The sequence below is a fragment of the Pantoea sp. NPDC088449 genome, from assembly GCF_044753225.1.
GTDB classification, from domain to species: Bacteria; Pseudomonadota; Gammaproteobacteria; order Enterobacterales; family Enterobacteriaceae; genus Pantoea; species Pantoea floridensis.
The window spans coordinates 345,495-460,837 of record NZ_JBIVMT010000002.1; the positions used below are offsets into that span (position 1 = coordinate 345,495).

General features: G+C 54.8%; 102 protein-coding genes (1 of these 102 only partly in view). 60 read left to right on the plus strand and 42 right to left on the minus strand.

All coding sequences use genetic code 11. The annotated features are described in order from the left end of the window. Positions 1-107: 107 nt before the first annotated feature. The 3 genes from ACIP6T_RS12880 to fes form a co-directional block, all read right to left on the minus strand. Positions 108-8,507: an amino acid adenylation domain-containing protein gene (locus tag ACIP6T_RS12880; RefSeq protein ID WP_400457535.1), complete on the minus strand. Its 8,400-nt coding sequence runs from the start codon at positions 8,505-8,507 to the stop codon at positions 108-110. A 170-nt stretch (positions 8,508-8,677) separates the two neighbouring features. Continuing rightward, positions 8,678-8,899 (minus strand): MbtH family protein, encoded by a 222-nt coding sequence (locus ACIP6T_RS12885; RefSeq protein WP_097098052.1) that lies wholly within the window; start codon positions 8,897-8,899, stop codon positions 8,678-8,680. Beyond that, entirely contained in the window at positions 8,892-10,250 is a 1,359-nt protein-coding gene (fes, locus tag ACIP6T_RS12890; protein WP_400457537.1) for an enterochelin esterase, read from the minus strand. The genes ACIP6T_RS12885 and fes overlap by 8 nt, the downstream gene beginning before the upstream one ends. A gap of 278 nt (positions 10,251-10,528) precedes the next feature. Between fes and ACIP6T_RS12895 the strand changes: the two genes are divergently transcribed. From ACIP6T_RS12895 to ACIP6T_RS12905, 3 genes are all read left to right on the plus strand, one after another. After that, a complete protein-coding gene (locus tag ACIP6T_RS12895) occupies positions 10,529-12,703 on the plus strand; it encodes a TonB-dependent siderophore receptor (protein WP_400457539.1) in 2,175 nt (724 codons plus the stop codon). Between the two features lie 173 nt (positions 12,704-12,876). Continuing rightward, a complete protein-coding gene (locus tag ACIP6T_RS12900; RefSeq protein ID WP_097098049.1) occupies positions 12,877-13,362 on the plus strand; it encodes a hypothetical protein in 486 nt (161 codons plus the stop codon). A gap of 355 nt (positions 13,363-13,717) precedes the next feature. Next, complete coding sequence (locus tag ACIP6T_RS12905) at positions 13,718-15,583, plus strand: sigma-54-dependent Fis family transcriptional regulator (RefSeq protein WP_400457541.1); 1,866 nt, start codon at positions 13,718-13,720, stop codon at positions 15,581-15,583. Between the two features lie 61 nt (positions 15,584-15,644). Here the strand turns inward: ACIP6T_RS12905 and ACIP6T_RS12910 are convergent, their stop codons facing one another. Together ACIP6T_RS12910 and ACIP6T_RS12915 are read right to left on the minus strand one after the other, a co-directional pair. After that, positions 15,645-16,700 carry a 2,3-butanediol dehydrogenase gene (locus ACIP6T_RS12910; RefSeq protein WP_400457543.1) on the minus strand — a complete coding sequence of 352 codons (1,056 nt, stop codon included), beginning with the start codon at positions 16,698-16,700 and terminating at the stop codon, positions 15,645-15,647. A gap of 197 nt (positions 16,701-16,897) precedes the next feature. After that, positions 16,898-17,806, minus strand: a complete 909-nt coding sequence (locus tag ACIP6T_RS12915; RefSeq protein ID WP_400457545.1) for a LysR family transcriptional regulator — start codon at positions 17,804-17,806, stop codon at positions 16,898-16,900. Positions 17,807-17,948: 142 nt separating this feature from the next. On the opposite strand from ACIP6T_RS12915, the gene ACIP6T_RS12920 reads away from it, so the two are divergent. Together ACIP6T_RS12920 and nfsB are read left to right on the plus strand one after the other, a co-directional pair. Next, positions 17,949-18,950 carry a zinc-binding alcohol dehydrogenase family protein gene (locus tag ACIP6T_RS12920; RefSeq protein ID WP_345830545.1) on the plus strand — a complete coding sequence of 334 codons (1,002 nt, stop codon included), beginning with the start codon at positions 17,949-17,951 and terminating at the stop codon, positions 18,948-18,950. 119 nt (positions 18,951-19,069) lie between these two features. After that, positions 19,070-19,723, plus strand: coding sequence for an oxygen-insensitive NAD(P)H nitroreductase (gene nfsB, locus ACIP6T_RS12925; protein WP_097098036.1), 654 nt, complete (start codon positions 19,070-19,072; stop codon positions 19,721-19,723). A 50-nt stretch (positions 19,724-19,773) separates the two neighbouring features. Here nfsB and ACIP6T_RS12930 read toward each other — a convergent pair whose 3' ends face one another. The 3 genes from ACIP6T_RS12930 to ACIP6T_RS12940 are packed head-to-tail and all read right to left on the minus strand — an operon-like array spanning position 19,774 to position 22,592. Then, entirely contained in the window at positions 19,774-21,135 is a 1,362-nt protein-coding gene (locus tag ACIP6T_RS12930) for a heavy metal sensor histidine kinase (protein WP_400457548.1), read from the minus strand. Next, positions 21,132-21,806 carry a heavy metal response regulator transcription factor gene (locus ACIP6T_RS12935; RefSeq protein WP_345830551.1) on the minus strand — a complete coding sequence of 225 codons (675 nt, stop codon included), beginning with the start codon at positions 21,804-21,806 and terminating at the stop codon, positions 21,132-21,134. Before ACIP6T_RS12935 ends, ACIP6T_RS12930 begins: the two co-directional genes overlap by 4 nt. A gap of 24 nt (positions 21,807-21,830) precedes the next feature. Continuing rightward, positions 21,831-22,592 (minus strand): alpha/beta hydrolase, encoded by a 762-nt coding sequence (locus ACIP6T_RS12940; protein ID WP_400457550.1) that lies wholly within the window; start codon positions 22,590-22,592, stop codon positions 21,831-21,833. 275 nt (positions 22,593-22,867) lie between these two features. Between ACIP6T_RS12940 and ACIP6T_RS12945 the strand changes: the two genes are divergently transcribed. The 8 genes from ACIP6T_RS12945 (at position 22,868) to ACIP6T_RS12980 (ending at position 31,339) form a co-directional block, all read left to right on the plus strand. Then, on the plus strand, positions 22,868-23,848 hold the full coding sequence (locus ACIP6T_RS12945; RefSeq protein ID WP_400457552.1) for a TIM barrel protein: 981 nt from the start codon (positions 22,868-22,870) through the stop codon (positions 23,846-23,848). A 46-nt stretch (positions 23,849-23,894) separates the two neighbouring features. After that, a complete protein-coding gene (locus ACIP6T_RS12950) occupies positions 23,895-24,935 on the plus strand; it encodes a substrate-binding domain-containing protein (RefSeq protein WP_097098031.1) in 1,041 nt (346 codons plus the stop codon). Between the two features lie 16 nt (positions 24,936-24,951). Continuing rightward, entirely contained in the window at positions 24,952-26,454 is a 1,503-nt protein-coding gene (locus ACIP6T_RS12955) for a sugar ABC transporter ATP-binding protein (RefSeq protein WP_400457554.1), read from the plus strand. 24 nt (positions 26,455-26,478) lie between these two features. Next, positions 26,479-27,450: an ABC transporter permease gene (locus ACIP6T_RS12960; RefSeq protein WP_097098029.1), complete on the plus strand. Its 972-nt coding sequence runs from the start codon at positions 26,479-26,481 to the stop codon at positions 27,448-27,450. Further along, entirely contained in the window at positions 27,450-28,307 is an 858-nt protein-coding gene (locus ACIP6T_RS12965) for a MurR/RpiR family transcriptional regulator (protein ID WP_097098028.1), read from the plus strand. The genes ACIP6T_RS12960 and ACIP6T_RS12965 overlap by 1 nt, the downstream gene beginning before the upstream one ends. A gap of 3 nt (positions 28,308-28,310) precedes the next feature. Beyond that, positions 28,311-29,174, plus strand: a complete 864-nt coding sequence (locus ACIP6T_RS12970; protein ID WP_097098027.1) for a PfkB family carbohydrate kinase — start codon at positions 28,311-28,313, stop codon at positions 29,172-29,174. A gap of 173 nt (positions 29,175-29,347) precedes the next feature. Beyond that, entirely contained in the window at positions 29,348-30,118 is a 771-nt protein-coding gene (locus ACIP6T_RS12975) for a transporter substrate-binding domain-containing protein (protein WP_400457557.1), read from the plus strand. Between the two features lie 144 nt (positions 30,119-30,262). Continuing rightward, positions 30,263-31,339 carry a DUF2817 domain-containing protein gene (locus ACIP6T_RS12980; RefSeq protein WP_345830562.1) on the plus strand — a complete coding sequence of 359 codons (1,077 nt, stop codon included), beginning with the start codon at positions 30,263-30,265 and terminating at the stop codon, positions 31,337-31,339. On the opposite strand, the gene ACIP6T_RS12985 is transcribed toward ACIP6T_RS12980, so the two are convergent. Then, positions 31,334-32,104 (minus strand): 2OG-Fe(II) oxygenase, encoded by a 771-nt coding sequence (locus tag ACIP6T_RS12985; RefSeq protein WP_400457559.1) that lies wholly within the window; start codon positions 32,102-32,104, stop codon positions 31,334-31,336. The two genes, ACIP6T_RS12980 and ACIP6T_RS12985, sit on opposite strands and share 6 nt — an antisense overlap. Positions 32,105-32,202: 98 nt before the next feature. Here ACIP6T_RS12985 and ACIP6T_RS12990 point away from each other — a divergent pair, with 98 nt between their 5' ends. The 4 genes from ACIP6T_RS12990 (at position 32,203) to ACIP6T_RS13005 (ending at position 35,882) form a co-directional block, all read left to right on the plus strand. Continuing rightward, positions 32,203-33,102 (plus strand): LysR substrate-binding domain-containing protein, encoded by a 900-nt coding sequence (locus tag ACIP6T_RS12990; protein ID WP_400457561.1) that lies wholly within the window; start codon positions 32,203-32,205, stop codon positions 33,100-33,102. 128 nt (positions 33,103-33,230) lie between these two features. Continuing rightward, complete coding sequence (locus ACIP6T_RS12995; RefSeq protein WP_400457563.1) at positions 33,231-34,562, plus strand: SLC13 family permease; 1,332 nt, start codon at positions 33,231-33,233, stop codon at positions 34,560-34,562. 21 nt (positions 34,563-34,583) lie between these two features. Next, entirely contained in the window at positions 34,584-35,441 is an 858-nt protein-coding gene (locus ACIP6T_RS13000) for an AraC family transcriptional regulator (RefSeq protein ID WP_097098021.1), read from the plus strand. A 33-nt stretch (positions 35,442-35,474) separates the two neighbouring features. Continuing rightward, the gene (locus ACIP6T_RS13005) at positions 35,475-35,882 is read left to right on the plus strand and encodes a DUF2000 family protein (protein WP_097098020.1); all 408 of its coding nucleotides are present in this window, start codon (positions 35,475-35,477) and stop codon (positions 35,880-35,882) included. Positions 35,883-35,895: 13 nt separating this feature from the next. Here ACIP6T_RS13005 and ACIP6T_RS13010 read toward each other — a convergent pair whose 3' ends face one another. Beyond that, entirely contained in the window at positions 35,896-37,224 is a 1,329-nt protein-coding gene (locus tag ACIP6T_RS13010; protein WP_400457566.1) for an amidase, read from the minus strand. Positions 37,225-37,228: 4 nt separating this feature from the next. Continuing rightward, on the minus strand, positions 37,229-38,050 hold the full coding sequence (locus tag ACIP6T_RS13015) for an MBL fold metallo-hydrolase (RefSeq protein ID WP_097098018.1): 822 nt from the start codon (positions 38,048-38,050) through the stop codon (positions 37,229-37,231). An 81-nt stretch (positions 38,051-38,131) separates the two neighbouring features. Between ACIP6T_RS13015 and ACIP6T_RS13020 the strand changes: the two genes are divergently transcribed. Next, positions 38,132-39,055, plus strand: a complete 924-nt coding sequence (locus ACIP6T_RS13020) for a LysR family transcriptional regulator (RefSeq protein ID WP_400457568.1) — start codon at positions 38,132-38,134, stop codon at positions 39,053-39,055. Positions 39,056-39,131: 76 nt separating this feature from the next. Here the strand turns inward: ACIP6T_RS13020 and ACIP6T_RS13025 are convergent, their stop codons facing one another. Further along, positions 39,132-39,812, minus strand: a complete 681-nt coding sequence (locus ACIP6T_RS13025; protein ID WP_400457570.1) for an SDR family NAD(P)-dependent oxidoreductase — start codon at positions 39,810-39,812, stop codon at positions 39,132-39,134. Positions 39,813-39,944: 132 nt separating this feature from the next. Here ACIP6T_RS13025 and ACIP6T_RS13030 point away from each other — a divergent pair, with 132 nt between their 5' ends. Then, the gene (locus ACIP6T_RS13030) at positions 39,945-40,880 is read left to right on the plus strand and encodes a LysR family transcriptional regulator (RefSeq protein ID WP_400457572.1); all 936 of its coding nucleotides are present in this window, start codon (positions 39,945-39,947) and stop codon (positions 40,878-40,880) included. On the opposite strand, the gene ACIP6T_RS13035 is transcribed toward ACIP6T_RS13030, so the two are convergent. Beyond that, the gene (locus ACIP6T_RS13035; RefSeq protein WP_097098014.1) at positions 40,838-41,872 is read right to left on the minus strand and encodes a LacI family DNA-binding transcriptional regulator; all 1,035 of its coding nucleotides are present in this window, start codon (positions 41,870-41,872) and stop codon (positions 40,838-40,840) included. The genes ACIP6T_RS13030 and ACIP6T_RS13035 overlap by 43 nt on opposite strands. A 215-nt stretch (positions 41,873-42,087) precedes the next feature. Between ACIP6T_RS13035 and ACIP6T_RS13040 the strand changes: the two genes are divergently transcribed. From ACIP6T_RS13040 to ACIP6T_RS13055, 4 genes are all read left to right on the plus strand, one after another. Beyond that, positions 42,088-43,116, plus strand: coding sequence for an ABC transporter substrate-binding protein (locus tag ACIP6T_RS13040; RefSeq protein ID WP_097098013.1), 1,029 nt, complete (start codon positions 42,088-42,090; stop codon positions 43,114-43,116). Between the two features lie 169 nt (positions 43,117-43,285). Then, positions 43,286-45,508 carry an ABC transporter permease gene (locus tag ACIP6T_RS13045; protein WP_400457576.1) on the plus strand — a complete coding sequence of 741 codons (2,223 nt, stop codon included), beginning with the start codon at positions 43,286-43,288 and terminating at the stop codon, positions 45,506-45,508. Then, positions 45,505-46,566: an ABC transporter ATP-binding protein gene (locus ACIP6T_RS13050; protein ID WP_097098011.1), complete on the plus strand. Its 1,062-nt coding sequence runs from the start codon at positions 45,505-45,507 to the stop codon at positions 46,564-46,566. Before ACIP6T_RS13045 ends, ACIP6T_RS13050 begins: the two co-directional genes overlap by 4 nt. Before the next feature lie 14 nt (positions 46,567-46,580). Next, a complete protein-coding gene (locus ACIP6T_RS13055) occupies positions 46,581-47,381 on the plus strand; it encodes an inositol monophosphatase family protein (protein WP_400457578.1) in 801 nt (266 codons plus the stop codon). A gap of 82 nt (positions 47,382-47,463) precedes the next feature. Here the strand turns inward: ACIP6T_RS13055 and ACIP6T_RS13060 are convergent, their stop codons facing one another. Beyond that, a complete protein-coding gene (locus ACIP6T_RS13060) occupies positions 47,464-48,102 on the minus strand; it encodes a LysE family translocator (protein WP_400457580.1) in 639 nt (212 codons plus the stop codon). A 379-nt stretch (positions 48,103-48,481) separates the two neighbouring features. On the opposite strand from ACIP6T_RS13060, the gene ACIP6T_RS13065 reads away from it, so the two are divergent. The 9 genes from ACIP6T_RS13065 to ACIP6T_RS13105 all read left to right on the plus strand — a co-directional run bounded on the left by ACIP6T_RS13065 (position 48,482) and on the right by ACIP6T_RS13105 (position 59,496). Continuing rightward, positions 48,482-49,810, plus strand: a complete 1,329-nt coding sequence (locus tag ACIP6T_RS13065; RefSeq protein WP_400457583.1) for a ferric reductase-like transmembrane domain-containing protein — start codon at positions 48,482-48,484, stop codon at positions 49,808-49,810. A gap of 243 nt (positions 49,811-50,053) precedes the next feature. Further along, complete coding sequence (locus ACIP6T_RS13070) at positions 50,054-51,166, plus strand: lactonase family protein (RefSeq protein ID WP_097098006.1); 1,113 nt, start codon at positions 50,054-50,056, stop codon at positions 51,164-51,166. Positions 51,167-51,385: 219 nt separating this feature from the next. Beyond that, positions 51,386-52,810: a hypothetical protein gene (locus ACIP6T_RS13075; RefSeq protein ID WP_400457585.1), complete on the plus strand. Its 1,425-nt coding sequence runs from the start codon at positions 51,386-51,388 to the stop codon at positions 52,808-52,810. A 346-nt stretch (positions 52,811-53,156) separates the two neighbouring features. Then, complete coding sequence (locus ACIP6T_RS13080; protein WP_400457587.1) at positions 53,157-54,362, plus strand: SfnB family sulfur acquisition oxidoreductase; 1,206 nt, start codon at positions 53,157-53,159, stop codon at positions 54,360-54,362. Positions 54,363-54,371: 9 nt separating this feature from the next. Continuing rightward, positions 54,372-55,574: an SfnB family sulfur acquisition oxidoreductase gene (locus tag ACIP6T_RS13085; protein ID WP_345830590.1), complete on the plus strand. Its 1,203-nt coding sequence runs from the start codon at positions 54,372-54,374 to the stop codon at positions 55,572-55,574. Next, entirely contained in the window at positions 55,571-56,932 is a 1,362-nt protein-coding gene (locus ACIP6T_RS13090; protein WP_400457590.1) for an LLM class flavin-dependent oxidoreductase, read from the plus strand. The genes ACIP6T_RS13085 and ACIP6T_RS13090 overlap by 4 nt, the downstream gene beginning before the upstream one ends. 20 nt (positions 56,933-56,952) lie before the next feature. Continuing rightward, positions 56,953-57,759, plus strand: a complete 807-nt coding sequence (locus ACIP6T_RS13095; protein ID WP_345830594.1) for a MetQ/NlpA family ABC transporter substrate-binding protein — start codon at positions 56,953-56,955, stop codon at positions 57,757-57,759. Between the two features lie 2 nt (positions 57,760-57,761). Further along, on the plus strand, positions 57,762-58,862 hold the full coding sequence (locus tag ACIP6T_RS13100; RefSeq protein WP_400457592.1) for a methionine ABC transporter ATP-binding protein: 1,101 nt from the start codon (positions 57,762-57,764) through the stop codon (positions 58,860-58,862). Beyond that, on the plus strand, positions 58,846-59,496 hold the full coding sequence (locus ACIP6T_RS13105) for a methionine ABC transporter permease (protein WP_049851713.1): 651 nt from the start codon (positions 58,846-58,848) through the stop codon (positions 59,494-59,496). Before ACIP6T_RS13100 ends, ACIP6T_RS13105 begins: the two co-directional genes overlap by 17 nt. A gap of 130 nt (positions 59,497-59,626) precedes the next feature. Here ACIP6T_RS13105 and ACIP6T_RS13110 read toward each other — a convergent pair whose 3' ends face one another. Beyond that, positions 59,627-60,529: a LysR family transcriptional regulator gene (locus tag ACIP6T_RS13110; protein WP_097097998.1), complete on the minus strand. Its 903-nt coding sequence runs from the start codon at positions 60,527-60,529 to the stop codon at positions 59,627-59,629. A gap of 100 nt (positions 60,530-60,629) precedes the next feature. Here ACIP6T_RS13110 and ACIP6T_RS13115 point away from each other — a divergent pair, with 100 nt between their 5' ends. Further along, positions 60,630-61,697: an SDR family oxidoreductase gene (locus tag ACIP6T_RS13115; RefSeq protein WP_400457595.1), complete on the plus strand. Its 1,068-nt coding sequence runs from the start codon at positions 60,630-60,632 to the stop codon at positions 61,695-61,697. Between the two features lie 82 nt (positions 61,698-61,779). Here ACIP6T_RS13115 and yahO read toward each other — a convergent pair whose 3' ends face one another. The 8 genes from yahO to ACIP6T_RS13155 all read right to left on the minus strand — a co-directional run bounded on the left by yahO (position 61,780) and on the right by ACIP6T_RS13155 (position 66,509). After that, positions 61,780-62,049 carry a DUF1471 family periplasmic protein YahO gene (gene yahO, locus ACIP6T_RS13120; RefSeq protein ID WP_097097996.1) on the minus strand — a complete coding sequence of 90 codons (270 nt, stop codon included), beginning with the start codon at positions 62,047-62,049 and terminating at the stop codon, positions 61,780-61,782. A 156-nt stretch (positions 62,050-62,205) separates the two neighbouring features. Then, on the minus strand, positions 62,206-62,835 hold the full coding sequence (locus ACIP6T_RS13125) for an NrsF family protein (RefSeq protein WP_345830604.1): 630 nt from the start codon (positions 62,833-62,835) through the stop codon (positions 62,206-62,208). Then, positions 62,822-63,379: a sigma-70 family RNA polymerase sigma factor gene (locus tag ACIP6T_RS13130; protein ID WP_400457597.1), complete on the minus strand. Its 558-nt coding sequence runs from the start codon at positions 63,377-63,379 to the stop codon at positions 62,822-62,824. Before ACIP6T_RS13130 ends, ACIP6T_RS13125 begins: the two co-directional genes overlap by 14 nt. 17 nt (positions 63,380-63,396) lie before the next feature. After that, positions 63,397-64,629 (minus strand): protein-disulfide reductase DsbD family protein, encoded by a 1,233-nt coding sequence (locus ACIP6T_RS13135; protein WP_400457598.1) that lies wholly within the window; start codon positions 64,627-64,629, stop codon positions 63,397-63,399. Between the two features lie 15 nt (positions 64,630-64,644). After that, complete coding sequence (locus ACIP6T_RS13140; RefSeq protein ID WP_097097992.1) at positions 64,645-65,211, minus strand: peroxiredoxin; 567 nt, start codon at positions 65,209-65,211, stop codon at positions 64,645-64,647. A gap of 97 nt (positions 65,212-65,308) precedes the next feature. Beyond that, the gene (locus ACIP6T_RS13145; protein WP_400457600.1) at positions 65,309-65,440 is read right to left on the minus strand and encodes a hypothetical protein; all 132 of its coding nucleotides are present in this window, start codon (positions 65,438-65,440) and stop codon (positions 65,309-65,311) included. After that, positions 65,437-65,679, minus strand: a complete 243-nt coding sequence (gene hipB / locus ACIP6T_RS13150; RefSeq protein WP_400457602.1) for a type II toxin-antitoxin system antitoxin HipB — start codon at positions 65,677-65,679, stop codon at positions 65,437-65,439. The genes ACIP6T_RS13145 and hipB overlap by 4 nt, the downstream gene beginning before the upstream one ends. A gap of 152 nt (positions 65,680-65,831) precedes the next feature. Continuing rightward, positions 65,832-66,509 (minus strand): TetR/AcrR family transcriptional regulator, encoded by a 678-nt coding sequence (locus ACIP6T_RS13155; RefSeq protein ID WP_400457604.1) that lies wholly within the window; start codon positions 66,507-66,509, stop codon positions 65,832-65,834. 79 nt (positions 66,510-66,588) lie between these two features. Here ACIP6T_RS13155 and ACIP6T_RS13160 point away from each other — a divergent pair, with 79 nt between their 5' ends. Continuing rightward, a complete protein-coding gene (locus ACIP6T_RS13160; protein ID WP_097097989.1) occupies positions 66,589-68,109 on the plus strand; it encodes an MDR family MFS transporter in 1,521 nt (506 codons plus the stop codon). A 6-nt stretch (positions 68,110-68,115) separates the two neighbouring features. On the opposite strand, the gene ACIP6T_RS13165 is transcribed toward ACIP6T_RS13160, so the two are convergent. Both ACIP6T_RS13165 and ACIP6T_RS13170 read right to left on the minus strand, forming a co-directional pair. Next, the gene (locus tag ACIP6T_RS13165; RefSeq protein WP_345830612.1) at positions 68,116-69,531 is read right to left on the minus strand and encodes an amidohydrolase family protein; all 1,416 of its coding nucleotides are present in this window, start codon (positions 69,529-69,531) and stop codon (positions 68,116-68,118) included. A gap of 7 nt (positions 69,532-69,538) precedes the next feature. Continuing rightward, a complete protein-coding gene (locus ACIP6T_RS13170) occupies positions 69,539-70,501 on the minus strand; it encodes an ABC transporter substrate-binding protein (protein ID WP_400457606.1) in 963 nt (320 codons plus the stop codon). A 518-nt stretch (positions 70,502-71,019) separates the two neighbouring features. Between ACIP6T_RS13170 and ACIP6T_RS13175 the strand changes: the two genes are divergently transcribed. Then, complete coding sequence (locus ACIP6T_RS13175; RefSeq protein ID WP_400457608.1) at positions 71,020-71,994, plus strand: isopenicillin N synthase family dioxygenase; 975 nt, start codon at positions 71,020-71,022, stop codon at positions 71,992-71,994. A gap of 239 nt (positions 71,995-72,233) precedes the next feature. After that, entirely contained in the window at positions 72,234-72,785 is a 552-nt protein-coding gene (locus ACIP6T_RS13180) for a C40 family peptidase (protein WP_097097985.1), read from the plus strand. Between the two features lie 51 nt (positions 72,786-72,836). On the opposite strand, the gene fhuE is transcribed toward ACIP6T_RS13180, so the two are convergent. Next, positions 72,837-74,996 (minus strand): ferric-rhodotorulic acid/ferric-coprogen receptor FhuE, encoded by a 2,160-nt coding sequence (gene fhuE / locus ACIP6T_RS13185; RefSeq protein WP_345830614.1) that lies wholly within the window; start codon positions 74,994-74,996, stop codon positions 72,837-72,839. Positions 74,997-75,454: 458 nt separating this feature from the next. On the opposite strand from fhuE, the gene ACIP6T_RS13190 reads away from it, so the two are divergent. The 5 genes from ACIP6T_RS13190 to ACIP6T_RS13210 all read left to right on the plus strand — a co-directional run bounded on the left by ACIP6T_RS13190 (position 75,455) and on the right by ACIP6T_RS13210 (position 78,752). Further along, the gene (locus ACIP6T_RS13190) at positions 75,455-76,543 is read left to right on the plus strand and encodes a YncE family protein (RefSeq protein WP_400457610.1); all 1,089 of its coding nucleotides are present in this window, start codon (positions 75,455-75,457) and stop codon (positions 76,541-76,543) included. Between the two features lie 115 nt (positions 76,544-76,658). Further along, positions 76,659-77,555 carry a dihydrodipicolinate synthase family protein gene (locus ACIP6T_RS13195; protein ID WP_400457612.1) on the plus strand — a complete coding sequence of 299 codons (897 nt, stop codon included), beginning with the start codon at positions 76,659-76,661 and terminating at the stop codon, positions 77,553-77,555. A gap of 118 nt (positions 77,556-77,673) precedes the next feature. Then, positions 77,674-77,889, plus strand: a complete 216-nt coding sequence (locus ACIP6T_RS13200) for a YdgH/BhsA/McbA-like domain containing protein (RefSeq protein ID WP_097097981.1) — start codon at positions 77,674-77,676, stop codon at positions 77,887-77,889. Between the two features lie 195 nt (positions 77,890-78,084). Further along, entirely contained in the window at positions 78,085-78,300 is a 216-nt protein-coding gene (locus ACIP6T_RS13205) for a YdgH/BhsA/McbA-like domain containing protein (RefSeq protein ID WP_097097980.1), read from the plus strand. A 140-nt stretch (positions 78,301-78,440) separates the two neighbouring features. Continuing rightward, positions 78,441-78,752, plus strand: coding sequence for a cupin domain-containing protein (locus ACIP6T_RS13210; protein ID WP_097097979.1), 312 nt, complete (start codon positions 78,441-78,443; stop codon positions 78,750-78,752). Between the two features lie 163 nt (positions 78,753-78,915). Here the strand turns inward: ACIP6T_RS13210 and ACIP6T_RS13215 are convergent, their stop codons facing one another. Further along, positions 78,916-79,605, minus strand: a complete 690-nt coding sequence (locus ACIP6T_RS13215) for an N-acetylmannosamine-6-phosphate 2-epimerase (RefSeq protein ID WP_400457615.1) — start codon at positions 79,603-79,605, stop codon at positions 78,916-78,918. Further along, complete coding sequence (locus tag ACIP6T_RS13220) at positions 79,602-81,161, minus strand: PTS transporter subunit EIIC (RefSeq protein WP_400457617.1); 1,560 nt, start codon at positions 81,159-81,161, stop codon at positions 79,602-79,604. Before ACIP6T_RS13220 ends, ACIP6T_RS13215 begins: the two co-directional genes overlap by 4 nt. Positions 81,162-81,315: 154 nt before the next feature. On the opposite strand from ACIP6T_RS13220, the gene ACIP6T_RS13225 reads away from it, so the two are divergent. Then, a complete protein-coding gene (locus ACIP6T_RS13225; protein ID WP_400457619.1) occupies positions 81,316-82,143 on the plus strand; it encodes a MurR/RpiR family transcriptional regulator in 828 nt (275 codons plus the stop codon). Positions 82,144-82,263: 120 nt separating this feature from the next. Here ACIP6T_RS13225 and ACIP6T_RS13230 read toward each other — a convergent pair whose 3' ends face one another. Beyond that, positions 82,264-84,201 carry a MacB family efflux pump subunit gene (locus ACIP6T_RS13230; RefSeq protein ID WP_097097975.1) on the minus strand — a complete coding sequence of 646 codons (1,938 nt, stop codon included), beginning with the start codon at positions 84,199-84,201 and terminating at the stop codon, positions 82,264-82,266. After that, a complete protein-coding gene (locus ACIP6T_RS13235; RefSeq protein ID WP_400457622.1) occupies positions 84,198-85,373 on the minus strand; it encodes an efflux RND transporter periplasmic adaptor subunit in 1,176 nt (391 codons plus the stop codon). The genes ACIP6T_RS13230 and ACIP6T_RS13235 overlap by 4 nt, the downstream gene beginning before the upstream one ends. A 207-nt stretch (positions 85,374-85,580) precedes the next feature. Between ACIP6T_RS13235 and ACIP6T_RS13240 the strand changes: the two genes are divergently transcribed. From ACIP6T_RS13240 to ACIP6T_RS13250, 3 genes are read left to right on the plus strand one after another with little or no spacing between them, the layout of a single operon-like run. Beyond that, positions 85,581-86,117 carry a tetratricopeptide repeat protein gene (locus tag ACIP6T_RS13240; protein WP_400457956.1) on the plus strand — a complete coding sequence of 179 codons (537 nt, stop codon included), beginning with the start codon at positions 85,581-85,583 and terminating at the stop codon, positions 86,115-86,117. 12 nt (positions 86,118-86,129) lie between these two features. Then, on the plus strand, positions 86,130-86,660 hold the full coding sequence (locus ACIP6T_RS13245) for a sigma-70 family RNA polymerase sigma factor (RefSeq protein ID WP_400457624.1): 531 nt from the start codon (positions 86,130-86,132) through the stop codon (positions 86,658-86,660). After that, the gene (locus tag ACIP6T_RS13250) at positions 86,657-87,463 is read left to right on the plus strand and encodes an anti-sigma factor family protein (RefSeq protein WP_400457626.1); all 807 of its coding nucleotides are present in this window, start codon (positions 86,657-86,659) and stop codon (positions 87,461-87,463) included. Before ACIP6T_RS13245 ends, ACIP6T_RS13250 begins: the two co-directional genes overlap by 4 nt. Positions 87,464-87,619: 156 nt before the next feature. Here ACIP6T_RS13250 and ACIP6T_RS13255 read toward each other — a convergent pair whose 3' ends face one another. After that, positions 87,620-89,320, minus strand: a complete 1,701-nt coding sequence (locus ACIP6T_RS13255; RefSeq protein ID WP_400457627.1) for an ABC-F family ATP-binding cassette domain-containing protein — start codon at positions 89,318-89,320, stop codon at positions 87,620-87,622. A 465-nt stretch (positions 89,321-89,785) separates the two neighbouring features. Between ACIP6T_RS13255 and ACIP6T_RS13260 the strand changes: the two genes are divergently transcribed. From ACIP6T_RS13260 to ACIP6T_RS13270, 3 genes are all read left to right on the plus strand, one after another. Continuing rightward, a complete protein-coding gene (locus ACIP6T_RS13260; RefSeq protein WP_400457629.1) occupies positions 89,786-90,544 on the plus strand; it encodes a MurR/RpiR family transcriptional regulator in 759 nt (252 codons plus the stop codon). Between the two features lie 117 nt (positions 90,545-90,661). Next, positions 90,662-92,170: a PTS transporter subunit EIIC gene (locus ACIP6T_RS13265; protein ID WP_097097968.1), complete on the plus strand. Its 1,509-nt coding sequence runs from the start codon at positions 90,662-90,664 to the stop codon at positions 92,168-92,170. Positions 92,171-92,188: 18 nt separating this feature from the next. Further along, a complete protein-coding gene (locus ACIP6T_RS13270) occupies positions 92,189-93,625 on the plus strand; it encodes a 6-phospho-beta-glucosidase (protein ID WP_400457632.1) in 1,437 nt (478 codons plus the stop codon). Between the two features lie 128 nt (positions 93,626-93,753). Here the strand turns inward: ACIP6T_RS13270 and ACIP6T_RS13275 are convergent, their stop codons facing one another. Beyond that, a complete protein-coding gene (locus ACIP6T_RS13275) occupies positions 93,754-94,440 on the minus strand; it encodes a hypothetical protein (RefSeq protein ID WP_097098339.1) in 687 nt (228 codons plus the stop codon). Positions 94,441-94,618: 178 nt separating this feature from the next. Between ACIP6T_RS13275 and ACIP6T_RS13280 the strand changes: the two genes are divergently transcribed. The 3 genes from ACIP6T_RS13280 to ACIP6T_RS13290 all read left to right on the plus strand — a co-directional run bounded on the left by ACIP6T_RS13280 (position 94,619) and on the right by ACIP6T_RS13290 (position 96,472). Then, positions 94,619-94,972: a DUF1428 domain-containing protein gene (locus tag ACIP6T_RS13280; protein WP_097097966.1), complete on the plus strand. Its 354-nt coding sequence runs from the start codon at positions 94,619-94,621 to the stop codon at positions 94,970-94,972. A gap of 252 nt (positions 94,973-95,224) precedes the next feature. Then, a complete protein-coding gene (locus ACIP6T_RS13285) occupies positions 95,225-96,088 on the plus strand; it encodes a substrate-binding domain-containing protein (protein ID WP_400457636.1) in 864 nt (287 codons plus the stop codon). A 33-nt stretch (positions 96,089-96,121) separates the two neighbouring features. Then, entirely contained in the window at positions 96,122-96,472 is a 351-nt protein-coding gene (locus tag ACIP6T_RS13290; RefSeq protein ID WP_097097964.1) for a DUF3147 family protein, read from the plus strand. Between the two features lie 29 nt (positions 96,473-96,501). Here the strand turns inward: ACIP6T_RS13290 and ACIP6T_RS13295 are convergent, their stop codons facing one another. From ACIP6T_RS13295 to ACIP6T_RS13305, 3 genes are all read right to left on the minus strand, one after another. Beyond that, positions 96,502-96,789 (minus strand): hypothetical protein, encoded by a 288-nt coding sequence (locus ACIP6T_RS13295; RefSeq protein WP_345830634.1) that lies wholly within the window; start codon positions 96,787-96,789, stop codon positions 96,502-96,504. A 104-nt stretch (positions 96,790-96,893) separates the two neighbouring features. After that, the gene (gene ycgZ / locus ACIP6T_RS13300) at positions 96,894-97,145 is read right to left on the minus strand and encodes a regulatory protein YcgZ (RefSeq protein ID WP_097097962.1); all 252 of its coding nucleotides are present in this window, start codon (positions 97,143-97,145) and stop codon (positions 96,894-96,896) included. 190 nt (positions 97,146-97,335) lie between these two features. Beyond that, positions 97,336-98,169: an oxidoreductase gene (locus tag ACIP6T_RS13305; protein ID WP_400457639.1), complete on the minus strand. Its 834-nt coding sequence runs from the start codon at positions 98,167-98,169 to the stop codon at positions 97,336-97,338. A 111-nt stretch (positions 98,170-98,280) separates the two neighbouring features. Here ACIP6T_RS13305 and ACIP6T_RS13310 point away from each other — a divergent pair, with 111 nt between their 5' ends. Then, complete coding sequence (locus tag ACIP6T_RS13310) at positions 98,281-99,216, plus strand: AraC family transcriptional regulator (RefSeq protein ID WP_097098338.1); 936 nt, start codon at positions 98,281-98,283, stop codon at positions 99,214-99,216. Between the two features lie 120 nt (positions 99,217-99,336). Beyond that, the gene (locus ACIP6T_RS13315) at positions 99,337-100,470 is read left to right on the plus strand and encodes an FAD-dependent oxidoreductase (protein ID WP_400457640.1); all 1,134 of its coding nucleotides are present in this window, start codon (positions 99,337-99,339) and stop codon (positions 100,468-100,470) included. Positions 100,471-100,783: 313 nt separating this feature from the next. Here the strand turns inward: ACIP6T_RS13315 and yddG are convergent, their stop codons facing one another. Then, positions 100,784-101,671, minus strand: coding sequence for an aromatic amino acid DMT transporter YddG (gene yddG, locus ACIP6T_RS13320; RefSeq protein WP_400457643.1), 888 nt, complete (start codon positions 101,669-101,671; stop codon positions 100,784-100,786). Positions 101,672-101,736: 65 nt separating this feature from the next. Further along, entirely contained in the window at positions 101,737-102,588 is an 852-nt protein-coding gene (locus tag ACIP6T_RS13325; RefSeq protein WP_400457646.1) for a Vmh family MBL fold metallo-hydrolase, read from the minus strand. Positions 102,589-102,709: 121 nt separating this feature from the next. Between ACIP6T_RS13325 and ACIP6T_RS13330 the strand changes: the two genes are divergently transcribed. After that, positions 102,710-103,591, plus strand: a complete 882-nt coding sequence (locus ACIP6T_RS13330) for a LysR family transcriptional regulator (RefSeq protein ID WP_400457648.1) — start codon at positions 102,710-102,712, stop codon at positions 103,589-103,591. A gap of 120 nt (positions 103,592-103,711) precedes the next feature. Here the strand turns inward: ACIP6T_RS13330 and ACIP6T_RS13335 are convergent, their stop codons facing one another. Next, positions 103,712-104,482 (minus strand): helix-turn-helix transcriptional regulator, encoded by a 771-nt coding sequence (locus ACIP6T_RS13335; protein ID WP_345830644.1) that lies wholly within the window; start codon positions 104,480-104,482, stop codon positions 103,712-103,714. A 116-nt stretch (positions 104,483-104,598) separates the two neighbouring features. On the opposite strand from ACIP6T_RS13335, the gene ACIP6T_RS13340 reads away from it, so the two are divergent. Next, on the plus strand, positions 104,599-105,387 hold the full coding sequence (locus ACIP6T_RS13340) for a sulfite exporter TauE/SafE family protein (RefSeq protein ID WP_345830646.1): 789 nt from the start codon (positions 104,599-104,601) through the stop codon (positions 105,385-105,387). A gap of 199 nt (positions 105,388-105,586) precedes the next feature. Next, positions 105,587-106,927, plus strand: coding sequence for an HdeD family acid-resistance protein (locus ACIP6T_RS13345; protein ID WP_097097954.1), 1,341 nt, complete (start codon positions 105,587-105,589; stop codon positions 106,925-106,927). Here the strand turns inward: ACIP6T_RS13345 and ACIP6T_RS13350 are convergent. The 3 genes from ACIP6T_RS13350 to ACIP6T_RS13360 all read right to left on the minus strand — a co-directional run bounded on the left by ACIP6T_RS13350 (position 106,924) and on the right by ACIP6T_RS13360 (position 109,808). After that, complete coding sequence (locus tag ACIP6T_RS13350; RefSeq protein WP_400457652.1) at positions 106,924-107,646, minus strand: molybdate ABC transporter substrate-binding protein; 723 nt, start codon at positions 107,644-107,646, stop codon at positions 106,924-106,926. The genes ACIP6T_RS13345 and ACIP6T_RS13350 overlap by 4 nt on opposite strands. After that, complete coding sequence (locus tag ACIP6T_RS13355) at positions 107,615-108,685, minus strand: ABC transporter substrate-binding protein (protein WP_400457654.1); 1,071 nt, start codon at positions 108,683-108,685, stop codon at positions 107,615-107,617. The genes ACIP6T_RS13350 and ACIP6T_RS13355 overlap by 32 nt, the downstream gene beginning before the upstream one ends. 64 nt (positions 108,686-108,749) lie before the next feature. Beyond that, positions 108,750-109,808: an SDR family oxidoreductase gene (locus ACIP6T_RS13360; RefSeq protein WP_400457657.1), complete on the minus strand. Its 1,059-nt coding sequence runs from the start codon at positions 109,806-109,808 to the stop codon at positions 108,750-108,752. Between the two features lie 97 nt (positions 109,809-109,905). Here ACIP6T_RS13360 and ACIP6T_RS13365 point away from each other — a divergent pair, with 97 nt between their 5' ends. The 4 genes from ACIP6T_RS13365 (at position 109,906) to ACIP6T_RS13380 (ending at position 114,462) form a co-directional block, all read left to right on the plus strand. Continuing rightward, the gene (locus ACIP6T_RS13365) at positions 109,906-110,811 is read left to right on the plus strand and encodes a LysR family transcriptional regulator (protein ID WP_400457660.1); all 906 of its coding nucleotides are present in this window, start codon (positions 109,906-109,908) and stop codon (positions 110,809-110,811) included. 202 nt (positions 110,812-111,013) lie between these two features. Continuing rightward, positions 111,014-112,459, plus strand: coding sequence for an amidase (locus ACIP6T_RS13370; protein ID WP_400457663.1), 1,446 nt, complete (start codon positions 111,014-111,016; stop codon positions 112,457-112,459). Further along, positions 112,452-113,762, plus strand: a complete 1,311-nt coding sequence (locus ACIP6T_RS13375; RefSeq protein ID WP_400457665.1) for a purine-cytosine permease family protein — start codon at positions 112,452-112,454, stop codon at positions 113,760-113,762. The genes ACIP6T_RS13370 and ACIP6T_RS13375 overlap by 8 nt, the downstream gene beginning before the upstream one ends. Continuing rightward, on the plus strand, positions 113,755-114,462 hold the full coding sequence (locus tag ACIP6T_RS13380; RefSeq protein WP_097097947.1) for a cysteine hydrolase family protein: 708 nt from the start codon (positions 113,755-113,757) through the stop codon (positions 114,460-114,462). Before ACIP6T_RS13375 ends, ACIP6T_RS13380 begins: the two co-directional genes overlap by 8 nt. Here ACIP6T_RS13380 and ACIP6T_RS13385 read toward each other — a convergent pair. Next, positions 114,459-115,343, minus strand: partial view of an alpha/beta hydrolase gene (locus ACIP6T_RS13385; protein WP_400457667.1) — the 3' portion only. Its footprint extends 18 nt past the window's final position; 885 of the gene's 903 nt are visible here — the last part of the coding sequence; its start codon lies beyond the right edge, outside the window — the gene reads right to left on this strand; it ends in the stop codon at positions 114,459-114,461. The two genes, ACIP6T_RS13380 and ACIP6T_RS13385, sit on opposite strands and share 4 nt — an antisense overlap.

Below are 115,343 nucleotides of genomic sequence, written 5' to 3' on the forward strand. Positions count from 1 at the left end.
GACCCTACACTTATTTCCAGGCCGCTATGAATGCGACCCTACAAAAACGTGCAGACCTTTCGTAGGGTGCGCATTTATGCGCACCGTTTCGCTAGCCGCACCAAAGCTCAACCCGCTAACAGCTGATTTATCAACGGTCCCAATACCTTCAGCGAATCCGCCGAGAGAATATCGGCGTGTTCACAATCCAGCGGGATGAGGGTGAGCTCATCCATAAACGGCGCCCAGCTGGCGCGGACATCCATATCCGGCGGCACGGTTCTTTTCGCCATAAACAGCGTGGCGCTGCCGGCATAACGCGGCGTGCGCGCTTCGGCCAGGCGCGCGACGGCATCTTTGTAATTAGCCACGATGGTGCTAAACATCGCCGCCTTCTCCGCCCGCAGCAGCGGATCGCGTTCGTCCTCGGTTGCCGCCATAAATTCGGCCTGCTCCCGCGCCACCTCCTGTTCCGCTGCAGCGGCATCCGGTATGCGCCAGTCCTGACCTTCCGCCGGATAGGTATCCAGCAGGCCGAGGAAGGCCACCTCTTCACCTAACGCCTGCAGGCGTGCCGCGATGCCTTGCGCCAGCGTGCCGCCAAGCGAATAACCGAGCAGGAAGTAGGGCCCGCTCGGCTGCTGCTGGCGAATCGTTGCCAGATGCCGATCGCACATCGCCGCCACGCTGTGACACGCCGCAATCACCCCATCAGGACGCGGCGATTGCAGGCCGACAATCGGGAAGTCGCCGTCCAGATAGTGCAGCAGGGCGCTGTACTGCCAGGCGAAACCGGAGGCGGGATGGATGCAGAACAGCGTAGGGCCGTTGCCTGCGCGCAGCGGCAGCAGTTCACCGTTGCCACCGGTTTCGCTGCTGGCGCCGTCGTCGAGCAGCGCCGCCAGCTTCTCCACGCTGCGTGCCGCGATGATCTGCCCGACGCTGAGCGGCGGCACCTCACGACGACGCAGTTCTGCCGCCAGACGCATCGCCAGCAGCGAATGGCCGCCGAGCGCGAAGAAATCGTCGTCGGCGAACACGCTGTCGCAACCCAGCAGCTGCTGGAACAGCTCTGCCAGCAAATGCTCACTGGCGCTATCCGGTAAGCGACCGCTGCGCGCGCTGCGCTGCGGCATCGGCAGCGCTTTGCGGTCGAGCTTGCCGTTAGCGCTCAGCGGTAATTGGTCGAGCAGCAGATAGCTGACCGGCTGCATATGCGCAGGCAATCGTTCGCTCAGCTGCTGCTTCACGCGCTCGAGGTCCAGCGTGATGCCCGCTTCCGCTACCAGCCAGCCCAGCAGCTGACGATTATCGACGCCCGGCGTTGACTGCTGGGTAAGGTTGCGCGCCGCGACCACCGCTTGCGCCACGCCCGGCAGCGCCGCCAGTGCTTGTTCGATCTCGCCCGGCTCAATACGCTGTCCGCGCATTTTCAGCTGATCGTCACTGCGTCCCAGATACTCAACCGCACCGTCGGCGCGCCAGCTGGCAATATCGCCGGTGCGATACATGCGTTCCCCTTCGGCAAACGGCGCGGCGACAAAGCGCTGCGCGGTGAGATCGGCGCGGTGCAAATAGCCATCGGCCAGCTGCACGCCGCTGAGATAGAGATCGCCGGGCACGCCAACCGGCACCGGGCGCAGCAGGTTATCGAGGATATGCAGCTGCGTGTTCCACACCGGGCGTCCAATCGGTACGCCCGGACCGTTGAGGCCCGCTAGCGCGCTGCCGCTGGCCGGTTGCCAGGTGACATCGACGGCGGCTTCGGTCGGGCCATACAGATTGTGCAGCGGTGCGGCTATCAGATCCTGATAGCTGCGCGCCAAATCGCACGCCAACGCTTCACCGCTACAAAATACGCGGCGCAGGCTTGGGCAAGCACGATCGGTTTGCGTCGCCAGATGGCCGACAAATGCGGCCAGCATCGAGGGGACAAAATGCATTGTGGTGACGCGATAATCGTCAATTAGCTGCCATAGCGCCTGCGGATCGCGGTGTGCCTCCGCTGGAGCCATCATCAGCTGCGCGCCAGTCATCAGCGGCCAGAAGAACTCCCACACCGAGACATCAAAGCTGCACGGGGTTTTCTGCAGCACCACATCGTCGGCGCGCAACGGATAGCTGGCCTGCATCCAGCGCAGACGATTGATGATAGCGCGTTGGTTCACCACCACGCCTTTCGGTTTGCCGGTGGAACCCGAGGTATAAAGGACGTAAGCCGGCCGATTGGCATCCGCCTGCGGCAGCGTGTGCCGAGCCTGAGCCTGTGGGTTGGCTAAGCCATCAAATAGCATCAGCGTACCAAAACGGGCGAAACGAATTTCCAGCGCTGACTCGGTGATCACCACCCACGGCCGCGCATCTTCTACCATGTAGGCCAAACGCTCATCGGGATAACCGATATCCAGCGGCAGATACGCCGCCCCGGCTTGTAAAATGGCGCTGAGCGCGATGCTAAGCCGTACCGAACGCGGTAGCGCCACGGCGACGATGTCGCCCGGCATCACGCCGGCTTCGATCAGGCGATCCGCCAGCAGCGTAACCTGCCGCTGCATGTCGCTGTAGCTCAAACGATGCGCTTCATCAACCAGCGCTAGCGCATCGGGCGTACGCGCTGCCTGCTGGGCAATTGCCTGCTGCAGAGTTTCATCTTCCAGCTGCACGCCGGTGTTATTGACCCACGCCAGCAGCGATTGCTCAGCCAGCGTTTGCAGTCGCCACTGCGTCAGCGGCAGATCGGGCGTGGAAACCAGCTGTTGCAGCAGCAGGAGCAACCGCTCGGCGAGACGTTCCGGCGCGCTGACGCAGTCGCGATACTCCATCAGCAGCGTCAGCTGTTCACCCGGTAGCACCAGCAGCGTCAGCGGGTAATGCGTATAGCCGCGGTTGTGAATCGCCTCGCAGCGCACGTCGGCATTGGCATCCAGCACGCTTTGGTTGTCCGGATAGTTCTCGACCACCAGCAAAGTATCAAATAGCGTACCCGCGCCAACCAGCTGCTGAATTTCGGCCAATCCGAGGCAATCCTGCTCAATTAGCTGGATCTGCTGCGCCTGATGATCGGCCAGCTGCGCCAGCAGTGGCCGCTGATGATCGAAGCGAACGCGCACCGGCAAGGTGTTGCTGAACAGGCCGACGTGCTGATCGATACCGTCAATCTGGCCAAATCGACCGGACACTGGTGCACCAAACACCACATCCTGCTGGCCGCTGGCAACGGACAGCATCAAGCCCCACACACCCTGCATGACGGTGTTCAGGGTTAATCCACGCGCCCGACACAGCGCATAAAGCTCGCGCTCCAGCGTGGCATCCAGCGTGATGCGTTTTTCGCTGACCGCGCTGTCGGCCGCGTTTGGATAGAGCAGCGTCGGCCGCACGTCGCGCAGGCACGATTGCCACTGTTGGCGCGCGTCGTCGCAGTCGCGCTGGCCGAGTTGACGCACCAGGTCAACATAACTGCTGCTGAGCGCGGGCAGGGTTTGCTGCCGCAGCGCACAAAGCAGATCGTGGAGGATCACCGGCGTTGACCAGCCATCGACCACGAGATGATGCGCGTTAAGCAGCAGCGTCCAGCGCAGGCCATCGCGATGGGCGATCAGCGTGGCTTGCAGCATGATCGGCTGACTAAACAGATCCTGCGCCAGCGCCTGATGCTCCAGCGCCAGCAGCGCCTGATCTTCGTCTTCCTCAGCCAACTGATGCACCGCCAGCGGCCAATCCCGCTCGCCTTCCGGCAGCAGCTGCAGCGGTTGCAGGCTGAGTTCGGCATCAAAGCGTGCCGCCAGCTGTGGATGGCGGCGTAGCACCGCGTTCAGCGCCTGCTGAACGGCTGCGGCGCCGATCTCGCCGCTCAGCGTAAGACGCGTCAGCGAGTTATAGCTGCCTTGTTGTGCGGTGGTTTGGGCGTGGAACAGCAGGCCTTTTTGTAATGGCAACAGCGGCAGCACGTGGCTGAAGGCACCGTGACGCGCATGCAGCTGTTGCAGCGTGGTATCGTCTACGCCATCAATGGCCACGTCGGCGGCAACCAGCGTATTGGCGGCCTGCTGCGGCTGATCTTGTGCCAGTGCCATCAACGCCTGCGCGGTGCTGACCATTGCCAGATGCAGTTGTTCAATCGCCTCAGCATTCAACACACCAGCGGCCCAGCTCCAATTGAGCGCCAGCTGCGCCGCGTCCGGCTGCTCTTCGACAAACACGTTAAGTTCTAACGCATGCTGCAGCGGCAGCGCGCCATCCTGCATCACCGCAAAGGTGTCGCGGAACGCCTTGGCGGTGCGCTGTGGCGACCAATAGCCGCTGCGCTGTTGGAAGCGCCCCAGGTAGTTAAATAGTACCTGCGGCGCATGCTCGGCCGCCAGTTTTGCCAGCGTAACGCCGCGATGCGCATCCAGCCAACGTAACTGACCATAGCCAATGCCGCGATCCGGCACCGCGCGCAGTACCGCTTTTACCGCGCGTACGCTAGCGTTGAGCGGCGCCTGTGGGTTTTCCGGTAATGCCAGCAACAGCGGGAATTCCGCCGTTAACCAGCCAACGGTGCGCGCCAAATCCTGCTGGGTATGCAGCTCGGCGCGGCCATGCGATTCCAGCGTAACGCGTTGCATCGCACTGCCGTTATGCTGGCGCAGCGCGAGGGTCAGCAGCGTTAACAGCAACTCTTCGCTGGTGGCGCGATAAGATTGCGGCAGCGTGTTGAGCAGCGCGTGCGTAGTGGCCGCATCCAGCAGCGTGCGCCGATGCTGCTGGCGATCGCTGTGCTGAAGGGATCGCTGTCCAATCGCCGGCAGCGGTTCAGCCAGCATCTGTTGCCAGAACGGCAGTTCGCTGGCGCGGACGGAGAGGTTCGCCAGCAAGGCCGCCGACCAGTCATGCAGCGAGGTTTCCTCTGCAGGGATCATCAGCGGCGTGTTATTGAGCAGCGCATCACCGGCCTGTTGCAGCTCATCCAGCAACACGCGCCAGGAAACGCCATCAACAATTAAATGATGCAGCGTCAACACCAGCGCGCAGCTGGCGCCGTTTTGTTGCAACAGCGTGGCCTTGAGTAACGCACCGGCAGCGGGATCAAGCGCGTAAGCATCTTCGGTAAACGCCTGCTCCGCCGCACTATCGCGATCTGCTATTGCCCATACGCGTACGCGTACGCGGGCAGGGCATGCAGGCAATGTTTCGCCGACGATCAGCTGCTCATCGCGCGTAAAGCCGTTCAACACGGGATGCGCCCGCGCCAGTTGATCGATCAACTGTTCTACCTGCGCCTGCTGTAACTGCGGCGGCACCGACAGCAGCACGCCGTGGGCAAAGCGCGCATTAATGCCTGCCTGCGCCTGGAACCAGTGCAGGATCGGCAATCCGCCAATCGCGCCCTGTTGCGCCACCCGGTTAGCGGTGGACTGTTGTGCCAACGGCGTTAAATCACGCGCCATGCGGGCAGCGGTACGTTCAGCGAAAATTTCACGCGGACGCAGCAGATAACCGGCGCGGCGCGCGGCGGTGCTAAGTCCCATCGCCGAGATACTGTCACCGCCGAGTGCAAAGAAATCATCCTCTGCACCCACGCTTTCCAGCCCGAGCAGGTTGGCTATCGCCGAACAAATCAGCTGTTCCTGCGGCGTGCTGGCAGCGCGGCTTTGGTTCTGCGCCGCCTGTTGCGGCTTTGGCAGCGCCTGGCGATCAATCTTGCCGTTGACATTAAGCGGCAACGTCTCCATCACCATCAGTACCGCCGGCACCATGTAATCCGGAAGCCGTGTTGCAAGCTGTGCCAGCAATTGCGCGCTGAGAGTGCCCTCTGCGCGCAGCGCATCATCCTGCACCGAGCAGTAGCCAATTAAGCGATGCGTCGCGCCTATCACTTCGGCGATGACGATGGCGGTGCTGACTTCCGGCAGCGCCACCAGCGCGTTCTCCACCTCACCCAACTCGACGCGGAAGCCGCGCACTTTAATCTGGTGATCGGTACGGCCAATAAACGCCAGCTGACCATCCTGATTCCAGCGCATCAGGTCGCCGCTGCGGTACATCACATCGCCTGCGCGGAACGGATTGGCAACAAAGCGTGCGCTGGTGAGATCGGGGCGACGCAAATAGCCGCGCGCGATGCCGCTTCCGGCAATGTACAACTCGCCTGGGCAGCCAATCGGTACCGGACGCAACTGGTTATCCAGCAAATAGACTTCGCTGTTCCCCACTGGACGGCCAATCACCGGCTGCGGCGAGGCCATCACGTTGGCGCCGAGCGTATCAATGGTGTATTCCGACGGGCCGTAATAGTTGTGGATCTCCATCTGCTGCTGTTGCTGCATCCGTTTCCACAGTGTCGGCGTTGCCGCTTCGCCGCCAATCATCACAAACGATGGGCGATGGTTATCGGCTTCCAGCAGGCCGCTGTCGATCATTTGTGAGAAGAACGACGGTGTGATATCCAGTAAATCCACCGGCACCGCGTTCATCTGTTGTATCAATCCCCAGGCGTCGCGGCGCAGATCTTCGTTGAAGATATTTAGCTCGCAGCCCATCAGCATGCAGAACAGCGGTTCCCAGGAGGAGTCAAAGGAGAATGAGGCGGTGTGACCCGCGCGCATGCGGCGCGGACTGTGGGCGGTAAAGCGCGCAATCGCGGGGCCAAACAGGTGTTCGCGATGCGAGAGGAACAGATTGAGCAAACCCTGATGCGTGCTCATTACGCCTTTGGGGCGTCCGGTCGATCCCGAGGTGTAGATCATGTAAGCCAGATCGACACCGCACAGGTTAGTTGCGGGTCGCGCGGTGGGATACGTGTTCAACTCAATCTCGTTAATCAGCAGATGCGGCAGTTTTGGCATTTGCTCCAGCGTGCGGGTGTGGGTGAGTAGCAGTTTGGGCTGCGCGTCATCGCACATCAGGGTTAAGCGTTCACGCGGGTAGTCGAGGTCGAGCGGCATATAGGCCGCGCCGCTTGCCAGTACGCCAAATATCGCCACCAGTGAATCTACAGAACGTGGAATTCCGATTGCCACTACGTCGTCGGCGTGCAAACCGCGCGCGATCAGCAGATGTGCAAGCTGCATCGCGCGACCGGCAAGCTGGCGATAACTCAGGCTGCGCTCGCCGCAAACTACCGCGATCTCATTGCCATGTTGCGCAGCAGATTGCAGCAGGACATCAACAATGGTGGCGGTATCGGCAGGCGGTATGATGCCAGGGCCGGTTGACCAGCGCTGCAGATCGGCCTGCTCTTGCGGGGCAATCAGCGACAGCGCACCCACGTTAATAGCAGGATTATCAACAAACTGGTTTAGCAGATAGCCAATGCGTTCGGCGTGACGTTGTAACGATTTTGCATTATAACGCTGCGGGTTAGCGACTAACGTCAACTGTAATGCACCGTCGCGGAAACCAATCTCAAATTCCAGATCGTCCACCGGGCCCATTGCCAGCGTGTGGGTGGCGGCACCATGACCATCGAATTGCACATCGTCGCGATAAACCTTGACGTTAATCACCGGGCCATACAGCGCTTGGCTGCTGCCAACCAGACCCAGATCGCGGCGCAGCTGTTCCGCTTCATAACGCTGATGACGGCGCGCTTTGCGGATTTCGCTCTGCACCTGCTGCAACAGCGCCGGTAACGTCATCTCATCGCTCACGCTAAAGATCAGCGGCAATACATTCACCACCGGTCCGAGCGTTGAGATCGCCGCCGAACCCATGCGGCGCATGAACGGAAAGCCAATCGACAAACGCGAGCGGTTGCTGATGCGGGCGAGATAGGCAATTAACAGGGCACTGACGATATCTCCTTCGCTGCTGTCATCCAGCTGCTGATGCAATCTCGTCAACTGCGGCAGGGTGACCTGACAACTGATGGGGCGAGCGTCGGGATGCGTTATGTTTTCATTTGAGAGCGTAAGGGTTTCAGGAAGCTCAGCGGTGTAGCTTTGCCAGTGGCTGGCGGCGCGTGCGCAGGCGGCGGAATCCTGCCACTGTTGATACTCCTCAATCACCGTGGTGAAGGGGGTAAACGGCGTGGGCGCAGGCGTTTCGCCGGCACACACGGCGGCATAGATTGCCGCGATGCGCTGCGTCAACGCCGCAAAACTGAAGCCATCTACCAGCAGATGATGATAGCGCTGATACCACAGCCAGCTGCCGTCATCGACGCGCATTAACACGTGACGATAGAGCGGAGCGTCGCCGTCGGCAGGCAGCTCAGCAGCGAGATCTGCCTGCATCAGCTTGTGCGCCTGGCGGGTTGCGTCGGCACGTTGGCTAAAATCGTGCCATTCCGGTGCGATGGGGGCTTGTGCATCGAACCACTGCGCCGGATTGCCCTCATCGTCGAGACCAAAGCGCGCCTGCACGGTATCAGCTTCGGCCATCGCCTGACGAATAGCGCTATCGAGTGCGACGCGGTTGATGTTGCCGTGCAACACGCTGTAGTGCGCCACGGTAAATTGATTGCGCGGCTGCGCAATGCTGTCAGCGATCCAGATGCCGGGCTGCGCCGCGACTAAAGGATAGGGTTGTTTGATCGTTGCCAAGAGACAGTTCCTGTCTGATTCCCGTCATCCTTCGGGCTGCAACGGCGTTGGCTGCGTGCGCTCACCCCAGTCACTTACGTCCGTAAGCTCCTGAGGATTTGCACACTTGCCGCCTTGCTGCAGCCCGAGTGATTGGGGGAATAAATTAACTAAATGATTAAAAGAGCAAATTAAGCTGCGGTAGACGACGTCTGTTGCGTCGCTGGTCGCATGTCGTGCCAGTTGGCTTCGATAAATTCAATTGCCGCAGCGCGCGTTAGCGGCCCTGCCACGTTATGCCAACCGGCGGGAACGGGAGCGAATGCTGGCCACAAACTGTATTGCTGGCGCGTGTTAAGCAGCACCAGAAATTCCAGCGCATCGTTATCAAACGGGTTTTGTTGTTCAGACATGGTGATTACCTTCAGAGGGTGAGGTTGGGGATAGAAAATCGGCCAGCAGCCAGCGGCAGCCGTCGATCAGACCGCCGCGCCAGCACAGCGCATCGTGCCCTCCGGCGTAGCGGCGAAAATGTAATTCGTGACCAGCGGCTTCCAGCACCGGAGCGATCTGCTGGTTGACGTACACCATGTCCGCCTCGCGATCGCCCACTTCCTGGAAGATCTTCAGCGTGCCCGTTGGCAATGTGCCTTGTTGCAGACGCTGCAGCAGCAGGCCCGGCGCGTGATGTTCACGATTGGCGTAGTCGCGGAGATATTGCAGGTTGGGCCACCAGAATGAGCCGGATTGCGTAAGAATGCGGCCAAATCGCTGCGGCCAGTGCAACCCGGCATATAGGGCGGCGAGTCCACCGTAGCTTTGCCCGGCCACCAACGTGCGATCGGCATCGCTGCTGAATGCCGCGTGTTGCTGAGCCAGCGGCAGTAGCTCTTGCTGCACCGCCTGCCAGAAAGTTTCATTGCACGGTAATTCCGCTTCGCGATGCTGACTGTCGATGACATCGATAAACAGCCAGCAGGCCGGCGGCAGTTCGCCAGCGGCGGTGACCTGATCCAGCGCGCTAAAGATCGGCTGGCCGTACACCCAGTTTTGTCCGTCGAGCAGAATTGCCAGCGGACGCTGTTCAGGCCGGTCGGTTTTACCCGTGCTGTAGATCCAAACCTTGCGCGTAACCTGGAGCAGCGTGCTGCGCCACCGCAGCGTTTGCAGCGTATCGGGCCAGGTTTCGGCGAGTCCGGCATCCAGTGCTCGCCACGCCGATTGATCCGGCGCATCCGGCATATGCGCGTTGCTCAAAGCAAAGCGACGGCTGCTGAGAAACGGCGGGGTAGGATTGAGCTTGTCGGGAATCGCCAGCGGCATCAGCGAAATCCACCATTTACGTTGCAGCGCGCGACAGGTGTCATCATCGCCACAAAATAGCGGCGGCAGCTGTTGCGCAGTGACCGGAATCAGGCTGTAACTGCCGCGCCAATCGGATTCAATCGGCGTAGACCAATGCCAGACGTTGCTGTCCCCCACGCGCGCCAAACTTTCTGGCGCTTCGCTGTGGTGATCGGTGACGCCATTAATATCGATATAAACCCGTTGCGTAGAAGAAAGTGCGGAATGACCTTGGGGATCGCGCCAAAAAAAATGCATGGAGGTCTGACCCTGCTCATCACGCTCCACCAGCGGTGTTCCGGTGGCATAAAGCCGCTGCCACCAGCCTTCGCCGCCCACATCAGCTTGCCGCAACCATTGCGCAACGGTTCCCGCAGGCAACCAGTTTTTTGCTGTTTTTTCTGCATGCGTTAGAAACATCCTGCAATCCATTTCCACATTTTGTTCATAGTCTTTACTTAATCAAAGCTAATGCAAATGCTATTGATAACGATTTACATTTGCAATATGATTTTTCGCGCCTAAGAAACCTTCGGATTTTCAGTGGATTATTTTGTGAGAGAGGTCACGCGGGGAAATTAGGGCCGTAAATAATCGATGACAGTAATATTTCAATCCGTTACAGCCTCTGCTATTAGGCGAGGACCTCTGAATGGATTATTTCATTTACAAGGCAGTTTGAAATAGAGATGGCGACTATGTCTATTAAAGTAAGAAAATCAGCAATACCTGCTGTGGCACACCCGTTCAGGTTCAATCCTGTCTATCTTTCACTGGCCTCAATTTTGTTAGTGGCACCGGTGTCCGCCGAAGAGACGATTACCGTTAACGCCGAAACGCACGAAAGCGTCACCGCACCGCTACAAGGCTATGTGGCGAAAGAGAGCGCGGCAGGCACAAAAATCGCCACGCCGCTGCGCAAAACCCCGCAATCCATTTCAGTGATTACGCGTGAGCAGATGGACGATCAGGCGGCGGCATCGGTGGCGGATGCGCTAAGCTACACCAGCGGCGTGTTAACCAACTATCGCGGTAACTCCAACCGTAATGATGAGATTATTGCGCGCGGTTTCCGCTATGCGCCGAAGTTCCTTGACGGCCTGAGCTACGGTTTGTCCGGTCAGGCTGGCGCCGCGGGGCAGATCGATCCCTGGCTGCTGGAGCGCGTTGAGATGATTCATGGTCCCGCCTCGGTGCTGTACGGCCAGGTGAATCCGGGTGGTATCGTGGCGATGACCAGCAAACGCCCGACGGCGCAAAGTATTCATAAAGTGCAGCTCAGCACTGGCAATCAACATTTGGGTGAAGCGGCGTTTGATTTCGGCGGTAAGCTAAATGATGACAACACGCTGTTTTATCGCCTGAACGGTATCGCCAGCACCAAACACGAGTTCGTTAAAGATAATAAACAGCAGCGTATGGCGATTGCGCCGGCCATTACCTGGCTGCCCAACGCCGATACCAGCTTTACGCTGTTGACGCTGTATCAGAACGAGCCGAAAGCGGGCTACCGTAACTTCCTGCCGGCCAACGGAACGTTGTTCAACACCAGTGCCGGACGGATCCCTTATGACTTTAACGTCAGCGATCCGAGCTTCAACGAAGCCAAACGCGAGCAGACGTCGATTGGTTATATTTTCGAGCACAATCTGAACGACAACGTCAGCTTCACGCAGAATCTGCGCTACAGCAACATGGATGAGTCGTACAAATATCTGGTGTATACCGTTGATGCGGATAACGATCACTCGATCAACCGTCGTCCGCAGCATGACAAGATCAAGTCAAAAGAGTTGGGTCTGGATAACCAGCTGAAAGCCACCTTTGATACCGGGAATGTTGCGCACACTGTGCTTGGCGGGCTGGATTACAAGTGGAGCGACGTAGATAACAAATTGTGGCTCGACAGGGGCGATCAATACATTCTCGATTGGGCTAACCCAACGCGTATCAGCATCAACGAGAGCGATTTGACGCTGACTACCAGCACCCGCAAGAAGCTCGATCAGGTTGGTGTTTATCTGCAGGATCAGCTGGAGTGGAATCAGTGGAACCTGTTGTTGTCTGGCCGTAATGACTGGAGCGAAGTGCGTACGCAGGATCGCACCGATAACAGCGAAACCCAGCAGAATGATAACAAGTTCACCGGGCGCGCCGGTTTGCTGTATGCGTTCGATAACGGGATTTCGCCGTACATCAGCTACAGCACCTCGTTTGAACCCAACCTGAACAGCGGCGCGCCGGGCACCGATCCGTTCAAACCGACCACCGGTGAACAGACAGAAGTGGGCGTGAAGTATCAGCCGTTGGGCTGGGACGCGGTGTTTACCGTGTCCGCGTTTGATATCACGCAGAAAAACATCACCGCTTATAACAACGTCACCGGCTATAACGAGCAGATTGGTAAAGTGCGTTCAAAAGGTATTGAAACCGAAGCGCATGCGCAGATCACGCCAGAGATCAAACTGCTGGCGGCTTATACCTACACTGATGCGGTGACCAAAGAGAGCAGCATCACCGAGCGTGTTGGTCACTCGCCGTCCAGCATTCCGCGTCATGCGGCCTCGGCGTGGGGCAGTTATACCTTCCTCGATGGCGTGCTGAATGGCTTTACCCTTGGCAGCGGCGTGCGCTACACCGGCACCGCGCCAGCGGATGAAACCGGCACCAATAAGGTTCCGCATTACACGTTGTACGACGTGATGGCGAAGTATGAATTAGGCGAAGCGGCGAATTCGCTGCGCGGTACCACGCTGCAACTTAATGTGAATAACGTGGCGGACAAACACTATGTCGCCTCGTGCAGCAACACCAGCGCCTGCTTCTATGGCAGCGGTCGTTCCATTGTTGCATCGGTTAATTACAGCTGGTAATTCCGTCGGCGGTCTTACCGGCCGCCGTTTCTTTTCACATTCCGTGCGGCTGGTATGCACCTGTTACAACTCCTCACCGGTTTTAGGAAAATACTGTAATTATGAGACTGTCATCACTATTCAAGGCACGCTAAAATAATCGCTTCTCATTCAGCAAAGGTGTTTTTGTCACGATGTTATCGCGTTTCACACTGGCCACTTTGATGGCAACCTTAATGCTCACCGGCTGTGCCCGACTGGCTGCCGTTACCGGTACATCCCCTGACAGCACTGCGACGGCGGATACCTCCGCGGCTCAGCCTGCGACCGGCGCGCCAATCGAAAATAATGACACGCCAACCCCATTTGAAAGCGGCCCGACGGTGATTAATGTTTCGCATCTGGTTACGCGTACCGATGATGGTTCAACCATTTATTTAACGGTTGATGGTCAAAATGCGGGACTGTTGCAGAAGGGCGAAAAGAAAGAGATTCGTGTCGCGCCAGGTAAACACCAAATTGGCGGATACGTGCAGACGCTGTTTGGCTTTGGCAAAGTGACGATTGCTTCAGTGGATGTCACCACCGATCCTAATAGTCCGAAAAATGTTGTCTATTCGGTAACCCGCCAGAAGCCAACGTTTAGCGAAACCGACGCTACACCGCCGAATAACTCTTGAATCATGTCCGGTGCGCATCAATGCGTCATGACGGCTAATGCGGTCGTTGAAACGGTGCGCATAAATGCGCACCCTACGATGTAGGGTCGCCATTTATGGCGACCGTCATAATGACGCACAGTACACAACGCCATTCATGGCGACCGTCATAATGGACGCACAGCTCACCTCGCCATTCATAGCAGCCATTTCGCTATTCGCTGCGGCTAATACCCATGTTAATCCCCCAGACTAAAGTCTCCTGCTGTCGTTGCACATCTCATCCACGCTACATCTGTTATTTAGATGTTAATCCGCTATGCTGTGGTTCCGCTTTAAACTGGCGTGTATAGCGCGCTGATGCAGGAGAGTCGCTGTGAACCTAAGCCAGCGTGAACACATTGCCAATGTAGTTGCCCGAATCGAGAACCGTAATGCTGCCCGCGTGGTTAATCCGCAAGAGGAGGCGGTGCAGGCTTCATGGTTACGCTGTGTCAGTGAGCATGGACTGGATCCCGCTCGCCTGCAGGACGCGCGTATTCTGCCGGCACATCAACTGCTTGAGCATCGTCAGCAGTTGGATGAGCTGCGCTTTGTCGCTCAGCACGGTTTGCAGACGCTTTATCAGCAGATTGCGCCCGCTGGCTATATTCTACTGCTGGCCGATGCACAGGGCGTCGCGGTGGATTACCTCGGCGATGCCAACGCGGAGGTCAGTTTGCGGCGTGCGGGATTATTCCTCGGTTCACAATGGTCTGAAGCGTTATCAGGTACCTGTGCGGTGGGCACGGCGCTTGCCACTGGCAGCGCGATCACCGTGCATCAAACTGACCACTTCGATGCCACCCATATTCCGCTCACCTGCAGCGCGGTGCCGCTGTTTGATTCGCAAGGGGTGATGCAGGCGGTACTGGATATCTCCGCGTTAACATCGCCACAGCCACGCAGCAGTCAGCATTTGGTGATGCAGTTGGCGCTGGGGCAGGCCCGACGGATTGAAAACGCATGGCTTTTACATCGCCATCGTCAGGACTGGATTCTCAAACTCAGTCGCACGTATGCATGGGCCGATGTACATCCTGAATACCTTCTGGCGTTTGATGTTTCCGGACAGCTGGTAGGCATGAATCAGCCGGCGCGCCAGCTGTTTTCTGGGCGCGATGATCTTCTCGGATCCCCCCTTTCAGCGCTATTCCGCACTTCTATCGATCAGCTGCCGAGTTGGTTAAATGCTTCCGAAGTCCATCAGTTAGAAGACATCAGAGGCGAGCAGCGTTTCTTTGCCCGTACGCAGCCACCTGCCGCGCCGCGCATCCGATCGGCCGAGGTGAAAACGGCGCCAGCCCTGGCGGCGCTCAGCGGCGGCGATACGCAGCTTGATCGGCAATTACAGCGCGCGACGCGTTTGCTTAATACACCGCTCAATGTGTTGGTACAAGGTGAAACCGGCTGCGGCAAAGAGTATTTTGCGCGCGCTTTCCATCAGGCCAGTTCGCGGCGGAAAGGGCCCTTTATCGCAATCAACTGTGCGGCAATTCCGGCGACATTAATTGAGAGTGAGCTGTTTGGCTATCTGCCCGGCAGTTTTTCGGGAGCCGGCAATCGCGCGCGCAGCGGGCTGATTCAGGCCGCGCACGGCGGTACGTTATTCCTTGATGAAATTGGCGATATGCCGCTGGAGATGCAAACGCGTTTGCTGCGCGTGCTGGCGGAGCAGGAAGTGCTGCCGATTGGCGCACGTCAGGCGCAGAAAGTCGATCTCCGCGTGATCTCCGCTTCTCACCATGCGCTCACCGAGCGGGTGGCGCAGGGAGCATTCCGTGAGGATCTGCTGTATCGCTTACAGGGCGCGACTATCACGCTACCGCCGCTGCGCGCACGCCAGGATATTAATAGGTTGATCGACCAGATGCTAAACGGCAAGGCGTTAATCAGTGATGCTGCGCGCCAGACGCTGTGTTGTTATTCCTGGCCGGGCAATTTGCGCGAGCTACATCATGCGCTGCAATATGCTCAGGCGATGTGTCAACAGGGAATGATTCAGCGTGCAGATCTGCCTGATGCGTTACAGCTGCCGCAATCCGTCGCGCCCTTATCGCTGAGTGGCGAAGCAGAAGCGCTGCGGCGGCAACTCAACGCCGTGGGTTGGAATCAAAGCGAGGCGGCGCGTCAGCTGGGGATTAGCCGCATGACGCTGTATCGTCGAATGGGAAAATTCGGTATTAACCGCAAAGACGCATAACGCCTTAATCTTTCGCTGCCTGTCCCATGGGCCGCCATTTATGGCGACCCATGGCTGGCGATTACTGCGGGGGACGAACCAGAATTTTCACCTGCTGCTTCTCTTTCACCAGCGCTTCAAATCCCTGCTCGACCAGATCGGCCAACTCAATGCGTTTAGTGACCAGTTTTTCCGCCTGGAAATAGCCCTGAACCATCAGCTCCATCACCGCCGGAAAAATATGGCGATAGGCGATGATGCCTTTCACGTTGCGCTCTGCTAACACCACTTTATTCGGATGGAATGATGCTTCACCTTCCCAAATAGACACGATGATGGTTTCGCCTTCATAGCGGGTACTGTCGATGCACTGCTTCAGCACTACCGGTACGCCGGTGACCTCAAACGCGACATCGACGCCGCCCTTGCTCAGCTCACGGATTTTCGCTACCGCATCGTCTTTACTCGGATCGATGACCACGTTAGCGCCCAGCTCGCGCGCTTTCTCACCGCGCTGTTGCGAAAGCTCCACCACATAGATTTCGGCGGCGCCTGCCGCGCGCAGCGCTTCAATCACCAGCAAGCCAATCGGACCGGCACCAAATACAGCGGCTTTATCGCCGGCTTTCAGTTTGCTCATGCGCACGGCGTGAAGGGCCACCGCCGCCGGTTCAACCAGCGCCCCTTGCTCGTATGAGAGAGCATCTGGCATGCGATGCACCATGTGCTCCGCTACCACGGTAAAGCTTGAGAAGCCGCCGCCGCCGCCGGATAAACCATGGAAGCCGAGATCGCCACACAGGTTGTATTTACCTTCGCGACAGGCAGCGCATTCGCCGCAGGAAAGAATCGGCTCGACCACCACACGATCGCCCGCTTTCACTTTCGTCACGCCGGCACCCACTTCCACCACTTCGCCAGAAAACTCGTGGCCCATCACGATTGGGGCGATGTCATGGCTGATTTTGTGCGGATGGTCGACAGGTACAAAAATCGGACCGGCAAGATATTCATGCAAATCGCTGCCGCAAATACCGGTCCACGCCACTTTAATTTTAACCTTACCGGCTGAAACCTGGGGTTCTTCAATCTCATCTACGCGAATGTCGCGTGCTTTATACCAACGTGCCGCTTTCATTATTTTCTCCTTGAGTCTGGCTGTGGTTCTGTCCATTGCCACGCAGGTGGCCGGTGCAGAAGCTCAAAAGGAGAGTGCGAAAAGCGTGCCAGCCGCTAGGGGTTAACAAGACTAATAAAATCAATAAGTAAAAATTAAGCGCGTGAGCGTGAACAGTATCAGTGTTACAGCTGTAACAGGTGCAGATGTCACAGCAGTTACAGCCGCGCTGTTATCGCGCGCAGATGCTCGCGCAGTAGGCTATGTAAGGCACGGATCGCCGGAGAAAACTGTTTACGGTGCGGGCAGATAAGGTGCAGCGGGGTACTTTCACCCGGCATCTCCGGCAGCACCATCTCCAACCTTCCTGCAAGCACATCCTCATACACATCAATCCAGGATTTATAGGCGATGCCCATGCCCGCGATGGCCCAGCGGCGGGCAACCTCCGCATCATCACACAGCATGCGGCTTTTAACCGTAATTTGCCGCCGCATGCCTTCCTGCGGGAAAGCCCATTTGTCGTAAACGTGTCCGCCCATAATAAACAGCAGGCAGTGATGATGCTGGGCAATCTCTTCCAGCCTTTGCGGGCGACCATGGCGATCGAGGTAATCGGGCGATGCCACCATCACGCGGCGATTATCCTCCGCCAGCGGCAGCGCAACGTAACTGCTGTCTTCCAGCTTGCCGTAGCGAATGGCGATATCCACCGGATCGCGAAACACGTCGCTGATCTGATCGGAAAAAGCGAGCCGCACCGCCAGTGCCGGATGCGCGCGGCAGAAGCCGGTAATCAACGGCAGCAAGATGTTGCGGCCAATGTCCGAAGGCAGCGCGATTTTAAGCTCGCCGCTCAGCGCATCTTCATCGCTCTGCAAACTGTCGGCTCCGGCCTGCATCAGGGCCAGCATCTCCTGCGCATAGGGCAAATACTTTTCCCCTTCCGCGGTTAAACGCAGGCTGCGCGTGGAGCGGGCGAATAAGCGGCGATCTAAATCGCGTTCCAGCCGCTGAATCGCCGCGCTCACCTGACCGGGCAATAAGTTCACCTCGCGCGCCGCGCGGGAAAAGCTACCGAGGGCGGCAGAGCGGACAAACAGCGTGACATCTTCCAGACGGATCATCTGCTTCTCAGTGAAAGGAGTAAAAACGGATTTTCACTCTAAAAGTGAAAGTGTTCACCTGCAAGGGGCATTTTTCATTGCGTAACGGCCCGTTATGCTGAATCTATCGCATGAAAACTGCTGTTAAATAAGGATCTGCCTGATGAAAGCCATTGTTTATAGCCAAAACGGTTTACCGATTTCTGATGAAAATGCGCTGTATGAACTCGACGTAGAAAAGCCATCGCCAGGCGCACGCGATCTGCTTGTAAAAATTCACGCCATCGCGGTGAACCCCGTGGATACCAAAGTGCGTGCAGGTGCGCCCACCGATAAGCCGCGCATTCTGGGCTGGGATGCGGTTGGCGTAGTGGAAGCGATTGGCGCGGATGTCACGCTGTTCCAGCCCGGTGACAACGTGTTCTACGCCGGTGATATTACCCGCGCTGGCAGCTACGCCGAATATGGGCTGGTGGACGAGCGCATCGCCGGGCATAAACCACGCTCATTGAATGATGCCGATGCCGCCGCGCTGCCGCTGACATCCCTCACGGCTTGGGAATTGCTGTTTGATCGACTGGAAGTGCAAGCTGAAGATGACGCGGCCTTACTGATTATTGGCGCGGGCGGCGGCGTCGGATCGATCCTGACGCAGCTTGCCAGCAAGCTGACCAAACTGACGGTAATTGGCACGGCATCGCGTCCGGAAACGGCGGATTGGGTGCGTAAGCTGGGGGCGCATCATGTGATTGATCACCATCGTCCGCTTGGTGAGCAGCTGGAAGCGATTGGGCATAAAGAGGTGCGCTATGTCGTTTCTTTAACCCACACCGACAGCTATTACGCGCAACTGATCGATGTCATTGCGCCGCAGGGTAAATTGGCGTTAATTGACGACCCGGAGACGCTGGATGCGGTTCCACTGAAGCGCAAAGCTATTTCGCTGCACTGGGAATTGATGTTTACCCGCTCGCTGTTCCACACCGCTGATATGCAGCGTCAGCATGAGATTCTGCAGCGCGTGAGCCAGTTAATCGATGATAAAACCCTGCAAACCACGGCGGGAGAACATCACGGCACGATTAATGCCGCTAATTTACGCCAGGCCCACGCGCTGATCGAGAGCGGACGCGCGCGCGGCAAGATTGTGCTGAGCGGGTTTTAAGTTTTAACCATGCGCAATAAATTGCGCCGCTACAGATAACTGCACGCTGCTGTAGCGGCGCGATTTATCGCGCAATGTCGACACCAGAATTTTATTGATCCGAAAACAAGGAATCTGACATGACACTCAATGATGCCGTTGCCCGTCGTCACACCGTAAAAGCCTTTGAGGGCGGTAAAAGCCTGCCGCAGGACGAAATCGAAACCCTGCTAAACGTGCTGCGCAACAGCCCATCATCGGTCAATTCACAGCCGTGGCACTTTGTGGTGGCGTCCACTGCGGCGGGCCGTGAGCAGATGGCAAAATCTACCGACGGCGCGTTCGTCTATAACAGTCCGAAAGTACTGAACGCTTCCCACGTTATTGCGCTGTGCATGCGTACCGATTTGGATGAAGCACATCTGCAACATGTGCTGGCACAGGAAGAAGCGGACGGACGTTTTGCTAAGCCGGAGGGTAAAGCCGGGCAGGATAAGAGCCGTCGTAGCTATGTTGATATGCATCGTTACGAGCAGCGTGATGTGCCGCAGTGGATGGAAAAACAGGTTTATCTGGCGCTGGGTGGCCTGCTGCTGGGCGCCGCAATGTTAGGGATTGATGCCACTCCAATGGAAGGTTTTGACCCGCGCGCACTGGATCAGGCGCTGGGACTGCGCGAGAAAGGTTTCACCAGCGTGGTGCTGGTGTCACTAGGCTACCGCAGCGATGCGGATTTCAACGCTGCGCTGCCAAAATCACGTTTGCCGCGTGAAGAGATTTTCACCTTTATTTGACTGTCGTAGGGTGCGCATTGATGCGCACCGTTTCAACGGCTGCACTTACGCTAAGGAAATCGCAGCGTAAAGCGGTTCACGCCATGCTCGCTGTGCACCTCGCAGCTTCCCTGATGCAGGCGCATAATGCTGCGCACGATCGATAATCCCAATCCGCTGCAGCCCTGATGACGTGATGGATCGGCGCGCCAGAAGCGATCAAAGATGCGCGCCTGCTGTTCGCCACTGAGCGCGGGGCCTCGATTTTCCACTACCAATGTCGTGCCGTGATTGAAAATACGGATGGTGGTATGACGATCGCCATAGCGCAGCGCATTCGCAATCAGATTGGCTAGCGCGCGCTGCAGCAGGTGCGCGTCGGCATGCAGCTCGCCGTGCAGCGCCATCTCCAGTTGCATCGCCTGTTCTTCTGCCATGCCGTCAAAGTACTCCTGCAATTTCTCACCCAGCACCGCCAGATCGATGTTTTGCACATCCATTGCCTGGCTGGCATCTTCCGCTTTCGCCAAAAACAGCATGTTGTCGATCATCTTCGCCAGTCGCTCCAGCTCTTCGTAATTAGAGCCGAGCAGCGCCTGATAATCGTCGATGCTGCGCGTCTGGCTAAGTGCCACTTCGGTCTGTCCCATCAGCGTATTAATGGGCGTGCGCAGATCGTGCGCCATATCCGCCGACACCTGGCTCAACTGCTGATAACCGCTTTCAAGGCGGCTCAGCATCTGATTAAACGCCGCGACCAGCGGCTGCAGTTCTGCTGGGGCTTGATCGGGCATGCGCTGCGACAAATGGCGCACATCAATCGCATCCGCCTGCGCCGCCAAACGTCGGAGCGGAATGAGACCGCGCCGCACCAGCCAAACGCTGATCGCCGCCACCAGCAACGCCGCCAGCGCAGTGGTGAGGACGATTTGATTGCGATAGCTGTTGAGCGTTTGCGTGCGATCGCTCATCAGGCGGCCAGTAACGATCTCGATCTGTCCGCTGCCATCGCGCGTGGGCGTTAGCGCCGCCGCCGAGATAAACGGTGTACCGTCTTCGGCAGCCAGATGATGTACCGACGCAAGCGACAACGGTTGATCTGCAGCGACCGGCGTAATGGCAGGAAGCGGACGTTGACCAGGGTTGACCACAATCAGCGGCGGCTGGCCGGGAAAGCGCAGCACCAGCAGCGACTCGGTATTACCAAGCATGTTGGCGAATAAGCGGGGTTTCTGCTGGATCAGCGTCACGGCATCTTCATCGCGCAGCAGGGTGCGGATTTGATCGATACGATTGAGCAGCGCCGCATCGTCGCGCACGCCAATTTGCAGCGCCAGGGAGTGATAGAGCGCGATACCGCTGAGGGAAAAAATGACAATCACCGTCGCGCTCAACAACAGCGACAGTCGCGCGGCGAGGGAAGGTTTCTTCATGATTCGGCTTCGCAGCGATAACCGACGCCGTGCACGGTGTGAATCAGCGGCGGCTCAAACGGGCCGTCAATTTTTTGCCGCAGACGTTTCACCGCCACATCCACCACATTGGTATCACTATCAAAATTCATGTCCCACACGCGGGAAGCAATGACGGTGCGCGTCAGCACTTCGCCCGGATGCAGCATGAACAGATGCAGTAAATTGAACTCTTTGTTGGTGAGATCGATACGCTGACCGCCGCGTTCAACGCGGCGCTTTAAAATATCAAGCTGCAAATCGGCAAGCCGCAGCGTATCCGGCAGCTTTTGCTGACTGCCGCGCCGCAGTTGCGTGCGGACGCGTGCCAGTAGTTCTGCGAACGAGAAGGGTTTTACCAGATAATCATCTGCGCCTAGTTCTAGCCCTTTTATCCGATCTTCCAGCGTGCTTTTCGCGGTGAGGAAGATGACCGGCGTGTGGATTTGTTTATCCAGCGCCGCCATCACTTGCCAACCGTCCATGCCGGGCATCATAACGTCGAGTAATATCAAGTCGTAATGATGCTCCTGCGCATAGAACACGCCATCCTGACCGTTTTCCGCCACATCCACGATGAATCCCGCTTCCGTCAATCCTTTGCGCATGTAATCGCGCGCTTTGGCTTCGTCTTCAATCACCAAAATTTTCATGCGCTTCTCCGCGGGAAAGGGGATTTAGGGTTGCGCGTGCTGCGCCGCTTGTTCAATTAATTTTGCAACATCATCAGGATGCGACTGGTAAACCGAATGGCTGGCACCGGCAATTTCCACCGTGTGGCTGTGCGCGCGTTTGGCGTACATGCGCTCCAGATCGGGACTGATGATTTTGTCAGCTTTCGCCACCATGTACCAGCTAGGCTTGGTCTTCCATGCCGGGTCAGGAATGTTGGCGGTGAAAACGGCCGAATTGGTTGGCATTTGCGCATGGGCTTCAAAATCAGCCTGGGCGGCAGGCAAATCGGCAGCGAAATCGCTGTGGTAATTTTCTAGCGCGATAGTCAGATAACCGTCACTCGATTTCGCGAACGGATGCGCGCTATTGGGGAATTTTTTGCCGTTGCTGGCTTCCGTTTCGCCGTTATCCAGCGCGTGGGCGGCGATGTAGACCAGGCCCGCCACTTTATTGTCGTTACCGGCTTCACTGATGATCGCGCCGCCGTAACTGTGTCCTACTAAAATCACTGGCCCATTTTGCTGATCGATAATGCGACGCGTCGCTGTAACATCTTCCGGGAAGCCGGTCAGCGGCTCCTGCACCAGCGTCACTTTATAGCCATCGTGCGTCAACCGATCGTACACCGGACGCCAGCCTGCACCGCCAACGAAGGCGCCATGCACCAGCACAATATTGTTAATCGGTTGCGCCTGCGCTTGTGCTGCGCCGCCTGCGATAGCCAGCAGCATGCCCGCTGCGAGAGTCAGTTTGTTCATTTTCATCTTGTTAATCCTGATTGCGAAGGTTGACCTACAGGATATGAAAAGGGCACTGACATCAGCGTGAGCGAGTTATGACAAAAGAATGACATCGACCGAAACGCGTCTGTCGATCCCGCGCAACTGATCAAGAATTTCGTGAAGACCCTCTCACTTTGAATAGTTTCTGAGCGTCACTGCTTGCCAAATAGCGGTGGCTATGTAATTTATTCCATAACTTCACAAATAATCGTGAAGAAGGAAAGTACATTACAACTTGTCACGAAGGGTCCTTCCTCATGTCCGAATTAAAGTTTGCTACACGTTTGAACTCATTCGCCTCTGGGGCGCATCTTTACTGGCCAGATCTTCAGGGAAAACCTTCTGTTTTACAGATGATTGCGCGTGCAGGAAAAGTGCAGGGGCTCACGCATCTGGACCTCAACTATCCGCAGCACATCGCCACGGATATCCACACCATGCGCCAGGCGATTGACGATGCCGGTTTAGCCGTTAACGGCATGCAGATGCGTTGGGATGCGCCGCAGTTCAAAATTGGTGCCTTTACCAACCCGGATGCAAAGATTCGTCGCGAAGCTATCGAGCTGACTAAGCGCGGTATCGACGCCGGTCGCGAATTCGGTTCACGTTTAATGACACTGTGGATGGGGCAGGACGGCTTCGATTACTGCTTCCAGGCTGACTATAAAAAAATGTGGGAAGACGCAGTGAACGCGGTGCGTGAAGTGGCGGAGTATGCGCCAGATATCGACGTTAGCATCGAATACAAACCCAACGAACCGCGCGCCTACAGCATCTTCCCGAATGCCACCACCTGCCTGCTGGCGGTGGAAGAGGCCGGTTGCGCCAACCTCGGCATTACGCTGGATTTCGCCCATGTGCTGTTTGCCAACGAAATTCCGGCCTTTGCTGCGGCCATGGTGGCGCGCCGTTCGCGTTTGCTTGGATTGGATCTCAACGATGGCTGGGGCAAGCGCGATGACGGTTTGATGGCCGGTTCAGTCAATCCGCGCGCCACGCTAGAGTTCCTCTGGCAGATGCAGCGTGATGGTTATCAAGGCGCGTACTACTTCGATACCTTCCCCGACGCCAGCGGTCTGGATCCGATTCGCGAAGCTGAGATCAATATTGCGACCGTTACCCGTCTGCTGAAACTGTGCGAAAAACTCAATAATAATCCGGCGCTGGAGGAGGCGATCGGTCGCCAGGATGCCGTGTCATCGCAGCAAATTGTCAATGACATCATGCTGGCTCGTTAATGAAACAACTTCAACGTCACGCGAAAACTATAAAAAGGCTAACACCATGAAAAAGCGCTTACTCTCTGTCCTTACCACCGCGTTATTGTGCTCCAGCGTTTACGCCGCCACATTGCCGCCGCTGAAATCCGATTCTGAACCCGATCGCACCGACTGGACGCAACTGGAAAGCAAGTACGGCCCGATGCCGAAAGTCGATGCCAAACTGAAAATTGGCGGCGTATCGAAAACGTTGACCAACGAATACTGGCGTTCCCTCGGCGAAGGCTATCAAAACGTCGCGAAGAAATATGGCTTCACCGTGGCGTATCAGGCAGCGGCCAATGAGGACGATCAGCTCGGTCAGCTGTCGATTGCTGAAACGCTGATCGCGCAGGGATTTAATGGCCTGCTGGTCTCGCCGCAAACCGATATCAACCTCGAACCGGCGCTGGAGAGTGCCAGCAGTAAAGGCATTCCGGTGGTGAACGTTAACGATGCGGTGGTGCCCAGTGCGCAGTATTACGTGGGCAACGTGCAGAAAGATAACGGGGCACGCGTGGCAAAATGGTTTATCCAGCACCATCCGCAAGGCGGCAAGGTGGCGGTGATTGAAGGCCAGCCGGGCGTCTATGCTGCGGGCCAGCGCACCGCCGGTTTCAAGGAGACGTTGCAGGCTAATGGCAAATTCAACATTGTGGCCAGCGTGCCCGCCAACTGGAGCCGCGAGCAGGCGTTCAACGCGGCCTCAACCATTCTGCAGCAGCATCCCGATTTGATCGGTTTCTATGCCAACAACGACACCATGGCCTTAGGCGTCGTTGAAGCGGTGAGCGCGCAGAATAAATCCAAACAAACAGCAGTGTTCGGTACTGATGGCATTTCAGATGCGTATGCCTCCATCAAACGCGGTGAATTGACCGGTACGGTGGATAGCTTCCCGGTGCTGACCGGCGAAGTGGCGACAGAAGTGATCCTGCGCCTGATCGCTGGCCAAAAACTGTCGCGCGTGGTGACTACGCCGCAGGCGCTGATCACCAAAGATAACGCCGAGGCGTTTTCGACCAAAGACAACGACAAACTGCGTCAGCTGCTGGCTCAGCAATAAAACAGGCGGAGAGCGTATGGAACAGTATCGCTTAATGATGCGCGGTATCACAAAAACCTACGGCAGCGCTGCGGCGCTGCAAGAGGTAGATTTTATGGTGCGGCCAGGTGAAGTACACGCGCTGATTGGTGAGAACGGGGCGGGGAAATCGACGCTCCTCAACATCCTTTCCGGCGTGCGCTCTGCTGACAGTGGTGAAATTTATGTCAACGGCCAACAGGTGCAGATGAAGAATCCGCTAAGCGCACGGCATGCCGGCATCGCCATGATTCATCAGGAGTTACAGCATGTTCCTGAGCTCTCCGTAGCCCAGAATATGTTTCTTGGTCGCCCGCTCACCACGCTAAAGGGATTTTTCGTGGATAAGCGTGCGCAGCTGGCGCGTGCGGTGCACATTCTCAAGCAGCTTGATCCGAGTATTAACCCGGCTGAGCCGATTAAAAATCTTAAGGTGTCACAACAGCAGATCGTAGAAATAGCCCGGGCACTGCTGGATGAGGCCAAAATCATCGCCATGGATGAACCGACCTCTAGCCTGACGCCGCGCGAGTTTGAGCGTCTGGCCGAACTGATCGCAGATTTAAAATCCACCGGTGTGTCGCTGATTTACGTGTCGCACAAGATGAACGAGATTTTCCAGGTGTGCGATCGCGCCACCATCATGCGCGATGGACGCCAGGTTGGTGTGGTTAACATTTGCGATGAAACCGAAGAGAGCATCGTGGCCAAAATGGTCGGGCGTAAAATCGAAAAGCTGGAGCATCACTCCTGGGCCAGCGAGCGTCAGGTGCTGCAGGTAGAAAATGTCGCGCGCGGTAATGAGATCAAGCCTGCCAGCTTCAACGTTTGCGCAGGGGAAGTGCTGGGCATCGCCGGGCTGGTGGGCGCCGGTCGAACCGAGTTATTAAAACTTATCGCGGGGATCGACAAACGCAGCGCGGGTGAAGTGCGCGTGAATGGCAAAGCGGTGCGCAATCATAACGTCAGCGCGGCGATTCGTGCCGGTATCGGTTTGGTGCCGGAGGATCGTAAGAAAGAGGGCATTATTAAGGCGCGCGCGGTGAAGATGAATATGGCATTGCCGTCGATGCGCAACTTCACGCTGGGCGGATTGATCCGTAAAGCCAAACTGAACCAGGTGGCGCAGGAAGTGATGTCTGACCTGAAACTGCGTCCGCTGAATATCGAAAAGCCGATCGGCACGCTGAGCGGTGGTAACCAGCAGAAGGTAATTATTGGTCGCTGGGTCGCGGCGGATGCTGACGTATTTTTATTTGATGAACCGACCCGGGGAATTGATATCGGCGCCAAATCAGAAATTTATAATCTGATTGAGAAACTGGCGCAGCAAGGTAAAGCTATTGTGGTGGTCTCTTCGGAAATGACGGAAATACTGCGGGTATCCGATCGCGTTTTAGTGATGCGCGAAGGCAAAATTACCCGTGAACTGCAGGGTGCAGAAATTACCGAAGAAAATATCGCGAGCTTTGCGATTAAAGAAATTAAAGAAGCTGTTTAACGCTTACCCTATCAAGGCTAACCTATGATGACGCAAAGTTCTACTCAGTCTACGACTGCGCCGTCGGCGCTGCTCAAATTTAATCTGCGCGACGCGGGCACGTTAATCGGTCTGGTCATTATCGTCGTGACATTTTCGTTTTTATCGCCGGTTTTTTTTACCGTGCCCAACTTACTGAATATTTTGCAGCAGTCATCGATTAACGCCTTAATTGCGTTAGGTATGACGCTGGTGATTATTTCGGGCGGTATTGACCTTTCCGTTGGTCCAACGGCGGCGCTGTCGGCGGTATTGGGCGCTACTATGATGGTGGCGGGCGTGCCGGTGCCGGTAGCGATTATGGCAACACTGGGGATTGGCGCGCTGTGTGGTGTATTTAGCGGCACCTTAATCGCCTATGCAGGATTGCAGCCGTTTATTGTTACGCTCGGCGGCTTATCGTTATTCCGCGCCATTGCACTGATTTATACCGGCGGTAATCCGGTGTTTGGTATTCCGATGGAATTCCGCAGCATCATTAATAGTACGGTAATAGGTGTGCCGACACCGATTGTGATTGTGGCGGTGATTGCGCTGCTGTTATGGGTGGTAATGAATAAAACCCCGCTGGGCGAATACATTCTTGCGGTAGGGGGTAATGAAGAAGCGGCGCGCGTGGCGGGGGTGCCGGTAAAAAGGACGAAAGTGACGGTGTATATTATTTCCGGTACGCTGGCGTCACTGGCATCATTAATTTTGATTGGCCGCTTAGGTGCAGCTGAACCCACCATCGGTAATTTGTGGGAGCTCGATGCCATTGCGGCGGCGGCGATTGGTGGCGCATCGCTGATGGGGGGTAAAGGGAGTATTGTCGGCACCCTTATTGGTGCAATTATTCTTGGCGCATTGCGTAATGGCTTGACGCTACTAAATATTCAGGCCTTTTATCAATTGCTTGCTACCGGGCTAATCATTATCATAGCGATGTTGATTGACCGGGCGACACGAGGCAGGTAATGAAGCAAGATCCGCGAGCCATTGGCGCTCAAATTCGCATGCGCTTACCGCAACTCACGCCGCTAGAAAGACGCGTAGCAGAAGCGATTATCGCCAGAACCGACATAAATGAACAAACATCGCTGCAGGAGATTGCTGAGGAAAATGGTGTTTCCCAGGCGATGATTGTGAAAATTACCAAGAAGCTTAACTTCACCGGCTTCCGTAATTTTCGTACCGGGCTGATTTATTATAATCAGTCGGAAGTGGCCGGTTTACATGCGGAAATTGAGCCGGATGATTCATCGGAACAATTGCTGGCGAAAGTGTTTAGAACATCGATTCAGGCAATAGAAGAAACATTGTCGATTCTGGACATTTCGCAATTTAACCGTGCGGCAGACATTTTATTTAAAGCGCGTCATATTGATCTTTATGCGGTTGGCGGTTCGGCTACCGTAGCACGCGATTTATCGCATAAGTTGCTTAAGATTGGTATTAAATCGACGGCCTATGATGATGCCCATATAATGCTGATGTCGGCAGCCGTATTGTCTGATGATGATGTAGTTATCGCCATCAGCCATTCCGGTGCCACGCGCGCGGTAAATGATCCTATTAAATTGGCAGCACGTAACGGCGCAAAAATTATTGCGATTACGAACTATGCTGAGTCGCCTATTGCGCGAAATGCGCATGTGGTTCTTACATCAACATCCCAGGGATCGCATCTGCTTGGTGAAAATGCTGCGTCACGTATCGCGCAATTAAATATTCTTGATGCGTTATTTGTCGCAATTGCCAAAAAAGATCTCAAGCTGGCAGAAACGAATCTGATGAAAACCCAGCGAGCGGTTCAGGATCTGCGGGACTTTTAAACCATGAACAAAATTATTGTTGCCGGCAGTTTGCATTACGACATTATGCTGGCGGCCCACCATCGCCCGGAAAAAGGCGAAACGGTTATCGGTAGCGGTTGCAGTTATAAATTTGGTGGTAAAGGCGGCAATCAAGCGATAGCGGCGGCGCGTGCGGGTGCTGCGGTAAGTTTTGTCGGCGCCGTTGGTGATGATGCACAGGGCGAGTTTTTACTGCATGCGCTGCAGGCGGCGGGTGTTGATACCCAGGCTGTGGCAATTTTAGCGGCTATGCCTTCCGGTATGAGCGTGGCCATCAGCGATGCAGAAGGGGATTACGGCGCGGTGGTGGTGTCGAATGCCAATCTGCATATTGATGCCAGCGCAACGCGTGATGCGCTGTGGCGCGATGCGGGCATGCTGGTGTTGCAAAATGAAGTGCCCGCCAGCGTAAATCTGCAGCTGGCAACGCAGGCGAAGCAGCGCGGTATTGCGGTATGCATTAACGCCGCACCGGCGCGTGATATTGAACCCGCGTTGGCCGATTGTGTGCAACTGCTGATCGTTAACGCGGTAGAAGCGCGTGACATGTGCCAGATTGCGGTAAACGATCTCACCTCGGCCTGTGAGGCGGCACAAGCGCTGGCACAGCGCTTTCCACAGGTGATCGTAACGGCAGGTGAACATGGTCTGGCACTATGCGAAGCGGGCGGGGCGGCATTTAGCCTGGCGGCGATCCCGGTTGAGCTGGTGAGTACGCATGGTGCCGGCGATTGTTTCGTCGGCGTGTTGAGTCAGGCGCTGCTGGCGGGACTCAGTTTGTCGGATGCGGCGGCAAAAGCCAATCAAGCCGCCGCCGAGCACGTTTCACGTCCTGCCATCGTGTGACTTTTTCTCCGGCATTAAGATTCTCTTACGGCCGGAGATAAATTCGCTTAACTCCTTCTGTTTTAATAAGAATTTCCTCTGCAATAAACCCATCTTTTTAGTGGTGGCAATGTTTCCATCATGTTATTAACTCTGCATGCCGTTGTGAATTTACCTGCCTGCTGGAGATAACAATGAAAAAGAATTTGTCCTTTGCGTTACTGCTTTCCCTGAGCGCTTTCAGTCATGCGGCGTTCGCCGAGCAAACCCTGCGCTTTGGTGTTGATCCTACCTTCCCACCGTTTGAGTCTAAAGCCAGCGACGGATCGTTACAGGGTTTTGATATCGATCTGGGCAACGCAATTTGTGCTCAGGCCAAGGTTAAATGCGAATGGGTACAGATTGGTTTTGACGGCAGCATTCCGGCGCTGCAGGCGAGGAAATTTGATGCCATTCTTTCGGCGATGTCGATGACCGAGAAACGCCGCGAGCAGGTGGCATTTAGCGACATGCTGTACGTCACGCCCAGTGCGCTGCTGACACCGGCGCAAAGTCCGCTGACTGGCGACATCAAAGCGTTACGCGGTAAAAAGATTGGTGTCGCGCAGGGCACCATTCAGGAAACCTACGCCAAAGGAAAGTGGGCTACGCAGGGCGTGGATGTGGTGTCGTATCCCAATCAGATGGAGATTTATCCGGATCTGGTGGCAGGACGTCTTGATGCCAGCCTGGCGAATGCGGTTTCCGCTGAGCAAGGTTTCCTCAGCACGCCGGAAGGCAAAGGTTATGTCATCAGCGCCACGCTGGTGGATAAAGAGATTCTGGGCAACGGCGTTGGAATTGGACTGCGCAAAGGTGATGATGCCAATCTTAAGTTGATCAATAGCGCACTGGCTGAGTTGCACAGCAACGGCACCTACGATCACCTGGCGCAGAAGTATTTTACATTCAAGGTCTACCCGTAATGAGAAGGCGCGGCCATTGGAAGGGTGCGCATTAATGCGCACCCAACATTCTCCGTAGGAGCGCCATGCACGGCGACCTCGCCGCAAACCGCACCATGCTGGTCAGATCAATCCCGACCGCCATTAATTAGAGCAAGATCAATCATGCCTGACTTACCTCACTACACTACCCAACGCGCGCGTTTTCTCGCCGCCGTTAAACGCCAAAACGGCGCGTTGACCTCCTACGCGCATCCATTACCCGGCCCGCAGGGCGAAGAACTTTACACCGATGTTGCCGTCATCGGCGAAGCTAACGCTTCACGGCTGATGTTGGTGATCGCCGGCACGCATGGTGTGGAAGGTTACTACGGCTCTGATTGCCAGATTGCCTGGCTGGATCTGTTTAACCTTACCGCGCTGCCCGCCGATACCGCCATTGTGATGCTGCATCAGCTCAATCCATGGGGCGCTGCGCACCTGCGACGTGTCAATGAAGACAATATTGACCTTAATCGCAACTTTATCGATTTCAACCAGCCTGCTCCGGCGAATCCCGCTTACGCTCGCTGGCACGCGATTTACCATGGCGATCGCGCTAACGCCGATCGGATGTTAGCCGACACGCTAAGCGGCGCCGGATGGCTGGCAGTGAAACGCGTGGTGGAAGCGGGGCAATATGACGCGGCGGACGGCTTCTTTTACGGCGGCCAGCAGCCCAGTTGGTCATACCGCACCATGGAAAGCATTATCGCCAACCACTTATCGCAGGCAAAAACCATTCTCAGCTTTGATTTGCACACCGGCGCGGGCGCGTGGGGGCATCCGATGCTGCTGTCGATTGCCGAGCAGCGTTTCGCCGCGCACGACTGGGGCAAAGAAATTTACGGCGAATGGCTAACGCTGCTGTTTACCGGCGCAGGCCGCGATAGCGAGACCGGCGTGACCGCTACCGCCACCGGTTATCTGTCGCAATTCCTGCTGACTGCGTTACCTGACGTGCAGATTTTGCCGCTGGTAGTGGAGTGTGGCACCTATACCGGCGAAGAGATGCATCGCCGCGTGCGGGACGATCACTGGCTACATTTGCAAGGCGATCCGGCGAGCGAACATGGGCGAGTGATCAAGCAGGCGTTAGTAGAGGGATTCTGGCCCGCCGATGCCGACTGGCGGGCGCTGGTGGCGTTTCGTACTCAGCAGATCTTTGTGCGCGGCTGGCGTGCGTTGCTCGCGACGTTATAACCGGCCATAAAACGTCATTCTGGCGGTTTCCGACAGGGCAATACCCGGCTCGGTGTTGTACGCCAGCACGGCCAGCATGCGGGTGATATCGCCTTCGGTTGGCGTAACGCGATGCAGCGAGTTGCGGCCACGGAATAGCACGAGATCGCCGGCATCAATTGCCAGCGCCTCAACCGGCTGGCGCTGATCGAGCACGGCGGCGACGCCGTCAAAATTCATCTCGCCGGCATCGGCGTTACGTAAATCTTTCACATACTGGAATACCGCACCGGCACGAGGTTTCTGCACCAGCAGGGTGATGGCGAAAGAAGAGTTATCAAAGTGCCAACCCAGCTCCTGACCGTCTGGCGCGTAGTGCAAATTGATCGACGACAGCGGATCGGCGTAGGGATAAAGCGCTTCTTCGCCTAACACATCGCAGAGGAAACTTTTGAACAGCGCATCATTGTAGAGCTGACGCAGCGGCGAATCGGCAGCAATCACGTCATCGGTAATACACCCTTTGGTACTCAGCACATCGCGATTACGTGGATGGTCAGCGCTGTAAGCGTCATCCTTTTTCATCAAATAGACGTTGTGCTTACTGGCGGTGTGATAAGCCAGATGGCGCTGCGCATCACCTTCCGCAATGATGGCGCGTAGCGCAGCGGGCTGTAAAAACTTACGCAGTACCAGCGCGCCGTGCTGATTGAGTTGTTCACGGCAGGTGCGACGCCAGTCGGCATCAGCCAGCGGATGAAGGTCGAAACGAATCAAAGCAGACATAGCAACAGTTCTCATTTTTACCGGTGTGTCATGACTGTAACTCGCTGATAGGGTAGTGCGTAACGATAAATTCTTAACACCTTGCTAAGGAAACCTTAATGCCTGCGCAATCACCGCGTTTGCCAAAAATTAGCGTTATTCAATCGTTTAAAGTGGCGGCGGAGCTGGGCAGTCTGGCGAAAGCGGCTGCTCAGCTGGCGTTAACACCCGCCGCCGTCAGCCAGCAAATTCGCCAGCTGGAAGAGCAGTTGGGCAGCGCGTTATTCGTACGTACGCAGAGCGGCGTGATGCTGACGGACATTGGTAAAGAATACCTGCGCTATGTCACTGAAGCATTTGACATTCTGCACCTTGGCCAGCAAAACCTGCGCCATGCTGCCGCCGTGCCAAAACTGACGCTCTATTCACTGCCTGCGCTGGCATCAAAGTGGTTATTGCCCAATATTGCTCAGTGGCGTGAACAGTGCCCGGATATCGATTTATCGCTGCACGGCACCCACACGCAGGTGGATTTCAACGCCACGCCGGCGGATTTTGTCATCTGCTTCGGCGACGATCGCTATCCCCAGCTGGATAAGCAGCTGCTCTTCCGTGATGAGGTGCTGCCGGTAGCCAGTCCAGCGCTGCTGCAACGCTATGTGGGGCAAGACGTTTTGCTGCAGGCACCGTTGATCCATCTCGACTGGGGTAACGAAGGGCGTTTTCTGCCCGACTGGCCCAGCTGGTTTCAGGCTAAAGGGATGGATGATCCGGCGCCGCAGCCCGCTTTTAGCTTCAATCTTACATCGTTGGCAATCGATGCTGCTGTGGCTGGCGCGGGGTTGCTGTTGGGGCAGCGTCGGTTAATTGCTAATGAACTGGCGCGCGGCGATCTGGTGATTGTCGATGCGCTTAGCCTGCCGCTGAGCAAACCCTACTTCCTCGCCTGGCCACAGCGATCGCTTAGCCAGCCCGGCAGTAAAGCACTGATTAACTGGCTCACGGCACTTTCAAGTTAAAAAACTGTTAACGAATTCATCTTTCTGCAGGTTGGTTTGCAGTAAGCTGTTGCGCTTTGCATCCGTCTGCAGGCGCGCATGAATGCGCACCCTACGAAAACCGCAGCGGGCACGTAGGGTCGCCATTAATGGCGACCAGCACCAGGAAAGGGAGTTCAGTAGTGGCCACAGATCTAAATTTTTGGCTTACCGCACTGGTGGTGGGTATCACCATTGTGCTGTGGGCCAGTGCGCGTTTACCTGAATTTATCACCGCGCTGCTGTTTTTTACTGCAGCGATGCTGCTAAAACTGGCGCCCGCCAGCAGCGTGTTCAGCGGGTTTGCCTCATCGGCATTTTGGCTGGTGCTGAGTGGATTTGTGCTCGGTGCGGCGATCCGTAAAGTCGGCCTCGCCCAGCGCTGGGCCAACTATCTGGTGGTGCCCATGAGCCAAAGCTGGCCGCGCATGGTGGCGGGAACCGTGTTGCTCACCTATCTGCTGGCGTTTGTCATGCCTTCGAATATGGGCCGCATTGCGCTGCTGATGCCGGTGGTGCTGGCGATGGGCGAACGAGCGGGGATCAAAGCGGGCAGCCGCGGCAGCATCGGTTTGGCGCTGGCGGTCGGATTTGGCACCTTCCAGCTCTCCGCCAGCATTTTGCCTGCAAACGTACCTAATCTGGTGCTGAGCGGCGCGGCTGAAAGCGCTTATCAGCTGCATTTGCAATGGTTGCCGTGGTGGGTGCTGCATATGCCGGTGGTCGGCATTGGCAAAGGCATGTTGTTAATCGGTTGCCTGCTGTGGCTGTTTCGCGCCACACCGACGCCGGTTCGCCAGCGCGATGTGCTGCCGGGCCTAAGCCGCAGCGAATGGCGGCTGATCGGCCTGTTGATGGTGACCTTGCTGTTGTGGATGACCGATAGCCTGCATGGCCTGCCCGCCGCATGGGTGGGATTGGCGGCCGCCTGCATTTGCCTGCTGCCGCGCGTCGGCTTTCTCTCGGGCGATGATTTCACCAACGGCGTGAATTTCCGCACCTGCATTTATATCGCCGGTATTCTGGGCGTCGCCACACTGGTAGTGGATTCCGGATTAGGGCGCTTCATCGCCAATGCGCTACTTAGCGTGTTGCCGCTGCAGGATCACCCGTCGTTCAGTAATTTTGCCGTGCTGAATGCGCTGGTATCGCTAATGAATTTTGTCCTCACCGCTAATGGCGTACCGGCGATGGTCACGCCAATGGCGCAAGAGCTGGCGCAGGCGTCTGGCTTTCCGCTGCTCACCGTCATCATGCTACAGGTGTTTGCCTACGCTACGCCGCTGTTGCCGTACCAGGCGTCACCGGTAGTGGTGGCAATGGGATTAGGCAATGTCCCGGCGAAGGCCGGCCTCCAGCTATGCGCGACCCTCTTCCTGTTCAGCGTCCTGATGCTGTTGCCACTGGATTATCTGTGGTTCCGACTGCTAGGCTATGCCTGATATATCTGTCAGAGATCGCCTATGCCAGCTAATAACGATTGGGTTGATTTTCGTCGTGATGACGAGACCGGAATTGAAAGCGTCAACGCGCATTTTCGCGGGCACGCTTACGATCCGCACGACCACGATGAACTGCTGGTGGGTGTGACCCAGCAGGGGTTACAACGTTTCAACTGCCATCGTTCTCTGCACACCAGCACGCCGGGCCGGGCGATTTTGATTGAGCCTGGCGCGGTGCACGATGGCCATGCGCCGGATGCCGCAGGCTTTACCTATGTGATGCTCTATCTGCCGCAACCTTGGGTGGCAGAGATGATGCAGCGTCGCGGGTTGGGTGATGTTTCGAATATTGAAGGCGCCTTCCGCCACACGCTCACCGACGACGCGCTGCTCGCGAGCGCCATTCAGCAGGCGTGGTTTGCGGTGCATCAGGGAGAAGGGCGGCTGGCGCGCGATCAAAGCCTCGATCATCTTCTCACTTTGCTTGCGCGTCACCTGGATACCAAACCCAGCGTGCAGCACAGCGAAGCGATGCGTCAGATGCAACTGCTGCGCGACTATCTGCACGATTTTATGGCGCAGGACATTGGGCTGGATGAACTCGCCCGACTTTCCGGCATCGATCGATTTCGTCTGACGCGCCAATTCAAACAGGCGTTTGGTCAATCTCCACATGCCTATCTGGTGCGATTGCGATTGCGCAGCGCACGCGCGCTGCTGGCCCAGGGTATTGAGCCCGTGCAGGTGGCAACGCAGGTAGGATTCGCCGATCAAAGCCATCTGGGTCGCTGGTTCCAACGCGCCTATCGCATGACGCCGGCGTCTTATCAACGTCAGTGCACAAACGTTCTATACGCTTCCCTGCCTGCTCTTAGATGATGAGGTTTTGTTGTCATTGGAGAGTAGTTGCAGATGTTTGATACCAAAATCGCCCTGATCGTACGTGATGATTTAGCCACCTGGCAGCGCCTGAATGTGGTGGCGTTTCTTGCCACCGGCATTGCCTCCGCCGCGCCTGAAATGATGGGTGCCCCCTACGTTGATGCAAAGGAGCGCCAGTACGGCAATATGGCGGGACAGCCAATGCTGGTGTTTGCCGGAGATTTAGCCGGGTTACAGCGCGCGCATCGTCAGGGACTGGAGCGTGAGTTAACCCTCATTCCTTACGTTGAAGCGATGTTTTCCACCGGACACGACGCCGCGAACCGCGACGTGTTTAAGGCGGAAGACGCCGATAATTTGAACTTGGTGGGTATTGCACTACGCGGCCCGAAGAAGGCGGTGGATAAGGCGATTAAGGGACTGGCGTTGCACGGGTAAGAAGGGTACGCATTTAGGCGCACCTGAATTTATCCGCCACGCTCAGCAACAAATCTTCCCGCCCACGCAGCGCCAGCAGCTCCAGCCCAATCGGCAAACCTTCGGCGCTGAATCCTGCCGGAATGCTGATCGCCGGCGCGCCGGTCACCGCTGAAATCAGTGCGTTGCTGCCTTCCTGCATCTCGCCGTGCTTAACCGGCGCACGGCGCACCACTGGATAAGCCAGCAGATTGATCTGCTGCGCGGCGAAAAATTCAGCCAGCAGCAGATACAATTCGCGCTGACGCTGCTGTACCTGCTGATAACCTTCACTCTCCACGCCCGGATGCTGCGCCCGCGTGGTAAACACCGTTTCCAGCTGCGGATGGTAACGCTTTGACGCCACCACTTCCGCCAGCGTGCGGCTCTGCGCCTGCGGTTTGTCCGCCAGATACGCCGCAAGCGCACCGGCAAATTCGTAGCCGATGATATTGGCGTCAGCCGCCAATGTCTCCAGCTGCGGATAACTCACCTCACGCGGCGCGAAATCCACCAGCGCCGCGCGCACCGCCTGATTAATCTCGTCTTCATCGGCAGCAAACCCTTCCTGCCAGATGCCGATGCGCAGCGGCTCATCGCTCTCCGCGAACTGTTGCCCGCTCAAAATCTCAGACGCTAAACGCAGATCCGCCGCCGATCGCGCCAGCGGGCCGGGAATGTCCTGGGTTGGCGACAGCGGCACGATACCGTCGGTGCCGATCGCGCCGCGCGTCATGCGCAGTCCGAACAGATGATTAAACGCCGCCGGAATGCGCACAGAACCGGCGGTATCGCTGCCGATCGCCAGCGGCACATAACCGGCCGAGACCGCTACGGCGGAACCGCTGCTCGATCCGCCCGGCGAGCGGCCTTCAACCCACGCATTGTGGGTAAAACCGCTCAACGATGACGCGCCGGTAATGCCTGCCGCCAGCTCATGCATGGCGGTTTTGCCGATCAAAATCGCGCCTGCTTTTCTCAGTCGGGTAACCAGCGGCGCATCATCGCTGGCGATAACCTCACGCAGCAGCACCGAACCGGCGCTGGTCGGCCAGCCTTGCACTTCAATATTGTCCTTGATCAGCACTGGAATCCCTTCCAGAGGTCCCGCTACTTCTCCACGCTGACGACGCACATCGCTGGCGTCCGCCGCCGCTAAAGCCTGATCGGCAAACAGCCAGGTAATGGCGTTGTAACGCGGCTGATCCACCTCGCCAATGCGCTGCAGCGCGAACGTCGTTAACTGGCGAGCGCTCACCGTGCGCTGGGTCAGCGCCTGCTGTAAATCGTTGATCGAAGCGGTGAGATAAACGGCGTATTGCATCAGGTTAAACCTCCAGCGGAATCCATTGCCCGTCGCGTGAGACGCGTCCGCACGAGCTGCCATTAAAGTGGGTGCTGAACCAGATTGCCTGATGATGTGCGCACCAGTCCACCACGCGTTGCCTTGAAGTGACGGCCAGCGCTTTATCCTCGCAAAACAGCGAGTTCCAGTGCGGATACTGAAACTGGATGGCATTGTGCATCACGTCACCGGCAAAGATGGCGGATTCACCGGCACTTTGCAGCACGATCGAGGCATGATCGCCACTGTGACCTGGAGTTGAGAGATAGCGCAGCACGCCAGCAAACAGCGGGGAATCCTGCACGTTGATAGTCTCCAGCTGTCCGCTCTCGATCAGCGGCAGAATGCTATCGCGATAGAGTTCCTGCGCCGCTGGATTCTGCTGGCAATGCGCCAGTTCCCGCGCCGAGCAAATATAGCGCGCATTCGGGAACATCGGCTGCCATTCACCGTCTTGTTGATGGGTGTTCCAGCCAACGTGATCGGTATGAATATGTGTCATCAGCACCAGTGTCACCTCCGCCGGATCAACGCCTGCGCGCGCCAGGTTTTCGGCATACGGCATATTCAGCTGATGGAACAGCGGTTTGTTATCGCGGTTGCGGCCGTTGCCGGTGGCGGTATCGATGATGATGGTGTGTTCGCCGGTGCGCACCACCCAGCTGTGAATCGACATTTCAGCAGGTTGATTGGCTAATTCATCACTCATTTCCGCGCGATGCGGCGTAAACAGCACGCCGATTGGGAAGGCAGCGGTTTGTTCGCTCACTTTGGTAATCCGGCAATCGCCGACGCGAATCGTCATGAGGTGCTCCTTATTGCTTGGTTGCAGCGAAGAAGCCTCACTATACTGGCGGCACGATCATTATTTAAATCGATTAAAATCATGAAAGGCATCAACGAAAATGATTTTGCACGCATCGACCTGAATTTGCTGGTGGTGTTGATGGTGATGTACGAGGTGCGCAGCGTCACGCAGGCGGCAAATCGGCTCTATCTCGGACAACCGGCAGTGAGCGCGGCGTTAAAGCGTCTGCGCGAGATGTTTGACGACCCGCTGTTTGTCCGCGCCTCAAACGGCATGACGCCAACGCCACGCGCCGAGCAGTTGGTGCAGCAGTTCGCGCCGCTGATGCAGGATCTGCATCGCGTGATCTTCACGCAGCAGCCCTTTAACGCGGCAGAAGATAGCTACAGTTTTCGCATTGGCATGAGCGACTGGCTGGAACATTGGCTGATGCCGGATTTGCTGGCAGAACTGGCGCGCGTGGCGCCGAATGTTGATGTGAAAGTCATCGCCACCGATCCGTGGAAGGCGATTCCGCTGATGGAACAGCAGCAGGCCGATGTGGTGATCACGGTCGGCAACGAAACCAGCCGCGATCTTACGCGTGAGAAGATCCTACGCGCGGGTTTCAGCACGGTTTGGCACCGCGATCAGATTCAACTCGATGCGCCGCTGACGCTGCAGCAGTTTGTCAGTTACGAGCATGCGTTGGTGTCGTATCGCGGCGTAAGTGAAAGCGCGCTGGATCGGCAATTGCAACAGCATGGAATGGCGCGGCGCGTGCGTTATGTGACGCCGCACTTCTCCGCGCTGCCAATGCTGCTTAAACGTCTGCCGCTGTTCGCTACGGTGCCGCAGGGTTTGGTGCCATCCTGGTGCGCGTTATATGCGCTGAGCGCTGCGCCCGTGCCGGTCAGCATGCCGGATTACGAGGTGTCGCTGCTGTGGCACAACGCGCGCAGCGAAGATGCCGCCAACCGCTGGCTGCGGGATTTGCTGCGCGGGTTAATAAGGTCGTCATGAATGGCGACCCTACGACAGGACGGCGGGAATTCCGTAGGGTCGCCATTTATGGCGACCGTTATGCCGACCTGCTCGCTTACCACGGCACCACGCGTCCTAAATAATCCAGATAATGAATCCCGCGCCGTCCGGCGTAACTTTCCATGGTATTCAGCAAATTCGGGATGCTCTCCTCAATGGTCAGGCGCGCTTCCGGGCCGCCCATATCGGTGCGCACCCAGCCGGGCGCCATCAGCAATAATGTGCGTTCGCCGCCACTGCGTGCGGCAAAGCTGCGCATAAACATATTCAGCGCAGCTTTGCTGCCGCGATACACCTCGTAATTGCCGTTGGTGTTGTTGGTCAAACTGCCCTGGCCGGATGACATCACGGCGATGGTGCCGCTGGCCGTGACGCGATCTTTAAAGGTTTCAATCACCCGCAGCGGACTCAGCGCATTGGTCACCATCACGCGGGTAAACTCTTCGGTTGAGACATCGGCGATGGTTTCGCGGTCGTCATTTTTCACGCCCGCGTTAACGAACAGCATATCGAACTGGCGATCCGCCAGCCGCGTATGCAGCGCTTTGACCTGTTCGGGTTCATTGATATCCACGCTTTCTACCCTGAGCTGTGCGGGGAAGCGACCGGCCAGTTGCTGTAAATTGCCTGTCGAGTTTTCACGCCCGGTGGCGACCACCTGATAACCGCGCTGCAGCATGGTTTCCGCCAGCGCCAAACCCAGTCCACGCGATGCGCCAATCAGTAAAATGTTCATATTGTTCTCCTCGGTGTTTGCGATGGATAGAGTGTAGCGCCGGGTGAGGGCAGGCGGAATGCGCAGCATTGACAGTATTAACCTGCACCAAACGCCTTGTCTCGATGCGTCGAATCGGCGAGGATAACCCGCATGAATGATGCCGATCTCAACCTGTTAATTGCTTTGGATGCGCTGCTGATTGAAGGCAGCGTGATTGGCGCTGCGCGTCGCTTGGGCTTAAGCGAATCGGCGATGAGCCGCACGCTGGGACGCTTACGCGCCACCACTGGCGATGCGCTGTTAGTGCGCGCCGGACGCAATATGGTGCTGACACCTTATGCTGAAGCGATCCGCGAGCGCACCCATCACACGGTGAGCGAAGCGCGTGCGGTGTTAAGCCCGACGGCGCAGTCGCTGGATCTACGTCAGCTGGATCGCTGTTTTACCTTGCGCACCAATGAGGGATTCGTCGAAGCCTTTGGCAGCGAGCTGATAGCAGCCGTGGCTCAACAAGCGCCGCACGCGTGGCTCAGTTTTGTGCCCAAGCCAGAGAAAAGTGCGCGCGACTTGCGCGAAGGCAACATCGATCTGGAGATTGGCGTATTGGGCAATATGGGGCCGGAGATTCGCCTGCAGGCGCTGTTTCGCGATGTTTTTGTGGGCGTGGTGCGTGCCGGTCATCCGCTGACGCAACAGCTGGATATCGAACGGTTCGCCGCGTTTGGCCATATCATCGCGTCACGTCGCGCGGAGTTGGGTGGCCCGATTCACGATGCGCTGCAGCAGGCGGGTTTGACGCGCAAGGTGGCGACGGTGGTGCCCGCATTTTCAACGGCGGTGGCGCTGGCGCAGGAATCGGATCTTGTCGCGTTGGTGCCGCGTTCGCTGTTTCTGCATCATCCGCTGATCAAAAACAGCAGCACCTTAGCGATGTTTGAACTTCCATTCGCCACGCCGGAAATGACCGTGTCACAGCTGTGGCATCCGCGACTGGAAAATGATGCCGCGCATCGTTGGCTGCGCGGCGTGGTAAAAGACGTTTGTCAGCCGCCGCGCACCGAACCACGCCACACCACATCGGCCTGATAGAGCAAACTATCGTGTTGCTGTTCACCTTGTGGAGTGAAACCGGTGTCATCTTCCTCCGTCTTCATTAACCACTTCACTGCATCATGGGCAAACTGCTCAACCGGCTGCGCAAATGTTGTGAGATGGTAGGATGACCAACCGGCCTGAGCGATATTGTCAAACCCGATCAAACAGAGGTCTTCCGGTACGCGCAGGGCAAAGCGGTGGCGCGCTTCATCCATAAACCCGCAGGCCACCAAATCGGTGACGCAAAACACGCCGTCCGGCCTCTGGTGACGCGTCAGTAAGCGGTGCGCCAGAATCTGGCCGCTTTCGTAAGAGGTGGTGCCAAAGCGCTCTACCGTTACGCTTAACCCGGCGCGTTCGGCCAGGGCGATAAAAGTGGCTTCGCGTTTAAGCAGGCTTGGCGTACCGGCAAGCGAGTTGGCAAACGCCAAATGGCGACAACCGGCGCGCTGAAACGCCATTAATGCCGTTTCAGCGGCGCTTTCTGCATCAAGGTTGATGCTGAGCGAGCCCGGCAGCGCTTCGTCGCGGTTAATTAAGATGATGCGCTGGCCGTGTTTGTAGCACTGGCGCGTGATGGTGCGATCCGGCATGCCGGAGAGAATGATGGAGGCATCGGCACGAAAGTTAATGGCCTGCTGCAGCGCCGCGGAAACGCTGTTATCAGAGCGATCGGTGTTAATCAGCATCGCCACTTTTCCCGCCTCCTGTAAAAACTGTGTCAGCCAGCGCACCAGACTGGCGCGATAGGGCGTGGCAATTTCGGAAACAATCAGGCAGACAATGCTGCTGCGGTTGCGCACCAGGCCGCGCGCCAGATGATTGACGTGATAGCCTAGCTCCGCTGCCGCCTTCATCACCCGTTCGCGCGTTGCCGGTGACACGCTGGCGCCTGGCGTAAACGCGCGCGATACCGCTGAACGCGATACGCCTGCGCGATCGGCCACGTCCTGCGCGCTGACCACCGCTTTCTCATGCTGCATGCTTAACACCCCATCTCAATCGACTCAATTCAGTCTGCCTTAGATTGCAAAGCTGTGCAAACTGCCTGAGATCTCATTTGTTGCATTTTTGTGACACCGCCTAACAATTGCGCAATGTGGTGTTTGACAGGACAATTCTTGTTCATTACTACTTTGCACACACGTGCAAGAAAAGGTGCCAATGAAGCACCAACCCTACAAACCAGGAGAACACTATGCGAGTCACCTCAATGGCCATCGCGCTATCCCTCTGTTGCAGTGCACTGCCGTTTGCCGCCTCGGCAGCGGGCAATTTGAATATGGTTTGCTCTGCCGACGTGGTGGTGTGTGAGCTTATGACCACTATTTTCAGCAAGGCGCATCCGGATATAAAAGTCAGCATGGTACGACTCTCGGCAGGCGAAGCCTATGCGCGTCTGCGCAGCGAAGCGCGCAACCCGCGTACCGATATTTGGTGGGCAGGCACCGGCGATCCGCATATGCAAGCCGCGGAAGAGGGGCTGACGCAGGTGTACAAATCACCGCTGCTCGACCAGCAGCAGGATTGGGCGCAGAAGCAGGCGGAGAACTCCGGCTATCGTACGGTGGGTATCTACGCCGGTGCGCTCGGTTGGGGCTACAACACCAGGCTGCTGGAATCGAAAAAGCTTAAAGAACCAAAATGCTGGGCCGATCTGCTGGATCCCAGCTTTAAGGGTGAAATTCAGATCGCTAACCCAAATTCTTCCGGCACCGCCTACAACACCCTGGCCACGCTGGTGCAGATCATGGGCGAAGATAAAGCCTTCGATTACCTGAAGAAGCTCAATGCCAACATTTCGCAGTACACCAAATCCGGTTCCGCACCGGTGAAATCTGCCGCGCGTGGCGAAACCACCGTCGGCATCGTGTTTATGCATGATGCGGTGGCGATGCAGGTGGATGGCTTCCCGATCAAGACCGTCGCGCCGTGCGAAGGCACCGGCTATGAGATTGGCTCGATGTCGATTGTGAAAGGCGCGCGTAACCTGGCCAATGCCAAAGTCTGGTACGACTGGGCGCTAAGCGCTGAAGCGCAATCGCACATGAAGGAGGCCAAATCGTTCCAGCTGCCATCGAACCGTAACGCCGAGATTTCTGAATACGCGCCGCGTTTCGAGAACATCAAACTGATTGATTACGACTTCAAAACCTACGGTGATTCCGCTAAGCGCAAAGCGCTGTTAGGGCGTTGGGATAAAGAGATTGGCGCCAGCGCGCAGTGAGATCGGCGCATTCTGTGGCCAGGTCGTCATGAATGACGACCCTACAAAACCGCGTCAAATCCCCGTACGGTCGCCATTTCGGCGACCTGGTTAAGCACCAAACCTTGTAGGGTCGCCATTTATGGCGACCTGGTTAAGCACCGCACGAGACCCGAAGTCGAGGTATTTGATGAATGCAAATAATCGCCGTCTGACAGGCGCGCTGCTCATCGGCGCAGTGGCTTTATTGCTGCTGCCCTGGTTCAGCCTGGAAGCCGGTTTCTTCAGCAGCGGCTGGTTAACCAGCTTGTGGAGCGATAGCAGCAACGCGCCTGCACTGTGGCAACTCGGCGAACATCCGTGGCTTGCCATCGCTATCGCGCTGTTTGTTCTGTGCGCAGCCTGCGGCGTGCTGCCCTCAAGGATGCGTAGCCGTTTGCTGCTGCTTTTTAGCGCGCTTGGCGTGCTGTTCCTGGTGATTGAAGGCCACGCCATTGGCTACAGCGGCTGGAGTTGGGTGTGGCTGGAAAATCGCTTCGGCGCGCTCGAATCCGGTCAACCGGCGATGGGCGCGGGGGCGCTGCTGCTGCTGACCACGTTTCTGCTGCTGTTCTCTTTTGCACTTGCTGAGCGCGGGGTGATGAAAGGCGATGCGTTTGTGGTGGCGTCGCTGGTGCTGCTCACCGCGCTGGTCAGCATCTTTGTGCTTTATCCGGTGCTAAGCATGTTTGTGGTATCAGTTCAGGACGTAGACGGCAGTTTCAAGCCGGATGGGTTGATCAGCAATATTCAGGACCCGTCAATCTGGAGCCTCTCCTGTTTGTCGGGCGGCACCTGCGGCACCGCGTGGCGTACGCTGTGGCTGGCGCTAATGACCGCAGCAGGTTCCACGCTGCTCGGCCTGGCCTTTGCTCTCGCCGCAACGCGTACACCGTTACCCTTTAAGAAAGCACTGCGTATGCTCACCATCCTGCCGATTATCACACCGCCGTTTGTCATCGGGCTGGCGCTGATTCTGCTGTTTGGCCGCTCCGGCGTAGTGACGGAACACCTGGCGGCGCTGTTTGGCATTGAGCCGGGCCGCTGGCTGTATGGCTTAACCGGTATCTGGATTGCGCAGGTGCTGTCGTTTACGCCGATTGCTTTTCTGGTACTGATTGGCGTAGTCGAAGGGGTCAGTCCTTCGCTGGAAGAGGCCTCGCAAACGCTGCGTGCCAATCGCTGGCGCACCTTTAGCCGCATCTCTTTACCGCTGATGGCGCCGGGTTTAGCCAATGCTTTCCTGATTAGCTTTATTGAAAGCATGGCGGATTTCGGTAATCCGATGGTGCTGGGCGGCAGCCACGGCGTGCTCTCAACTGAGATCTTCTTCTCGGTGGTGGGCGCGCAAAACGATCCGAGCCGCGCGGCGGTATTGGCGATGATTCTGCTGTGCTTCACGCTGACCGCTTTTGTGCTGCAACGCTGGTGGCTGGGCGGGAAAAACTTTGCCACTGTGACCGGCAAAGGCGACGGCGGCAAACATTTGCAGCTGCCGCGCGTGCTGCGTTTTGGTGTGTACGGCATGGTGATTCCGTGGGGCCTGTTCACGCTGGTGATCTACGGCATGATTGTGGTGGGCGGCTTTGTGCAGTCGTGGGGATTGAACGATGCGCTGACCATCGCGCATTACGTTCGCGCCTTCGGCGTCAGCTTCAGCGACGGACATCTGCTGTGGAGCGGCGTAGCATGGAACTCGTTCTGGACCACGCTGGAAATTGCGCTGATTGCCGCACCGCTGACGGCGATCGTTGGCCTGCTTACCGCCTGGCTGATTGTGCGGCAGAAATTTGCTGGGCGTCAAACCTTTGAATTCCTGCTGATGCTCAGCTTCGCGATTCCCGGCACGGTCATCGGCGTGAGCTACGTAATGGCGTATAACCTGCCACCGCTGGAGATCACCGGCACCGCGCTGATCCTCGTCGCCTGCTTTGTGTTCCGCAATATGCCGGTTGGCGTACGCGGCGGCATCGCGGCAATGAGTCAGCTGGACAAAAGTCTTGATGAAGCCTCATTAACGCTGGGTGCCAATAGCTTCCGCACGCTGCGCAAAGTGGTGCTGCCGCTGCTGAAACCGGCAATCAGCGCCGCGCTGGTCTACGCCTTTGTGCGCGCCATTACTTCGATCAGTGCGGTGATTTTCCTCGTCAGTGCGCAATACAACATGGCAACGTCTTACATCGTTGGGCTGGTAGAAAACGGCGAATACGGCGTGGCGATTGCTTATTCAACGGTATTGATCGTGGTCATGCTGCTGATCATCGGCCTGTTCCAGTGGCTGGTGGGCGAACGACGTCTGCGTCGTGTGGCCCGTCCGGTCGATATGCTTGCACCGCCTGCTTCAACCTCATTAACTCAGGAGAGTGCCGTATGACTCGCGTAACCGCCGGTTCTGTGGTGTTTGAACATGTCTCAAAACGCTTTGCCGGTTTTGATGCCATTCCCGATCTCTCGTTAACCGTCGAACCCGGCACGCTGGTCACGCTGCTCGGCCCGTCCGGCTGCGGTAAAACCACAACGCTGCGTTTATTGGCCGGGCTGGAGCATCCCACCGCCGGACGCATTTTGATTGGTGGCAAAGATGTCACCAATCTGCCCGCCAACGAGCGCGACGTGGCGATGGTATTTCAATCTTACGCGCTGTTCCCGCACATGAGCGCGCTGGATAACATCATGTACGGCTTGCAGTCATCCGGGATGAATAAACGAGAAGCGCAGGACCGCGCGCGTGAAGGGCTGAAGCTAGTGGGGCTGGAACATCAAGGTCAGCGCCTGCCGTCGGAGCTCTCTGGAGGTCAACAGCAGCGCATTGCAGTGGCACGTGCGCTGGTGCTGGAGCCGCAGGTGCTGCTGCTGGATGAACCCCTCTCCAACCTCGATGAACGTCTGCGCCGACGGGTGCGCACCGATATCCGCGACTTGCAGCAGCGGCTCGGCTTCACCGCCGTATATGTCACACACGATCAGGAAGAGGCGCTGGCGGTCTCCGATAAGATTATTGTCATGAAAGAGGGCGATATTGCCCAGCAGGGCGCGCCGGAAAGCCTGTATCACGCGCCAAACTCGGTGTTCATCGCCGACTTTATGGGTGAAGCCAATATTCTCCCGTGTGAAGTGGAGCAGCTCGAAGGCAGTGAGGCGCTGGTGCGCTTAGGCAGCCAGCGCTATCGCGTGCGTGGCAATGGCCTGAAAACCGGCGCGGCGCAGCTGTCGGTCCGTCCGCAGTTCATCACGCTGCGCGGCGAAGGCGAAGGCGCACTGCGTGGCGAAGTAACGCATAGCACCTGGCTGGGCGACCATATTGAATATGAAGTCGCCACCGAATTGGGATCGCTGTTCATTGTTGATGCGGAGATGGAGCAGCAGCTGCCGTTGGCATCGCATGTCGCAATTGATTTTAAACCTCAGGGTTTGGCCCTGATTGCCGGTTAATTTAAGGATGGATGATGAGTGAATTAGACAATGACCCGCTGTTATCGCGCCTGATTCTGGCGGAGAAAGTGGCCCGCGCAGGGGGGGCTAAAGCGCTGGAATATTTCCATCAGCGCGACACCCTGGTGGTGGAAACCAAATACGATTTGCAGGATGTGGTATCCCGCGCTGACCGTGAAGTGGAACAGATGATCGATCAGCAAATCCGTGCGCAGTTTGCGGAGGATGGTTTCCTCGGCGAAGAGTATGGTCTGCAGGAAGGCTCATCGGGCTATACCTGGGTAGTGGATCCCATTGACGGCACCAGCCCGTTCCTCAATGGCATGCCGAACTGGTGCGTATCCGTCGCGGTGCTACACGATGGCGTGCCGGTGATCGGCGTGATTTTCGCGCCTTATTACCAGGAGTGCTACGTGGCGGCCATCGGCCATGGCGCGACGCTGAACGGCAAGCGCTTGCAGGTGGATGCGACGCGCACGCTGCAAAACCATGTCACCGGTTTTGGTGCTAACAGCCACGTGAGTCCGGATGAAGTGGGGAAAATCCTCGCCTCGCTGCTGGCTGCGGGTGGTAACTTTATCCGCATCGGTTCGGGCGCATTGATGCTGGCGTGGGTGGCTGCGGGGCGTGTAGTTGGCTATTACGAACCTTATATGCACGCGTGGGATTGTCTGGCCGGTTATTGCCTGGTGAAAGAGGCGGGTGGCTGGTATCACCCGTTCAATACCGAAGGCGAACGTTTGCTGAAAGGCGCGCAGGTAATGGCTGTGGCGCCGGGTGCGGAAGCCGATTTGAAGCGGATTGCCGGGCTGTGATGTTGGTACTGGTCGCCATGAATGGCGACCCTACGGCGGTTCTGCACGCTTTTGTAGGGTCGTCATTTATGACGACCTTCCATCAAACCAGAATAAATTCCCGATAACCCGACCAAATCACATAGATCGCAAAATAAACAAAAATCAGCGCTGAAGCGAGGTAGGAGTACTTAAGTAAGCGCGCCCCCAGTAATTTTCCGCCCATGCTGCCGACCAGGCACAGTACGCAGGTCCACACCACCCCGGCTATAAAGAAGCCGCTGAGGAAAGAGGACGTAGCGATTGCGCTGCCGTGTCCCATGCGGGAAATCAACGCGCCGCCAACGCTGGCAAACCATAGAATCGCCGTGGGTGATGACATCGCGAGCATTACGCCCCGACTAAACTCGCGCAGTAGCGATCGATACGGCTGCTGTTCTGCTTCTGGCAGTGCCGTCTGTTTGCGCAGCGCTGCATAGAGCATTTTTCCAGCAAACCACAGCAGCAGCACACCGCCACCAATCCACAGCACCCAGCGCACCGCGGTAAACTGCAATACCACAGCCATGCCCGCCAGCGCCAATAGCGCGTAGATCAAGTCACCGATACAGGTGCCAATCCCCAGCCAGAACCCATGAAAGTAGCCGCGCTGCATCGCCAGCGTAATCATGGCGATATTGGCGAGGCCGATATCGAGGCACAACGATAAACTCAGTAGAAAACCATTTGAAAACTGCAGCATAGCAACGTCAGCATCCCCGGCATGTAAATGGAGTGTTATTAAATCACACTGTACTTTGTCGCGGAGGAATTTATTGCGCTATGGGGTCACGCTAAAAAGGGGGCCTGATGGCAGATCGGTATGGATTTTGTCGGCTGCGCATTTATGCGCATCGGGTTCTTTTTTAAACAGCCACACATTTAATTCTTATTATGCTAATTCTACGGTAAGAAACTCCACGTTCTCATCACAATGTTTAATCTCCTTTTAGCTTGCTCATAAATCTTGATGTTTAGCGTGATAATTTATCCCGCAACTTTACAAGGGATAAACAGGGAGACATTAAAATGGAAATGTTACGCCAGATTAAATTATTTGTGAACAATGAGGTGTTATATAAATGAAAAAAGTAAAACATCTCTACATCATTATTTTCCTCGCCGCCATCTTAACCTACCTGGTCTCAGCAGAATATACCAAGTTGGGGGCCCACTCATTATGGTGGAGCCTGCGTCAGAACATGGTATTTCTCGCCGGCGTGTTGGCATGGTTTGGTATGTCTTTTACGATTATTTTAAGTATTCGCAACGGTGTTATTTCCCGCTGGTGCGGCGGGCTGGATAAAGCGTATAAATTGCACAAATGGTGTGCTATTTCAGCCGTGGTGCTGGCGTTAATTCACTGGCTGGCAGAGAAAGTGCCGCACTGGTTAGTTGATGCAGGCATGGTTGCCCACCCTGGAGAATTGGGTGACATTGTTATGGCCGGCTGGCAAGAGCAGTTATTAGATTTCGGACTGGTATTAGCAGAGTATGGTTTATATCTCTTAATTGCGCTGTCGCTGGTCTCTATCAGTAAAAAAATTCCCTATCACATCTTTTATTACCTGCATAAAGCTTTTCCGGTTGTCTATATCGCCTGTGCCTATCATGTGATGACGTCGTTATTTAAAACCGACTGGTGGCAAACTCCCGCTGCCTATCTGTTGGCGTTCGTCACGGCGGTGGCGGTGGGTTGCGCGTTGATTGCATTATTCCAGCGAACCGGCAGTCGCAACACGTCCGTGGCCGATATTCTTCATGTTGAAGCGGCACCGCAAGATATCGTCGAGGTGACAGTACGTCATCGCGCCACTATCCCGATGTTGCCCGGACAGTTTGCGTTTGTGCAGTTTGCACACTCGACAGAGCGCCATCCGTTTACCCTGTCTGATGTTAATCCCGATGAAAAATCGCTGACTTTTTCTATAAAAAAGCTCGGTGATTATACCCGCGAGCTGGCTCAGCATCTCCTGCCGGGCCAACGTGTAAAAATTGAAGGTCCCTACGGTGATTTTACCTTTGAACATGCAGGAAATAAGCAGTTATGGATTGCCGGAGGTATTGGTGTGACACCCTTTATGGCGAAATTGAAAGATGCCGTGAGAAAAGGGCAGCCACTTTCGGGTGTTGAATTCTGGTACTTTACTCGTCCGGACCGGGGATTGACCTATCCAGATTATTTAACTGAACTGTGTCACCAGGCCGGCGTGAGGCTTAAATACGTCACCGTAAATAGTACGGAAAATATGCAACAACACGTTACTGAAATGAAAAGCAGCCTGAATGACAACGGGGTGGATATTTGGTTTTGCGGACCTGATGGTTTGAAAAAAAGCATTAATGATACGCTGAAACAGCAAGCCGTTAGCATTCAACATTTTCATGCGGATTGCTTCTCGTGGCGATGATAAAAGCCAACGAAAAATAATTGCGCGGTATCGATTTTTATTTAAATCAATTATGTGAAGGTGGTCACCTTTAGTGGCCGCCTTGCAGGCTTATCGCACGCTATATTCCCTTAACAGTCAGCCAATCTTTTATTGATGCGGAGTGTTAACTTGATTAATTCTAATAATTTCAAAAGGCAGGGTTTAGCAACCAACCTAACCGTGGCATTATCTGCTGTTCTTTTCATCATAGCGGGAAGTGCAATGGCAACTGCAGCGGAACATCACAACCAAACGGCCTTAGTGGGCACATGGACCAGCATCCCGGATGCACCCTTAGTGCAAAACCCGGGACATCCCAGCGAAGGGTTATACCGTTTGAAGGTCAATAGCGACGGTACCTTAACGCAACTCGACTTCATTAAAATGAAAAGTCCCTCATGGATTGTGAAATCACATGATGGGCGTTTTGCTTACACCACCAATGAAGAGAACGCGGGTGCTGTTACGGCGCTGGCGATTGATCACGATGGCAAGGTACGTGTGATCAATGCGGTGGACAGTCACGGGCAGCAGCCTACCCATGCCACCATCAGTCCGGAGGGTAAATTCCTGTTTGTCGCTAACTATTCCGTGGCGAAGGGCGGGGCCAGCGTTGCAGTGTTCCCGATTCATCACGATGGTTCGCTGGGTGAACAGGTACAGAATTTTCCGTTTACCCATGGAAGCGGCGCGGTGAAAGATCGCCAGGATAGCGGTCATGCACATTCGACCACCTTCACCCACGATGGCAAATACCTGTATGCGGCCGATCTCGGCGGCGACAAACTGCATGCCTACGCCTATCACGCCGGCCAAAAAGAGCCATTGCAGGCAGATAGCACACGTGATGTCAGCTTCCCAGCGGGATCGGGTCCACGTCATATGGTGTTTTCCCCCGACGGCAAACATGCTTATGTCACCACCGAAATGGCCGGTGAAGTGGTAGTGTTTGCCGTGAAGGACGATCGACTGGAGCAGCAAGCCCGGGTCAAACTGAATACGGAAAATAGCAGCGCCGAGTACCGCAGCGGCGGCGGTATTATCCTTAGCCCTAACGGTAAGTTTGTGATTGCGGCCAACCGTGGATCGGATAACCGTTTAGTGGTGTTCAGAATTGAACAAGATGGCATGTTGGGTTCGCCGGTACGTTATAAAGCTGACGGCATTGAACCGCGCGCATTCGCTTTTGATGCCAGCGGTAAATATCTTTACGTGGCGAATGTGTTCACCAACAACATCACCATGTTCCATTTTGATGCAGAGAGCGGCGCGCTGAAAGCGGCAGGTGAAGTGGCGAAGATGCCGACGCCGACGGATATTAAATTCTTTAATTAAGGTATTGCCTTTAGCCCGGCCCTCACCCAAACCCTCTCCCGCGCGCGGGAGAGGGAGCTGCCCGAGTGATGCTCAACGTTGAGTGTCATATTCACACACGATGCCGATCGGTTCCCTCGCCCGCTTGCGGGAGAGGGCTAGGGTGAGGGGAAAAGATCTAAAGCTGCTGCACATTTAGCCGATAACTTTCCTCAATAGTACCTAACGAGGATTATTTTCATGCTAAACGGGATTGGCAGCAGCGTACTGAGAAATTTAATTACGTCAAATGCGGTGATAACGCCGGCGGTAAACAACAAAAGCGCGCAAAACGCCCTGACGGCGGAAGCATCAACCAAAGTTACCTTCAGCGAGGCGAGTGACGCTATCGCCGCGATCTATAAAATTGTGCCCGCGCAGGTGCAGAGCTCGGTGGGTGTCACCAGCAGCCTGCAAGCGCAGTTGAATGGTGCCGCGCAGTCGAAAGGCGTCGGCATGAATGGTCTTGGCAGCACTTTGCTCAGCAACCTGGTGAACAACCGTGGAGACGTGACGCTGAGCGTGCCGGCAACTGATGCGGTCAACGCTGCGCAGAGCAGCAGCCAAAGCGCGCTGGCGCTTACCGTGACGACGCAATCGGGTGTGCAGGTTAGCCTACAAATGACGCGCCAGCAGGGCGGCATGGTGGTGGAGCTGAAAACCAGCGGCGGCAAGTTAAATACTGACGAAGCCGCGGCCATCGGCAAACTGTCGGCAGGTTTGCAAACGGCACTGGATGGCTTAGATAGCAGCACCACTAAGCTCGATATCAGCGATTTAATGAAGTTTGATAGTTCCCAGCTGAAAAGTGTCGATCTCAAAACCGATCTGCGCAGCGGAAATAGCGTCACGCAGTCGCTTAATTTACATGCGGATGATCAAGAGCGCTGGCTCGGTTTCCACAATGGAGATGTCAGCATTAAGCTGGACACCGATATGTTGAAACTGACCCAGGCAGGCAGCGCTGCACAGCAGCAGGCCGCCCTGGATAAGTGGGCCGCGAAGTTCGATCAGGCAGCTTCGCGCGGTCACGGCAATAGCGACATGCTATCGCTGTTCAAAGACAGTTTCCGCGCCCTCAATACCACCGAAGGTAAAGCGAATGAAAGCATCAATACGCAACGCGTGAAGTCGATTGATGCTAACGCTGCGAAGAACGGTGCGATTAGTGGACTGGCGGATTTCTCCGCCACCTATCAGCAAACGCCGGTTGCTGGTAATCCGTATAAGCCAGAAGAAGAAGATACGTTTTCGCTGAACGTGGCACAGAAAACCACCTCGCAGACGCAGGGTGATACCCAGGATCTCACCCAGCAAACGCTGTTTAAACTGAAAGCCAGCTTCCATACCGCGCTGGATTCGGATGCGCCAGCTAAGCTCAACGCGCTGAAGTCATCGCAAAATTATAAGTACCATTTGATCGATGATGAAGAGCGTAGCCAGACGGCGGTGACGCAGAATAAGAAAGGGGAGCTGACCGCGAACTATTCCCAGCAGCTGACGCAAAATGAAACGGTGAAGCGCTATCAGCTGGCGAAGTTGATAGATAGCGTACAGATTCCGCACAGCGCGAAAAGTGAATCGACACGCTCGTTTGCCGCTGCACAGTTTGATGCACAAATATAAATGCCTAATCTGTCGTATTGTAGTCGTAAGGTCGCCATTAATGGCGACCCTACAAAATAACCATATGCATTAATTAACATTCAATTGCGTTATTTGATCTTAAGAATTACTCGCCGCTTTTTTATTCTCTTCTTTTCCCCCTATCGCCGCTGGTAGCCTGTTGTTGTCGTTAAATAAATCCATAGCTTAATAATGGCAACCCATTGCCAGATATAGCATAACCGCGCTATTTACTTGCTTTCACCCCGCTGATTATCATCGCTTTCAATCTGTTATTCATTTCCTGGCCTGCTGGCATATTCCGTGCAGGCTTACTATTCGCTGTGCAGTAAAAGTGAAATCAGCTATGACGCAAACCAGTGACGAGATTATTAACCGCGCCGCGATATTAAGCAGCGATGCACAGGCGATTGCCGCCGCACGCCATTTAGCCGAGCAGGCGAAAAGTGGGGCAGTCGAGCGCGATCAACAGCGCTTATACCCGATTGCGCTGCTCAATCAATTTACTTTACTGGGGTTGGGGAGCATCAGTGTGCCGCGAGAATTTGGCGGTGCCGGATTGTCGTTTCAAACCCTGGCGGAGGTGTTCCGTCTTATCTCGGCCAGCGATCCGTCGCTCGGGCAAATCCCCCAGAACCATTTTGGCCTGATTCAGTTCATCCTTGGCGAAGGCACGTTGGCGCAACAGCAGCAATTGCTCAGCGCAGTGGTCAGTGGCAAGCGTCTCGGCAACGGCGGTCCGGAGAAAAACACCAAACACACGCGCGATGTACAGGCGCAGCTGGTGACAACGTCACACGGAGTGCAACTCACCGGTGAGAAGTTCTACTCTACCGGCGCACTGTTCGCCGACATTCTGGTGACGACCGCGATGCACGAGCAGCAGCCGACAATGGCCTTTATTCCGTTACCGGCGCAGGGCGTAGAAATAGTTGATGACTGGTCAGGTATTGGCCAGCGCACCACCGCCAGCGGTACGGTGAAACTGCAGCAGGTAACCGTAGATCCCACGCTATTAATGCCGTTGCCGCCAGCGGAAAAGCCGACGCTGCGCGGGGCGGTTTCGCAGCTGATTCAGGCGGCGATTGATGCCGGTATTGCCCAAGGGGCGCTGGATGAAGCGTTGGAGTTTGTGCGCAGCAGCTCGCGACCGTGGGTAGATGCCAATGTCAGCCGCAATGCCGACGATCCTTACATCCTCGCCGACGTTGGCCGTCTTAGCACCGAGTTGAGCGCCGCCAGTGCCTTGCTGGCGCGTGCCGCCCGCGTGCTGGACGGTATCGACCAACAATCACTTAGCGCTGAAAACTGCGCGCGCGCGTCAATTGCGGTGGCGGAAGCCAAAGTCCTGACCACCGAAGTGGCGCTGCGGGCCAGTGAGAAGCTACTGGAATGGGGGGGCAGCCGCGCCACGCTGCTGCGTCATGGACTCGATCGCCACTGGCGTAATGCGCGCACCCATACTTTGCACGATCCGGTGCGCTGGAAAACCCACGCTATCGGCAACTATTACCTCAATGATGCGCTGCCTGCGCGTCATGCGTGGATTTAAGGAGCGGTCATGACGCAGGTATTGCCAAAACAGCGCGCGACGCGCATCAACAATGCCCATCAGGCGTTGCAGGTGGCGCAGGAACTAGCTGAACGTTTTCGCACCGGTTCCGCTCAGCGCGACCGCGAACGCGAATTGCCGCATGCGGAATTGCAGCAGTTATTTCATTCAGGACTTGGTGCTGTCACCGTGCCGCGCGCTTTCGGTGGCATTGAGATTTCTACCGCGGAGTTAGCAGAAATATTCGTTATTTTGAGCGCAGCTGACGGTTCTATCGGGCAGGTGCCGCAGAACCATTTCTACGCGCTGGAAGTGCTGCGCATTAACGGCAGCGACGCGCAGAAAAAGCGGCTGTACGCCGAGGTGCTGGATGGCGTGCATCACGGCAATGCGCTGGCGGAGTTCAGCTCGCCGGCTGCACATCAGCGTTCCACCGCCGTTTCGCAACAGGCTGAGGGATTACGTCTCAGCGGCAACAAGTTTTACTGCACCGGCGCGCTGTATGCCGATCGTATTCCGACGCTGGCGATTGCGGATGATGGCAAAGAACAGCTGGTGTTTGTACCGCGTCATCAGCCTGGCGTGAATGTGATCGATGACTGGAGCGGCTTTGGTCAGCGCACCACCGGCAGCGGCAGCGTGCAGTTCAGCAATGTGGCGATTGCGCCGGAAGATGTGGTGCCCTTCCAAACGGCGTTTGAACGCCCGAGCACCGTTGGGCCCTTTGCGCAGATTATGCATGCCGCCATCGATCAGGGCATCGCGCGTGCAGCCTTTAACGACATGCTCGATTTCCTGCGCCAGCGCGCACGTCCCTGGCCGGACAGCGGCGTAGATCGCGCCAGCGACGATCCGTTGACGCTCGATCGTACCGGTCGTCTTGCCGCGCGTCTGAGCGCAGGTGATGCGCTGCTGGCAATTGCCGGTGACGCCGTTGACGTGGCGCAGCGCGATCCCAGCGCGGAAAACGTAGCGCTGGCTTCGGTTGACGTGGCGAAGGCGCGCGCCTGGACTACCGAAGTGTCGCTGGAGGCCAGTAACCTGCTGTTTGAACTGGGTGGATCGCGCTCCAGCCTGCGCGAACACAACTTCGACCGCCACTGGCGCAATGCGCGCACCCACACCCTTCACGATCCGGTGCGCTGGAAATATCCGGCGATTGGCAACTATCTGCTGAATGGCGTGCTGCCACCGCGTCGGGGGACGATATGAGTCAAAAACAGATTCTGCTTAACGCTTTCAATATGAATTGCGTGGGCCATATTCATCACGGTATGTGGACGCATCCGCAGGATCGTTCGGTGGATTTCAATTCGCTGGAGTACTGGCTCGATTTGGCGCGCCTGCTGGAACGCGGGCTGTTTGATGGATTGTTTATCGCCGATATTCTCGGCGTGTATGACGTCTACCAGCAGGGCATTGGCCTGACGGCCCAGGAGTCGATTCAGCTGCCGGTTAACGATCCGCTGATGCTGATTTCTGGCATGGCGAGCGTTACGCAACATCTGGGCTTTGGCGTCACCGCCAACCTGAGTTATGAAGCGCCGTATCCGTTTGCGCGCCGCCTTTCCACGCTTGATCACCTGACCAAAGGGCGCATCGGCTGGAACATTGTCACCGGTTATCTCGATAGCGCCGCACGCGCCATGGGGCAGCAACAGCTGCTGGCGCACGACCGTCGCTACGATCAGGCCGATGAGTTTCTGGATGTCACCTACAAATTGTGGGAAGGCAGCTGGCAGGACGATGCGGTGGTGCAGGATAAGGTCAATCGTCTGTACGCCGATGCCAGCAAAATCAAGCAAATCCATCATCAGGGCGAGTTCTATCAGGTGCAGGGCTATCACCTGAGCAGCCCATCACCACAGCGCACACCGCTGCTGTTCCAGGCCGGTTCCTCGGCGCGCGGCGTGCAGTTTGCCGGGCGTCATGCCGAGTGCAGCTTTGTTAATGCAGCGTCGCCGGCGGCGATGCGCGAGCAGTCCACGCGCCTACGCCAGGCGGCGGTGGCAGCCGGACGCCATCCTGACGATCTGCGCATCTTTATGGGCGTCAGCGTGATTGTGGCACCGACCGAACGTGAAGCGCAGGAGAAGCAGCGCAGCTATCTCGAATATGCCAGCCCGGAAGCCGGCATCGCCCACTTCTCCAGCTCGATTGGTCTGGACCTGGCGGCCTTTGAACTGGATGAGCCGATTCAGACTGGCGACACGCGCGCGATCGAATCGGTGAGCAAAGCCTTCAGCGGCTGGACGCGTCGTCGCTTGCTGGAGCAGCACGCCATGGGCAGCCGCTATCCGCTGATCGTCGGCAACCCGAGCCAGGTCGCCGATGCGTTGATCAAGTGGATCGATGAAGGCGATATCGACGGCTTTAACTTGACGCGCATCCTTAATCCGCAGAGCTACCGCGATTTTATCGATCTGGTGGTACCGGAATTGCAGCAGCGCGACCGCTTTAAAACCGCCTATCAGCCCGGCTCATTACGGCAAAAAATCTTTCAACAGCAGGACCGTTTGCCCGATCGCCATCCGGCGGCGCGCTGGCGCGACGGCGTTAACCTTCGTTAATTTAACCTCAGGGATCTGATATGAAAATTGCACGTCAATTCGCGCTGGCTGCCAGCGTCGCACTACTGGCGTTTAGCGCCGTCGCCGCCGAGAACTACAGCGGACCGCTGAAAGTCGGCACCACCGCAGCCTTTGCGCCGCCGCTGGAAACCGCGGTGGCCGAAGCGAAAAAACAGGGTTTGAACGTTGAGCTGGTGGAGTTCACCGACTGGACGGCACCCAACGTCAGCGTGGAAAACGGCGATATCGATGTGAACCTGTTCCAGCATAAGCCGTTCCTCGAGAATGCCAATCAGCAGGGCGGATTCCATCTGGTACCTTATGCACCGGCGATCATCAATAATATCGGGCTTTATTCGAAGAAACACACCGCGATTGACCAGATCCCCGACGGTGGCACGGTGGCGATTGCCAACGATCCGATCAACGGCGCGCGCGGCCTGCTGCTGCTGCAAAAAGCCAAACTGATTACGCTGAAACCGGGCGCGGGTCTCAAATCGACCGTGGATGATATCGTCAGCAATCCAAAGCATCTCAAGATCATCGAAGTGGAAGCGGTGCAGCTATCGCGCTCGCTGGATGAAGTCGATTTAGCGCAGGGCTATCCGCACTATCTACGCCTGTCGAAGACCATTGATCCTAACAATGCCTTGCTGTTCGATGGCCTTGAGCATCCGGAATATGTGATTCAGTTTGTCATCCGCGACGGTCATCAGAACGATCCGCGTCTGGCGAAGTTTGTCGATATCTACCAGCATTCGCCGGTAGTACGCGCCAAACTGGATGACTTCTACGGCAAACTGTATCAGCCGGGCTGGAGCCAGTAAGCATGGTTAGCCTGACGCTACCCGGCGAGCGCGATGCGTTGCTGTCACCGACGGCCGAGACGGCAGGGAAAGTGCACGTGCAGATTCGTGGCTTGAGTAAACGTTATCCCGGACAAACCCAGGAGGCGCTGAAAGCGGTGGATCTGCAGGTTAAGCGCGGCGAGATTTTCGGCATTATTGGTCGTAGCGGTGCCGGTAAATCGACGCTGATTCGCTGCCTTAACCGGCTGGAAAACCCGACAAGCGGTCAGGTGGTGATTGACGGCATCGATCTTGGCAGCCTGAGCGATCGTCAGCTGGTGGATTGGCGACGTCGTACCGGTATGATCTTCCAGCATTTCAATTTGCTTTCCGCCAAAACGGTGCGCGAAAACATTGAGCTGCCGATGAAAGTGGCGGGCGTACCTGCGGCTGAGCGGCGGCGCAAGGTGGATGAACTGCTGGCGCTGGTGGGACTGGAGCAGCGTCAGCACGCCTGGCCTGCACAGTTGTCCGGCGGCCAGAAGCAGCGCGTCGGCATTGCGCGCGCGCTGGTGCACGATCCCGAACTGCTGCTGTGTGATGAGGCGACTTCAGCGCTCGATCCGGAAACCACCCGCTCGATTCTGGCGCTGCTGAAGAAAATCAATCAGCAGCGGCACATCACTATCGTGTTGATTACGCATGAAATGGATGTGGTGCACGATCTCTGTCATCAGGTGGCGGTGATCGATCAGGGTGAAATCATTGAGCGCGGTCCGGTATGGCAGGTATATAGCGATCCGCAGCAGGAAACCACGCGGCAATTGCTCAACCCGCAGTTCAGTGCGCTGCCAGAAGCGATTCAACCGCTGCTGACGCCAACGCGTCAGCGTGCCGATTCACGTCTGCTGGTGCGCCTGCGCTACACCGGGCAAGGCGCGCTACCGGATTTGGCGGCGCTGAGCACGCGCGTGGGCGGGGAACTGACCTTGCTGTTCAGCGCGGTGGAGTGGGTGGATGGCAAACCGACCGGGCAGATGTTGCTGCTGCTGGATGCGCGTCATGAATCTGACGCGGTGCGTGCGCTATTAACCCCTGTTGCTGACCAACTGGAGATTCCGGGCTATGTCACTGGCTATTGATCGTTTATGGGTGGGGCTGCTGGATACGCTGCTGATGGTTGGCGTGTCCTCGCTGCTGGCGCTGGCCTTAGGCTTGCCGATGGCGGTGATTTTGGTGGTGACTGGACGCGGCGATCTGTTTCCCAGCCCGCTGTTGAATCGTGTGCTTGGCTGGGTGGTGAATCTGTTCCGCTCGATTCCGTTTTTGATTCTGATGGTAGCGCTGATTCCATTTACCCGCTGGATCGTCGGCACCACCTACGGCGTGTGGGCGGCGGTGGTGCCGCTGACGCTGGCAGCAACGCCATTTTTTGCGCGTATTGCCGAAGTGAGCCTGCGTGAAGTGGATAAAGGGCTGACCGAAGCGGCGCAGGCGATGGGCTTTCATCGCTGGCACATTATCTGGCATGTGCTGTTGCCCGAAGCGCGACCCGGCATCGTCAGCGGATTTACTATTACGCTGGTGACGATGATCAACGCTTCAGCCATGGCCGGCGCGATAGGTGCCGGTGGTTTGGGCGATCTGGCTTATCGTTATGGCTATCAGCGTTTTGATATGCAGGTGATGCTGACGGTGATTGTGGTGCTGGTGGCGCTGGTCACGGTGCTGCAGTTTTTTGGCGACAGGTTGTCGCGGCGGTTGAATCACCGCTGATATGAGCGGTCGCCATCAATGGCGACCCTACAAATCTGAACCGGCTCTATTACCGTTGATTGCGTGGTCGCCATTAATGACGACCCTACGAAAACACACCGTAGGGTGCGCATTAATGCGCACCAGCAATTTAACGGATCGATAATCCTTCCAGCGCGGCCAGCAGCGCATCGACTTTGGGAAGCAGCTGTTTGCGGCGCGGCCAGATCAGCGTTAAGGCTAAACCGTCCGGCTGCTGTTCGGGCAGAATAATCTGCAGATCGCCGCGCGCCAGCGGCTCACGGATCAACCACGATGGCATCTGTGCAATGCCTAGCCCGCCACACACTGCCTGCACCTGCGCATCCACATCCCCCAGCGCCATGCGGTGCGGCACATTGCGCCAGTGCGGATAGCCATCTTCAGTGGTAAACAGCCATGGTTTGGTGCTGCCATCGACGCGTTCATACATGATGGCCTGATGCTGAAGCAGCTCGCTTTCATTGTTTGGGCGACCTACGCGCGTCAGGTAATCCGGTGACGCGCAAAATACCATGCGTTCGCGACCCATCTGGCGACAGCCGAGCGAGGCGGGTAGATCGGGCGATCCGCCAATGCGTACCGCAACATCAATCCCCTCATCGAACAGATCGATAAAACGATCGGAGAACGTCAGATTGAGCTCTACATCCGGATGCTGCTGGCAAAACGGAATCAGCAGCGGCATCACGCCAAGGCGGCCATAAGTATTCGGCACCGCGAGGCGCAAGCGGCCGGAAGGGATGGTGCGCTGCGCCGCCAGCACCGCTTCGGCTTCTGCCAGCTCCTCCATAATGCGCAAACAGGTTTGGTAATAGGCGTTACCGGCGTCGGTGAGTTTCAGGCTGCGCGTGGTGCGCTCCAGCAGGCGCGAGCCAAGCCGGGTTTCCAGCCGCGTTACGCTCTTACTCACGGCGGAACCGGTCAAATGCAGACGCTCCGCGGCAGCGGCAAAGCTGCCGCTCTCTACGCTGGCAACAAAAGGAACAATATCTTTCAGGCGTTGATCGTGCATCGATTAGTGAACTCAGGTTGTGAATGCCGTGAATTAATGCCAAAGATAGGAATTTAATTCTCTATTAAACTCATCATCACTGAAACTGAGGAGAATTGAAATGCAAAAGCAGGCATTGATTGTAGGTATTAGCGGTGTGATTGGACGTGCGCTGGCAGAAAAATTACAGCGTGAAGGCTGGCAGGTGAGCGGCTTATCGCGCGGACGTGGCGCGGTGCCAGATGGCTGCCGCAGCCTGACTGCCGATCTTACTGACGCAGCAGCGGTGCGTGCTGCGCTGGGGCAAGAGAAGCCGGATGCACTGTTCTTTAGCGTTTGGTCGCGTCAGGAAAATGAGAAAGAGAACATTCGCGTCAATGGCGCGATGGTGCGCAACGTAATTGAAGCGTTAGGCGATCGTCTGAACGGCGCGCATGTGGCGCTGGTGACCGGCCTCAAGCACTACCTCGGTCCATTTGAAGCGTACGGTAAAGGCGCGGTGCCGGTCACACCGTTCCGCGAAGAGCAGGGCCGTCAGCCGGTCGATAACTTCTATTACGCGCAGGAAGATGAAGTGTTTGCCGGAGCGGAGAAATATGGCTATCGCTGGAGCGTGCATCGCCCGCACTCCATCGTTGGGTTCGCGCTGGGCAACGCCATGAACATGGGCCAGACGCTGGCGGTCTACGCTACGCTGTGCCGTGAACAAGGCTTGCCGTTTATTTTCCCCGGTTCGCCAGAACAGTGGAACGGTGTTTCTGATGTCACCGATGCCGGTTTGCTGGCTGAGCAACTGCTGTGGGCGGCGACGGCGGCAGAAGCGGCCAATCAGGACTTCAATGCGGTGAACGGAGATGTGTTCCGCTGGAACTGGTTGTGGCCACGTCTGGCGGCCTATTTCGGCCTGGAAGCGGCGGCGTATCCGGCACAGATGATGCCACTGGAAGGGCGCATGCAGGATGCGGCAGATGCCTGGCGTGATGTGGCAGCACGTTATCAGCTGCGCGAAGCGGACATCACTAAGCTCGCATCCTGGTGGCACACCGATGCCGACTTGGGCCGTCCGATGGAAGCCTTCACCGACATGAGCAAGAGCCGCAAAGCGGGCTTTACCGGGTATCGTTCAACGCTGGATTCCTTTACTGAACTTTTTGATCGGCTGAAAGCAGAGAAGGTTATCCCACAATAAAGCTGCGCGAAATAAAAAGGGCGGCTCGTGAGAACCGCCCTCCAAATTAACTGTTTTGCAATGCGCCTGCCGGTTTTAACCATTACTTCTTCTTATAAACGATCGCAGTGCCATATATTTTATTATTGGTATTTGCTGAGGTAACGATATAAATATCGCCGCCTTTTTCATCTGCCAGTTTAGACAGTTCTTCTTTGGCGCTTGCCGCATCCGTTTCACCCGAAGTGGAAATATTTCCCACCTCAACGTATTGATCTTTCACCTTTTCAAATTCTACTTTTGTCATCAGTTCTGCAGCAAATGCGCTAAAAGATAGTGAGGTTGCTAATAATGCCAATATTAATTTTTTCATACGAATCCTTGGATGAGGTAAATGATGGGAATAATGTTAGCATTGCTATTATTCTATAGTTTACAAATGTGCCCTTTACAATGTGATTGAGCCAATTTTTAAACTTTTGCGTAACTTGCATCCCCTCCAAAAATTAACTTAAAAAAGTTAACTCTCTTACTTCAACGTCACCCAACGTTTTCCCACCAACACCGTCATTGCCACAATGGTCACTATTGCAGCCAGATGCATGACAAAATCCATTGGATGCAGATGGACCGGATGGCAAAACGCCAGCAGCGTGACCGCCATGCAGGAGACGCCCAATCCCGCCATCGCTAAGCTGCGTACCGGATGCAGTGCGCGAGTACGGCGCAGGCTGGCGATCATTAGCAGCATCATTGGCGTGCTGACCACCAGCAAAAAGGTAAAACAGCGCGTACTGTCGTTATCATGCACCAGCGGCACTTCACCGGGAATCTGGCTGATGCTCATGCCCAGCCACAATAAACCGATTGGCAGCAGCGCTTTCCAGCTGATGCTGCGACGTCCGGCGATGCTCATCGTAAAGGCGCTGCGGATCGCCAGGGTACCGAGTACAAACGCCAGCGCAAGTTGCAACATGGCCTGTAGCGCGCCGGGCTGCGTCCAGTCGGTGAAACTGCGCTGTACTAAAAAGCTGGCGGCAATCCCGCAGGGGAGAGCCAGTAGCAGCCAGACAAAGACGCGCCAGCCGGTTGAACGCAGCGGTTTAACGGGTTGCATCTCGCGCCCGAGTTTTTCAATTAACAGGTCATGATCGGTCATGATTGGCTCCAAAGCGGCGCAAATTGGTTAATGCGCGATGTAGCAGCGATTTCACCGCCGCCACACTCAGGTTGTTATGCGCGGCCGCTTCCGTCAGGCTCATCTCACGCAGGTGAACATGTTCAACAATTTCGCGCTGACGCGAAGGTAGCTGTTGCAGGTAACCGGCCAGCTCTTCCTGCGTATCTTGCCGGTGCGCGTCCGGTACGCTGGCGGCTTCCGGTAATGCGTCGTCGTTCACTTCCCACTGCTGATGGCGGCCGCGACGTCGCAATGCATCAATAGCGCGCGCCGAGATAATCGCCATCAGCCAGGGCAAAAAAGGGTAGGCAGGATCATAGGTGTGACGCACCCGATGCACTGCCAGCAGCACATCCTGAATCACATCTTCGACTAATGCCTCATCGCTGAAGTGCTTGCGCACTTGCGAACGAATCACCGGCACCAGCGCTTTGAGCAATCGGGTATAGGCGAGCTGATCGCCCGCCTGCGCCCGTTCCATTAGCGCGGGCCAACTTTCGCGCGCGCTATCGCTTGTTTGCATAATCCGCCTTGTTGTTCTTACGCCTTCTTGCTTGCCGCCTGATTGAGCGCATTCACCACAATGCTGGGTGTCAGCACCTGCGGCAGCACTTTCGGCGGTCCGCCATCGGCGGGGTACACCAGATACATCGGTAAGCCACCCTGGCCGAATTCACTCATCGTGTCATCCACGTCCGGGTTAAATTTAGTGGAATCGGCCACCATGTACAGCGTACCGGTTTTTGCTAACGCGTCTTGCACGGCCTGCGTTGAGAGCGAGGTTTTCTCGTTCACTTGGCAGGTGATGCACCAGGAGGCGGTGAAATCGACAAAGATCGCTTTACCGTGACCGCGCTGCGCTTCAACCGCTTGCGGCGACCATTTGGCTTTGCTCACTTCAGCCGTGAGCCGATCGCCCGCCAGCCCTGTGCCCGGTTTGATCAGGCTGGGTAGTGGCGCGATCACCGCGATAATTAACACCGCCGTCACGCTATACATGACTTTATGACTTTTACCGGTGAAGTGGCGATGCTGCGCCATCCCATATAACCAGCCAGCGAAGGCAACGACCACAGAGGCAGCCAGTAAGGTGGCGAGGGCTGCGCTGCCCGCTTGCTGCGCTAAAACCCATACCAGCCAGGCGTAAGCACCAAACATAGGGAACGCCAGGCCGCGCTTAAGAATATCCATCCATGCGCCGGGACGCGGCAGGAATTTAGCCAAAGCCGGGAACAGGGAAACCAGCGTAAACGGTGCGGCAAAGCCCAGCGCCAACGCGAAAAAGATCACTAAGGCAACGGCAGGCGGCTGTACCAACGCATAACCGATGGCGCTGGCCATAAACGGCGCGGCGCAGGGTGTCGCAACGATAATCGCTAGCGCGCCGGTCAAGGCTGAGCGCGTAAAGGCGCCGCGTCCGACATCGACCGAACCTACACGCTGTACCGATAAACCCACTTCAAACACGCCAAGTAAATTGAGTGCGGCGGCAAGGATCACCAGCGAAAGCAGGGCGATCACCAACGGCGATTGCAGTTGGAAGCCCCAGCCAACGGCGGCACCACCGGCTCGCGCCGCCAGCAAGATCCCCGCCAGCGCCATCATGGTGACGACAACGCCGAGTAAAAAGCCCAAACCTTCGCGGCGCGCGCTGGCGGCGTTATCGGTATGGCGTAACAGGCCGAGTGCTTTCAGCGAGATCACCGGAAACACGCAGGGCATAAGATTGAGAATAATGCCGCCGATGAAGGCGGCCAGCATGGCGGTTAACATCGCTGGCCTCTTTGCTTAGTGAGTTTGCGGATGAGAAGCGTCGTACTGCTTAACGGCGGCCAGCGCTTTCTCGATATGCGTGTCAGGGTTTCTATCAGTGTAACTCAGCAGAATATTGCCATCTGGCGCAATCACGTAAGAGGTACGATCGGAGAGGGTTTTGCCTTTCATCTGCATGGTGGTTTGGTATTGTGCGGCCACTTTTGCGCCCGGATCGGCGGCAACGGTAAATTTATCGCGGCACTCCAGTTTGGAGAAATCGCTAACCTGATCGGTATTGCCCGCGGTGACCCCAATGACTGTGGCGCCCATTTTGGTAAAGCTATCTGTGGCTTCGGCAAAATCGTGCGCTTCGATGGTGCAGCCCTTACTGAACGCGGCCGGGAAGAAATAGAGTACCACTGGGCCTTTCTGCAGCGCTTTATCCAGTGAGAAGGTCAATGGCTTACCGGCTAACGCGCCCTGCAGTTCAAAGTTGGGGGCTTTAGCGCCTACCGGCAATGCGGCACCGGCGTTGAACGCGGACAGACCCAGTGCTGCTGTTATAGTCAGGGTACAAACGAGGGATTTCATGCGTTTCATTAGCTGCTCCTGCGATGTAGGGGAGTTCCGATTTGGGTGACTCAGTAGTTCAGTTCGCTGGGGCGGGAAGGAAAGTTTCGGTGGAGGTGAAAAAAAACTATTTTTTTAGACGTGCCAACATACGCATGCTGTTCTCAAACAGTTGTTCAGCGATATGTTGCGGGAAATCCCCGGGTAAATGCTTCGCTACACGTTCACCGTTCATCCAGGCGATCAGCTCCTGTTTCACCAGTCATTCTCCGATATAGAGGCAGAAAGTTCATTTTTTTCCAGCACATCCATTTGGAGATCCAGCGATTGTAGAATTTTGAATAAGGTTGCCAGCGTGGTCAGATCGGGATAGTTTTCAAAATGAGAAATAGTGGATTGCTTTAACCCGACTTTTTGCGCCAGTTCACTTTGTGTCCATTGGTTCTTTTGACGAATCAGCCTGACGTGATTGGCAAGTTGGCGCGGACTGTAAATCATCTCTTATTCTCATCTTAAGGGTGCATAACGTTGAGCCATTATCCCTTACAGAGGATAAGAAAGCGTTTATTCCCGCCAGGGGATAAGCAAAGAAGACGCGCTGATTTACGTTTTGGATAGCCCATTGGAATGTCACGAAGCGCTATGAATCTCTACGAAGCGGCGAGTGATGTGGGTTTAATCCCCTGACAAAACAGACTCAAGGTATGCTGCACGATGATGTCGCGATTGTATGCAGGATCGTTGGCAAAGCGGGTGAAGGGCACCAATACCAGGCTAAGGATTGATGTCATCAGCAGCTGCGGCTCTAAATCTGCATTGAGTAATCCCTGCTGCTGCCAGCCTTCAATCATTTTTTTTACCTCATCACGCTCACCGTGGCCAAAACGCTTCTTAATGTGCTGACCTAAACCGCCTTCACCCTGCATCACTTCCTGCATCCACAAAGGGGCGAACCAATTGTATGTCGTGACGATATCCGCGACTTCGCGAATAAACGCGCTAAAAGTCGTGACAGGGTCACGCGGGTCGTCGATAAAGTGCGCAACCAGGCGTTGACGTAACGGTAAAAAACGCTCCTCAACCACAATATCCAGTAGTGATTCACGGGACTGAAAATAGTAATTGAGCATTGCCGGACTTACGCCCGCTTTGCGCGCAATCGCATTCAGTGACGTCTCGCCAATGCCGTTTTCTGCGTATAGCGCCAGAGTGATATCAAGCAGCAATTCACGCTGCTGCACGTTAATCGCGCCGCCGCGTGGACGGCCGGGACGACGCGGTTTGGCTGCCGTGGTTTTCGCTGCTGCTGGGATTTTTTTTGCGGTCATCTTTACTCGCTCGCTTGCTTCATGTCAGACTGTGCTCAATATTAATTGTGTATTTAATTAATTTCAATTGGTGTCTGTGATGAAACTTAACACTCTTACACCGTCGTCGGGCAGCGGGGAGGAGAATCCTCCTTCAATCCGCTTGCTGATGGGCGCTTTACTTCTTGTCATGCTGTTATCGGCGCTGGATCAAACTATCGTCTCCACCGCGCTGCCCACTATTGTGGGCGAGCTGGGCGGGCTCGATCGCCTGTCGTGGATCGTCACGGCTTATATGCTGGCATCCACCATTGTCGTGCCGTTGTATGGCAAGTTTGGCGATCTGTTTGGTCGCAAAACGGTGTTGCAAATCTCGGTGGTACTGTTCCTGATAGGCTCCGCATTGTGCGGGTTAGCGCAGAATATGGAACAGCTCATTTTTACCCGTGCGCTGCAAGGTTTAGGTGGCGGCGGCCTGATGGTCGTGAGCATGGCTGCGGTGGCTGATGTCATCCCACCACAGGAACGCGGTAAATATCAGGGCTTATTTGGCGGCGTGTTCGGCCTGGCAACGGTAATTGGCCCGCTGCTCGGCGGCTTTATTGTGCAGCATGCCTCGTGGCGCTGGATTTTTTATATCAATCTACCGTTGGGTTTACTGGCGCTGTTAATCATCAACGCGGTGTTCAAAACCGACAACAAGCGTAAGCCACACGAAATCGATTTTCCCGGTGCGGTGTTCCTCAGCATGGCGCTGGTGGGCATCACGCTATTTACCAGTGAAGGCGGCACGCTGCGCGCGTGGTCCGATCCTCAGCTCTGGTGCATTCTGGCATTTGGTGTGATTGGGGTGATCGGGTTTGTTTATGAAGAGCGTCGCGCCTGGGAGCCGATTATTCCGCTGGCGCTGTTTCGTAATCGTAGCTTCTCCCTCGCCAGTTTAATGGCCTTTATCGTCGGCATGGCGCTGTTTGGAAGCGTTACCTTTCTACCGCTCTATCTGCAAGTGGTGAAGGGATCGACGCCGACCGAAGCGGGTTTACAATTACTGCCGTTGATGGGCGGGTTGCTGGTCACGTCCATCGCCAGCGGGCGCATTATCAGCCGAACCGGCAAATATCGCCTGTTCCCAATTGCCGGTACATTGCTGGCAACCATCGGCATGGCGCTGCTGACCACGCTAACCATTGATGCACCGCTGTGGCACATTTACCTGTTCGCCTGTGTGTTAGGCATGGGAATGGGGATGGTAATGCAGGTGCTGGTGCTGGCGGTGCAGAACACGGTAACGCCGGACAGGATTGGCGTGGCAACCTCATCAGTAACGCTATTCCGTTCCGTTGGCGGCTCAATCGGCGTGGCGCTGTTTGGGGCGGTATTCAGCCAGGTGCTGAAATCGGGCCTGACCTCGCTGGTGGAACAAGGCAAAACGCTGCCGCGCGCGCTCGATCCAGAGGCGGTGCATCATCTCCCCCCTGATGTGCAGCAGGCGTATTTACAGGTCTTTGGCGACGCGGTGCACGCCGCGTTTCAAATGGCGGCGGTGGTGATGTTGCTGGCCTTTATCCTTTCTCTGATGTTGCCAGAATCACCGCTGCGCAAGAAAGACGCAGCGGCGTAACACGGCTTATACTCCCGCGCGCTGCTGCAAGGTTTTCACCGCTTGCGCAGCGTCGCGGCGCAATTCAGCCACATCCAGTCCCGGAATCACATCTTCCTGCATCACAACATGTCCATCGCAAATAAGCGCTTTCACGCTGGCGCGCCCGCCGCTGGCTATCGGACCGATGGCCATATCATGCAGGCCAAAATAGCGCGGATCGTCGAGGCGATAAATGGCGATGTCGGCAGCCATGCCCGGCGCAATGCGCCCGGTGTGCAATCCCAGCACCTGCGCGCCGCCCGACGTGCCCCAGCGCACCACATCCTCAATGCTGGCGGCATCACCTCCACCTTCATACGTACCACCAGCATAGCGCGGCTGGGCCTGCATGCCTTTACGTACGCGCTGTAACTGCCAGGCAGCGTGGGTTTCACTTTGCATATCTGCCGCTTCGTTCGATGCCGCACCATCTACGCCAATTGAGATTTTCATGCCGGCTTGTTCCATTGCGACTACATCGGCAATGCCGCTACCGAGGCGCGCATTACTTTGCGGGCAATGCGCGATGCCGCTGCCTGCCGCACCCAGCATCGCGATCTCTTCCGGCAGCAGTTTTACCAGATGTGCGAACCAGACATCGTCACCAATCCAGTCGTGTTCAGCGCAAAATTGCAGCGGCGTCATACCGAATTTGCTGCGCGCCGCATCGAGATAGTCAACGGTCTCGGAGAGATGACTATGCAGGCGAATACCGAGCTGACGGGCGAGGCGCGCGCTTTCGCGTAACTCCTGAGGCGTGGTGGAGTGCAAAGTGGTGGTAGGTGCCATCACGATGCGACGCATCGCCCGATCGTGCGGTTGATGATAGCGCGCAACCAGGCGATCGACATCCGCCATCATGCTGTGGAAGTTTTCCGGACGCAGCGCGCCAGGTAAGTCGCTTTCCAGGCCACGACTTTGTGTGGCGCCGCCGCGACACAAAACAAAGCGCACGCCCAGTTTGGCGGCCTCATCGAACAGGATTTCTGCGCCATCAAACGGCATATCCGGCCAATATAGGTAGTGATGGTCAGCAAGGGTGGTACAGCCAGAACGCACTAATTCAACCAGGCCAACGCGTACAGCAATACGAAACGTCTGTTCATCGAATGCCCCGCGAAAGCGATAGGGCGTGGCGGCCAGCCAGCCGCCAAGGCTCAGATTCAAACCCTTAGGTTCACCTTTCAGTAATGATTGAAACAGATGGTGATGGGTATTGACCCAGCCGGGATAGACCACGCAATCACGGGCATCAATGACCGTTTCATCTGCTGTCGCGATGAGATCGCCCATTTCGACGATCAGGCCGTCACGAATACGTATATCGCGTGCCTGGCTGCGTGGCAGGTGTTTATCGCCGGTCATAATCGCGGCGCAGTGTTTAATTAACAGTGGGTTCATCGCGGCCTCACTGCGTAGCGGATGGAGTGAACTGGGTGGTGAAAGCACGTTGCCAATCGGTGGCGGCTTTCAGCAATCCCGCGTTGACCATAAAATCACGCGTGGCCTGCCAGCGTTGCTCGGTCATCACGCCTAGGCCCTGTTTCGCTGCATCGCCGCCGTCTATCAGGTGCAAAGCCTTCATTTGTGATACGCCGAAAGCCAGAATGGCGTCGGTCATTTGTGGGTTCTCTTTTTTGATCAGCGTATTGCCTGCTGTCGGATTAGCGAGATAGGATTTCCAGCCTTCCATCGAAGCCGCAACAAAGCGTTTCATCACATCCGGCTCTTTTTGCAGTAAATCATCGCGCGTAACCAGAATGCCGCCGTAGGCTGGATAGCCATAATCGGCAAACAGATAGAATTTACTGTCGGGCTGCACTTCTTTGATCTGTTGCACTTCGGAAGTGGCGTAAGCCTGTTGCGCAGTATTTTTATCGGCAAGGAAAGGTTGCATGTTGAAGGTGTAAGGACGCGCCTGACCATCCTGCAGCTGATATTTGCTTTTCAACCACGGCCACCAACTGGCTTGCCCGCTGGCTGATACCAGCACGGTTTTGCCCTTAAGCTGATCCAATGATTTCACATCGCCGTGGGTAACAATGCCTTGAGGATCAAACTGAAAGGGCGCAGCAATGGCTTTTAACGGAAAATTGCGTTCGATGCCCTGCAACACTTGCAGGTCGTAGCTGACGATCACATCGGCGCGATTCGCTAACAGCAGCGTCATGTTATTGAGCTGTGGCCCACCTGAACGTACTTCGACATCCAGCCCATATTTTTTGTAGATGCCAGTAGCGACCGCCTGGTAATAGCCGCCTTGCTCGGCTTGTGCGACCCAGGTGGTTTGCAACACCAGTTTGTCTGCGGCGTGCGTCAGCGCAGAAGTGCCGAGCAGCACAGCGAGTAAAGAGAAACGTGACATTGTCATAATAACCCCCAATAAACGTTGAGTTTGTCGTCATCATCAGGGGCGCAGCGGCGCATGGCGTGCTCACGATGCCGGTAATAAAAGCATCGTCCCCTGACGAGGTACAGCTAACGCTGTAGAGCAATGTCCTGCGTGAATCTGGTGTCACGCTGACCGCTTATACTCAGTGGGGAATTAGCAAAGCGCATGCCATTTATGTAACGATATGAATATACATATATTTTATTAACTCCTCTGTCACATTTCTCTCAGGCGCTGCTCATTCAGGATGCATCATGGCGGTTGTTGCACCGCCTTTGTGCACGATGGGCATGCCACTTTATTTAACCTATTGATTCTGCGTGGCTTCCCGAGCTGGCACAGGCTTTGCTTGAGTGAACATGAGTAGAAGCTGTCAGCCGTGGTTTTGCCCGGTGGGTCATTGCTCGATCGCCTGTTGTAGTAGAGCAAATAGGCGCGGGGATGACTGCCACGCTGCGGGCGTGTCATCCGTTATCGCTCAATAACGAGGTGCACCAATGGAAAAGACTACTTTTGACATGCATGAACTGGCTAAAGAATCGCGCATGGGCGCGCGCGGCGTTGAGGCAGCACGCGATGTGCGCATCATCGATCTCTCTGATTTTGAACAGCGTAAACCCGAAATAGCCGAGCAGCTGTGGCAAGCCGCCACGGAGATCGGTTTTTTCCAGGTTTCGGGCCACGGCATTCCGCTAGACGATATCAACGCTGCCTTTGCTAACGCTGAGCGCTTTTTTGCACTGCCGCAACGTGAGAAAGCACGTTATCCGTTAAGCCGTAACGCGGGCTGGGAATATCGGGCGCAAATCCGTCCTTCCACCGGTAAACCCGATCAAAAAGAGTCGTATCAGATAACGCGGCCGCGTATGGCAGAACTGTGGCCTGATGATGCCTTACCGGATTTTCAACGCGATGTGCTGAAATTTGAACGCCAGTGCTGGGAAGTGGGGATGCGTTTGCTTTCCTGTTTCGCGCTTAAGCTGGGCTTCCCGGACGATTTCTTTGCTCAGGCGCACGAACCTTCACGTGAAACCTATCAAAGTACGTTGCGCATGCTGCACTACTTTGCCATTAGCGGCGAGCCTGATGGGCCGTGGCGTGCCGGTGCGCATACCGATTTTGATTGCCTGACTTTGCTGTTCCAGCGCGATGGGCAGGGCGGTTTACAGGTGTGTCCAGGTAAAGAGATGGAAGAGCAGGTGTGGACGCCCATCGAACCGCTGGAAGGCGTTATTACCTGTAATGTCGGCGATATGCTGATGCGCTGGAGCGATGATAAATTGCCGTCCAATTTCCATCGCGTCAGTAATCCATTACCTGGCGAATCTGTCCCGGCACGCTATAGCCTGGCGTTTTTCTGTCAGGCTAATGAGGATGTGATTATCGAAGGACCGGAGAAAAAGTATCCGCCTATTTCCGCCCGGGATTATCTGGCGCAGCGTATAAGCGCCAACTTCTCCGGCAAGTATTAAACTTACAGCTGTAAGGCGAAATTGATGACATTCTGTGCAGGAGGGGTAAATATTCTCCTGCACAAAAAATTAGCGCTAAAGAAAATAGATTTTTAACTCAAATACAAGATGTTACCGAAGCGTAAACTTAGGTAAAACCAAGCGGTAATTAAAAGATTTCGCCGCGCGGCTATTTATTTCTGCAACTTCTTTACGGTATAAATCTCTAACCCCTGTCTCCTCAGCGAAAACACCATAACATGATCAATTCTGCGGCCTGCAAAGTTATCGCCTGTCTGTTTCTCTTTACCCTGGCAGGTTGTTCATCTAAGTCTTCACACGCGCCTGCTGAGGAGAGCGTTGATACTTCGGCCGAGGGTGGCAAGCAGCCCGATTTGATTCCGGTAATTGCAGCGCTGCACGATCAAATGCATTCATGGGAAGGGACAAAATATCAGTGGGGCGGCACGCAATTAACCGGCGTGGATTGTTCAGGATTTGTCTGGCGCACGCTGAAAGATCGCTTCAATATTCCCATGGATCGTGTCACCACCAAAGAGTTAATTGCCATGGGCAAGCCGGTGGATCAGGCGCATTTGCAGCCGGGTGACTTAGTCTTCTTCCGCATTAAACGTGAGTTGCACGTTGGCTTTTATGACACCGATCATCAGTTCCTGCACGCCTCTGTAAGCCAGGGCGTGATGCGCTCATCGCTAAATAATCCGTATTGGAAATCGGTTTATTTGGAGGCACGACGTTTGCCGAAAGAACAAAATTCACAGATCAGTTTCAATTATAAAAACAAGGTTTGATTGGAGGTGCGCATAAATGCGCACCTTACCCTGTTGGGTGATCCGGATAGATTAGAATTGATATGACAGGCTCATTGAGAAGCTACGCGGTGCGCCATATACGTAGCTGTTCATGTAGCTGTAATATTCGCGGTCAAAGAGGTTATCTACGTTAGCCTGCACTGCCACCTGCTTAGTAACCTGATAACGCGCAAACACGGATGCCAGCGGATAGCTACCTTGATAAACGCGCACGGTATCACCAGTGGCATTGGTCGCGTCTTCAAACACGCGATTTTGCCAGTTCAGCCCACCGCCAACCGTTAGATCGGGCAGCATTGGCAGTTGATAACGCGTAAACAGCTTGAAAGACGTTTGCGGCTGGTAGCTGTTGAAGCGGCCCTCTTTATCCCGAGCGACATAGCGTGTGGCACCGAAAGTCAGCTGCAGATTATCCGTTAGCGCTCCATTCAGCTCAAACTCCGCACCTTTACTGACCGCCCCTTTGGCCGGCGCGTATGCCTGCTCGCTGCCGCTAAGATAAACACCATCAATTGCCTGCCCGACGTTATCCTGTTCAATGCGGAACACTGCAACCGTCGCCGTTAATCGACCATCATACCAGGCAGATTTCAGCCCGGTTTCATAGCTTTTACCGGTAACCGGTGACAGATATTTGCCGCTGGTGTCGCGATAGGTTTGCGGCAGGAAGATGGAGGTGTAGCTGCCGTAAGCGGACCAGGTATCATTAATGTCATACACCAAACCCGCATACGGCGTAGTGTTGTTTTTGGTCATGTCGCCGCTGCTGCCATTGGTGCTCCACTGCGTATAACGCGCACCAATAATCAGCGAAAGCGGATCGGCCAGCGAGAAACGCGCGGCGGTGTAGGCCGATTTCTGGCGGATAGTGTCATTAGCGTTCTGATACCAGCCTTGCCACTGCGGTTCGGCAATGTTGCCGTTCCAGCTGTTATTGAAGATCCCCATATCGCTGGTGGCGATATCGTAGTTTTCCAGATCCGTGACGCCATCCTGGCTATATGTCGCGTTGTGCTGGCGGCTATAGCTGACGCCCGCCATTAACTGATGCTGACGACCTAACAGTTCAATCGGACCGCTGGCATAACCGTCGAAAGAGTCCATCTGGCGTTTGCCACGATCCATGCTGCCGTAGCCGGTGGTGCCTTCACCCGTATCCTGATCGGCATTGCCCATCACATATAACAACTTATCGTTGAACGTGTTCTCCGCGTGTGTGCCGTTAACGTGGATATTCCAGCCGTTATCGAAGTTATGGTCGATATCGGCGAACACTTTGCGGGAGTTGGTGTTATAACGCGCCCAGTTAGCCGCGGAGTTAAGGCTACGATCGTAATGCGTGGTGGCGTTATTGCTATAGAACATGGGTAAGCCACCCCATGTCGGATTTCCGGTGTTGGCGTCTTCATAGTCGTAGCCCAGCGACAGGGTGGTGTGCTCGGTGATATCCGCATCAAGCACGCCATAGAGGAATTTTTTTGTTTTGTGGTAGCGGTCGAGCCAGCCATCTTCATCGCTGTAACCGGTTACGACACGACCGCGCAAGCTGCCATCCTGATTCAGTGGCGCAGAGAGATCGGCGACGTAGCGCTGTTTGTTCCAACTGCCGTAGCTGGCGCTGATCGAACCGGTGAAGGTTTTGCTATCGGCGTGCTTGCGTACCATATTGATTGATGCTGCGGGGCTGCCCGCACCGGTCATTAAGCCGGTGGCACCGCGTACAATCTCGATGCGATCGTAAATGGCGGTATCAGATGCGGCATCACCGTAATTCCAGCTGTCGTTAACCGAAGTTGGAATGCCGTCGTAAGAGAAATTGCTGATTTTAAAACCGCGCGAATAGTATTCCGAACGCTCGCTATCGATCAAATTGGTGGAGATGCCGGTGGCATTGGTCAGTACATCGTTCACCGATTGCAGATTCTGATCTTGCATACGCTGCTGGGTTACCACGCTCAGCGATTGCGGAACATCGCGCGGGGTCAGCAACAATTTTGTGCCAGCACGCGTGGTTTTTACGGCGTAATCCTGCTTTTCATTGTCTTCATCCGCGCTGGTTGTCGCATCCACTACCAAATCCTGTTGGCTATTGCTGCTGGAGGCCGCTGCTTGTGCCACGGCTGGGTTGAGCAGGGCATGTATCGCCATAGCCAGTATTGAGACGCTAAAGGTATTCCTGATGCCAGACATAAAACTTCCTATAAAAACAGCGTTGTTTGAAGCTGTTGCGCTCCAGTTCTTATCATTGGTGTTACTCCGATACCGCCGTTAAGGGCAGGGAGAGAAACACGTATAACGCTGTTAAGCCACAAATGAGAAGGGCAATGATAATCATTTGCTTTAGATATTCTCGGAAGGTTTCATTTGCAATTGTAATAATATGTGTACTTGATAAATATCAATTGGTTATGTATGAAAATAACCCGTTAATTGCCAACGTTTTCACATTTATTTGGCACGTAGGGTGAATTCTGAAGACGTTTGCGGGTTTGGAAAAGCGTTATTCCCGGAATGAAATGCGTGTGGAGGGGATAAAAGCGTCGGAAGAGTTGCTAAGTTCATGCTAATGCGTATGATTCTCATTCTTCTTGTGTTTTCCGTACGCGCACAGGTGCTACGGGGCCGTTCATCCATTGATGGAGTTGAGCATGAAATCGTTATTTAGCCCGCGCAAAGCGGCCGTTGCTGCTGCGGTTGTTGCCGCATTCAGCCTGACCGCTTGTCAGGCACCCGCTAAAAAAGCTGAAGCGCCAGCTGCTGCCGCCAAGCCTGCTGATACTGCGTTGACCCAACGCACGCTGGGTGACGGACTGTATGAAATGGCGTACTCGCCTGCTGCGAAAGCGCTCTATGTTGCCAGTGCTCAGAGCTTCAAAGACGTCAACGGCGGCGTGATTTACCGCCTCGATCCCACCACTTTGGCGACCAAAGGGGTAACGCATACCGATCTGAAAAACTTCGGTACCGCGATTGATGAAGAAGGCAGCGTGTTCTACACCACCAACTCGCTGGATGGCGCCCTCTCCAAAGTGGACGCGCAAACGGGGAAGGTTTTGCAGCGTTTAGTCTTCCCAGGTAAGAAAGATAAAGAAGGTTATCCGGCGGGCGCGCGTGAAGTGCTGTGGCACGGTAACGAGTTATATGTCGGCCGCGTGGCGGATCCCGGTTATATCTCCGTGGTTGACGAGAAAAGCTTTAAGCTGAAAGCAACCATCCAGAATGCGGGCAAATGGGTGACCGGTATCATCTATTCACCGCTGACGGAGCGTATTTATGCCACCAACGGTGCAGGTGAGATTTTGGTGATCAATCCACGTACGCATAAGATTGAAAAACGCTGGACTGCGGGCGATGGCAAAGAGTACCTGTTCCTGAACATGGCGGAAGACCCGGCCACCGGTCGACTGTTTGTTACCGATGATTCGAAAGGCAAGACCACGCTGGTATTCGATGAGCGTACTGGCAAAGTGATTAAACGCATCGAAGGTGATGCGCTGGGCATCAAGTTTAATGCTAAGCGTAATGAGATCTACATTAGCCAGCGCGAATCGAAGAAAGTGCTGCAGCTGGATGCCACCACCTATGCGGTGAAAAACAGCTGGTCGTTTGATAACCATCCAAATAGCCTGCTGATTGGTCCGGACAACAATACTTTGTATGTCACGCTGAAAGCGGAGTTCAATAAAGACTCCTCCACTAAAGGCCAGGATCAGATTGCGCGTATCTCACTGAAATAAGATTGTGGTTGCAGCGTTAATTATGCCCTCGTAAGAGGGCATTTTTGTTTCTAATGGCTTATAACCAAGCAGGAAAAGATTCTGTTCACTGTTATCTCTTAATAAGGCGCTGGTTATGTTTAAAGGTTTAAGTGCGTTTCCTCTGACTCCGCTGAATGCTTCTGGTATCGACGAAAAAGCTTTTCTTAACATCCTCAAAAGGCTAACTGATGCGCAAGTAGATTCGCTTGGCATATTAGGTTCCACCGGCAGCTACGCCTATTTTACGCGTGAACAGCGCAAGCGCATTGCTACCCTGGCCGTTCAGCATGCGGATAACATTCCGGTGATGGTAAGTATTGGCGCAATAAGTACTGATGAGGTGCTGCGGCTGGCCGATGATGCGCAGCAGGCTGGCGCGAGTGCCTTATTACTACCGGCCGTTTCGTATCAAAAATTGAATGATGAAGAGGTGTTTGGCTTTTATCAGGATGTCTCGCGGCATGTGTCCCTGCCAATCTGCGTTTACGATAATCCCGGTACGACCCACACTGTTTTCTCTGATGCGTTACATGCCCGCATCGCCACGCTGCCACATATTGCCTCCATCAAAATCCCCGGCGTACCTGCGGATATTGCAGCCGCCACGCAGAGGGTACAGGCATTGCGTGCAGACTTACCAGCACGCGTCTCGATTGGCGTGAGCGGCGATGCGTTCGCGGGTGCAGGGCTGATCGCCGGTTGCGACCTGTGGTATTCGGTGTGTGGCGGACTGTTCCCGCGCACCGCTAAAGCCATCACTGATGCGGCAATGGCGGGAGATTTTGCTAGCGTTGCCGCACAGGCACAACGTCTGGCACCGCTTTGGGCGCTGTTTACCAGGCACGGCGGAAGTCTTCGCGTCATCGCCGCCGCAGCAAGCAATTTGGGACTGGCAGAGATGGATTGTCTGCCGCGGCCGTTGCGACCGCTAGCTGCCGCCGAGGCTGCCGAAGTCCATAAAGTGATTGTCGGGCTGGAATTGGGTGAGTGATAGTTAGGTAATTAACTGTGATCGCACTAATAGTTAATCTGATAATAGTTTCATTGGTTATCATTGTTTCCATCGAAGGCACACAGCCTTCACAACAAACACCTAAAGGATTATGACCATGAAAACTATCAAAACACTGACTATCGCTGCTGCCGCCGCTCTTTCATTGATGTCTGCTGCGAGCTTCGCACAAACCGTTTCCGCCACTTCGCTGACTCTGGATGGTGCTGAGGCCAAAATTGCTGCGCAGGCCAAACAGAATGGCGAGCAATATCGCATCCTGGAAGCCAGCAACGGTAATGTCGTACACATGACGGCTGAACTGTATAAATAAAGGATGGTTGCATACGGATGTGCCAGAACAGGTCGCCTACGGGCGGCCTTTTTTGTATATAAAACTCGCCGAAGCATATAGTTACGTAAGTTATCGTGATCGCACTAATGGTTAATATTGAAACGATAACTTGGGTTATTATTATTTTCATCGAAGGCACACAGCCTTCTTAATAAACCACTAAGGATTATGACCATGAAAACCATCAAAACACTGTCTATCGCCGCCGTTGCCGCTCTTTCACTGATGTCTGCTGCCAGCTTTGCACAAAGCATTTCAGTTGAGTCATCAACGCTTGATGGCGCAGAAGCGAAAATTGCCGCTCAGGCACAGCAGCAGGGCGCACAGTATAAAATTACTGAAGCTAACACCAATAACCGCGTTCACATGACTGCTGAGCTGTACAAATAAGTCTCTGAATAGACGTTGTGTTAAGGCCGCCTCCGGGCGGCTTTGCTGTATCTGGATGTCCGTAAATGGTCTGCACCTGTCCCACGCTTGCGAGTCGTGGTGTGTAATATCGTTGCAGCCCTCAGTTAATCGGATATGTCATGAAAACGTATGTCAGTAAAAATTACACACCCGCTAATGCTTGGGATGCGCTAGACATCGCAAATTTCTCAGGCACCAGCGTGCGTTTGCACTGGACCAATCAACCTTACAAATGGCACATCAATGACGGAGAAGAAGTGTTTGCGGTGCTGGATGGCACGGTAGAGATGCATTATCGCGAAGCGGGAGAGGTGCAAAGCGTGTTGCTCAATACCGGCGATATCTTTTATGCCAGCATCGGCACTGAACATGTCGCGCATCCGCAAGGCGAAGCGCGCGTACTGGTGATTGAGAAAGCGGGCTCGATTTAGTCGGCTGCCACAGCCGTGCTTTTGAATCGTGCAAAAAGTAACCGCGCGCGTGTATCAGGCGCTGTATGCAGTAAGAAGAGTTTTATCCACAGGATAACGCCGACTCTACGCACGGGGATTGTGGATAACCTTATTAGCGGTGCCCTTTAAGGGCACCGCACCGTTAACGCATCGCATCCACAAAGCGACGAGTGATCTGTTGCGGACGCGTAATCGCACCGCCGACCACCACCGCATGCGCCCCAAGGGCGAGGCAGCGTGCCGCCATAGCTGGCGTTTCAACATTCCCTTCGGCAATCACCGGCACGTTGACCGCTGCAAGCACGTCGCGCAGAAAGCGGTACTCATTGGCCGCCAAATAACAGCCTTGCGTTTCCGCGGTGTAACCGTGCAGCGTGGTGCCCACGCAGTCAAAGCCTAACTGAGATGCCTGACGGGCCTCTTCAACCGTAGCAATGTCGGCCATCAGCAGCAGCTGTGGATAGCGCTGGCGAATTGCTGCCACCAGCGCGGGCAACTGCAGGTCGCCAGCGCGGTGATGGAACGTAGCATCCAGAGCAATCATCGCGGGGTTCGCCACCATCAGCTCATCCACTTCTTGCAAGGTGGCGGTGATATAGACATCGCTGCCGGGATAGTCGCGCTTGATAATGGCAATAATCGGCAGATTTACGGTTTGCATAATCTGCTGCACGTCAATCAGGCTATTAGCGCGAATCGCTGCCGCGCCGCCTTCTTTGGCCGCCAACGCCATGCGCGACATAATAAATGGACTGTGCAACGGCTCATTTTCCAGCGCCTGGCACGAGACCACCAGTTTTCCTTTAATCTGTGCCAGCATGGGTGCTTTCATAGCGCGAGTAACTCCTCTACTTCATTTTTGATAATGGTGACGTGCGGACCATAAATTACCTGCACGCCTTTGCCACGTTGGATCACCGCGCGGGCGCCGGTGGCTTTCAGTGCGTCTTCATTGAGTTTGCTGCCATCCAGCAGGGTGATACGCAAGCGTGTGGCGCAGCAATCCAGCTCGACAATATTCGCTTTGCCGCCTAATGCGGCGATCACCTGCTGTGGACGCTCGCCAACCACCAAGGGAGCGCTTTCGATGTTGCTGTCTTCGCGGCCGGGAGTTTTGAAATTGAAACGGCTAATCAGCAGGCGGAAGGTAAAGTAATAGAGCAGGAACCACGGCACGCCAACCAGCGGTACGTACCACCAATGGGTTTTCGCTTCGCCCTGTAATACGCCGAAAAGAATGAAATCAATCAGTCCGCCGGAGAATGTCTGGCCGATGGTGATATGCAGGAGGTGGGCGATCATAAACGCCAGGCCATCGAACAGGGCGTGAATCACGTAGAGCACCGGCGCAACGAAGAGAAATGAGAACTCAATCGGTTCGGTAATGCCCGTGAGGAAGGAGGTTAACGCCGCTGATAACAACAAGCCGGCCACGCGCTTACGATTTTCCGGTCTGGCGGTGTGATACATCGCCAGACATGCTCCAATCAGGCCAAACATCATGGTGATGAAGCGGCCGGACATAAAGCGTGATGTACCGACATAGAATTGCTGCGTAGTGGGATCGGCGAGCTGGGCGAAGAAGATACGCTGCGTCCCTTCCACCAAATGCCCATTGATCACTTCGCTCCCTCCAAGCGCTGTGGTCCAGAATGGCAGATAGAAGATGTGATGCAGGCCAAACGGGCCGAGCATGCGCAGCACGAAGCCGTAAATAAAGGTGCCGAAATAGCCGGTTGCATCCACTAGCCCTCCCAGACCAAAAATTAACTTTTGAAAGTGCGGCCAGACGATAGTCATCGCCGCACCGACTAAAATGGCGGCCAACGAACTGATGATCGGTACGAAACGCGAGCCGCCAAAGAAGCCAAGAAACTGCGGCAGCGCAATTTTGTTGTAACGGTTGTGCAGTATTGCCGTCACCAAGCCAATAATTACGCCACCAAACACGCCCGTTTCCAGCGTCTGAATGCCGAGTGCCATGCCTTGGCCCACCGCGCTGAGATGGCTTTCTGCCATCACGCCGGTTAGCGTGAGGAGCGCGTTGATGGTTGCATTCATCACCAGATAAGCCAGTAGCGAGGCAAGACCCGCAGTCCCTTTATCACCTTTGGCCAATCCTACCGCGACACCCACCGCAAACAGCACCGCCAGGTTGGCAAACACCACCGAACCGGCACTCGCCATGATTGTGAACACGCCCTGTAGCCAGGCAACATCGAGAAATGGATAGGCTTGAATCGTGTTGGGATTGGAGAGGGCGCCGCCAATACCCAGCAGCAATCCCGCCGCCGGGAGAACGGCAATTGGCAACATAAACGACTTACCAAAGCGCTGGGCTTTTTCAAACCAGCTGCCTGAGGAAGCACCGCTAAAGTGTGATGACATAAATTTTTATCCTTGATGAGCTGTTGTGGTAAAAATTATTACCACAATTTAATTCATCAGATGAAAATTTCCATCATTATTGTGATAGCTTTCACTTATGCCCTAATCTGCTGCACACTGTGCGCCATCAACGACGCGAAAAGGGAAGGCTGCCATGACGGACAATGAAAACATCTTGCTGCACCTGCGACAGGGATTGCCGGGCTACAGCCCAAAGCTGCAAAAGTTGGGCGATTTCATACTCACCGAACCGCAGAGAGTGTTGTATCTCACCATCACCGAACTGGCGCGCGAGACCGAAACCAGCGAAGCCAGCGTGACGCGTCTCTGCCGTCATTTGGGTTGCAAAGGTTATACCGAATTCAAAATGGCGCTGGCGCTGGATGTACAGCACAGCCAGCCCGCGGCGATCGCCAGCGGTGATAGCATTGACATGTTGGTAGAAGAAACCGTGCAGGCATTACGCGATACCGGAAAATTCATTCATCGCGAAGTGCTTCAGCAGGCGGTAGATGCGCTGCATCAGGCCAAATCGATCCAGATTTACGGCGTAGCCGCCAGTGCGATCACCGGTGAATATTTGCACTATCGTTTGTTGCGCTTAGGTAAATCGGCACAGCTATTTGGTGATATGCATCGCGCGGCGATGAACGCCTCGACTTTATCCACGGGCGATTTGGTGATCGCTATCTCTGCTTCCGGATCGACTAAAGATGTGATGCACGTGGTGAAGGTGGCAAAAAAGCAGGGTGCTCAGGTGCTGATGTTGAGTAATACGCTGCGCAGTCCGATGGGCAGTTTAGCGGATATGTTGCTGGTGGCCGCGCGCCCCGAGGGGCCGTTCAATGCGGGAGCGTTGGGCGGTAAAGTGGGTGCGATGCTGCTGGTGGAAGTGCTGATTAATGAACTGATGACGCACGATGCGCGTTATCTGGCGGCAAGTCAGCAAACGGCCACTGCGACCTTGCCGATGTTGATCTGAGCTGTGTGCTTAACGGTCGCCATAAATGGCGACCCTACGACGTTGTAGGGTGCGCATTGATGCGCACCGTTTCAATGAACGCATCATACGAAATGGAGCATTGATGCGCACCGTTTCAAATCACTCGCTGGCTAACGCCGCGACCGGATCCATGCGCGCCGCTTTGCGGGCCGGCAAGTAGCCAAAAATCATGCCGATAATAGTGGAGCAGGCAAAGGCTGCGCCTGCCGATTGCCACGAGAATATTGCGGTGATCATGCCGCCCGCCAGCAGGCTAATAATGGGGCCAATCACCAGCGCTAACGCGACGCCGAGCGATCCGCCGACCAGGCATACCAGCACCGCTTCAATCATAAATTGCTGCATAATGTCACCACGCCGCGCGCCAACCGCCATGCGCACGCCGATTTCGTGGGTACGTTCCGTGACCGACACCAGCATGATGTTCATCACGCCAATGCTGCCAATCATCAGTGCGATTGATGCCACTAACAGAATCAACAAGGTTAACGTTGCCGCCGCATCTTCAATGGCCTTACGGTATTTATCGCGGTTAAACATCAGGAAATCTTTGGTGCCGTGTCGCGTAGTCAGCAGTTGCGTCAACGACTCCACCGCCGGGCCGCTGACCACGTCATCTTTTAACTTAATGCTGATGCTGGTAAGCGCAGTCTGCCCGCTGATGCGATACATCACGGTGCTCCACGGCAACCATACGCTGAGCCGGTTAGGCGACATGCCATCATTATTATCCGCCACGCCAATGACGCGCACCGGCACTGAACCCAATACGATCATTTTGCCAATTGGGCTGTCGCCGTGTTCACCAAACAGCTTGTTGCGCGTGTTGGTATCAATGATGATCTCCTGGCGTGCATGGCGTTCATCACTGAAGTTGCTGCCCTCCAGCAGTTTGATACCCTGAATCTGGAAATATTCTTTACCCACGCCATACACCGAGGTCTTCGAGGCGTTAGAGAGATAGCGGATGGGTTGGCTGGCGATCATCTCCGGACTGACAGCAGCGACAAACTGTTGACGCGCAATCACTTCCGCATCTGCCATCACCAGGGTCAAAACCGGGTGCGCTTCATCTTCGACAAAATCGCCACCGGCGTACACCGACACCACGTTGGTGCCGAGACCGGAGATACTCTCCAGCGTTTTTTGCCGTGCGCCCTGGCCGAGTGCTACCACCGTAACCACCGCCGCGATGCCAAAAATAATGCCGGTCATGGTCAATGCGGTACGGAGCCGATGTGCGTTCATGGCATTCAACGCCATGCGCAGCGATTCACGCAAGCGATCAACCCATCCGCGCAATTTGCTCTGACTTTTACGGGCCGCAGGGATATAACGCGCGCGCGTCGTGTCCTGTTTGCGACCGCTATCGGCAAAAATCTCACCATCCTGGATCTCAATAATACGATCGGCGTGCTGTGCCACTTTCATATCATGCGTCACGATGATCACGGTGTGACCTTCACGATTGAGATCGTGCAGGATACGCAGCACCTCTTCACCGGAATGTGAGTCCAGCGCGCCGGTCGGTTCATCGGCGAGAATGATTTCAGCACCGTTAATCAGCGCGCGCGCAATGCTCACGCGCTGCTGCTGGCCGCCGGAAAGTTCACCCGGTTTGTGATGTTCGCGTCCTTCCAGACCCAAACGCGCCAGCAGCGCCGCTGCCCGTTGCAGCCGCGCTTTGCCTTGCAGATTGGCGTAAATGGAGGGAATTTCAACGTTGCTTAAAGCGCTAAGGTCCGGCATTAAATGATAGCGCTGGAAGATAAAGCCAATATGTTCACGCCGCACTTTCGCCAGCGCGTCCGGTGATAACGTGGCGGTATGCTGGCCGCCAATCAAATAATCGCCGCTGTCCGGCGCATCAAGACAGCCAAGAATATTCAGCAGCGTGGATTTTCCCGAGCCGGAAGGTCCAATGATCGCTACCAACTCGCCGCTGGCGATGCTCAGGTTAATGTTTTTCAGCACGTGCAGAGATTGGGAACCGTTAACATAGCTGCGCTGAATGTTTTTCAGTTCGATGATATTCACATCACCACCTTGTCTGCGCCCGCCGTCTGGGTAGCAAGAATCACTTTTTCACCGGTTGTTAATCCGCTCAGCACCTGAATATCAACGCTGTCAGAAATGCCAGTGGTGATAAGACGTTTAACCGGCTTATTTTCTGCATCAGGGATTTCGACGTAAGTTTTACCGTTGGCATCTTTCTTTGTCGCCTGCACCGGCACCAGCAGAGTATTTTTAGCGGCGTCGCGCAGCAGATTGACCTGCGCCGTCATGGAGATGCGTAGCGCATTGTCCGGGTTCGGCACATCGAGCAGGGCGTTGTAATAGACTGCGGCGTTCGTCGTGCTGCTCGGCGTGCTTTCACTGTTGCCCATCAGCGCATCATCTTTCATCACCGATTCGGGAGCCAGTTCGAGGCTGCGCAAAGTGGCGTTATAGCGCTTATCTGGGTTGGAGAAAGTTGTGAACCACGCCTTTTGGCCTGGCTGAACGTTATTGATGTCTGCTTCAGAAATCTGCACTTTGATGGTCATGGTGCCCAGCTGCGCCAGCTTGGCGATAGTCGGCGCGGTTTGCACGGCATTCACCGTCTGGCCTTGTTTAGTGACAATGGCGACCACGGTGCCGTCCATCGGCGCCATGATGCGGGTGTAACCGAGATCGAGCTGTTTCTTATCTACCTCAATTTGTGCCTGAATCACGCGCGCTTTCTGTGCCGTCAGCTCCGCCTGCGCAATGCTCCACGCTTCTGCGGCTTCGTCAAAATCCTGGCGCGATACCGCATTGGTTTTAATCATCTGCTGCAAACGTTTGAACTGCGCCGACTGTCGCACCAGCGTGGCTTCACGCGTCGCTAAATCGGCCTGCGCTACGCTAAGCGCTGCCTGCGCATTGCGCAAATCGCTACGCTGGGGTTGATCGTCAATCTCGGCAATCAGCTGTCCTTTACGCACGTTGTCGCCGGTCTTGATATAGAGTTTTTTTACCTGACCGGAGACCTGAGCCCCCACATTGACGCGTTCCACCGCATCCATTTTGCCGGTTGCGGCAATCACATTTTCGATGTCGCCCTGGCGCACCACGGCGGTCACAACGGTATTCGGTTTAGTGCCTGAACCGGCGTAGTGCCAGATGAGCAGCAGGATAATGAGCAGCGCGATCGCGATCGACAACCACTTCTTTGAGATATTGAGCATAAGCGTCCCTTTTATGAAGTGAGAATCATAATCATTAAATGGGACAAACTGGAGAAAATTCGCCGGTTTTTTGCCAGCAGTACGTGGCAGTTGAATAAAAGTAAATTTTTCCGAATAGAAATGTGAGTTGAGTTGTTTACAGCCTATCTGAGTCACTTTTTAACTCAGTACAACTTAGCGCTACATGTCACTCCGTGAGGAAAAATGATGAAGACGATAATGAAGTTGCGTTGGTTAGCGATGCCGGCTTTGCTGTTGGCGCTGCATGTACCGGCGGCACTGGCGATGGGCGACGATGATAGCGACAAAAAAACGCCGGATTGCCCGAAAGGTCAGGTTTATGACAGTAAATCCAAATCCTGCGTGCCAGAAAAAACCAGCATGCTGAGCGACAGTGATAAGACCCAATACGCCTATCATCTGGCGAAAAAAGGCGAATACCAGGCTGCATTAAATCTGTTGGATACGTTACATAATCAGAACACGAAAGAAGCATGGAATTATCGTGGTTATGCCACGCGCAAGCTGGGACGCACCGATGAAGGTATGCGTTATTATCAGAAATCGATCGCGCTGGATCCCAAATATGCCAAAGTGCGCGAATACCTCGGGGAAGCCTGGATGATCAAAGGTCGTCCGGATCTGGCGCAAGAGCAGCTCACCATTATTAAATCGTTATGTGGCGTTGATTGCGAAGAGTACCGCGATTTACACGCGGCCATTCAGGGACATCCTGAAGCCTGACGATGTCGGCTATTGGAGGAGAAAAAAATCACCAGCACTGAAGTTCGTCAGCATTTAGCCGCGCATCTGGCACGCATGTGGCGTTACGCGATGGTGTTATCACGTAATCGCGACGTGGCCGAAGAACTGGTGCAGTCTACCTGCGTGCGGGCGCTCGAGCGCGCTCACCACTACACGCCGGGCACGCGCATCGACCGCTGGTTATTTACCGTGCTGCACTCAGTGTGGATTAACGAACTTCGGGCGCAGCGGGTTCGCGTGGGACAAGGTTTCGTCGATAGCGATGAGTTGGTGGCACCCGATCTGCAGACGCTCAGCGATGAGCGCTTGCAGTACGCCAAAGTGATGCAGCGCGTTGGTCAGCTGCCGGAAGCACAGCGTAACGCGGTCTTTCTGGTTTACGTTGAAGGCTTCACCTACCAGGAGGCCGCCGCTACGCTGGCGGTGCCCATTGGTACCATCATGAGCCGCCTCGCCGCGGCGCGTAGCACCTTGGCCGGCGCCATCACCGCGCGGCCAGATATAAGGGAGAAACGTTTGTGAAGGCAGCTCGTTTTAATTCGCCCTACGCGGATGAGGCCATCGTTGCCTGGCTGGATGGTGAGATGCATGTGGAAGACGCGCAGGCGTTTGAAACCGAACTTAAGCGCAGCGAGACGCTCTCGGCGCGCACGGCGGAGTTGATGCAAAGCAATCAACCTTTTGCCGAGGCGTTTGCCTCTTTGCTGGAAGCTGCACCGCAGGCGCGCATGGCGCAACGGTTAGAATATCTGCTGGCTCATACGCCAGCCACGCCGCAGAAAATGCCCGCCCAGGTGAGCCGTCGCGCGATGATTGCCGCTTCCGTCAGCTTTTTGCTGATTGGTGGAGGTCTGGGATTTCTGACGCGTCCCACAGCGCAGGCAGAAAAGGGGGAAAGCGCCAACATTCGTGAGCTGGAAGCGCAGTATATGTCGCTTTACAGCACCGAAACGCTGGCAGACGTCGACAGTTCACCGCAGATTTTACAACGTTCGCTCGCGCGAACCGCGCGCGATCTTGATCTGCACCTCACTCCCGCGCAGTTAACTCTGCCGGAAGCGAATCTGAAAAGCGTGCGCATGCTGCGTTATGACGATGTGTTAATCACGCAGATCGCCTGGAATCACAGCAATTACGGTCCGATGGCGCTGTGCATTTCCCGCGAAGATCATCAGCAGTCCACCGAGCTGGTGCAGGAAAAAAGGCAGGGCATGAATGTCGTGTGGTGGCATCGTGCGGGTTATCAGTATGTATTGATTGGACGCAATCCGGCGGAGCAGTTAAAAAAGACGGCGCAGGCGTTAAGCCGAACGTTAATGGCGTAATGCCGATCAGTTAAGCACCGTATCAAATCACCGCACCTTTCGTAGCGGCGCAATGAATTGCGCCGCTACAAGGTGTGCGCTCGGTAATGAGGATTTTCATGTCTTAACTAACCAGCATTAGGCTCCTCATGGCCACCCGGTTCACGCGTGCATACCTTACAGATCGAGCTGGGTTTTCAGCAACGCAATCTCCTCACGCCACTGCGCCTGCAACGCCGGCTTTTGATGTTTAGGCTTGCGCGCCAGATCCTCATCCAGCTTGCTTTCGACGTGCAAAAGTGCCCACAGCAGGGCATCTTCATCCAGCGCTTGAGCCGTCGCGGGACGGGCAATCGCGTCAGATTTCGCTATTGATTGCTCAGTACGCATGCGCTCGGTGACTACATCAAAATCATGCCATTCACGCAGCCGCCGATCCTCTATCAACCAGAAGCGATTGCAGCTGTTGGCGATTAACTGACGATCGTGTGATACCAGCAGCACCGCGCCGTGGAATTGATTTAGCGCCTCCGCCAGCTCCTCTTTTCCTACCATATCCAGGTGGTTGGTTGGTTCGTCGAGCAGAAGCAGCGAATAGCGTGCCAGCGTTAATCCCACAAACAGTAAGCGCGAACGCTCTCCGCCGCTCAGTGAAGCAATGAACTGCTGATGGCGTAAATAGGGGAAACCGGCAGCGATCAGCGCCATTTTACGTTGCTCGTCGTTGAGTGGCGCAAACTGGCAAAGCGCGTCGGAGAGGGTCGCATTATCTTGCAGCTGATGCAGGCTCTGATCGTAATAGCCAAGGCGCACACGCGGATGAAACAGCGCGCTGTCGGTGTGCTGATATTCACGCCACAGGTGCCGCAGCAGTGAAGACTTTCCCGAACCATTGCGGCCAACAATCGCCACGCGATCGCCACTTTTTACCTGCATTTCTGATAGAGAGAAGAGCGCGGGCGCTCCTTCAGCAGGATGAATCATCATCTCTGGCAGCGCCAGCACGCGATTTGCGTCCAGCGCCTCGCCGTGCAGCTGAAGACGCCACAGCGAACCTTCACTCAGCGTGGTTTGCGCCTCTTTTAACCAGCCGGCACGTTTCTCCATTTGCTGTGCCTTGCGCGCCAAGCCTTCGTTATCATAGGTGCGCCCCCACATCGCCAGGCGTTTAGCGCTTTTCTCTACGCGTTCAATCTCCTTTTGCTCAGCCTGAAAGCGTTGCGCATCGGCTGCGTCTTGCTCAAGCAGCGCCTGTCGAGCCGCGCTGCAGGGCAGACGGAAGAATTGCAGGCCGCGATCGCGCAGAATCCAGCTGCAATTGGTCACCCGATCAAGCAAGGTGCTGTCGTGAGAGACCAGCACAAAGCTGCCGCTCCAGCTATGCAGGAAATTTTCCAGCCACAGCAAAGTGGGAAGATCAAGATGGTTACTGGGCTCATCCAGCAGCAGCAAATCCGGCTGCAGAATCAATGCGCGTGCCAGGAGTAAGCGCATATGCTGACCGCCACTCAAGGTTTCGATACTTTGCGTTTGTTGTTGCGCGGTAAAACCCAAATTGCCAAGCAGTGCTTCCGCACGCCAGCGATCGCTCTGGTGCGCTAATCGCGCCATTACGGCCTCAAGCAGCGTAGAAGAGTGCAGCGCATCTGGCAGATGTTGTTCAATGCGCGCCAGTAAACAGTGATTGGCCTGTGTTATGCAGCCGTGGCTGGCTTCCAGCTCACCACTGAGGATCTTCAACAGGGTACTTTTGCCAGTGCCGTTATCGCCCAGCAAACCAATGCGATCGCCTTTTTTCAGGCTGAAATGAATATCGTGGAACAGGGTGCCGAAGGCGTTATCGAAGCCGATAGCCTGTGCAGATAGTAAAGTGCTCATGTGCTTACTCATAAGTTGCAGGCGTAAAAAAGCCTGACGTCATAAAAAGCTGACGACAACCCAGCAAGCCGGAGGAATTAGATTGAGAAAACTTCGCTCAGGACGGATTATCGCAGCACGAGTGCGGAAATGCCTGAACGCGGCCAATTACTATAGAAGTGTGAGTAAATAAACAATTCACACGCGGGCATAGTAATCCTCCTTAGTTATCAATAAGTGAAAAGTTGAATCGATGATAACGGGACTATAACCGCTTTTCCAGCGCCAAATGACTCCCACATGAGTTTCCTGATGATAATCAAGCTGGATAGAGTCAGGAGGCTTCATCATTAAAATGTGCTAGCTATCACATTTAATGAAATTTCTTTTTGTTCCGCATGACGCTTTTAGCGTTAAAGTCCGCATAGATGTCACGCTTTGTGACAAGATAGGTGGAAAAATTGTCGCATCAGGATGTTTAAATATATGTTCGACGCCAGAAGATTATCTAAACTTAACGCACTCGAAAGCAGCGTGCATAACTATATTATAAAGAATATTAACGCGGTTATTTATATGACAATAAGGGAGCTGGCCGATAATTCTGGTGTCTCTACGGCGACGGTTCTTCGATTCTGTAAAAAAATGGATTTCAAAGGTTACTCTGAACTTAAAGCCAGTATGAAATTGCACCTGCATAGAAACAGTACCTTACTCATACCCCATGGCGCAGAGGAGATACTGACTTTCTTTAAAAGCATCAGGAATGATGAGTTCGATGCGCTTATTGAGCATGCTGCAGAATACATTCGCAATGCAGAGCGGGTTTTCTTTGTTGGGGCAGGCAGCTCTGGCACGCTCGGAAGGTATGGTGCGCGCTTTTTCTCTAATATTGGTAAGTTCAGTAATCACATTGACGATCCCTATTATCCGGTCAGTACCGACATGGTCCAGAGTTCAGTTGCCGTCATACTCTCTGTTTCTGGCGAGACGCCTGAAATTTTGAAACTCGCCAGACAGTTTGTTATCCATAAATGCAAAGTTGTTTCCATTACCAGTAACCCGAATTCAACCCTGGCGAAGCTTTCTGATTTTATTATTCCTTATCATGTTTCGCGCATTTTGATTGACAATGAATATGATATTACAACGCAGGTTCCGGTTATTTTTATTCTTGAATCTATCGGTAGAAAACTGGTGGTGAATAATGTCAGTGAGTTGTCACGTGGTGTGACATTTTTGTAATTATCGACCCGGTTTGTCATATTGTGACCACGTGACATTGCCAGGCGTATTTTCTAACATCGCCAGAGTAAGTTCGCTCCTGATGGGCTGAATTCCCTCTGGTAATGGAAAAACAAGATGGCAATAAATTATGCAGATTCTGCGAAAGAGATCGTAAGACTGATTGGTGGCGACAATAATGTGATAAGCGTCACGCATTGTGCCACACGACTGCGGTTTGTGCTTAAAGATCATTCTGAGGTCGATGTTGAATCGCTGAAACGTGTAAAAGGTGTAATTACCGCCGTTAAGGCGAGCGGCCAGATGCAGGTGATAATCGGAAACCACGTGGGTGACGCTTATCGTGAAGTTCAGAATCTGCTGAACATTGACGAAAGCGCAGCAGTAACGGCACCTAACGTCGGCATTGTCAGCCGCATTATGGATATCATCTCCAGCATATTTGCGCCTTTCCTTTATCCGCTGGCAGCCTGCGGTGTTCTGCAGGGCATCATTTCTCTGCTGACCGCATTAGGTGTGATGGACCCAGCAGGAGGAACCTATCGCATACTTAACTATGTATCCTGGACGGGCTTTACTTTCCTTCCCGTCATGGTGGCTTTTACCGCCGCAAAAAAATTCAATGTAAATCCGTTCACAGCGGTTATCTCGGCTTGTGCTCTGGTGTCGCCGGACTACCTGAATATGTTGACGGCCAATAAAATCCTCACCGCCAACTCAGCCGATCCGGCTGTGCATGCCTTAATGAAAAGCGCGGTTGAAAATCCCGCAATCTCAAAAGTGCTGGTTGAGATTGCCGGCATTCCGCTTGATGCCGCTCCGCTGACGTTCATGGGGCTACCGGTGCAGTATTTGAGTTACACCTCATCCGTTATTCCCATTATTTTGATGGTGTGGGGCATGTCTTATGTTCAGCGCTTCTTCGAACGCCTGCTTCCGATGGTGATAAGAAATCTTTTCACCCCGATGTTCTGCATCGCCATCATGGTGCCACTCACGCTTCTGGCATTCGGACCTGTCGGCAACATGATCGGTGGCGCCATCGGTGGGGTCTATAACACCCTTTATCATCTGAGTCCCGCGATCGCCGGGTTTGTGGTAGGTGCCCTGTGGATGCCGCTTGTTACCCTGGGTGTGCACTGGGGGATCACGCCAGTTACCGTCGGAAACTATGCGACATTGGGCTACGACACCTTTACCGGGCTGCAGGCCTCGGCGGTATTTGGTATGGCAGGCGCTGTGCTGGGCGTTTACCTGAAGGCCAAAGATGCTGAGCTTAAGCGTATGGCATTGTCGGCGGGTGTTACCGCGCTGTTCGGCATTACCGAACCCGCCATTTACGGTGTGGCACTGCGCCTTAAGCGCCCGATGATTTGTGGCTGCCTGGCCGGAGCGGCGGGGGGTGTGATCGCTGGCGCTTTCAATGCGGTTTCCTGGAGCTACTGCATTCCCGGCATCGCCGTTCTGCCGGTGTTCTTCAAAGAAGGGCACATGACGCAGTTCCTCGGATTCCTGCTGTCCATCATCGTTGCATTCGTGCTGGGGATTATTTTCGCCTGGGTAGCGGGTTTCAAAGAACAGAGCCAGCCCGAAGTGACCGCAATGCCTCAACCTGGCACCCTTTGAATATATTGAGAGAATGAAATGAATAACGAATTTCCGAAAAATTTTATGTGGGGTGGCGCTGTTGCCGCACATCAGGTGGAAGGTGGTTGGGATAAAGGTGGTAAAGGGCCCAGCATTGTCGATGTACTGACGAGTGGGGCGCACGGCATTGACCGAGTCATCACTGATGGGGTTCAGGAAGGCTACCTGTATGCGAACCATGAGGCGGCGGACTTTTATCATCGTTACCGTGAGGACGTAGCGCTGCTGGCTGAAATGGGCTTTCGCTGCTTTCGCACCTCGATTGCGTGGTCACGTATCTTTCCTCGCGGCGATGAAGCCGAGCCGAACGAAGAGGGACTACGTTTTTACGATGCGCTATTCGATGAGCTGTTGAAATACGGCATCGAACCGGTTATCACGCTGTCCCATTTTGAAATGCCAAATTTGCTGGCAACCGAATATGGCGGCTGGAAAAATAGAAAGGTAATGGCGTTTTTTGTCCGCTTCAGCACGGTGGTTATTCAACGCTTCCAGCACAAAGTTAAATACTGGATGACGTTTAACGAAATTAACAATCAGCGCAACTGGAAAACCCCTCTTTTCGGTTACTGTTGCTCCGGGGTTATATTCACCGATGAGCCTAATCCCGAAGAGTGCATGTATCAGGTCCTGCATCATCAGTTTGTTGCCAGTGCGCAGGTCGTGAAGCTGGGGCACGACATTAATCCTCAACTAAAAATTGGCTGCATGATCGCGATGGTGCCGTTATACCCGTTTTCCTGTCATCCTGATGACGTGATGTATGCCCAGGAAGCTATGCGGGAGCGATTTCTCTTCAGTGACGTGCATATGCGCGGCCATTATCCGGCTTATATTCTCAAGGAGTGGCAACGTAAGGGATACCATATTGCAATGGAGCCCGGCGATGAGCAGGTGCTGCGTGAAGGATGTGCCGATTATATCGGGTTAAGCTATTACATGAGTAATGCCGTCAGCAAAGAAAATGCTGGCAGCGGCACGGCACTTTCTGGGTTTGAGGGCAGCGTGCCAAACCCTCACGTTAAAGCCTCTGACTGGGGCTGGCAGATAGATCCGGTTGGCCTGCGCTATGTCCTGAATATTCTTTATGAACGTTACGAAAAACCACTTTTCATTGTTGAGAACGGCTTTGGTGCCATTGATAAATTGAATGAAAAGGGTGAAGTCAATGACGACTACCGGATTGACTATTTGCGCGCTCATATTGAACAAATGAAGAAAGCCGTAACGGAAGACGGCGTCGACCTAATGGGATATACCCCTTGGGGATGTATTGACTGCGTCTCTTTCACCACCGGGCAATACAGCAAACGCTATGGTTTTATTTACGTGAATAAAAATGACGATGGCAGCGGTGATTTTTCCCGTTCGAAGAAGAAAAGCTTTGATTGGTATCGTCGGGTTATTGCCAGCAACGGCAGCGATCTCAGTTAGCGTTTGAATAGCGATATCCCTTAATGCACGTATCGTAGCGGTGCAATTTATAACGCGATAAATCGCGCCGTTACGACATGTGCAAAAATTGAGTCACCGTGTCTTCTTTTTCGGCTGCCTGCAGAGCATTATGGTCTTTCTTGTTCGTTTTCCTCTGGAATTAGCGGCTCATCAATCGCGATGGACGAATTTGATTTCAGCAGCTGAATATCCAGAATCACGTAAACCATGGTGGTGATAAACAGTGAAATCACGCTGCCGATTACGCCGCTGGTGGTGAAGGTGAAATAGTTATACATCACCACCCATGTCACGCAGATAAACAGCGCTAGCGCTACATTAATCGCCGACTGAGAATAGTTAGTGGTTCGCGCGCCCATTTCATTAATTTGCCGCGTGAGATTCGCACCGCTGTATTTTTCTAATACTTCAATACCCTGTTCCCAATTACTCAGTCGCCGCGCACCACTACGGGTAAGAAAAAGATACAGCAGCGATACAAATAAGCCGGAAAAAGCGATCAGCACTGGCACTGCCTCGAGCGCATAGGCGAGGCTTTTATGGCTGGATACCTGCGGGGTAAGGTCCAGCGTTAACGATGCGCCCAATGCGGCATAGAGAAAGACGAATAACAGCAGAAACAGCGCATTGCGCTTCCAGTCGAGGTTGGCTTCGTGGTTTTTTTGCTGGTGCGCACTGTTCAGTGCCTGCTGCATTTGCGCGGCCTGTGGCGATGCGGTCTCAATACTCTCAACAACGTCGCCTAGCAAGCGGTGAATAAATGGCTGATCGGCCGGTTCAATAGTAATACGCATAAATTTCTCGGTGTCGTAACGATCAAAGGCGTCAGTGTAACGTAATTCCCCCGTGACGCGCAGAATCTGCGAGTAAGCGCGCAAATTTTCATCTGTATTCCGGCTTGTATTGCACATCATTCATACAATTACTGTGCGGTTATTATTGACCGTGCAAATGACGACGGAGTAAATCGCTATGTCGTACGTTGATGGTTTTGTTGTAGCGGTACAGGAGGCGAATAAGGAAGATTATCGAGCCATGGCGGCCAAGGCCGCGCCGCTGTTTAAAGAGTTTGGCGCCACGCGTATCGTTGAGTGTTGGGCTGATGATGTTCCCGTGGGTACGCAAACGGATTTTTATCGCGCGGTAAAAGCCGAAGAGGGAGAAACGGTGGTATTTAGCTGGATTGAGTATACGTCGAAAGAGGTTCGCGACGCAGCGAATGCCAAAATGATGTCCGATCCGCGCATGAAAGAGCTGGGTGATAATATGCCTTTCGATGGCAAACGCATGATTTACGGCGGATTCGCGATATTATTGGAGGAGTAGCTGTCAGGTGCGCATAAATGCGCACCCTACCTAAACCCAGCTTAATCAGCGCAGGGGCGCCATTGATAACATAATGCCGATCGGTGAAGCGCCGCATAAAATCACCGCACCTTGCAGCGGCGCGATTTATCGCGCAATGCGTGCGCAACCCATTGCGTTGATTGGCGATAGCGGATTATTCGGGTAACGTGGAATGCTTATCTACGTACCTATAATAAATTACCGCGCGTTAAGCTGCAGGAGAGTCAGGCCATGACCATTAATTCCAACCTCGTCGGTATTATTAGCGATGAACTCATCAATCCGAATAGTATAAAACTACTGAATGAGGTGACGCGTCAGCTCAATGAGCGCGGCTTCATCACTCTCCTGCTGAATGTGACTTCACGCGAAACCTATCAAACTACCTTGCGTAATCTGGTGCAGCTCAACATTAGCGGATTGGTATTTCTGACATCGCTGTTTGACGATGAACTCAGCGTGGCGACGGATATTCTGCCGCAGGTCGCGACGGTGCACCTCAGCCCAAGCGTCAGTGCAAATGCCAATGTGGTGGTTGCCGATGGTTATAACGCAGGCGCAGAGATGGGATTACTGCTGCTAGCGCAAGGTCATCAACGGTTTGGTTTTATGCATAGCCAGCAAAACACGGCGCCCGTTCGCCAGATGGCGGGATTTGTCGCGAGTTTGCAGCTCGAGCAGAAAGCGCTGAACCTTCAGCTTTACGCAGGCGGTAATGCGCGCGAACGGGCTTATGAGGCTATGATGGCGTATCTAAAGAAAACGCGCGCCGCCGAGCGCATTAATGCCCTCTATTGTGAGAGCGATGTGCTGGCCTTTGGTGCCTTACAGGCAGTGCGCGATTTTGGCCAGGGGGCACATGTCGCAGTGGTTGGTTTTGATGATGTTGATGAAGCGCGGGCCTCCACCTGGCATCTCACCAGCTGGGCGCAACGGCGTGATTTGCTGGTGGCCGAAGCGCTCAATCGCTTACTTGAAAACCGCGTTGATACCAGTGGCTCGTGGCAGCAAGGCGAACTTCAGGTACGTCACTCGCATCAGGGCAAACCTGTGCCGGGCGAGATGTTGCAGTGTGGGTGTGCGATTCGCCACTGATAATTAAGATTTGAGTGCTGGAGGTAAGATTTGATGCTGTGGCTTATCGCCAAATATGCCATCACGGCGGGCATGGTGGTGCTGATATCTGAAGTGGCAAAACGTAGCGATCGCCTCGGCGGATTAATTGCCGCGCTGCCGTTGGTGACGGTATTGGTGCTGATTTGGATGAAGCTGGAAGGGCAGAGCCAGGCCAAAATAGCCAGTCACGCGTGGTATACCTTTTGGTATGTGGTACCTACATTGCCAATGTTTGTGGCCTTTCCCTTTCTCTATCAACGCTGGGGATTTTGGCCGACATTACTGGCGAGCTGCGCACTCACCATTCTGTTATTTCTGCTCTGGGCAACGCTATTAAAACGCTTTGGTATTGCGCTAATGTGAATGCGGTTAAGTGCGCGTGAACGCGCCGACTAATGCTTGGTATCGTCACTGGCGTCACGGTTACGAAAAATATGCGTAACATTATCCGTGCTTTTAAGGGCCACGCCAGCGGCTTGAGGTGTTTCGATATGGTTCATGACTTCAGTCATTGCTCGGCTAAACGCTTGTTGGCGCGCTGAATCATATTCGAGCGCAGCCATTTTACGCAATTTATCAAGCAGGGCGCGTGATGAAATCGGCCCAGATTTTTTCAGCAGCTGTAAAATTGCATCGCCCATGATGATATCAGTGAGTCGTTCTTCATCACTTCTGTACATAAATACTCTCTAATTACTGCCGTAAAGCATCGTGGATTCAGGGTCATGCAAACGCGAAAGACATAAAACCACGTGGATAATTTTCAAGCCGATAAAGGAGATTTTCACGCTTCGCGTTCTACTGAGAACATCAGTCCAATCAATTGCTGATAGTGAATTTCCTCTTCCGTTCCGCGCGCCTGCTCCATGCGGCAGAGCAATTTGGTGCAAAGCGATTTGCGACTGAGCGTACGTCCGGAACGCAAAATTTCAACCACGAGTTGGCCGAGCGTTTCCTGCTGTGAAGGTAAAGACGCTTCATTAAAGTAACGTGCGATGGCGTCTGAAGCCGCTGAGTAATTACGATCCTGGCGCATGGTTCATCCCTCGAGGTTAACGTGGCTAAAAGCCCATTAAACTTATACAAATAAAATTAATCTGTACAGGAATATGACGAATCCCCGAGGCGCCATTTTAGCCAAAAGTGCTAATTTATTGTTAACAATAACTTAAGAGAAAACATGATTTGAGCGTTGCCCTGTCTCAAATTATGCGGCCTTAAGCTCCTCAACCGTCTGTCGAACGCGTGATCGCTTCCCAGCGATCGATCTCCTCGCTATATAAGTGCAGTTTTTCCCGCACCAATCTGAGTGCGTCACTGCCTAGCAGCAAATGCGCTGGCGGGTCGCGGCTTTCAATCACGTCCAGCATGGCGCGTGCGGCTTTAATAGGATCGCCCAACTGCTTGCCGCTTTTCTCTTCACGCGCCTGGCGAATAGGATCAAACAACGCATCATAATCCGGAATGCTGCGCGCGCTACGTACCATAGAACGACCGGCCCAATCGGTACGGAATGAACCGGGCGCCACGGCGGTGACATGGATATTGAACGTTGCCAGTTCTTTACTTAAGGTTTCCGATATTCCTTCCAGCGCGAATTTACTACCGCAGTAATAGCTGATGCCCGGCATAGTGATAAAGCCGCCCATTGAGGTGATATTAATGATATGACCACGGCGACGCTGACGCATAAAAGGCAGCACCGCTTTTATCATCGCCACTGCACCAAATACGTTAACGTCAAATTGTTGGCGCATCTCATCCAGCGATGACTCTTCCATAACGCCCTCATGGCCGTATCCCGCATTATTCACTAGCACGTCTATCGGACCAATTTGCGCCTCAATATCTGCAATCACGTCATCTATCGCTGCGAAATGAGTAACATCCAGCAGATAGGCGAAAGCATTTTTGCTCTCTGATGCTTCAAATGCCGCTTTCGCCGTGGCATTGCGAACCGTACCAACCACGCGATAGCCCCTTTCTAACGCGACCTGAGCCAGTGCGCGACCAAATCCGCTGCTCACACCGGTAATTAATAACGTTTTTATGTTGGACATTTGTTGTCTTCCTGAATGAATGGAAGGTGCATATTATTCTCATTGCATGCTAAGTTTAAGGCCGGATATTGTTGTTATATTGCCTAAAGTTATGAGTTCAATTTTTCGATGATGAATGAAACGTTACAAAATCAGACGGTGGAATTGCTGAAAGCTTTAGCGCCACAGGAGGGCTATAACCTCACCGCACTGGCCGATGTGCGCATCCTGCGTTCCGATCGCCCGCTAGCACGCACGCCTGTTCTCTACGATCCGGGTATCGTGATTGTTTGTCAGGGTTCGAAACGTGGCTTCTTTGGTGATCGCGTCTATTTGTACGACGAGCAGCACTATTTGGCGGTCTCGGTTCCCGTGCCTTTTACAATGGAAACCGCCGCGTCGGCAGAACATCCGCTGCTGGCCATTTATATGCATCTGGACTTCAACGTCGTGACCGAACTGATGTTGCAGCTGGAGCAGCAGGAGGTGGGGTTTGAGGTTAAAGCGGCGCAGAGCATGATGTCGAGTCCAATGGATGAAACGCTGCGGGAAACGGTGCTACGTTTTCTTACTGCGCTAAACCACCCGCTGGATGCAAAGATACTCGGCCCCTCGCTGGTGCGCGAGCTCTATTATCGCGTACTGACCGGCGCTCAGGGCAGTGCGCTGCGATCGGCTCTGACATTGCAGGGGCGATTTGGCAAGGTGGGGAAAGCGCTAAGCCACATTCATGCCTACTATGCGCAGCCGTTAACGCTGGGTCAGCTGGCGGCGGTAGCGGGAATGAGCGTGCCCACCTTTCACACGCATTTTAAAAACATTACCAATCAGCCACCTATGCAATATGTTAAATCTGTCCGTCTGCATCAGGCTCGCATGCTGATGGTTCGCAGAGAGATGACCGCAGCGGCAGCGAGTCATGCTGTCGGTTATGAAAGCGCTTCACAGTTTAATCGCGAGTTTAAACGTTTGTTTGGTTTACCCCCTGCAGAAGAGATTAAACGCATGCAGCGTAACTTTGCAGTGCCGCCTGCGCATCAGGCATCGGTGTTTGTATCATCGCATTAAAGCCGCGTATGCTATAAATGATAACCATTATCATTTTTACGTGAGGCAAATGTGCAAACACCATTGGGAAAGGAATTAACCGCTGATTGTTGCATCGTCGGCGGAGGGCCAGCCGGTCTAATGCTTAGCTATTTGCTGGCGCGTGCGGGATTAAAGGTGGTTGTTATTGAAAAACATCCTGATTTCCTGCGCGATTTTCGTGGTGACACGATTCATCCGTCCACGTTAGAAATTATGCACCAGCTTGGGCTGTTGGATGAGCTGTTGGCATTGCCGCATCAACGTGCCGAGAAACTCCAGGCGGAAGTGGCGGGAGAAGAGGTCACGATGGCTGATTTCTCTCGTTTACCGGTCCAGTGCCGCTTTATCGCCTTCATGCCACAATGGGACTTCCTTAATTTCCTGGCGGATAAAGCCGCTCAGTTCCCCGGCTTTACGCTACTGCAATCCACCGCTTTTGATGACTTTCTGTATGAGAAAGGGGAAATAAGTGGCGTGCAGGCGTTACAGGGTAACGAAAAGTGGGTCGTTCGGACTTCTCTGGTGATCGGTGCAGACGGCCGCAATTCACAAGTAAAAGCGCAAGCGGGGTTAACCGGCAAAAGCTTCGGTGCGCCGCGTGATGTGTTGTGGTTCCGCCTGGATAAACAGCCTGATGATCCTGAGTGGGGTATGGGGCACAAAGGGCCGAAGCAAAACTTCATCGTCATCGATCGGGGGGATTATTGGCAGTGCGGTTACACCATTCAAAAGGGGCAATTTGAAGCGCTGAAAGCGGCAGGATTAGAGGTGTTGATCAACGCTATTGCGCAGGTTGCCCCTTTCAGCGCTGCACGCATGGCAGAAGTAGATGAGTGGGAAAAGCTCAAGCTATTATCTATTCGTATTGACCGTCTCGATCGCTGGATGAAACCGGGCGTGTTGTGCATCGGCGATGCCGCGCATGCGATGTCACCGATTGGCGGTGTTGGGGTGAATCTGGCGATTCAGGATGCTGTCGCGACCGCCAACATGCTGACCAGCCCCTTGCTAAAGGGCAATGTCACGTTGCGCGATCTGCAAAAAGTGCAGCAGCGTCGTCAATTTCCCACCGTCGCCACTCAGTTTCTACAAATCAAGATGAGCGGGGGCAAGCGTAAACGCACTACGCCGAGTAAAGTGCCGCAACTTATCAGCCGCTTTCCCTTCCTGCGCCATCTTTTTGGGCGACTGATTGGATTAGGATTCCGCACAGAAAAGCCACAGCATCTCTGACTTAAGGCTCGTTAGTTAAGCGTGAATCGGTCACCATGAATGGTGAACCAGCGTAGGTATAGCCGGGTTTTCGTAGGATGCGCATTCATGCGCACCTGCATAAACAGGCATTTTTTTGCTTAACCGATCGGCATTCCAGCATCTCTGACTCGGTTTAAGCCAAAAAAAAGCCCGCTAAGCGGGCCGGGTAAACGTTACCAATTTGGAAATTCTCGTTGCAACGCATTGCTGTGTGTTGCGTCACTATATTAGCAACGTGTCGCTTGTAGTACAGGAAATGATCAACGAGTTAATTTTGTTGAATGGATAAGCATTATGGTTTCACTGCACGTGTTGACCACCAACACAGTAGAGAACCGAAGCTCACCATGGCTGTGCCTTGCCAAAAGGACGTCGTCAAATGTGAGCGAAGAATAAAGGCGGCAAGGAGCGAAGAGATTATTGGGATGAAATAGGATGCGGCAGCCAGCACGGTGACGTTACCGTGCAAAATCCCCACGTTCCACGCGGCGTAGCCAAAGCCCATCACGACAGCGGCCAAAGCCAAACTGCTCCATGCCGCCACGGATAAGTGAAACGGAGGTTGGGGGGAAAGCAGGAATTTCAGCCAAAGCGTCAATGCGGTTAAAATAAAAAACAGCGTTATACCATTGCTGCCATCAGCAATTTTCCTGGTTACAACACAATAAACTGCCCAAATAACCGCGCCGCTAAAGGCAAGGCCGTAGCTCAAAGGATTATCCATTACGTTGCGGGTTATTTCGCTGAATGAAAAACCCTGGTCACCGCCGAGCACGCGGCAAATCCCCGCCACGGCCAGCAACACACCGGGAATAATCAGCGGGCTGGTTTTTTGGCGATTGACGATGACCGCTAATACGATTGTCATACTCGGCCATAAATAATTGACCATGCCGACCTCAATCGCCTGCCGACCGCTGAGAGTAAAGCCTAACGAGAGTGACAAGCAGAGTTCATAACAAACAAAGAGCACGCTGCCGAAGAGTAAATAACGGCGTGGAAAGCGGCGTAAGGAAGGCAATCCGACGCTAAACAGCAGCACAACTGCGCTCGCGCTGTAGATGAGCGCGGCACCGCCAACCGGTCCAAAACCTTCACTGACGGTTTTAATCAGTCCTACGATGGTGCTCCAGAGTAAAATGGCAATCAAACCAATTAGTGTGGCTCTGTTTTGCGGCATGGCCCGCTACCTTAATGAGCTATATCGGGCCAAAATCCTATCAAATCATGTTCTGTTTGTATTGCTTACCACTTCATTTCGCCGGTATTCACTTTGGCACTGAGCTCCAGCGAACTCTCATCGGGTAAATGAGGATAGGACGCTTTCATGGCCGCGATCACAGGCGCTGCTTGCTTATGCTGCTGCAACGCGTGCTCAAACGTTTGTAAATAGTGGGACGTAAAGGTGATCGCCGCATCTCCAGCAGGGCGAGTACCGAGGTAATGCCCAGGAATGACCACCTTCGGCTGCAGTTTTTGCATTTCGCTCAGGACACTGCGCCATTGCTGACGAATGGCTGGTGTTTGCGTATCGGCAGTCCACACATGAATGCCTGCCGCCACGCCGGTGCCGCCCAAAATCGCTTTATTGGCCGGGATCCATACATAAGCGGCGTAATCATGGGGGTGACGCAGTTCCAGCGTTTCGCCATCGACGTTAAAGCGGGTGGCGTCGGTCACCTGTGGCACATACAACTGCTTGGGTGCACCGTCTTTCATTAGTGGCCCCCAATACGCCAGCTTGGCTGCTTTGGTGGCTTCAATATGCGTTACCACATCGGCTGACGCCACAATCTTCACCTGCGGGAACGCTTTTACGATCGGTTCAAGTCCAAAGTAAAAGTCAGGATCGCCGGAAGTGATGACAATTTGCGTAAGCTTTTTGCCGCTGGCTTTAATCATCTGCACCAGTTTTTCACCGTCTTTAACGCTGAATTGGGCATCAAACAGCATGGCTTCATGCGGGCCAGAAACCAGTGTGGAAGAGACCGGGAAAATACCCTTTTCTTGCGGGTTATAAACTTCTAACTGCAACGGCGCGGCAACAGCAGGCAGGGCGCTTAACGCCAGGGCCAGCGACAGTATTTTCATTTTCATCACGTTATCCTTTATCTGGCAATGTGCCGTATTCAGGACGCTATTGTAGAGAAATCAGCGGCTGCCAGAATTCCCGAAAATGGATATGATCAGTTTCGTAAAACGATCAAATGGAGCCAATATGGATAGAGTGACGGCAGCTACGGTATTTAACCGAATTTGCGAACTGGGCAGCCTAAGCGCAGCTGCACGCGCGCTGGATATCTCGCGGCCGATGGTGAGTCGCTATCTTGAGGAGATGGAGAAATGGGCTGGTGCACGCTTGCTGCACCGTTCATCGCGTAAGCTGAGTATTACGCCCAGCGGTGAAAAGATCCTCGAAAAAACCCGGGCGCTGGCCAGGTTAGCTGAAGATATCACTGGCCAGGAGGCAGATGGCCAGCCGCAAGGCACGCTGCGAGTCGCCTGTGCGCACTCTACCGCCACGCATATTCTGGGTCCGATGATTCCAGGATTTCTGGCGCGTTATCCGGCGGTGCGCATTGAGCTGGAAATTAACAACCAGCCGGTGAGCCTGATTGGCGAACGCATTGATGTTGCGGTGCGTATTACTGACGATCCCGAACCGGGCGCGATTGCCCGGCGCTTAGGCGAATGTATTTCGGTGGTGTGTGCAGCTCCGGATTATCTGCAAGCCCGCGGTACACCGCAAACGCCGGATGATTTGGCCCAGCATAATTGCCTGCATTACAGCCGTTTTGCCGGACAGCGTTGGCAGTTCTACGATACACAGGGCGAAATCATTTCTACAGAGGTAAACGGTAATTTCAGCGCTGGGATCTCTTCGGTACTGTGTGACGCAGCAATCGCTGGCTGCGGTTTGGCGATGGTGCCGGAAATGGAAGCGCGGCAGGGGATCGACAGCGGACAACTTCAAACCGTGATGCCCCATTATCAGCCAAAGACGTTGGCGATCTACGGACTGTATATGTCGCGCGATAGGCAACCCGCAGCGCTGCGTGCCTTTCTTGATGCGGTGAAATTGGCGATAAATGTTGGATAAGCATTCGACACACTATGAAACGACGGTAAATAGTCTACCAATCATTAACTTATAAATTATTGGTCGCTATTTAAAGTGGCATTTTCAGCCTGAAATCGCCAGGGTGTGATGGAATTTTGCTCAGCGTCGGCCGCAATAAAATGATGGCACCTGGCCCGTTACGCGGCGAAACATGGTGGAAAATGATGAGCTGCTGTCATAGCCGAGGGACAGCGCAACCTCGTTAACTGATTTCCCCGCCACCAGCAACGCAAGTGCCGTGACCACACAGGCGCGCTGTCGCCAGGCGGAAAATGACAATCCGGTTTGCTGCAGAAATTGGCGGCGAAAGGTACTCGAACTCATAAACAGCGCTTTGGCCCAGCGATCGGCTGCATCATGAATGGTCGGCGCCTGCAGGAAAATCTGACACTGTGCCAGCAATGCCGGATGCTGGGGCAAAGGGATATCAAATTCGCGTGCCGGCATCGACGCCAGCTCCAGTAGCAGTAACTTTATTAAGGCTCGATCGCGTTCGCTTGCATATAACGCTGGTAAATCAACGGCTTCAATCAACAGCTGGCGCAGCAAGGGTGACACGCTGATCACGCTGCAGCGATCGATATGACGTAGCGATGCTGCACAGTGCGGTTCAATGTAAATGCTACGCGTTGCAACTCCCTCAAACCTTACGCTGTGCGCGGTATGAGGGGGAATCCACACGGCATGCTGAGGCGGCACCACCCATTCTCCTGATTGGGTGGTAACGTGCATCAATCCCGTCGCGCCATATAACAGCTGTGCACGACGATGGCGATGTTCTGGCAGCACAAATCCTTGCGCATAGTGGTTACCGAGCGCAACCACCTCGCGATCCAAATGATCGTATTGATCGATATGACTGTTGCGCATTTCACACACCCGCCCAGGATTGACCGGTTTGCAAGAGTAATTGAGCGCTGCACAAATGGGAAGCGGGCAGTTTACTGCGTAAGCTGCGAAGCTCTTTTGCGATGCAGGGAAACAAGATGAGCGATTTGTTGATTATTGCGCTGGCGGGATTTACCACCGGCATCACCACGGTGTTGTTTGGTTTCGGCGGTGGTTTTGTGGTGGTGCCTTTTGTCTATCAGCTGTTGATGCAGCAGCCCCCGCTGGCTGCCAATGCGATGCACATCGCGGTGGCGACCTCCACGGCAGTAATGATTTTTAATGCCGGCTGGGCCAGCTACCAAAACTGGCAGGCAGGCAAACTGAATAAAACCACGCTATTACCGCTGTTATGGTTTATTGCTTTGGGGGCGGTAATCGGTTCATGGCTAGCCGGGCAGATAAGCGATAGCGGAATACGTCGACTCTTTATGGTTTACATGGTGGTGACCATCGGCGACTGCCTGCTGCGTAAAGGTTTTTTTCGACGTACGGAACCGCGCGCGTTATCACATCTCACCACCATTGCGGGAGGGAGCATCATTGGCATTATAGCGGCAATGTTGGGCGTCGGTGGCAGCGTAATGACCGTGCCGCTATTGCGCCGACACGGCAACGCGATGCGCGACTGCGTTAACGCAGCCAATCCGCTCTCATTACCGGTCGCCATTTGTGGCACCCTCACTTACGCCATCAGCGGCTGGCAGCATATTCCCGCCAGCGGCTATCTGGGTTTTATCAATCTGAAAATTTTGCTGCTACTGGTGATCGCTGGTTTCATGGGGATTCTGTTTGCACGGCGATGCATCCCGGCGGTGGCGGATATATGGCATGCGCGCGTTTATGTACTGCTTTTGTGCGCGGTGCTGGTAGCCATTGCCATTTAAACGCTTTAGATAGGACAGCGATGATAGTCCGCAACTTTCACGATCGTTAAGCCAATTTTAAGCTTCACCGCGTACAGTGCCTTCACAGTTACAACCATCAGTAAACGAAGTCAGGATAGAAGGGTGGCAACAGAACTCCTGTTAAACACCCGCGTCTACAGAGCGTACTGAGCTATGAATTAAGCGCTGGAGTGTTTCTTTGTTGCGATTACTGTTTCTTCTGATGGGTGGATCAGCATTGCGGTCCGGCTGGGCTTATCTCGCTGGCCTGGGCGTGCTCTGTATTGTCGCGAGTGGTGGCATCGTCATTGATTTAATGCAGCATGGACGCGTCTCTTTTCCGCTGCACGCATTAGGTCTGTTCCTGACCGTGGAAGGCATAGCCGAAGCGTTACGCGCTATTTATGCGCCCGCTGGCATTGCCTGGCCGTCACTGGTGAAATCCGCAGTGCTGATGCTGCTCGGCGTAGCGGTGTTCTTGGTGCCGCAAGAGAGCGGTGTCTGTATTTCGCTAGCCTTTGCCGCCGCCTTTTTACTGGATGGTGGTTTTCGCATCATCTCGTGTTGCCTGATGCGCTGTCGTCGCTGGACGCGCAAGTTGACGCTGGGCTGTGCCGAGATGCTGTTTAGCGTATTGATTGCTATGGATTGGCCGCTCTCGCCACACGTTATTGTGCCCGTGTGTTTTGCGCTTTTGCTGACGGGATGGGGAATCAATTTGCTGTTTATGGCGACGCAAATTCATGCCTTACCCGCCAACACCAGCGTGACCGCATTGCCGATCTTCACGCGTAAAGGGTTGCGTGCGCCTCACGGCTTGGGATACGTGCATCCCCCTTTGAACCACCAACCGGTGAGTGTTCCGTTGAACATCTATATCTGGACGCCAATGGGGTCGGGTGAAGTAGCAGGACGTCGACCCTGGTTTGACCGATGGGTTGCTGCAATTGACCATCGTGGTGAGGTCTCCACCGGGCATACCTCGCTGGAAATGGGCGATGAGATATATATTAGCCTCTATCCTGCTGATGATGTTTCACGTACTTTTACTGGATTTATCAAAACGTTGCGTGCGAAGGAGGAGTTTGATGTGGAAGGTTTTCTGCTGCCGTCGCTGGAGAAAGAGATCAAAGCATGGTGCCGCCCTGACAAACGTTTAACGCTCGCGCACTACAATCAGGCAGCGCTGCGCAATTTCTGGCTCAGCAACGCGGCTGACACACGTTATAACCTCACTTCACGCAACTGCTCAACCAGTGTAATCCAGGCGCTGGATGTGGCTACCGAAGGTTTGCTCGGGGAACGAGGATTGAAAGGCCTTTGGGTACTATTTAATCCCGATTTTTGGCTATTAAGCCTGGTACGCAGCCGTGCCGAAGGTATGACCTGGACGCCAGGCTTAGTGATGGATTACAGCATCCTGCTGCGCCGCGTGTTGCAGCCGGGAAATCGTTATAGCGCCTGCAGAAGGGCAGCAAACGGGTTGCGCAACGAATTACACAGCGTGCTGAGCAATAAAAACTCGGCCACCGATCCTTAACGCGCTAGTTGAAAGCCGTGCTGCTGCAAGATGCGTTGCGCCATCCCGGACATAATAAACTGAGCAAAAGGCTGCGCTGCGGGTGAGCAACATGCCCAGCCATATTCAGCTTGTACGTTATAAGGCTCAGGAATATCAAACACCTGTAGCCCTGTGCAGCGGCGCAGGCGTGGTGCATAACTGACGTAGCCAATAAAAGTGTCAGCATAATGATGTTCAATCAGCCATTGGGCGGCCAGTTCACCGGCTGGCAAGGCTAAACTCTCCGCTCCACCAACCAGAGGGCGCGCTTTCCGCCTTATTCTTTCACCTAATCCATGATGAAGCCGTTCGATATTATCAAAAAGCTGCCAGGTGTAATCGCCAGACGGATCGCAATGCGGCGTTGAGGTCGCCAATCGTAAATCATTCCGACGCAGCAGTGCTAACCAGTCATCACCCTGCGTGACAACGTCACGATTGACCGTCAGGCAAAGCGCATTCGCTGCAAATATGCCCACGGCGCAAGCCCGTCCCTGAGCCAATAACCGTTGTGGGTGCAACATATTGGCGGAGGCAAAAAAGTCACAGTGTTCACCCGCTTCAATGCGCTGACGCAGCAGTCCCGCCGGGGCAAAATCAGTGGTCACCGTGAGGCCGGTAAGGGAGGTGAAATGTTTCTCTAGATCCGGCCAAACCGCACGCAGGCTACCGGCTGCCAGAATTTGCAGCGTTGTCATGATAATGTGTCCGGTAGAAGCGCTGATACCAGCGGTCAGCCTGCTGCTGCATGTCGATATCGTGGAATTTTTGCGGATAGAGTTTTTTCGCCATCCACAACTCGCCTAAACCCATCGCTTCTGGCATCGGATAGCCCCATGCCTTGGCGTATTCCGGCATAAGCCACACTTGATGATTTTTCACTGCGTCAATGGTTTGCCAGCGTGGGTCATGCTCGATCGCCTGCACCACCTGTGGATAGCGGTCCTGCACGAAAATTACCTGCGGATCCCACGCCACAACCTGCTCCATGCTGACCTGTTTGAAACCTTGCACAGTGGCAGCAGCGACATTGAATGCCCCCGCATGCGCCATCATCAGGCCGGTATATTTACCCGAGCCGTAAGTGGTGAGGTCAGGGTTCGCCATATAGGCACGTACGCGCTGCTGTTCAGGAATATTTTTTAGACGATCGCTCACCATCTTACGCCCGGCGAAAGCGGCATCAATCAACGCCTGCGCCTGCTCAGGCCTGTTTACCACATCGCCAATCAGCGTAATACCTTCTTTAATGCCGCGCTCGTAAGCCTGATCTTCATTTTGCATAGTGGGATTGATTTTGCCTTGCTGGCCCGCGTCGTCGTGGCGAAGCGAAATCGCCAACACTGGAATCCCGAGGGCGGAGATCTGGTCGATCATCTCCTTCGGCGCATAGTTAGTGACAAACACCACCTGCGGATGCAGCGCCACCAGCTGTTCGAGATCAACGTGAGTCAAGTCACCCAACATCGCTTTATGGGTTAACTCCGGTACCAGTTGGGCATAGCTATCGCCTAACTGCTGTTTCCAGTTCGCCAGAATACCAACAATTTTATCCGTCGCATTCAGCTGCACGAGTAGATTTAAGGTTTGATGTTGCAATACCACAACGCGATCGACCTCATCCGGGATAGTCACCTGGCGACCTATCTGATCGGTTACCACGCGGCTGGCATAGCTGTGAAGAGAGGTAAAAGTAAGTAAGCCGGCGAGAATCAGCCGGCCGTAGATCATCTTCATAAAAGCTCCTTGCTTCGTTATGCAAGGAATTATATAGCGATTGGCGGGGCCGGGATATGAAAGTTTACGGAATGATGCGTGCCGTACGTAGCTGAGCAAATAGGCTAAAGAACATCTCATCTGTCGCCTGAAAAGCAGTGAAGCCCGCGCGGCGCAGCTTACTGCCATCGCCAAACATGTCGTAATCCCAGCTAAAGACAAAATCGGCAAAGTGGCCATCATTTAATCGTAAGATATCTGGTTCGCTGAGCTGATGTTGTTCAGCGATGCCGCGCCAGAGATCGCGGTAATCATGAAACAGTTGATGAAACGATAACTTCACTGCGGGCGCGGTTTCCAGTTCAAACCAGCGAGCAATAGCAGGCCAGAGTTCGCTCCAGCGCCATAAATCACCGTTATTCACATTGAAGGCCTGATTATGTGCAGCGGGCGCGTCGGCAGCCCACAGCGTGGCCTGAGCGAGCAGTTCGGCATCAGTATGATCCACCATGCTATGCCAGGTTTGTAACGATCCGGGAAAGCGCAACGGCAAACGTTGAGATTTACACAGCGAAGCGTAGATCGCGATGCTCAATGCCAGATTCATGGCATTACCCGGTACCGGGCTGCCTACCACGCCCGGGCGCAGAGCATGCCAGTGCCAGGATTTGCCACGTTGAAAATCGCTCAGCCAGCGAAGCTGTTCCGCATTAAATTCTGCGCCCGCCACGCCAGCATCGCTTTCACGCGCGGGGGTTTTGAAGGGGCCCAAATGTGCACCGTAAACTTTATAACCCTGCATCAAACTGACGCTGCGTAGCGGCGCGATGTTCTCCATATTACTGACCAGATTACGCAGCATAGTGACATTAGGCTCAACCATTTCCCGCCAGCTTGCTGCATTCAGCCAGGCGCTATAGAAAATATGCGTAACCTGGTTAAGCGGTGCCAATGCGTGTGCGCTCTGTTGCGCATCCAGCAAATTTGCGTTGATCAGCGGAATATCATCACTGTGTGCTGCTGGCTGACGTGTAAGACCAATGACTTGCCACTGCTGTTCGCGTAGCGTTTTTATCAATTGGCTGCCGACAATACCGGTTGCTCCGGCCACCAGCGCGACCTTTTTACCCTGTGTTTGTGCCATTTTGCTTCTCCTGAATACAAGACAACCACAGTGTTATCTATTATTTTAAAAGCTGATATCCCACAAATCCGATGAAACTTATTAAAAAAATCACTAAATGAATAATAAGCTCAATGCTATCAATACTTTTGTGCGGGTTGCTGAGGCGGGTTCCTTTTCTGCCGCGGCGCGACAGACCGGAATGAAACAATCGGCCGTTAGCCAGCAAATCGCCGCGTTAGAAGAAGAACTCGGTGTGGTGTTGCTGCATCGCACTACGCGTGCCATGGCATTAACCGAGCAGGGCGAGTGCTATTTACAGCAGATGCGGCCACTGCTTGCTGCAATGCAGGAGGCGGAAAGCCAGCTGCGTTCGCAGCAGTCGGCACTACAGGGCAACGTGCATATCCAGTTGCCCAGCGGATTAGGCCAGTTGTTTTTGCCGCACTTGCTGGCCTTACAGCAGCGGCATCCACAACTACACCTCACGATTGCGCTAGACGATCGCATTGCAGAACTGGTGAGTGAAGGTGTTGACGTTGCCCTGCGTTTAAGTGAAACACCACCCGACAGGTTTGCCGCGCGAGTGCTAGCACGCATTGAAACGCCGCTTTTCGCTGCGCCAGAGCGGGTGCGGGAAACCCCGATTACTACCCTGGCGCAGCTTGCCTCTCATCCCCACGTTCGCTTTAGCGCAATTCCTAAAGACGCGCCGCTGCGTCTGATTTCCGATTCCAAAGCGGTGACGCTGGCGGTGGATACCGTGTTCCGTGCCAATAGCAGTGAGGGATTATTGCAGGCGCTTCAAGCGAACATTGGTGTTGGTGGCATGCAGTTACCGCTGGTAGCCAAAGCGTTAAAAGCCGGTTCGCTGAGACGAATTGTGCCGGAATATCGGTTACCTGACAGATTTCTGTATGCGGTATTTCCCGACGCGCGCTTTATCCCCCTGAGAGTCCGACACATTGTTGAGCTGATCGAACAGGTGCTATCTGAGTTAATACAGGTAGCAGATCAGTCATAACACGGCGAACGCCATAATGGCGCATCTCTGCGCCATTATCGTGCTTTTATCCTTTCGCTTTGCTGCGTAAAGATGCATAAGTATTCGATCTTGTATCCAAGTCCGTATCCCATCTGGCTTTGCTTCACGCCTCGCGCTTTCTGGAAAGTATTGGCACGTAATCTGCACTATCCCCGATAAGTTCTACATCGGGAGTATTCACATGTTTGATGCACTGTTGGATGAGGATGCCACCACGCTCGCGGCATTAGTTCATCGCGGCGAGCTTTCGGCGCGTGAGCTGACGCAAGCAGCTATTGATCGCATGGAACAGCGCGAGCCACTCATTAAGGCGTTTTGCACCGCAACGCCAGAGTTGGCGCTGCAGCAGGCGACGGCGATTGACGCCAGGCGCAGGCGCGGCGAAACGTTGGGTGCGCTGGCTGGCGTGCCGCTGGCGGTGAAAGATCTGATCTGTACCGCTGGGGTAAAAACCACTTCCGGATCTGCGGCCTATGCCGACTTTGTTCCGCAAGAGGATGACATCACCGTGGAACGCCTGCTGGCCGCTGATGCGGTGCTGCTGGGTAAAACCACGGCGCCAGAATTCGGCTACAGCGGGGTTGGGCACAATCCGCTGTTTCCTTCACCACGCAATCCGTGGGATCTCAGTAAAACGCCGGGCGGTTCAAGTGCCGGTTCCGGAGCGGCACTGGCAGCGCGCTTATGTCCCATGGCGTTAGGCAGCGACGGCGGCGGTTCGGTGCGCATTCCCGCTGCGCACTGTGGCGTGTACGGGCTGAAAGCGTCGATGGGGCGCGTACCGCTGTGGCCAGGCTGTCGTGACGAGCGTTATCCCGGCGTCTCCAGCTGGGAATCGCTGGAGCATATTGGGCCAATGACGCGTACCGTGCGTGACAGCGCGCTCATGATGTCGGTGATGGCGGGACCGGATATGCGCGATCGCCATTCCATTCCCTGTAATGACGTCGACTGGCTAACGGCGCTGAATAAACCGCTTGACGGCCTGCGCATCGCCTTTAGCGCTGATTTTGGCTATATCGCCGTCGATCCCGAAGTGCGTGACGTTGTCACTCAGGCGGCGCGACGTTTTGCCCGTGAACTGGGCGCTGAACTGGAAGAGGTCGATCCGGGTATCGCCGACGAAAGTGCCACCTTTGCTGCGCTGGTGGCATTTGAAAGCGATTTGGCGGGCATGCGTCAGATGCAAACAGCGCTCGGATCGCGGATGTCGCCGCACCTTGCCGCCATGCTTCAGCGCGACTGGCGCGCGGAAAACTTCACCGATGCCAACACCACGCGTAAAAAACTGTGCAATCAGATGTGGCGCTTTATGCAGCGCTACGATCTGCTGCTTTCGCCGACGCTGGCGGTACCACCATTCCCGCTCAACATGCAGGGGCCGGAGGTGATTGATGGCCGCATGGTGCGTAGCGATCACTGGCTGTCGTTCTGTTTCCCCTTCAACTTTACCGGCCAACCGGCGGCGTCTGTGCCGGCGGGCTTCACCGCCAGCGGATTGCCGATTGGCATGCAAATTGTGGGTCGTCATCTGGACGATGGCCTGGTGCTGGCGGCAAGTGCCGCATTCGAGCGCATTCAACCCTGGAATCACATCGCCTGTTCATTCGGAGTTACCCATGACTAACAAAAATTCACCTGCTCTTGAGCAGGAGTTCGAACACGAGCCGGTGCCGCTTAGCCATCGCCATTCAACCGGCTCGGTCTCTGCGGTGTGGTTCGGTTTTCCGATGATCCTCACCAATGCGCTATTCGGCGGCATCATCACCTGGCATCTCGGTTTTTGGCCGGCATTGATAGCGATTTTGCTGGGTAATCTGGTGCTGTTTGCTTACGTCGGCGCGCTAAGCTGGTTTGCGGGTAACACCGGTATGAACTTTGCGCTGCAGGCGAAGCGCACCTTCGGCACCAAAGGCTACATTCTGGTGTCAGGTTTTCTTTCTACCGTGGTTATTGGCTGGTATGCCTTCCAGACCGGCCTAACCGGTACGGTGATCAATCAAACTTTTGGCTGGAACGCGCTGGCAGTAACGGCGTTTGCGATGGTGTTGTACACCGCCATTACTTTCCTGGGCGTGCGGGCGTTGTCGGTGCTGGGTCTGATTGCCGCTCCGCTGTTTGTGATTCTGGGAGTGGTGGCACTATGGCTGATTGGTCAGGATCACGATTTCAGCACCGTTACCCAGTTTAAGGGGAGTGCCAGTGCGGTCGGCGCAATGAGCATGGGTACGGCAGTTACTATGGTGGTGGCCGGTTTTGCCGATTCAGGCACCATGACCGCTGATTTCACTCGCTGGTCGAAAGATGGGAAATCGGCGGTGATTGCTGCGTTCTCTGCTTTTCCGCTAGCGAATGTTATCTCTTATCTGTTTGGTGTGGTGATTGTAGCCGTTGGTGCGGCGGTGGACCCGGCGAGCAACGGCGGTAACTTCCTGCCGATGATGATGGGGCATGGCATGTTGCTCTCGGTCATTGCCTTCCTTTTCGTATTCATCAACCTTGGTTCCGTGTGCACGCATTGCCTTTATAACGGTGCGGTCGGCTTTAGCCACCTTTTCAGCAGCAAAATGCGCTTGTGGACGGTGATCCTTGGCGTCATCGGCGGGGCGCTTGCGCTTGCTGGGGTGTGGTCTTATTTCCTCGAGTGGCTCAGCTTGTTAGGTATTGTGGTGCCGCCATTTGGCGCGGTGATGATTGTCGACCTGATCTTCATGGCAAAAGTCAGCGAGCAGCGTAAATCACGTCGTTTACGAGGCAGCGCCTTCGCGGCCTGGGCAATAGGCAGCTTGTGTGCGGTGATTGCACATGTTGCATTTCCACAATTTGGTGAAGCGGTGATTGGTCTGGTTACTGCCGCCGCTAGCTATACGCTGATTGTTAAATTTAAGCGTGAGAACGCAATCAATGTGATGGAGGAAAAAAATGCCTGATTTCGCTATTGATTCAACCCCTTACTCATGGCCGTATGACGGCCGCTGCAGCCCGCGCGATACCGCGCTGATCGTCATTGATATGCAGACTGATTTCTGCGGCAAGGGCGGTTATGTGGATAGCATGGGTTACGATATCGCCTTAACGCGTGCGCCCATTGCGCCACTGCAACGCGTGCTGGCAACGATGCGTGAATGGGGATTCCCGATCATTCATACCCGCGAAGGTCATCGCCCTGATCTCAGCGATTTGCCCGCGAATAAGCGTTGGCGTTCTAAGCGGATGCAGGCAGAAATTGGCGCGCCTGGTCCGTGCGGCCGCATTCTGGTGCGTGGTGAACCGGGCTGGGAAATCATTCCGGAACTGGCGCCGCTGCCGGGTGAAATCATCATCGATAAACCGGGCAAAGGCTCATTTTACGCCACCGATTTGGAGTTGATCTTACGCAGTCGCGGTATTCGTAATCTGATTATCAGCGGTATCACCACCGATGTTTGCGTGCATACCACACTGCGCGAAGCTAACGATCGCGGTTTTGAGTGCCTGGTGCTGGCCGATTGCTGCGCCGCTACTGAGTTAAAACATCATGAAGCGGCGCTCAGTATGATCCATATGCAGGGCGGGATTTTTGGTGCGGTGGCCACTTCGCAGACTTTGCTGGCGGGATTTGCCAGCGAGCAGCTGGCTACGATGCGTTAACGTTGCAACCAATTTTCATAGTGCTCCGGCCACGCCACGGTGGGTGTGCCGGGCCTGCCCATGCCAAAGCCATGTCCGCCACTGCTGTAACGATGCATCTCAACCGGAACATGCTGCTGCTGACAAGCATCGGCCATGATCAGCGTGTTGTGTGGATCAGAGATCGGATCATCCTTAGCCTGCACCAGAAAGAAGGGCGGCGAGTGCGGATTCACAAATTGCTGCACGGACCAACGTGCATCTTCGCTTGCGGTCGCATTGTTGCCGACCAGAATCTTGTGCGTTGAAGTGTGTGTATAGGGCCGCTCCAGCGTGATGATCGGATAGATGAGCGCCGCGCGGTCGGCGGTCGCGGGCTGATTATCCAGCGCATCCGTGACCTTATAAGAACGGAAGTCCGGTCGTGTCGCTGCCATGCCGAGCAGGTGCCCACCGGCCGAGAATCCCAGCACGCTGACATGCTTTTCACGCTGCCGTACTATGCGCAACGCGCGCTGTGCATCCTGCAATGAAACTGTCGCGCCATCTTTCCAGCCTTCATGAGGCAAACGATAGCTCAGCACATAGGCGGTATAACCGCGCGCGGTCAGCCATCGGGCGGCGGGCCAGGCCTCTTTACCCATTTCTATGCGCGTGTAGCCACCGCCGGCGGCAACTAATACCGCGCTGCCATTGGGCTTAGCAGGGGTTAATACCGTAAGCGTGGGCTGTGCAATATTGCGCTGCGCGCCTTTGTCTGAGATCACCACCTTGCCAGCAGGGCCGCCGCCGCCGGGCGGCAAATCAGGCCAAAGTGGTAAAATTGTCGTTGTGACATGCGTGGCTGCAGCAAACGTCATCCCGCTGCGTATGGCCAGCGCCGAAAGCGAAAGGCAGGATAA

Excerpts from the sequence above, each read along its gene's own strand:
- ACIP6T_RS12885 (WP_097098052.1), bottom strand. The coding sequence starts at position 8,899 with ATGTCTGAACAACAAAACCCGTTTGATAACGATGCGCTGGAATTTCTG.
- fes (WP_400457537.1), bottom strand. The coding sequence starts at position 10,250 with ATGTTTCTAACGCATGCAGAAAAAACAGCAAAAAACTGGTTGCCTGCG.
- ACIP6T_RS12895 (WP_400457539.1), top strand. The coding sequence starts at position 10,529 with ATGTCTATTAAAGTAAGAAAATCAGCAATACCTGCTGTGGCACACCCG.
- ACIP6T_RS12900 (WP_097098049.1), top strand. The coding sequence starts at position 12,877 with ATGTTATCGCGTTTCACACTGGCCACTTTGATGGCAACCTTAATGCTC.
- ACIP6T_RS12910 (WP_400457543.1), bottom strand. The coding sequence starts at position 16,700 with ATGAAAGCGGCACGTTGGTATAAAGCACGCGACATTCGCGTAGATGAG.
- ACIP6T_RS12915 (WP_400457545.1), bottom strand. The coding sequence starts at position 17,806 with ATGATCCGTCTGGAAGATGTCACGCTGTTTGTCCGCTCTGCCGCCCTC.
- ACIP6T_RS12920 (WP_345830545.1), top strand. The coding sequence starts at position 17,949 with ATGAAAGCCATTGTTTATAGCCAAAACGGTTTACCGATTTCTGATGAA.
- nfsB (WP_097098036.1), top strand. The coding sequence starts at position 19,070 with ATGACACTCAATGATGCCGTTGCCCGTCGTCACACCGTAAAAGCCTTT.
- ACIP6T_RS12930 (WP_400457548.1), bottom strand. The coding sequence starts at position 21,135 with ATGAAGAAACCTTCCCTCGCCGCGCGACTGTCGCTGTTGTTGAGCGCG.
- ACIP6T_RS12935 (WP_345830551.1), bottom strand. The coding sequence starts at position 21,806 with ATGAAAATTTTGGTGATTGAAGACGAAGCCAAAGCGCGCGATTACATG.
- ACIP6T_RS12940 (WP_400457550.1), bottom strand. The coding sequence starts at position 22,592 with ATGAAAATGAACAAACTGACTCTCGCAGCGGGCATGCTGCTGGCTATC.
- ACIP6T_RS12945 (WP_400457552.1), top strand. The coding sequence starts at position 22,868 with ATGTCCGAATTAAAGTTTGCTACACGTTTGAACTCATTCGCCTCTGGG.
- ACIP6T_RS12950 (WP_097098031.1), top strand. The coding sequence starts at position 23,895 with ATGAAAAAGCGCTTACTCTCTGTCCTTACCACCGCGTTATTGTGCTCC.
- ACIP6T_RS12955 (WP_400457554.1), top strand. The coding sequence starts at position 24,952 with ATGGAACAGTATCGCTTAATGATGCGCGGTATCACAAAAACCTACGGC.
- ACIP6T_RS12960 (WP_097098029.1), top strand. The coding sequence starts at position 26,479 with ATGATGACGCAAAGTTCTACTCAGTCTACGACTGCGCCGTCGGCGCTG.
- ACIP6T_RS12965 (WP_097098028.1), top strand. The coding sequence starts at position 27,450 with ATGAAGCAAGATCCGCGAGCCATTGGCGCTCAAATTCGCATGCGCTTA.
- ACIP6T_RS12970 (WP_097098027.1), top strand. The coding sequence starts at position 28,311 with ATGAACAAAATTATTGTTGCCGGCAGTTTGCATTACGACATTATGCTG.
- ACIP6T_RS12975 (WP_400457557.1), top strand. The coding sequence starts at position 29,348 with ATGAAAAAGAATTTGTCCTTTGCGTTACTGCTTTCCCTGAGCGCTTTC.
- ACIP6T_RS12980 (WP_345830562.1), top strand. The coding sequence starts at position 30,263 with ATGCCTGACTTACCTCACTACACTACCCAACGCGCGCGTTTTCTCGCC.
- ACIP6T_RS12985 (WP_400457559.1), bottom strand. The coding sequence starts at position 32,104 with ATGTCTGCTTTGATTCGTTTCGACCTTCATCCGCTGGCTGATGCCGAC.
- ACIP6T_RS12990 (WP_400457561.1), top strand. The coding sequence starts at position 32,203 with ATGCCTGCGCAATCACCGCGTTTGCCAAAAATTAGCGTTATTCAATCG.
- ACIP6T_RS12995 (WP_400457563.1), top strand. The coding sequence starts at position 33,231 with ATGGCGACCAGCACCAGGAAAGGGAGTTCAGTAGTGGCCACAGATCTA.
- ACIP6T_RS13000 (WP_097098021.1), top strand. The coding sequence starts at position 34,584 with ATGCCAGCTAATAACGATTGGGTTGATTTTCGTCGTGATGACGAGACC.
- ACIP6T_RS13005 (WP_097098020.1), top strand. The coding sequence starts at position 35,475 with ATGTTTGATACCAAAATCGCCCTGATCGTACGTGATGATTTAGCCACC.
- ACIP6T_RS13010 (WP_400457566.1), bottom strand. The coding sequence starts at position 37,224 with ATGCAATACGCCGTTTATCTCACCGCTTCGATCAACGATTTACAGCAG.
- ACIP6T_RS13015 (WP_097098018.1), bottom strand. The coding sequence starts at position 38,050 with ATGACGATTCGCGTCGGCGATTGCCGGATTACCAAAGTGAGCGAACAA.
- ACIP6T_RS13020 (WP_400457568.1), top strand. The coding sequence starts at position 38,132 with ATGAAAGGCATCAACGAAAATGATTTTGCACGCATCGACCTGAATTTG.
- ACIP6T_RS13025 (WP_400457570.1), bottom strand. The coding sequence starts at position 39,812 with ATGAACATTTTACTGATTGGCGCATCGCGTGGACTGGGTTTGGCGCTG.
- ACIP6T_RS13030 (WP_400457572.1), top strand. The coding sequence starts at position 39,945 with ATGAATGATGCCGATCTCAACCTGTTAATTGCTTTGGATGCGCTGCTG.
- ACIP6T_RS13035 (WP_097098014.1), bottom strand. The coding sequence starts at position 41,872 with ATGCAGCATGAGAAAGCGGTGGTCAGCGCGCAGGACGTGGCCGATCGC.
- ACIP6T_RS13040 (WP_097098013.1), top strand. The coding sequence starts at position 42,088 with ATGCGAGTCACCTCAATGGCCATCGCGCTATCCCTCTGTTGCAGTGCA.
- ACIP6T_RS13045 (WP_400457576.1), top strand. The coding sequence starts at position 43,286 with ATGAATGCAAATAATCGCCGTCTGACAGGCGCGCTGCTCATCGGCGCA.
- ACIP6T_RS13050 (WP_097098011.1), top strand. The coding sequence starts at position 45,505 with ATGACTCGCGTAACCGCCGGTTCTGTGGTGTTTGAACATGTCTCAAAA.
- ACIP6T_RS13055 (WP_400457578.1), top strand. The coding sequence starts at position 46,581 with ATGAGTGAATTAGACAATGACCCGCTGTTATCGCGCCTGATTCTGGCG.
- ACIP6T_RS13060 (WP_400457580.1), bottom strand. The coding sequence starts at position 48,102 with ATGCTGCAGTTTTCAAATGGTTTTCTACTGAGTTTATCGTTGTGCCTC.
- ACIP6T_RS13065 (WP_400457583.1), top strand. The coding sequence starts at position 48,482 with ATGAAAAAAGTAAAACATCTCTACATCATTATTTTCCTCGCCGCCATC.
- ACIP6T_RS13070 (WP_097098006.1), top strand. The coding sequence starts at position 50,054 with ATGGCAACTGCAGCGGAACATCACAACCAAACGGCCTTAGTGGGCACA.
- ACIP6T_RS13075 (WP_400457585.1), top strand. The coding sequence starts at position 51,386 with ATGCTAAACGGGATTGGCAGCAGCGTACTGAGAAATTTAATTACGTCA.
- ACIP6T_RS13080 (WP_400457587.1), top strand. The coding sequence starts at position 53,157 with ATGACGCAAACCAGTGACGAGATTATTAACCGCGCCGCGATATTAAGC.
- ACIP6T_RS13085 (WP_345830590.1), top strand. The coding sequence starts at position 54,372 with ATGACGCAGGTATTGCCAAAACAGCGCGCGACGCGCATCAACAATGCC.
- ACIP6T_RS13090 (WP_400457590.1), top strand. The coding sequence starts at position 55,571 with ATGAGTCAAAAACAGATTCTGCTTAACGCTTTCAATATGAATTGCGTG.
- ACIP6T_RS13095 (WP_345830594.1), top strand. The coding sequence starts at position 56,953 with ATGAAAATTGCACGTCAATTCGCGCTGGCTGCCAGCGTCGCACTACTG.
- ACIP6T_RS13100 (WP_400457592.1), top strand. The coding sequence starts at position 57,762 with ATGGTTAGCCTGACGCTACCCGGCGAGCGCGATGCGTTGCTGTCACCG.
- ACIP6T_RS13105 (WP_049851713.1), top strand. The coding sequence starts at position 58,846 with ATGTCACTGGCTATTGATCGTTTATGGGTGGGGCTGCTGGATACGCTG.
- ACIP6T_RS13110 (WP_097097998.1), bottom strand. The coding sequence starts at position 60,529 with ATGCACGATCAACGCCTGAAAGATATTGTTCCTTTTGTTGCCAGCGTA.
- ACIP6T_RS13115 (WP_400457595.1), top strand. The coding sequence starts at position 60,630 with ATGCAAAAGCAGGCATTGATTGTAGGTATTAGCGGTGTGATTGGACGT.
- yahO (WP_097097996.1), bottom strand. The coding sequence starts at position 62,049 with ATGAAAAAATTAATATTGGCATTATTAGCAACCTCACTATCTTTTAGC.
- ACIP6T_RS13125 (WP_345830604.1), bottom strand. The coding sequence starts at position 62,835 with ATGACCGATCATGACCTGTTAATTGAAAAACTCGGGCGCGAGATGCAA.
- ACIP6T_RS13130 (WP_400457597.1), bottom strand. The coding sequence starts at position 63,379 with ATGCAAACAAGCGATAGCGCGCGCGAAAGTTGGCCCGCGCTAATGGAA.
- ACIP6T_RS13135 (WP_400457598.1), bottom strand. The coding sequence starts at position 64,629 with ATGTTAACCGCCATGCTGGCCGCCTTCATCGGCGGCATTATTCTCAAT.
- ACIP6T_RS13140 (WP_097097992.1), bottom strand. The coding sequence starts at position 65,211 with ATGAAACGCATGAAATCCCTCGTTTGTACCCTGACTATAACAGCAGCA.
- hipB (WP_400457602.1), bottom strand. The coding sequence starts at position 65,679 with ATGATTTACAGTCCGCGCCAACTTGCCAATCACGTCAGGCTGATTCGT.
- ACIP6T_RS13155 (WP_400457604.1), bottom strand. The coding sequence starts at position 66,509 with ATGACCGCAAAAAAAATCCCAGCAGCAGCGAAAACCACGGCAGCCAAA.
- ACIP6T_RS13160 (WP_097097989.1), top strand. The coding sequence starts at position 66,589 with ATGAAACTTAACACTCTTACACCGTCGTCGGGCAGCGGGGAGGAGAAT.
- ACIP6T_RS13165 (WP_345830612.1), bottom strand. The coding sequence starts at position 69,531 with ATGAACCCACTGTTAATTAAACACTGCGCCGCGATTATGACCGGCGAT.
- ACIP6T_RS13170 (WP_400457606.1), bottom strand. The coding sequence starts at position 70,501 with ATGACAATGTCACGTTTCTCTTTACTCGCTGTGCTGCTCGGCACTTCT.
- ACIP6T_RS13175 (WP_400457608.1), top strand. The coding sequence starts at position 71,020 with ATGGAAAAGACTACTTTTGACATGCATGAACTGGCTAAAGAATCGCGC.
- ACIP6T_RS13180 (WP_097097985.1), top strand. The coding sequence starts at position 72,234 with ATGATCAATTCTGCGGCCTGCAAAGTTATCGCCTGTCTGTTTCTCTTT.
- fhuE (WP_345830614.1), bottom strand. The coding sequence starts at position 74,996 with ATGTCTGGCATCAGGAATACCTTTAGCGTCTCAATACTGGCTATGGCG.
- ACIP6T_RS13190 (WP_400457610.1), top strand. The coding sequence starts at position 75,455 with ATGAAATCGTTATTTAGCCCGCGCAAAGCGGCCGTTGCTGCTGCGGTT.
- ACIP6T_RS13195 (WP_400457612.1), top strand. The coding sequence starts at position 76,659 with ATGTTTAAAGGTTTAAGTGCGTTTCCTCTGACTCCGCTGAATGCTTCT.
- ACIP6T_RS13200 (WP_097097981.1), top strand. The coding sequence starts at position 77,674 with ATGAAAACTATCAAAACACTGACTATCGCTGCTGCCGCCGCTCTTTCA.
- ACIP6T_RS13205 (WP_097097980.1), top strand. The coding sequence starts at position 78,085 with ATGAAAACCATCAAAACACTGTCTATCGCCGCCGTTGCCGCTCTTTCA.
- ACIP6T_RS13210 (WP_097097979.1), top strand. The coding sequence starts at position 78,441 with ATGAAAACGTATGTCAGTAAAAATTACACACCCGCTAATGCTTGGGAT.
- ACIP6T_RS13215 (WP_400457615.1), bottom strand. The coding sequence starts at position 79,605 with ATGAAAGCACCCATGCTGGCACAGATTAAAGGAAAACTGGTGGTCTCG.
- ACIP6T_RS13220 (WP_400457617.1), bottom strand. The coding sequence starts at position 81,161 with ATGTCATCACACTTTAGCGGTGCTTCCTCAGGCAGCTGGTTTGAAAAA.
- ACIP6T_RS13225 (WP_400457619.1), top strand. The coding sequence starts at position 81,316 with ATGACGGACAATGAAAACATCTTGCTGCACCTGCGACAGGGATTGCCG.
- ACIP6T_RS13235 (WP_400457622.1), bottom strand. The coding sequence starts at position 85,373 with ATGCTCAATATCTCAAAGAAGTGGTTGTCGATCGCGATCGCGCTGCTC.
- ACIP6T_RS13240 (WP_400457956.1), top strand. The coding sequence starts at position 85,581 with ATGAAGACGATAATGAAGTTGCGTTGGTTAGCGATGCCGGCTTTGCTG.
- ACIP6T_RS13255 (WP_400457627.1), bottom strand. The coding sequence starts at position 89,320 with ATGAGCACTTTACTATCTGCACAGGCTATCGGCTTCGATAACGCCTTC.
- ACIP6T_RS13260 (WP_400457629.1), top strand. The coding sequence starts at position 89,786 with ATGTTCGACGCCAGAAGATTATCTAAACTTAACGCACTCGAAAGCAGC.
- ACIP6T_RS13265 (WP_097097968.1), top strand. The coding sequence starts at position 90,662 with ATGGCAATAAATTATGCAGATTCTGCGAAAGAGATCGTAAGACTGATT.
- ACIP6T_RS13270 (WP_400457632.1), top strand. The coding sequence starts at position 92,189 with ATGAATAACGAATTTCCGAAAAATTTTATGTGGGGTGGCGCTGTTGCC.
- ACIP6T_RS13275 (WP_097098339.1), bottom strand. The coding sequence starts at position 94,440 with ATGCGTATTACTATTGAACCGGCCGATCAGCCATTTATTCACCGCTTG.
- ACIP6T_RS13280 (WP_097097966.1), top strand. The coding sequence starts at position 94,619 with ATGTCGTACGTTGATGGTTTTGTTGTAGCGGTACAGGAGGCGAATAAG.
- ACIP6T_RS13285 (WP_400457636.1), top strand. The coding sequence starts at position 95,225 with ATGACCATTAATTCCAACCTCGTCGGTATTATTAGCGATGAACTCATC.
- ACIP6T_RS13290 (WP_097097964.1), top strand. The coding sequence starts at position 96,122 with ATGCTGTGGCTTATCGCCAAATATGCCATCACGGCGGGCATGGTGGTG.
- ACIP6T_RS13295 (WP_345830634.1), bottom strand. The coding sequence starts at position 96,789 with ATGTACAGAAGTGATGAAGAACGACTCACTGATATCATCATGGGCGAT.
- ycgZ (WP_097097962.1), bottom strand. The coding sequence starts at position 97,145 with ATGCGCCAGGATCGTAATTACTCAGCGGCTTCAGACGCCATCGCACGT.
- ACIP6T_RS13305 (WP_400457639.1), bottom strand. The coding sequence starts at position 98,169 with ATGTCCAACATAAAAACGTTATTAATTACCGGTGTGAGCAGCGGATTT.
- ACIP6T_RS13310 (WP_097098338.1), top strand. The coding sequence starts at position 98,281 with ATGAATGAAACGTTACAAAATCAGACGGTGGAATTGCTGAAAGCTTTA.
- ACIP6T_RS13315 (WP_400457640.1), top strand. The coding sequence starts at position 99,337 with ATGCTTAGCTATTTGCTGGCGCGTGCGGGATTAAAGGTGGTTGTTATT.
- yddG (WP_400457643.1), bottom strand. The coding sequence starts at position 101,671 with ATGCCGCAAAACAGAGCCACACTAATTGGTTTGATTGCCATTTTACTC.
- ACIP6T_RS13325 (WP_400457646.1), bottom strand. The coding sequence starts at position 102,588 with ATGAAAATGAAAATACTGTCGCTGGCCCTGGCGTTAAGCGCCCTGCCT.
- ACIP6T_RS13330 (WP_400457648.1), top strand. The coding sequence starts at position 102,710 with ATGGATAGAGTGACGGCAGCTACGGTATTTAACCGAATTTGCGAACTG.
- ACIP6T_RS13335 (WP_345830644.1), bottom strand. The coding sequence starts at position 104,482 with ATGCGCAACAGTCATATCGATCAATACGATCATTTGGATCGCGAGGTG.
- ACIP6T_RS13340 (WP_345830646.1), top strand. The coding sequence starts at position 104,599 with ATGAGCGATTTGTTGATTATTGCGCTGGCGGGATTTACCACCGGCATC.
- ACIP6T_RS13350 (WP_400457652.1), bottom strand. The coding sequence starts at position 107,646 with ATGACAACGCTGCAAATTCTGGCAGCCGGTAGCCTGCGTGCGGTTTGG.
- ACIP6T_RS13355 (WP_400457654.1), bottom strand. The coding sequence starts at position 108,685 with ATGAAGATGATCTACGGCCGGCTGATTCTCGCCGGCTTACTTACTTTT.
- ACIP6T_RS13360 (WP_400457657.1), bottom strand. The coding sequence starts at position 109,808 with ATGGCACAAACACAGGGTAAAAAGGTCGCGCTGGTGGCCGGAGCAACC.
- ACIP6T_RS13365 (WP_400457660.1), top strand. The coding sequence starts at position 109,906 with ATGAATAATAAGCTCAATGCTATCAATACTTTTGTGCGGGTTGCTGAG.
- ACIP6T_RS13370 (WP_400457663.1), top strand. The coding sequence starts at position 111,014 with ATGTTTGATGCACTGTTGGATGAGGATGCCACCACGCTCGCGGCATTA.
- ACIP6T_RS13375 (WP_400457665.1), top strand. The coding sequence starts at position 112,452 with ATGACTAACAAAAATTCACCTGCTCTTGAGCAGGAGTTCGAACACGAG.
- ACIP6T_RS13380 (WP_097097947.1), top strand. The coding sequence starts at position 113,755 with ATGCCTGATTTCGCTATTGATTCAACCCCTTACTCATGGCCGTATGAC.